The sequence below is a fragment of the Thalassotalea agariperforans genome (genome assembly GCF_053470345.1).
In genome coordinates this window covers 403,698-503,046 of the sequence record NZ_JBQMWH010000002.1, presented here as the reverse complement: position 1 = coordinate 503,046, position 99,349 = coordinate 403,698, and the positions used below count along the sequence as shown (strand labels likewise).

General features: G+C 37.3%; 86 protein-coding genes, 1 tRNA gene and 2 rRNA genes. 40 read left to right on the top strand and 49 right to left on the bottom strand.

Annotation, left to right across the window (positions count from 1 at the left end):
- A 23S ribosomal RNA gene (locus tag ACSLUO_RS05400) occupies positions 1 to 95 on the top strand; the annotation flags it as partial.
- A 202-nt stretch (positions 96 to 297) separates the two neighbouring features.
- Positions 298 to 412, top strand: a 5S ribosomal RNA gene (rrf, locus tag ACSLUO_RS05395).
- Between the two features lie 326 nt (positions 413 to 738).
- Here the strand turns inward: rrf and ACSLUO_RS05390 are convergent.
- Entirely contained in the window at positions 739 to 1,134 is a 396-nt protein-coding gene (locus ACSLUO_RS05390) for an ExbD/TolR family protein (RefSeq protein WP_448246849.1), read from the bottom strand.
- 149 nt (positions 1,135 to 1,283) lie between these two features.
- On the opposite strand from ACSLUO_RS05390, the gene ACSLUO_RS05385 reads away from it, so the two are divergent.
- The 3 genes from ACSLUO_RS05385 to ACSLUO_RS05375 all read left to right on the top strand — a co-directional run bounded on the left by ACSLUO_RS05385 (position 1,284) and on the right by ACSLUO_RS05375 (position 3,495).
- Positions 1,284 to 1,727: a DUF3859 domain-containing protein gene (locus ACSLUO_RS05385; RefSeq protein ID WP_448246847.1), complete on the top strand. Its 444-nt coding sequence runs from the start codon at positions 1,284 to 1,286 to the stop codon at positions 1,725 to 1,727.
- Between the two features lie 403 nt (positions 1,728 to 2,130).
- On the top strand, positions 2,131 to 3,075 hold the full coding sequence (ylqF, locus tag ACSLUO_RS05380) for a ribosome biogenesis GTPase YlqF (protein ID WP_448246845.1): 945 nt from the start codon (positions 2,131 to 2,133) through the stop codon (positions 3,073 to 3,075).
- Positions 3,076 to 3,495, top strand: a complete 420-nt coding sequence (locus ACSLUO_RS05375; protein WP_448246843.1) for an HIT domain-containing protein — start codon at positions 3,076 to 3,078, stop codon at positions 3,493 to 3,495.
- 29 nt (positions 3,496 to 3,524) lie between these two features.
- Here ACSLUO_RS05375 and ACSLUO_RS05370 read toward each other — a convergent pair whose 3' ends face one another.
- The 3 genes from ACSLUO_RS05370 to ACSLUO_RS05360 all read right to left on the bottom strand — a co-directional run bounded on the left by ACSLUO_RS05370 (position 3,525) and on the right by ACSLUO_RS05360 (position 5,642).
- Positions 3,525 to 3,857, bottom strand: coding sequence for a translation initiation factor (locus ACSLUO_RS05370; RefSeq protein WP_448246841.1), 333 nt, complete (start codon positions 3,855 to 3,857; stop codon positions 3,525 to 3,527).
- Positions 3,858 to 3,966: 109 nt separating this feature from the next.
- The gene (locus ACSLUO_RS05365; RefSeq protein WP_448246839.1) at positions 3,967 to 4,893 is read right to left on the bottom strand and encodes an electron transfer flavoprotein subunit alpha/FixB family protein; all 927 of its coding nucleotides are present in this window, start codon (positions 4,891 to 4,893) and stop codon (positions 3,967 to 3,969) included.
- Entirely contained in the window at positions 4,890 to 5,642 is a 753-nt protein-coding gene (locus ACSLUO_RS05360) for an electron transfer flavoprotein subunit beta/FixA family protein (RefSeq protein WP_448246837.1), read from the bottom strand. Before ACSLUO_RS05360 ends, ACSLUO_RS05365 begins: the two co-directional genes overlap by 4 nt.
- A gap of 336 nt (positions 5,643 to 5,978) precedes the next feature.
- On the opposite strand from ACSLUO_RS05360, the gene ACSLUO_RS05355 reads away from it, so the two are divergent.
- A complete protein-coding gene (locus ACSLUO_RS05355) occupies positions 5,979 to 7,610 on the top strand; it encodes an electron transfer flavoprotein-ubiquinone oxidoreductase (protein ID WP_448246878.1) in 1,632 nt (543 codons plus the stop codon).
- 48 nt (positions 7,611 to 7,658) lie between these two features.
- Here the strand turns inward: ACSLUO_RS05355 and ACSLUO_RS05350 are convergent, their stop codons facing one another.
- The 3 genes from ACSLUO_RS05350 to ACSLUO_RS05340 form a co-directional block, all read right to left on the bottom strand.
- Complete coding sequence (locus ACSLUO_RS05350; RefSeq protein WP_448246836.1) at positions 7,659 to 9,350, bottom strand: flagellar assembly protein A; 1,692 nt, start codon at positions 9,348 to 9,350, stop codon at positions 7,659 to 7,661.
- 39 nt (positions 9,351 to 9,389) lie between these two features.
- The gene (locus ACSLUO_RS05345) at positions 9,390 to 9,716 is read right to left on the bottom strand and encodes a hypothetical protein (protein WP_448246834.1); all 327 of its coding nucleotides are present in this window, start codon (positions 9,714 to 9,716) and stop codon (positions 9,390 to 9,392) included.
- Between the two features lie 191 nt (positions 9,717 to 9,907).
- The gene (locus tag ACSLUO_RS05340; RefSeq protein WP_448246832.1) at positions 9,908 to 11,203 is read right to left on the bottom strand and encodes a CinA family nicotinamide mononucleotide deamidase-related protein; all 1,296 of its coding nucleotides are present in this window, start codon (positions 11,201 to 11,203) and stop codon (positions 9,908 to 9,910) included.
- Positions 11,204 to 11,502: 299 nt separating this feature from the next.
- Between ACSLUO_RS05340 and ACSLUO_RS05335 the strand changes: the two genes are divergently transcribed.
- Positions 11,503 to 11,883 carry a hypothetical protein gene (locus ACSLUO_RS05335; RefSeq protein WP_448246830.1) on the top strand — a complete coding sequence of 127 codons (381 nt, stop codon included), beginning with the start codon at positions 11,503 to 11,505 and terminating at the stop codon, positions 11,881 to 11,883.
- Positions 11,884 to 11,925: 42 nt separating this feature from the next.
- Positions 11,926 to 12,837 carry a 4-hydroxy-tetrahydrodipicolinate synthase gene (gene dapA / locus ACSLUO_RS05330; RefSeq protein ID WP_448246828.1) on the top strand — a complete coding sequence of 304 codons (912 nt, stop codon included), beginning with the start codon at positions 11,926 to 11,928 and terminating at the stop codon, positions 12,835 to 12,837.
- Positions 12,838 to 13,001: 164 nt separating this feature from the next.
- Here the strand turns inward: dapA and ACSLUO_RS05325 are convergent, their stop codons facing one another.
- Positions 13,002 to 13,895: an RluA family pseudouridine synthase gene (locus ACSLUO_RS05325; RefSeq protein ID WP_448246827.1), complete on the bottom strand. Its 894-nt coding sequence runs from the start codon at positions 13,893 to 13,895 to the stop codon at positions 13,002 to 13,004.
- 109 nt (positions 13,896 to 14,004) lie between these two features.
- Between ACSLUO_RS05325 and ACSLUO_RS05320 the strand changes: the two genes are divergently transcribed.
- Together ACSLUO_RS05320 and ACSLUO_RS05315 are read left to right on the top strand one after the other, a co-directional pair.
- Positions 14,005 to 14,379 (top strand): ribonuclease E inhibitor RraB, encoded by a 375-nt coding sequence (locus ACSLUO_RS05320; protein WP_448246825.1) that lies wholly within the window; start codon positions 14,005 to 14,007, stop codon positions 14,377 to 14,379.
- A 6-nt stretch (positions 14,380 to 14,385) separates the two neighbouring features.
- The gene (locus ACSLUO_RS05315) at positions 14,386 to 14,613 is read left to right on the top strand and encodes a hypothetical protein (RefSeq protein ID WP_448246824.1); all 228 of its coding nucleotides are present in this window, start codon (positions 14,386 to 14,388) and stop codon (positions 14,611 to 14,613) included.
- Positions 14,614 to 14,704: 91 nt separating this feature from the next.
- Here the strand turns inward: ACSLUO_RS05315 and ACSLUO_RS05310 are convergent, their stop codons facing one another.
- Positions 14,705 to 15,601: a DMT family transporter gene (locus tag ACSLUO_RS05310; RefSeq protein ID WP_448246822.1), complete on the bottom strand. Its 897-nt coding sequence runs from the start codon at positions 15,599 to 15,601 to the stop codon at positions 14,705 to 14,707.
- 324 nt (positions 15,602 to 15,925) lie between these two features.
- Positions 15,926 to 16,834 (bottom strand): transcriptional activator NhaR, encoded by a 909-nt coding sequence (nhaR, locus tag ACSLUO_RS05305; RefSeq protein WP_448246821.1) that lies wholly within the window; start codon positions 16,832 to 16,834, stop codon positions 15,926 to 15,928.
- 153 nt (positions 16,835 to 16,987) lie between these two features.
- Between nhaR and nhaA the strand changes: the two genes are divergently transcribed.
- The 3 genes from nhaA (at position 16,988) to ACSLUO_RS05290 (ending at position 21,136) form a co-directional block, all read left to right on the top strand.
- Positions 16,988 to 18,190 (top strand): Na+/H+ antiporter NhaA, encoded by a 1,203-nt coding sequence (nhaA, locus tag ACSLUO_RS05300; RefSeq protein WP_448246820.1) that lies wholly within the window; start codon positions 16,988 to 16,990, stop codon positions 18,188 to 18,190.
- The gene (locus ACSLUO_RS05295) at positions 18,190 to 18,636 is read left to right on the top strand and encodes a Rap1a/Tai family immunity protein (protein ID WP_448246819.1); all 447 of its coding nucleotides are present in this window, start codon (positions 18,190 to 18,192) and stop codon (positions 18,634 to 18,636) included. The genes nhaA and ACSLUO_RS05295 overlap by 1 nt, the downstream gene beginning before the upstream one ends.
- Before the next feature lie 517 nt (positions 18,637 to 19,153).
- Positions 19,154 to 21,136 (top strand): RecQ family ATP-dependent DNA helicase, encoded by a 1,983-nt coding sequence (locus ACSLUO_RS05290; RefSeq protein WP_448246817.1) that lies wholly within the window; start codon positions 19,154 to 19,156, stop codon positions 21,134 to 21,136.
- Positions 21,137 to 21,237: 101 nt separating this feature from the next.
- Here the strand turns inward: ACSLUO_RS05290 and ACSLUO_RS05285 are convergent, their stop codons facing one another.
- The 4 genes from ACSLUO_RS05285 to purL form a co-directional block, all read right to left on the bottom strand.
- A complete protein-coding gene (locus tag ACSLUO_RS05285; RefSeq protein WP_448246815.1) occupies positions 21,238 to 21,408 on the bottom strand; it encodes a CopG family transcriptional regulator in 171 nt (56 codons plus the stop codon).
- A gap of 105 nt (positions 21,409 to 21,513) precedes the next feature.
- Entirely contained in the window at positions 21,514 to 21,840 is a 327-nt protein-coding gene (locus ACSLUO_RS05280; protein WP_448246814.1) for a hypothetical protein, read from the bottom strand.
- Between the two features lie 77 nt (positions 21,841 to 21,917).
- Positions 21,918 to 22,814, bottom strand: a complete 897-nt coding sequence (locus ACSLUO_RS05275) for a DUF2971 domain-containing protein (protein ID WP_448246813.1) — start codon at positions 22,812 to 22,814, stop codon at positions 21,918 to 21,920.
- Between the two features lie 219 nt (positions 22,815 to 23,033).
- Entirely contained in the window at positions 23,034 to 26,954 is a 3,921-nt protein-coding gene (gene purL, locus ACSLUO_RS05270; RefSeq protein WP_448246876.1) for a phosphoribosylformylglycinamidine synthase, read from the bottom strand.
- Positions 26,955 to 27,295: 341 nt separating this feature from the next.
- Between purL and mltF the strand changes: the two genes are divergently transcribed.
- The 3 genes from mltF to ACSLUO_RS05255 all read left to right on the top strand — a co-directional run bounded on the left by mltF (position 27,296) and on the right by ACSLUO_RS05255 (position 31,398).
- Positions 27,296 to 28,741, top strand: a complete 1,446-nt coding sequence (gene mltF / locus ACSLUO_RS05265) for a membrane-bound lytic murein transglycosylase MltF (RefSeq protein WP_448246811.1) — start codon at positions 27,296 to 27,298, stop codon at positions 28,739 to 28,741.
- 441 nt (positions 28,742 to 29,182) lie between these two features.
- Entirely contained in the window at positions 29,183 to 31,165 is a 1,983-nt protein-coding gene (locus ACSLUO_RS05260) for a putative bifunctional diguanylate cyclase/phosphodiesterase (protein WP_448246809.1), read from the top strand.
- 35 nt (positions 31,166 to 31,200) lie between these two features.
- On the top strand, positions 31,201 to 31,398 hold the full coding sequence (locus ACSLUO_RS05255) for a DUF1289 domain-containing protein (RefSeq protein ID WP_448246808.1): 198 nt from the start codon (positions 31,201 to 31,203) through the stop codon (positions 31,396 to 31,398).
- A gap of 156 nt (positions 31,399 to 31,554) precedes the next feature.
- Here ACSLUO_RS05255 and ACSLUO_RS05250 read toward each other — a convergent pair whose 3' ends face one another.
- The 6 genes from ACSLUO_RS05250 to rimK all read right to left on the bottom strand — a co-directional run bounded on the left by ACSLUO_RS05250 (position 31,555) and on the right by rimK (position 37,833).
- Positions 31,555 to 32,871 carry a methyl-accepting chemotaxis protein gene (locus ACSLUO_RS05250; protein ID WP_448246807.1) on the bottom strand — a complete coding sequence of 439 codons (1,317 nt, stop codon included), beginning with the start codon at positions 32,869 to 32,871 and terminating at the stop codon, positions 31,555 to 31,557.
- A gap of 209 nt (positions 32,872 to 33,080) precedes the next feature.
- Complete coding sequence (locus ACSLUO_RS05245; protein ID WP_448246806.1) at positions 33,081 to 33,929, bottom strand: mechanosensitive ion channel family protein; 849 nt, start codon at positions 33,927 to 33,929, stop codon at positions 33,081 to 33,083.
- A complete protein-coding gene (locus ACSLUO_RS05240; RefSeq protein ID WP_448246804.1) occupies positions 33,926 to 35,278 on the bottom strand; it encodes a magnesium transporter in 1,353 nt (450 codons plus the stop codon). Before ACSLUO_RS05240 ends, ACSLUO_RS05245 begins: the two co-directional genes overlap by 4 nt.
- A 168-nt stretch (positions 35,279 to 35,446) precedes the next feature.
- A complete protein-coding gene (locus tag ACSLUO_RS05235) occupies positions 35,447 to 35,875 on the bottom strand; it encodes an ATP-dependent zinc protease family protein (protein WP_448246803.1) in 429 nt (142 codons plus the stop codon).
- A gap of 12 nt (positions 35,876 to 35,887) precedes the next feature.
- A complete protein-coding gene (locus ACSLUO_RS05230) occupies positions 35,888 to 36,922 on the bottom strand; it encodes a succinylglutamate desuccinylase/aspartoacylase family protein (protein ID WP_448246802.1) in 1,035 nt (344 codons plus the stop codon).
- A 2-nt stretch (positions 36,923 to 36,924) separates the two neighbouring features.
- Positions 36,925 to 37,833, bottom strand: a complete 909-nt coding sequence (gene rimK, locus ACSLUO_RS05225; protein WP_448246801.1) for a 30S ribosomal protein S6--L-glutamate ligase — start codon at positions 37,831 to 37,833, stop codon at positions 36,925 to 36,927.
- Between the two features lie 258 nt (positions 37,834 to 38,091).
- On the opposite strand from rimK, the gene ACSLUO_RS05220 reads away from it, so the two are divergent.
- Positions 38,092 to 38,943: a LysR family transcriptional regulator gene (locus ACSLUO_RS05220; protein WP_448246800.1), complete on the top strand. Its 852-nt coding sequence runs from the start codon at positions 38,092 to 38,094 to the stop codon at positions 38,941 to 38,943.
- A 66-nt stretch (positions 38,944 to 39,009) separates the two neighbouring features.
- Here ACSLUO_RS05220 and ACSLUO_RS05215 read toward each other — a convergent pair whose 3' ends face one another.
- Together ACSLUO_RS05215 and ACSLUO_RS05210 are read right to left on the bottom strand one after the other, a co-directional pair.
- Positions 39,010 to 39,414, bottom strand: a complete 405-nt coding sequence (locus ACSLUO_RS05215) for a hypothetical protein (protein WP_448246799.1) — start codon at positions 39,412 to 39,414, stop codon at positions 39,010 to 39,012.
- A 43-nt stretch (positions 39,415 to 39,457) separates the two neighbouring features.
- Positions 39,458 to 39,688: a hypothetical protein gene (locus ACSLUO_RS05210; protein WP_448246797.1), complete on the bottom strand. Its 231-nt coding sequence runs from the start codon at positions 39,686 to 39,688 to the stop codon at positions 39,458 to 39,460.
- A 593-nt stretch (positions 39,689 to 40,281) separates the two neighbouring features.
- On the opposite strand from ACSLUO_RS05210, the gene ACSLUO_RS05205 reads away from it, so the two are divergent.
- Positions 40,282 to 40,875 (top strand): MlaC/ttg2D family ABC transporter substrate-binding protein, encoded by a 594-nt coding sequence (locus ACSLUO_RS05205; protein WP_448246795.1) that lies wholly within the window; start codon positions 40,282 to 40,284, stop codon positions 40,873 to 40,875.
- Positions 40,876 to 40,917: 42 nt separating this feature from the next.
- Entirely contained in the window at positions 40,918 to 41,775 is an 858-nt protein-coding gene (locus ACSLUO_RS05200; protein ID WP_448246875.1) for a mechanosensitive ion channel family protein, read from the top strand.
- Positions 41,776 to 41,858: 83 nt separating this feature from the next.
- Here the strand turns inward: ACSLUO_RS05200 and ACSLUO_RS05195 are convergent, their stop codons facing one another.
- From ACSLUO_RS05195 to ACSLUO_RS05180, 4 genes are all read right to left on the bottom strand, one after another.
- A complete protein-coding gene (locus ACSLUO_RS05195; protein ID WP_448246794.1) occupies positions 41,859 to 42,773 on the bottom strand; it encodes a diguanylate cyclase domain-containing protein in 915 nt (304 codons plus the stop codon).
- Between the two features lie 30 nt (positions 42,774 to 42,803).
- Positions 42,804 to 43,325: a DUF1353 domain-containing protein gene (locus tag ACSLUO_RS05190; RefSeq protein ID WP_448246792.1), complete on the bottom strand. Its 522-nt coding sequence runs from the start codon at positions 43,323 to 43,325 to the stop codon at positions 42,804 to 42,806.
- Between the two features lie 323 nt (positions 43,326 to 43,648).
- Positions 43,649 to 45,076, bottom strand: coding sequence for a sulfatase family protein (locus ACSLUO_RS05185; RefSeq protein WP_448246790.1), 1,428 nt, complete (start codon positions 45,074 to 45,076; stop codon positions 43,649 to 43,651).
- A gap of 109 nt (positions 45,077 to 45,185) precedes the next feature.
- A complete protein-coding gene (locus ACSLUO_RS05180; RefSeq protein ID WP_448246788.1) occupies positions 45,186 to 46,655 on the bottom strand; it encodes a sulfatase family protein in 1,470 nt (489 codons plus the stop codon).
- Between the two features lie 325 nt (positions 46,656 to 46,980).
- Between ACSLUO_RS05180 and ACSLUO_RS05175 the strand changes: the two genes are divergently transcribed.
- Positions 46,981 to 48,444 (top strand): helix-turn-helix domain-containing protein, encoded by a 1,464-nt coding sequence (locus ACSLUO_RS05175; RefSeq protein WP_448246786.1) that lies wholly within the window; start codon positions 46,981 to 46,983, stop codon positions 48,442 to 48,444.
- Positions 48,445 to 48,521: 77 nt separating this feature from the next.
- On the opposite strand, the gene ACSLUO_RS05170 is transcribed toward ACSLUO_RS05175, so the two are convergent.
- From ACSLUO_RS05170 to rpsU, 5 genes are all read right to left on the bottom strand, one after another.
- Positions 48,522 to 48,598, bottom strand: a tRNA-Ile gene (locus ACSLUO_RS05170).
- 349 nt (positions 48,599 to 48,947) lie between these two features.
- Positions 48,948 to 50,786 (bottom strand): RNA polymerase sigma factor RpoD, encoded by a 1,839-nt coding sequence (gene rpoD, locus ACSLUO_RS05165; protein ID WP_448246785.1) that lies wholly within the window; start codon positions 50,784 to 50,786, stop codon positions 48,948 to 48,950.
- A gap of 261 nt (positions 50,787 to 51,047) precedes the next feature.
- Positions 51,048 to 52,805, bottom strand: a complete 1,758-nt coding sequence (gene dnaG / locus ACSLUO_RS05160; protein WP_448246783.1) for a DNA primase — start codon at positions 52,803 to 52,805, stop codon at positions 51,048 to 51,050.
- A 130-nt stretch (positions 52,806 to 52,935) separates the two neighbouring features.
- Positions 52,936 to 53,382, bottom strand: a complete 447-nt coding sequence (locus tag ACSLUO_RS05155) for a GatB/YqeY domain-containing protein (RefSeq protein ID WP_448246782.1) — start codon at positions 53,380 to 53,382, stop codon at positions 52,936 to 52,938.
- 34 nt (positions 53,383 to 53,416) lie between these two features.
- Positions 53,417 to 53,632 carry a 30S ribosomal protein S21 gene (rpsU, locus tag ACSLUO_RS05150; RefSeq protein ID WP_448246780.1) on the bottom strand — a complete coding sequence of 72 codons (216 nt, stop codon included), beginning with the start codon at positions 53,630 to 53,632 and terminating at the stop codon, positions 53,417 to 53,419.
- A 280-nt stretch (positions 53,633 to 53,912) separates the two neighbouring features.
- On the opposite strand from rpsU, the gene tsaD reads away from it, so the two are divergent.
- Positions 53,913 to 54,953 (top strand): tRNA (adenosine(37)-N6)-threonylcarbamoyltransferase complex transferase subunit TsaD, encoded by a 1,041-nt coding sequence (gene tsaD / locus ACSLUO_RS05145; RefSeq protein ID WP_448246779.1) that lies wholly within the window; start codon positions 53,913 to 53,915, stop codon positions 54,951 to 54,953.
- 9 nt (positions 54,954 to 54,962) lie between these two features.
- On the opposite strand, the gene plsY is transcribed toward tsaD, so the two are convergent.
- On the bottom strand, positions 54,963 to 55,556 hold the full coding sequence (gene plsY, locus ACSLUO_RS05140) for a glycerol-3-phosphate 1-O-acyltransferase PlsY (RefSeq protein WP_448246873.1): 594 nt from the start codon (positions 55,554 to 55,556) through the stop codon (positions 54,963 to 54,965).
- Between the two features lie 260 nt (positions 55,557 to 55,816).
- On the opposite strand from plsY, the gene folB reads away from it, so the two are divergent.
- The 4 genes from folB to ACSLUO_RS05120 all read left to right on the top strand — a co-directional run bounded on the left by folB (position 55,817) and on the right by ACSLUO_RS05120 (position 58,415).
- Complete coding sequence (folB, locus tag ACSLUO_RS05135) at positions 55,817 to 56,173, top strand: dihydroneopterin aldolase (RefSeq protein WP_448246777.1); 357 nt, start codon at positions 55,817 to 55,819, stop codon at positions 56,171 to 56,173.
- Positions 56,173 to 56,667, top strand: a complete 495-nt coding sequence (folK, locus tag ACSLUO_RS05130) for a 2-amino-4-hydroxy-6-hydroxymethyldihydropteridine diphosphokinase (RefSeq protein ID WP_448246775.1) — start codon at positions 56,173 to 56,175, stop codon at positions 56,665 to 56,667. The genes folB and folK overlap by 1 nt, the downstream gene beginning before the upstream one ends.
- Positions 56,664 to 57,473, top strand: coding sequence for an undecaprenyl-diphosphate phosphatase (locus ACSLUO_RS05125; protein WP_448246774.1), 810 nt, complete (start codon positions 56,664 to 56,666; stop codon positions 57,471 to 57,473). The genes folK and ACSLUO_RS05125 overlap by 4 nt, the downstream gene beginning before the upstream one ends.
- 96 nt (positions 57,474 to 57,569) lie before the next feature.
- Positions 57,570 to 58,415 carry a tetratricopeptide repeat protein gene (locus tag ACSLUO_RS05120; RefSeq protein ID WP_448246772.1) on the top strand — a complete coding sequence of 282 codons (846 nt, stop codon included), beginning with the start codon at positions 57,570 to 57,572 and terminating at the stop codon, positions 58,413 to 58,415.
- 185 nt (positions 58,416 to 58,600) lie between these two features.
- Here the strand turns inward: ACSLUO_RS05120 and msrA are convergent, their stop codons facing one another.
- Together msrA and ACSLUO_RS05110 are read right to left on the bottom strand one after the other, a co-directional pair.
- Entirely contained in the window at positions 58,601 to 59,146 is a 546-nt protein-coding gene (gene msrA, locus ACSLUO_RS05115; protein WP_448246770.1) for a peptide-methionine (S)-S-oxide reductase MsrA, read from the bottom strand.
- Positions 59,147 to 59,265: 119 nt separating this feature from the next.
- Positions 59,266 to 60,378 carry a DUF3083 family protein gene (locus ACSLUO_RS05110; protein ID WP_448246768.1) on the bottom strand — a complete coding sequence of 371 codons (1,113 nt, stop codon included), beginning with the start codon at positions 60,376 to 60,378 and terminating at the stop codon, positions 59,266 to 59,268.
- A 169-nt stretch (positions 60,379 to 60,547) separates the two neighbouring features.
- On the opposite strand from ACSLUO_RS05110, the gene ACSLUO_RS05105 reads away from it, so the two are divergent.
- The 3 genes from ACSLUO_RS05105 to ACSLUO_RS05095 all read left to right on the top strand — a co-directional run bounded on the left by ACSLUO_RS05105 (position 60,548) and on the right by ACSLUO_RS05095 (position 63,880).
- Positions 60,548 to 60,760 carry a DUF3820 family protein gene (locus ACSLUO_RS05105; RefSeq protein WP_448246871.1) on the top strand — a complete coding sequence of 71 codons (213 nt, stop codon included), beginning with the start codon at positions 60,548 to 60,550 and terminating at the stop codon, positions 60,758 to 60,760.
- Positions 60,761 to 61,019: 259 nt separating this feature from the next.
- Entirely contained in the window at positions 61,020 to 62,735 is a 1,716-nt protein-coding gene (locus ACSLUO_RS05100; RefSeq protein ID WP_448246766.1) for a diguanylate cyclase domain-containing protein, read from the top strand.
- A gap of 179 nt (positions 62,736 to 62,914) precedes the next feature.
- Positions 62,915 to 63,880, top strand: coding sequence for a PstS family phosphate ABC transporter substrate-binding protein (locus tag ACSLUO_RS05095; RefSeq protein ID WP_448246764.1), 966 nt, complete (start codon positions 62,915 to 62,917; stop codon positions 63,878 to 63,880).
- A gap of 613 nt (positions 63,881 to 64,493) precedes the next feature.
- On the opposite strand, the gene ACSLUO_RS05090 is transcribed toward ACSLUO_RS05095, so the two are convergent.
- The 7 genes from ACSLUO_RS05090 to ACSLUO_RS05060 form a co-directional block, all read right to left on the bottom strand.
- Positions 64,494 to 64,634, bottom strand: coding sequence for a hypothetical protein (locus tag ACSLUO_RS05090; RefSeq protein ID WP_448246763.1), 141 nt, complete (start codon positions 64,632 to 64,634; stop codon positions 64,494 to 64,496).
- Between the two features lie 66 nt (positions 64,635 to 64,700).
- Positions 64,701 to 66,218 carry a Ppx/GppA phosphatase family protein gene (locus ACSLUO_RS05085; protein ID WP_448246761.1) on the bottom strand — a complete coding sequence of 506 codons (1,518 nt, stop codon included), beginning with the start codon at positions 66,216 to 66,218 and terminating at the stop codon, positions 64,701 to 64,703.
- A gap of 81 nt (positions 66,219 to 66,299) precedes the next feature.
- The gene (gene ppk1 / locus ACSLUO_RS05080; protein ID WP_448246759.1) at positions 66,300 to 68,411 is read right to left on the bottom strand and encodes a polyphosphate kinase 1; all 2,112 of its coding nucleotides are present in this window, start codon (positions 68,409 to 68,411) and stop codon (positions 66,300 to 66,302) included.
- 96 nt (positions 68,412 to 68,507) lie between these two features.
- Positions 68,508 to 69,005 (bottom strand): glycine cleavage system transcriptional repressor, encoded by a 498-nt coding sequence (locus ACSLUO_RS05075; protein ID WP_448246757.1) that lies wholly within the window; start codon positions 69,003 to 69,005, stop codon positions 68,508 to 68,510.
- Between the two features lie 50 nt (positions 69,006 to 69,055).
- Positions 69,056 to 69,412: a PilZ domain-containing protein gene (locus ACSLUO_RS05070; protein ID WP_448246756.1), complete on the bottom strand. Its 357-nt coding sequence runs from the start codon at positions 69,410 to 69,412 to the stop codon at positions 69,056 to 69,058.
- An 84-nt stretch (positions 69,413 to 69,496) separates the two neighbouring features.
- On the bottom strand, positions 69,497 to 71,170 hold the full coding sequence (gene ettA, locus ACSLUO_RS05065; RefSeq protein ID WP_448246754.1) for an energy-dependent translational throttle protein EttA: 1,674 nt from the start codon (positions 71,168 to 71,170) through the stop codon (positions 69,497 to 69,499).
- 228 nt (positions 71,171 to 71,398) lie between these two features.
- Positions 71,399 to 72,313, bottom strand: coding sequence for a hypothetical protein (locus ACSLUO_RS05060; RefSeq protein WP_448246752.1), 915 nt, complete (start codon positions 72,311 to 72,313; stop codon positions 71,399 to 71,401).
- A gap of 524 nt (positions 72,314 to 72,837) precedes the next feature.
- Between ACSLUO_RS05060 and ACSLUO_RS05055 the strand changes: the two genes are divergently transcribed.
- Genes ACSLUO_RS05055 through lolE form a run of 3 tightly spaced genes read left to right on the top strand, consistent with a single transcriptional unit; the run spans position 72,838 to position 76,143 of the window.
- Positions 72,838 to 74,070: a lipoprotein-releasing ABC transporter permease subunit gene (locus ACSLUO_RS05055; protein WP_448246750.1), complete on the top strand. Its 1,233-nt coding sequence runs from the start codon at positions 72,838 to 72,840 to the stop codon at positions 74,068 to 74,070.
- A complete protein-coding gene (lolD, locus tag ACSLUO_RS05050; protein WP_448246748.1) occupies positions 74,063 to 74,863 on the top strand; it encodes a lipoprotein-releasing ABC transporter ATP-binding protein LolD in 801 nt (266 codons plus the stop codon). Before ACSLUO_RS05055 ends, lolD begins: the two co-directional genes overlap by 8 nt.
- A gap of 8 nt (positions 74,864 to 74,871) precedes the next feature.
- Positions 74,872 to 76,143 carry a lipoprotein-releasing ABC transporter permease subunit LolE gene (gene lolE / locus ACSLUO_RS05045; protein WP_448246746.1) on the top strand — a complete coding sequence of 424 codons (1,272 nt, stop codon included), beginning with the start codon at positions 74,872 to 74,874 and terminating at the stop codon, positions 76,141 to 76,143.
- 351 nt (positions 76,144 to 76,494) lie between these two features.
- Here lolE and ACSLUO_RS05040 read toward each other — a convergent pair whose 3' ends face one another.
- From ACSLUO_RS05040 to ACSLUO_RS05025, 4 genes are all read right to left on the bottom strand, one after another.
- Positions 76,495 to 78,414: a VCBS domain-containing protein gene (locus tag ACSLUO_RS05040; RefSeq protein WP_448246744.1), complete on the bottom strand. Its 1,920-nt coding sequence runs from the start codon at positions 78,412 to 78,414 to the stop codon at positions 76,495 to 76,497.
- 89 nt (positions 78,415 to 78,503) lie between these two features.
- The gene (locus ACSLUO_RS05035; protein ID WP_448246742.1) at positions 78,504 to 80,024 is read right to left on the bottom strand and encodes a VCBS domain-containing protein; all 1,521 of its coding nucleotides are present in this window, start codon (positions 80,022 to 80,024) and stop codon (positions 78,504 to 78,506) included.
- A gap of 117 nt (positions 80,025 to 80,141) precedes the next feature.
- A complete protein-coding gene (locus ACSLUO_RS05030; protein ID WP_448246741.1) occupies positions 80,142 to 83,459 on the bottom strand; it encodes a TonB-dependent receptor in 3,318 nt (1,105 codons plus the stop codon).
- A 468-nt stretch (positions 83,460 to 83,927) separates the two neighbouring features.
- Positions 83,928 to 84,446, bottom strand: a complete 519-nt coding sequence (locus ACSLUO_RS05025) for a DUF2062 domain-containing protein (RefSeq protein WP_448246739.1) — start codon at positions 84,444 to 84,446, stop codon at positions 83,928 to 83,930.
- Here ACSLUO_RS05025 and ACSLUO_RS05020 point away from each other — a divergent pair.
- The 7 genes from ACSLUO_RS05020 to ACSLUO_RS04990 all read left to right on the top strand — a co-directional run bounded on the left by ACSLUO_RS05020 (position 84,445) and on the right by ACSLUO_RS04990 (position 92,923).
- Entirely contained in the window at positions 84,445 to 86,811 is a 2,367-nt protein-coding gene (locus ACSLUO_RS05020) for a DNA internalization-related competence protein ComEC/Rec2 (RefSeq protein WP_448246737.1), read from the top strand. The genes ACSLUO_RS05025 and ACSLUO_RS05020 overlap by 2 nt on opposite strands.
- Positions 86,812 to 86,967: 156 nt before the next feature.
- A complete protein-coding gene (gene msbA / locus ACSLUO_RS05015; RefSeq protein ID WP_448246735.1) occupies positions 86,968 to 88,710 on the top strand; it encodes a lipid A export permease/ATP-binding protein MsbA in 1,743 nt (580 codons plus the stop codon).
- A gap of 27 nt (positions 88,711 to 88,737) precedes the next feature.
- Positions 88,738 to 89,745: a tetraacyldisaccharide 4'-kinase gene (lpxK, locus tag ACSLUO_RS05010; RefSeq protein WP_448246734.1), complete on the top strand. Its 1,008-nt coding sequence runs from the start codon at positions 88,738 to 88,740 to the stop codon at positions 89,743 to 89,745.
- Positions 89,746 to 89,796: 51 nt separating this feature from the next.
- The gene (locus tag ACSLUO_RS05005) at positions 89,797 to 89,976 is read left to right on the top strand and encodes a Trm112 family protein (protein ID WP_448246732.1); all 180 of its coding nucleotides are present in this window, start codon (positions 89,797 to 89,799) and stop codon (positions 89,974 to 89,976) included.
- Positions 89,977 to 89,980: 4 nt separating this feature from the next.
- Entirely contained in the window at positions 89,981 to 90,751 is a 771-nt protein-coding gene (gene kdsB, locus ACSLUO_RS05000; RefSeq protein WP_448246731.1) for a 3-deoxy-manno-octulosonate cytidylyltransferase, read from the top strand.
- 64 nt (positions 90,752 to 90,815) lie between these two features.
- On the top strand, positions 90,816 to 92,417 hold the full coding sequence (locus tag ACSLUO_RS04995) for an aldehyde dehydrogenase (NADP(+)) (protein ID WP_448246729.1): 1,602 nt from the start codon (positions 90,816 to 90,818) through the stop codon (positions 92,415 to 92,417).
- An 8-nt stretch (positions 92,418 to 92,425) separates the two neighbouring features.
- Positions 92,426 to 92,923, top strand: a complete 498-nt coding sequence (locus ACSLUO_RS04990; RefSeq protein ID WP_448246728.1) for an MGMT family protein — start codon at positions 92,426 to 92,428, stop codon at positions 92,921 to 92,923.
- Positions 92,924 to 93,004: 81 nt separating this feature from the next.
- Here the strand turns inward: ACSLUO_RS04990 and ACSLUO_RS04985 are convergent, their stop codons facing one another.
- Both ACSLUO_RS04985 and tpx read right to left on the bottom strand, forming a co-directional pair.
- On the bottom strand, positions 93,005 to 93,451 hold the full coding sequence (locus tag ACSLUO_RS04985; protein ID WP_448246726.1) for an Hsp20 family protein: 447 nt from the start codon (positions 93,449 to 93,451) through the stop codon (positions 93,005 to 93,007).
- Between the two features lie 314 nt (positions 93,452 to 93,765).
- Positions 93,766 to 94,422, bottom strand: coding sequence for a thiol peroxidase (gene tpx, locus ACSLUO_RS04980; RefSeq protein WP_448246724.1), 657 nt, complete (start codon positions 94,420 to 94,422; stop codon positions 93,766 to 93,768).
- A 149-nt stretch (positions 94,423 to 94,571) separates the two neighbouring features.
- Here tpx and ACSLUO_RS04975 point away from each other — a divergent pair, with 149 nt between their 5' ends.
- A complete protein-coding gene (locus ACSLUO_RS04975) occupies positions 94,572 to 95,636 on the top strand; it encodes a response regulator (protein WP_448246723.1) in 1,065 nt (354 codons plus the stop codon).
- 38 nt (positions 95,637 to 95,674) lie between these two features.
- Positions 95,675 to 96,649, top strand: coding sequence for a sensor domain-containing diguanylate cyclase (locus tag ACSLUO_RS04970; RefSeq protein WP_448246722.1), 975 nt, complete (start codon positions 95,675 to 95,677; stop codon positions 96,647 to 96,649).
- Between the two features lie 100 nt (positions 96,650 to 96,749).
- On the opposite strand, the gene metK is transcribed toward ACSLUO_RS04970, so the two are convergent.
- Both metK and murI read right to left on the bottom strand, forming a co-directional pair.
- Entirely contained in the window at positions 96,750 to 97,937 is a 1,188-nt protein-coding gene (metK, locus tag ACSLUO_RS04965; protein ID WP_448246720.1) for a methionine adenosyltransferase, read from the bottom strand.
- Between the two features lie 341 nt (positions 97,938 to 98,278).
- Positions 98,279 to 99,136 (bottom strand): glutamate racemase, encoded by an 858-nt coding sequence (gene murI, locus ACSLUO_RS04960; RefSeq protein WP_448246718.1) that lies wholly within the window; start codon positions 99,134 to 99,136, stop codon positions 98,279 to 98,281.
- Positions 99,137 to 99,349 lie beyond the last annotated feature (213 nt).

The window sequence follows — 99,349 nt, the reverse complement described above, 5'->3', positions numbered from 1 at the left end:
AGGGTCGTTGGAGACTACAACGTTGATAGGTCAGGTGTGGAAGTGCTGTGAGGCATTGAGCTAACTGATACTAATTGCCCGTGAGGCTTAACCATACAACACCCAAGTGGTTTTACGAGAGTAAACATTGAGTTGTATGAGACTGACATAAGTTTAAAAACAGAATATCACGTACTTACGAGTACTGAATAAGAGCTAAGGTATTTATGCGACGGTGTGATTGATAAACAACAACACACAATAAGCTTTCCAAGATTATTAATGTTGAGTGATACATCACTTAACAACATGTTTTTGTCTAGCGACAATAGCATTGTGGTACCACCTGATCCCATGCCGAACTCAGAAGTGAAACGCAATTGCGCCGATGGTAGTGTGGGAGTTCCCATGTGAGAGTAGGACATCGCTAGACTTCTATTAAAAGAAGCCCGCAACAATGTTGCGGGCTTTTTTCTTCCTGTCTTCATAATATTTATCAAAATTAGCTATATGAGATCATGAAGCTAGACTTCTAATTTAGTTTAGATAATGAAACGCAATTGCGCCTGTCGTTTCTAGGCATCCATGCCTCCACGACATTAGTGCTTCCTTCACGTCATGGTAGTGTTACTTATGTTACAGTAAAGCCCATGTGAGAGTAGGACATCGCTAGACTTCTATTAAAAGAAGCCCGCAACACTGTTGCGGGCTTTTTGCTTTTCTGCGGTTAATTCTTTTCTATAGGTATGTTATTAAGTGCTACTTTCCTATAGCAATGGCGAGTTGAGAGTAGCTTTTTATTTTATCCATAACTGCTACGGCAAGATCATAGCTTACATCAGCTTCAGGAATTAATAACACTGTTGTAGTGTCATTTTTAGCAAGGAATTGAGATATACGTGAAGGTACTCTTTCGATATCAACTAATTTATTATTAAAACGGATCAACCCATCTTCTGAAATATTAATCACCATATTTGGTTTATTGATTGTTTCTGTCGTTTTAGACTCAGGTTTAAGCACCTCAATACCTAGCTCTTTTACAAAGGAGGTGGTGACTATAAAAAATATTAATAAAATAAATACAATATCTAGCATTGGCGTCATATCCACTTCAGCATCATCATTAGCAACAAACAGTTTCTTTTTTGTCATAATTTTATCCTTATGATTTTTATATCTTTGTCTATTTACGATTTTATTCGTAATTAAGTTTGGTTGATAAAAATGAATTAATCAAATTAATAAAGATGATAAAATATTGTCACCTTTATTTTTTAATTGAACAGTAATCAAAGTAGTGTATGGCTAAAAATAAACCTGAGTTTTCAATCCAGAGTTATGGCATTTATAGTGAGTGGGATGCTAAATCAAAAGAACTTCCTAAAATAAAGGAGTTTACTACGGATATTCCGGCTGAAATTGATGTTGAGTTTGGCTATATTTTGAATGTTAAAAAAGGCAAAGGTTGTCGACTAAATTTTATTATTTATCATCCTGATGTTTTAGATAAAAAAGGCCATGTTATGGCACCTTTTGAGGATGAAATATATGTTAAAACAAATGATTGGGACTTTTTTTTAGGAGATACTATTTGGGCACCCATTGATGATAAAATTGGTCCGTGGCGTATAGTTATTGAATATCAGGGCAATATTATTACGGATAAAACCTTTGATATTTCTCTGGATTATTGTCAGCAAATGGATGATTTTGCGTTGTTAAATAGAAGAATAAAAAAGCGATAATAGTTAGGGTCTGTTTATCTTTGTTTAATAATTCAGCCGAGAGATAAAATCGTTTTAATCAAGGCTGAAATTATGTCGTTGAGTCATCTAAACCAATAATTTTTAACGCCGAGTAAATCGATTTTAGCCTCAGCCCTCAGCCCTCAGTGCACAGTGCAATGGCTATTTTTTACGCTAGCGGTATTAGAATTTCACTCATTTGGAATTCACTCATTTGAAATAAGCAAACAACCTTCATTCTGCTTTGCTATCACTTAAAATAGCCTGTTGCTGATAATATAAACTAAAATCAACAGACCCTAATTAAGTGAATTAATTCATTTATCCAAGTCAGAGGATGCCATAACGTCGTGTTACTTGGTAGAATGACTTCATTAAGATAAAACTATGTTGAATTAATCCTATGGCAATAAATTGGTTCCCTGGGCATATGCATAAAGCCCAAAAAGAGATCAAAGAAATTCTACCGCAAATCGATGTTGTGATAGAAGTTTGTGATGCTCGCCTACCGTTTAGCAGCGAAAACCCAATGATCACCGAGATCAGAGGTGATAAGCCGTTAATTAAAATTTTAAATAAAAGTGATTTAGCTGATCCTGAACTTACTCAAGTGTGGCTGAACTACCTTGAATCACAGCATAATGTTAAAGCCATTGCATTAACAACTGATAATCCAAGTGTTGCTAAAACATTACCTAGTTTAATTAAAAAGCTTGTACCTCATAAAGATGAAACAGGTAAACAAATTAATGCTGTGATCATGGGGATCCCCAATGTGGGTAAATCTACCTTATTAAATACTTTAGTAGGAAAAGCAAAAGCAAAAGTAGGTAATGAACCCGCAGTAACAAAAGGGCAACAACGTATTCGTTTAGAAGACGGTTTGTATTTATATGATACACCGGGCATGTTGTGGCCGAAAATTGTTAATGAAAGCAGCGGTTATCGTTTAGCAATTACCAGTGCTGTTAAAGATACCGCCTTTGATCATGAAGAGATCGCCTGTGTTGCTGCGGAATATTTATTATCCGCGTATCCTGAACGTTTAAAAGCTCGTTATCAAATTACTGACTTACCAGAGCAAGAAGTAGAATTAATAGAAGCGATTGGGCGTAATAGAGGTTGCGTTAAAAGCGGAGGTATTGTCGACTTCCACAAAGCATCCGCTATTCTTATTAACGAAATTAGAGATAAAACTTTAGGGCCGTTAACCTTTGAAACACCGGAGATGATTGAAGCAGAAAACATTCATTTTGCTGAATTAGAAGCAGCTAAAATTGCCGCAAGAGAAGCGAAAAAATTAGCACGTGGTCGCGGTCGTAAAAATAAACCGAAAAAAGGAAGATAAATGACTGACTTTATTTTACATCCAATGTTGGCCAACGACACGGTCACCCTTGCTGAATTGCCTTTATCTCGATTGTTATTAAGCAATGATAAACAATACCCATGGTTCATCTTGGTACCAAGAGTTAATGATATTCAAGACATTTACCAACTTGAATGGCAAGATCAACTGCAATTTCTAAATGAATCTAGCTTATTGTCTGAATTATTAATGCAGGTATTCAAAGGGGATAAGATGAATGTTGCCGCTTTAGGTAATATCTGTCCGCAGTTACATGTACACCATATTGTTCGCTTTAAAACTGATGCAGCATGGCCGGCACCAGTTTGGGGAAAATTGCCGGCAATAAAGTATTCAGTTGCTGAAATTGAAGAAATTAAAGCGAAACTGGTTCCGTTGTTAGAAAGTATTACAGCATAAAGTGTGAAACTGGGGTTAGGCTGTTAAGTTTAGCCGCCAATAAATTTCACTTTAAAGCCGTTTTTTTCTAATACCTGTTTTATTAATTCGCGTTTATCACCTTGTATTTCAATGGTTTCACCGACAACGCTGCCACCACAACCACAGGTTTTTTTGAGTTTACTGGCGAGATCTTTTAATGCTTTTGCATCTAGTCCTAAGCCGGAAATAGCCATAACGCCTTTACCTTTTCGGCCTTTGGTTTCACGTCTTACTTTAGCAAAACCGTCTGATGGGGTAATTTCAGGTTTAGCTTTTTCTTCTTTTATTCTGCCTCCATCTGTAGAAAATACTAATTGAGAAAGCTGATCATGCATCGACATAAGAAAAAAACACTTATTAAAAATTAATGATACGGTATTATAGAGAAAAGGCAGCGATAAAAAAACCAGCATCTTAGCTGGTTTATAGGGGGCCATTATTTGTTACTGCTTATAGCTTGTCAGCTAGTTCAGGTAAAACATCGAATAAATCAGCCACTAAGCCGTAGTCAGCTACTTGGAATATTGGCGCGTCAGGATCTTTATTAATAGCCACAATAACTTTAGATTCTTTCATTCCGGCTAAATGTTGAATAGCACCAGAAATGCCAACGGCAATGTATAAATCAGGCGCGACAATTTTACCTGTTTGCCCAACCTGTAAATCATTGGCAACAAAACCGGCATCAACTGCTGCTCGGGAAGCACCGATCGCACCACCGACTTTATCAGCAATATTTTCCAGTAGTTTAAAGTTTTCACCATTTTGCATACCGCGACCACCTGAAATAACAACAGGTGCACTACTGAGCTCAGGACGCTCAGATACGGTTAATTGCTCATTCACTTGCTTAACTTTATCTGAGTTAAAAATTGTTGTTATCGGCACAACGTCAGCATTACCGGTTAATGTTGCCGCATCAAATACCGTCGCCCTTACTGTTAATACTTTTTTTGCATCTAAACTTTTTACTTTTGCGATCGCGTTACCGGCATAAATAGGGCGATAAAAAGTATCTTCACTTTCAATACCGGTAATTTCAGATATTTGAGTAACATCTAACTTTGCAGCGACACGAGGCATAATATTTTTGCCTGTGGTTGATGCTGTCGCAATAAAATATTGATATTTATCCGCTAAAGAAATAATCAATGGGGCAATATTTTCAGCTAGTTGATGTTGATAAGCCTCATTATCAGCCAACAAAACCTGCTTAACACCGGTTATTTTACTTGCTTGCTCTGCTACTGTTTCGCATTTTAAACCGGCGATTAATAAATCTACGTTAGTATTTATTTGGCTGGCCGCATTAATGGTTTTTAAAGTTGAAGATGATAGTGTGTTATTGTCATGTTCGGCTAATACTAAAATACTCATGCGATCACCTTAGCTTCATTTTTTAATTTATCGATTAACATATCGACATCGTCAACAATAATACCAGCAGTGCGTTGGGCTGGTGTTTGAACTGCGAGTAGCTCTACTCTTGGGCTTAAATCAATGTCATAGTCGCCAGCATGTTTAACTGCCAATGGTTTGCGTTTAGCTTTCATAATATCAGGGAGTTTGGCATATCTTGGTTCATTTAACCTAAGATCTGTTGTTACCACTGCTGGTAAAGTTAGGGCTAAGGTTTGTAAGCCACCGTCAATTTCACGGGTGACAATGGCCTGATTATTTTCAATAACAAGTTTGGAAGCAAAAGTGGCTTGAGGTAAATCAGCCAATGCCGCTAACATTTGGCCGGTTTGGTTGTTATCTGAGTCAATAGCCTGTTTACCCAGAATAATTAAACTAGGTTGCTCTTCTTTCACCACTTCGTTTAATAGTTTAGCGATATTAAGAGAGTCTAGTTGCTGCTCTGTTTCTATTTGAATAGCGCGATCAGCACCTAAAGCTAGGGCTGAACGAAGTTGTTCTTGGCAAGCTTTATCACCAATAGATACCACAATAATTTCACTGGCATGGCCAGCTTCTTTTAATCGGATAGCTTCTTCCACTGCTATTTCACAAAAGGGATTGATCGCCATTTTTACATTATTTAAATCAACATCAGAGTTGTCTGTTTTGACTTTTATTTTTACGTTGTAGTCGATCACACGCTTGATGGGAACCAATATTTTCATGTTTTCCTCAACTTTCATCTATTGTTAACTTAAAACGATAAGATAATTATTAAATTCTTATTTAATTCTGTGTTTATTCTGAGAATTTATCCATTTGGTCTACGCTTTATCTATGGCTAAGTTTGTTATTAATTTGCTGTTTTATCATTTGTTTAATAAATAGTTTAGTTAGCTTTTGGTTTTGTGCAGGACAAATTTCTATTCAAAAGCGATTATTTAGTTAAATCTTATACTGGATATTATCAAACACTTGTTTTAAATTCAAACGAGTGTTTTAATTTTATTATTGATGATTGTGAGATGAATATTATGCAACGAGAAATTCAACGTGAGTCTATGGAGTTTGATGTTGTTATTGTTGGTGCTGGCCCCGCAGGTTTAAGTGCGGCCTGCCGAATTATGCAGTTAGCGAATGATATAGAGCAAACATTAACCGTTTGTGTGGTAGAGAAAGGCTCAGAAGTTGGAGCGCATATTCTTTCGGGCGCTATCCTCGATACTAAATCACTCGATGAATTATTTCCCGATTGGCAAGAACGACAAGCGCCAATAACAACACCCGTTAACCAAGACAATTTTTATTACCTGAATAGCAAAGATAAAAGTATTCAATTACCGTCATGCGTTGTACCACATACCATGCATAATAAAGGAAATTATGTTGTTAGCATGGGCAATGTTTGCCGTTGGTTAGCTGAACAGGCTGAACAATTAGGTGTTGAAATTTTTCCAGGTTTTAGTGCGCAAGCGGTTTTATATCAAGGTGATCATGTTGCCGGTATTATTACTGGAGATATGGGACTTGATGCTAATGGTGAAGAAAAAGACAGTTTTGTTGCCGGCATGGAATTACGAGCTAAATACACTATTTTTGCGGAAGGCTGCCGTGGTCATCTAGGTAAACAATTAATCGATAAATTTGAGCTCTCGCAAGGTAAAACACCACAACATTATGGTATTGGCTTTAAAGAGATATGGGACATTCCGGCAGAACATCATACCCCAGGCTTAGTGGTGCATTCAGCGGGCTGGCCGCTAGATAATGACACCGGTGGTGGAGGATTTTTATACCATGGTGATAATAATCAAGTTTATGTAGGGATGATTATTGACTTAAATTACCAGAATCCGTATTTAAGTCCATTTGATGAGTTTCAGTGTTATAAACACCATCCAGTCATCAGTCAACATTTGCAAGGTGGCAAGCGTGTATCATATGGTGCGAGAGCTATTAGTAAAGGAGGTTTTCAATCATTACCTAAACAATCCATGCCTGGAGCATTACTAATTGGTTGTGATGCGGGCACGATCAACTTTGCTAAAATAAAAGGGAATCATACCGCGATGAAATCAGGCTTGCTTGCTGCAGAAAGTATTGTTGAAGCACTAGCCGCGGGTAATGAGGGAGGGGATGAGCTCGTTAGCTATCAAGAAAAGTTCAAACAATCTTGGTTATATCAAGAACTGTATAATGCTCGGAACTTCGCGCCAGCTTTACATAAGTTTGGTACGTTTTGGGGCGGTGCTTTTAATACCCTTAATCACAATATTTTTGCTGGAAAATTACCCTTTAATATAAAAGATACATCTCATGATTATCAAAAAATGTTACTGGCTCGTACTGTTAATAAAATAACTTATCCTAAACCTGACAATATTTTAAGCTTTGATAAGTTATCTTCTGTGTATTTATCAAATACCAATCATGAAGAAAGCCAGCCTTGTCATTTAAAATTACAAGAGCCAACTATCCCGATTGCCGTGAATTTAGCTAAATATGCTGAGCCAGCCGTTCGTTATTGTCCTGCGGGCGTTTACGAAATAGAAGAGCATGAGCAAGGGGCCCGCTTTGTTATTAACGCCCAAAATTGTATTCATTGTAAAACCTGTGATATTAAAGATCCTAGCCAAAATATTACTTGGCTACCACCAGAGGGAGGCGGTGGGCCAAATTACCCTAATATGTAAAAAAGAGCCGAAAGGCTCTTTTTAATAGCTAAAACAGCATATTAAAGGTTATGTATTTACGAGCGGTTCAATGTGAACTTTTCTTTCTGAGTAAATCAGTTTACTTGGCCCGTACTCACGTTTTGTACGCTCATGAAAATCTCCAACTCGCATTTCTACACCGTGATATAAACGCTCGGTTCCTACAATATAAACACTGCTCATGTACTCTTGTAGCTCTTGCTCAGCCAACTCCTTTTCTCTAATGATTCCAGCCATATTTTGAGCGTGATGTTTATAGGTAGAAATAACTTTGGCAAGCATTTCGGGGTTAGCGACTTTTTTCGGTAAATCTTTCATTTTTTTAGCAAGCGCTTGTAACTCTTGTGCTTTTGTCGACTCTTCCTGTAATCGACCCTCAATTTCCGCTATATTCTCTTTAAAATGATCTACTTTTTTGTCAAATGAAATTATCGTTTTACTACCTGCGGTTGCTCCGATAATGCCTGAGCTAACATATTGGCCGGCATGAATATAACCACCAATTAACTTACCATTGGCTTTATCTTCTTTACCAACCCATAAGTGACCGGTGACTTTAACAATATTATGCATTAATTGATTTTCAATTCGAACATTGCCTTCGCAACTTATCTCGGCATATTGGCTATACATCGCAAAAATATTACCTTTAGCGACGAGTAGTGCGCTCATTTGAATATCTTGAATATCGCCAGCTTCTTCTACTTCTTGCTTGCGACCAATGATGCCTTTTTGAATGGTAATGTCACCACCGGCTTCAAGGTAAGCTGATTCAACAAAACCTGCTATTGTGATATCGCCAGAGGCGACAACCTTCATGCTGTCTTTAACGTCACCTGTAATGATAACGCTGCCTTCAAATTTGATATGGCCGGTACTAACATCAACATTATTGATTTGATAAACTTTATCGACTTGCATGCCATTGTCGATAATTTTAGGTAAACCAACCAGCTTTGAAATAAGTAAATCTTTATCACGCGGGCTCAGTTCAGTGCCTTCACCGGCAATTAACGTTTTATCATCGCCGGGAGTTGGTTCTAGTGGGGTGCCGGTAACAGTATAACCTTGAACGCCAAGCGTAAAAGGGATGCGTTTGGCTAAAGGATCACCAATTTTTACGCAAATAATATCGCCTAAATCTCGCATGTCGACAGAGCCATCATCACGCTCTTTCGGTTTTAAAATTCGTGCTTGAGCACTTTCTACCAGAGGCTTTATTTTTGTATCTTTGCCATTAACGGCTTGTTTACCTTGGGCGATAACAGCGTCAACTGTGGTGCCGGGTTCGGCTTTAGCTGCTGCTTGAGCTAAATTAATAAGAGCTTCTTTAATAAACCCTTTTTTGATGCCAAATTCTTGTGCTTGTGATAATAGCACTTTAGCGCTGATATGCTTACCACCAAGTGCTGTGGTAATCTCGGCACTGGCCGACATATCATCATTTTCTATTTTAAACTCAACGGTGGCATCACGACGTTCTAAAATTTCATAGGTTATTTCTCTACCATTAAGCCCTGCAGCGAGGGCTTTAAGTTCGCTATTTAATTCTGCAATAGCGTTTTTAATGTTGGCTGAAATAACAAACAGGCTAGTGTATTCAGAATTGTCAATTAATTCATAAATAGAAGCTTCAGTAAGTGGCTGGTCTGTTTTACGAGGTACCAATACTAAGTTAACGTTATTTTTTTTATTTTGCGTTAAACTTGCTGTAGTCATTAGATAATTCTCGACTCTAATTACAAAAGTGACAAGGCATTATATATACGAGTCTTGATGCACTTTAATAAAGTTAACAGTTCCTTGCTTAGTGTAATCAATTTTATATTCTTTGTTGTCAAGAGCTTGAATAAAAAGAAGCTTTTTCTCTTCACCAAATATTTCAACTGAGCCTAAATCGATGACTTCTTGGTAGTTCTTTTTAGCTTCAGATTTTTTATGGGGAATAGGGCCTTTGTAAGGGGCAATTCCTCTATTACTTACAATCACAGGCGAAGCCGAGCCGTTAATAATAATTAAATCTATTTTTCTAATTTTATGAATAATGGTATTTCTACCACTAGTGATAAAGTTTTTCTCGATCAAAACCAAGCTCCTTTTATGCTCGACAAGCGCAATAAATGACGAATATTAATTATTGCGTTTTATAGTTTTTTTGGGAAAAGCCGAGTCTGCTGTTATGACTTTTAATTTTTGTATACAAACCAATATATAAACTTTTCTAAAATAGCGCAATTAAATATGACAATATATGCCTTAATTTTCTTGAGTTTAGGTTAGTTTTCTGCTTTTTGATGTTTTCGCTCAATAAAATAACGTGGTGTTTCGGTTGAACCATGTATTTTTCTGCGGATCAAATCTAGCCCAATGGCCGCTACGGACTGCTGGAAATGCCAGCGATTTGATTTAACTTGTAAATAAACGCTTTGCAAGTGGCTATTATCTCCCCAAGCTAACCAAAAGCTACCAACCGGTTTTTCAGCAGTACCACCATCGGGGCCAGCTATACCTGAAACAGCAATCACCAGATCAGAGCCAGATTTTGCTAATGCGCCTTTTGCCATAGCCAACACCGTTTCTTCACTGACAGCGCCGTGCTGTTCAATAATTGAATTAGATACACCTAATATTGAATGTTTGATCTCATTAGAGTAGGTAACAAAACCCGCATGAAAAACAGCCGAAGCGCCAGCTTCTTTTGTTAATAGACTTGAAATTAAGCCACCAGTACATGACTCAGCGGTAGTTAATGTTTTGTTTTCTTTTTTCAGCAAATCAATCAAGGTAGCGGCTAGGCTTTGCGGCTGATCTTTTATTTCGCTGACAATATGATCACCTAAAAGCGCTTTGATTTTTGTTAGCCATTGTTCTTTTAGCTGCAAATCTTGATGACTACGAGAGGTTATCTTTAACTCTAATAAAGGCATGCTTGCGCGGTAACCAATCTCTAAGCTTGTTGGCCAGTTGGGGAATTGCTCAACTAATAACTTTTGTAAGCCTGACTCGCCATAACCAAATACTTGCAAGCGGGTAGTATGGCTGGTGATATCTGCAGGTAATTGTTTTTTTAACGCGGGAATTATTTCATCCGCTAGCATGACTTTTAATTCACTTGGCACGCCAGGAGTACAATAAATATCACAGTGATTGATTGTTAATTTAAAACCTACGGCACTGCCAACACTATTGGCAATAATGTCACAACCGGCCGGTAATATTGTTTGTTTAAGGTTTGGCTCATTAAGCTTAGCACCGCGGGCTTCGCACCATGTTTTTATATGAGCTAATGCGTCGGTGTGTTGTGATAAATCAACATTAGCGGCATTAGCTAATGCTTCAGCGGTTAAATCATCTGTTGTTGGGCCTAATCCACCATTAATAATAAGCACATCTGCTTGTTGACTGATTTGTTTTATTTCATTTATTAATAAAGACATATCATCAGAGACAGTAACTTTTCGTTTAACTTCTATACCTATCGCTTTTAATTGTTGAGCGATCATAGCCGAATTACTGTCAACAATATCGCCAGACATCAATTCATTACCCGTCAATAATAATTGTACTTTCACACAGATTTCCCTTAAAAAATTTTCATTAGAGTAGAATAGTTTGTTACTGATAGCAATGGCCGTATTAGGGAGCAGAGGTGATAAAATTCAGCAGTTAACATAGGGTTTATTACAAAATAAAATACAAATATCTGCACCAGAATAATGAGTTTTTAATTCAACGGTGATACTATTGCCGGCTTATAGCGTATCTTTCGTTTTTATTGGTGTTGGGCTGTGTAAATAGCGGCTATTTCAGCAGTAATAATAGCGATTTTAATGCTCATGTATTCAATAGTCTGTGGTAGTTTTATTTTTTTATGGTTTATTCTCGCGAGCTATTAATTGGCAAATGGTACCGAACGGATACGGATGAACAAGGTAATCAAGTATCTGAGTACGCTGAAATGTCAGCTGACGGTAGTTTTGAATTTACTTTTATTTACCAAGATATGGCTGGCGAAATCACTCAACAATCAATAGAATTGGGGGATTGGGGCTTAGTTGGCGATATTCATTTTACCATGACAAAAAGCGAATTTATTGATGATGAGCATTACGCAGTAGATTTGAACGAGCCAGATAACTATAATGCGTACCGCGTATTGGCTTTGACCAACCAAACATTTAAATATCAGCATGTCGTTTCTCAAGAAATATATATTTCTCGCCGCTTAACTAGTGATGTAGGAAATTGTTAATGACAACGTATTTATATAATTTTTCAAGTAAATGAGAAAACAATGAAGCAATTAAAAGCAGCAAGTTTAATTACTGCCATTAAAACCCCTTACTTAGCCGATGGTGAAATTGATTTAACCACTTACGATTGGCTGGTAGAACAGCAGATTTCAGCCGGTGTCGACGGTTTAATTGTTGGTGGTACCACAGGTGAAGGACACTTATTAAGCTGGGAAGAGCATATTATGTTGATTGCTCATACCGTGCATAAGTATGGCGAAAAATTAATTGTTGTTGGCAATACTGGTAGTAATAATACTCGTGAAGCATTAAAAGCGACAGAGCATGGTTTTGCTATGGGAATGGACGCAGCATTACAAATTAACCCGTATTATGGCAGAACATCAGATGCTGGTGTTGTTGAACATTTTAAACGTGTTTTAGAATTAGGGCCTGCATATATTTACAATGTGCCAAGCAGAACAGGGCAAGATTTAACACCTGAAATTATTGAACAAATTTCTGAGCATGAAAACTTTATTGGTGTGAAAGAATGTGCTGGTAATGATCGCATTGCCTATTATGAAGCGAAAGGTATTGCTTGTTGGTCAGGTAACGACGACGAAAGCTTTGCCGCGCGCCATCAGCATAAATCACATGGTGTAATTTCAGTAACTTCGAATATTGTTCCTGAAATTATGCGTACCTTGATGGATGATGAAAGCGCCGTTGAACTTAATCAAAAAGTACAAGGCATGATGGGCTGGTTATTTTGTGAACCAAATCCAATTGCAATTAATACGGCATTAATGATGACAAATGCGGTGAAACCTAATTTCCGTTTACCTTATCAAGCATTAACGTTAGCACAGCGTCAGCAAGGCTTTGATTTATTAACCGCCGTTGGTCAAGAAAACCTAGTAGGTGATGAATTAAACTTATTAGCGGATGATGATTTTACTTATTGTGTTTAACTAAATTAAAAGTTAGTTATCATAATCGGCTAATATAATTAGCAAACAAATAACAAAGCCCAACCAAATGTTCAATTTGGCTGGGCTTTTTAGTTTCTTAACTATCAAAAAAGTAAATTTAAAACGACTTATACGCAATGGTATTAATGTTCTGTTAAACAACTTTACATATTCGACAAGTTTGGCCGTAACTGATCCGGTAAAATTAGCTCTCTAGTTTGTTGGCTGATCGGGCAAATAAAGGCAAGTTTCACCGCGCATAACTGTAAATCAAGCCCGTTAAATTGCTGTTCATTTATGGTTTTGTCACCATGTAAGCGATCACCAATGATCGGAAAACCAATACTCGCGGCATGTTTTCGTATTTGGTGTTTTCTACCCGTGGCAATTTTTACATCAATTAACGAACTATTGCGGGCGCTATTAAACTGATTAAAATTGAAGATACTCAGAGATTCTTTATCATCAATGGGCGTATTAATAACAAGTGGGGAGCTTTGTGTGGAAAAATCTCCGGCAACAATTATTTGGTAATGTTTTTCAAAGTCATGCGCTTCAAACATTGCCGTTAACTTTTGTGTTGCTGTTTTACTATGAGCAACCATGATCAATCCTGTTGCCGCTTTATCTAAACGGTGAACAATAAAACAAGCTCTATCATGATTAAAATATTGCTGGGCAAAGCGTGTAATAGTGCAATGCTCACTCCATTTGCTGCCTTGTGACAACATGCCATAGGGTTTAAACCAAACACTGTAATCATGAAAGTCAGCAATCAATTTGGCTTCAGGTGTTGGCTGCGCTAATACCTCAGCGTTGTAATAAAAATGTACTTGGTCGTGCAATTGTAAGCTGGTTTTTAAGCGGCGTAAGCGATTAGTGCGTTTACGCCTAGTTAACCATAAAGCGCCTTTGTCTATCGCACTTTTAAGTTCAGCTTTAGATAAGGTTGGCGCGTTGGGTGTTTGTTGTATTTGTTGCTCTAATAAATGAATTAAGCTTAATTCAGCAGCGAGAACTGCGCCGGTTATATCGATATGTAATTCAAATTTATGCACTTACTCACTTCTTATCAATAATAATGGCTATTAGACGGTAGTTTATCAGAAGCAAAGCCTGTTATTATAGAGTAATAGCAATAAATGCATGAAATAGGAAAACGAACAAATGATAACACGCGATAAAGATTTATTTCCTGAAGATGAAACCGGTGATAACTTGTGGCATTTGTTAAATCAGGGCTGTGATCTTAATCAAATTTTTGAAATTGAATTTTCAATGATTTTTCCAACGCAGCAACAAGCATTGGCTTTTGCGCAAATTTTGTTAGAAAACAACCAAAAAATTTCTTTTACACCTTATGATTCGCACCCTAGCCACAATTGGGAAATTACTGCTTATCCATCAATGCCATTAAATTATCAAACCTTAACGGGTTATCAAGACTTGTTAGTTACTCATGCAGAGCCAGAGTCGGGTTTATTTGATGGTTGGTATTGCCCAGAGGTTGCTGATTATTTACCTGATGAAAACGTTAATTAAGGCCGAATGATGATAGATAGCAGCCTATTTAAAGCATTAGGAAAACAAAGTGCGAAATCATTTAATGATCAAAAAGCATTGATCAAAAAAGTATTAGCGGGGCGCACTATGGTGTGCGAACACTGTAAACAAGTGATTGAGTTCTACGATAAAAAAGTAAAAAAAGAGCAAATTGAACCAGCCGTGATCCGCTGTAAAAAAGGTTGTACGGATATTGAACTCGATATTGTTTAAGCAGAGTTAGCCATTAATATGAACAAAAAAGGGTTGATTATCATGAGCTATTCACGCACTTTAACCAACCATTTTTTAGCTGTTAATATTGCTATTTTAAGGTGTTAACTCTAAAAGCATATACGCCTAAATGACCAAAGCAGTATAAAAACAAGCCCAGTAATACTAAAGCAGAGCCAAAAATTAAACTTTGGCTGATCATTTCCCCATTAAATTGATGACCTAACATAATAGCGATAATTGGTGTCATTAACGTGACTAACGAAACCGTACTTGCCGATAAACGCTGTAGCACATAAAAATAGGCAATAAAGCCAAGTAATGAGCCAAATACCCCTAAATAGATAATGCTCCATAGTGCTTTTGGCTGCCAATCAGGCATCACAAAGTTACCATCAAGCACTAACCAAGTAATAACAAAAAAGGGCAGAGTTATCGTTAGCGTACCAACCGTGCTGGCGATTGGATGTATTTTAATAACAACACTTTTAACTAATACGCCGCTTACTGAAAATAAGTTAACCGCAATAAACACATATAACAGCCCAATTAAGTTGTTTGGCATGTGTAATAAATTATCAAAGCAAACGATTAATAAGCCCAAAAACGCGATCACTAAAGCGAATTTTTTTTCTAAAGTAAAAGGTTTTTCTTTAATTAATTTTTGCGAATACAAGCCTGATAACAAAGGGGCTAAGCCAAAAATTAACGAGATCAAACCAGACGGCACACTTTGCGCTGACAGATAAGTAAAAAACATACCACCGGCAATACCAATAGCGGAAAAGCTATATAAGCGCACAGCCTGTTTATGCCAAGGAAAAGTAATTTTCGCCAGCTTAATTACCGCTAAACCTAATACCAAGGCGATCACCATTCGCATCAATAAAGCCAATGTTGGGCTTACTGAGGCTGAACTCCAAACAATACCGAGTGGGGTTGTTGACCAAATTAATATAACGGCGATATAGGCAGCGGCTAATTGCATTACTTTTACTCCTTAGTGTTAAACGCCAAGAGAGCAAAACGGTGAATAGAGAAAGAGAAGTTTTCTAGCCACAGAATTTGATCTCTGTGGCGATTAGGTTATTGCTTAATTGTTACGACTAACTAAAACCCATCCACAGAAACACGAACGACGTGCGTTGACGAAGCGAATTCGCCATAGTGCATTGTTGCGTTTATTGAGTAGTTTGGGCATTAAGTTAAACATAGTTAATAAGCAATTCCTGATTGATGAAACCTGATAATGGCGGCTGATTAATATTAAGTCAATTGTTTTTAAGATAAATTTTTACAGCGCTTAAATTACTTAAATCATCGGCGAATCAAAAAGCTTTTTACCTTCTTTAATAATGTGTTGGATCGCGGGATGTTTAATTTTTCGATCAGGCGAAATTAAATAAAACACATCTTCAATATCATTGGTTTTCCCGATGAGTTTAACATCGAACTGCTCTAAAACATGCTGTTCGGTGATGGTAGGCGCACAAAAAATACCATAAGCAGCTTGTGAAAAATACATGGCTAAAGTAGCGTCATCAAACTCGCCAATCACTATAGGCGTTAGATTTAATTCTTCGAACCAAGATTGTAAATGATGTTTTTGATTTGAACCTTCGCCGGTCATAAAAAACATTTGCCCGTTTAGCGATTGCGGAAATTCACCGGTTAGTTTATCGACGATATTTTGATGGGCAAAAAAACTGAAACCACTTTTGCCTAATAAATGACTATGCGCTTTTATTGCCGAACCATTTGGTAGCGGGCTATCGGTTAAAATGGCATCGAGTTTATTTATCGCGAGTTCACTTAATAACACCTCTAAATTGGTTTCTTTACACACCAACTTTATTTCGTCGTCCATGGTGTAAATTGTTTTTAAAAAGTTAAAGGCAAACACCTTGGCAATGACATCGCTAACACCAATTGAAAACCGAGTTGATACGTTTTTACTCCGGTTTTTAATGGTACTGGTTAATTCATCGCCTAAATTAAATATTTCAGCAGCATAACTATAAGTTACATGGCCTATTTCATTTAAAATTAGCCGTTTTCCTCTGCGTTCAAACAACGGATAGCCTAATTGATTTTCTAATGTCGTTAACTGATGGCTTAATGTTTGCGGCGTAATATGCAGTACTTCCGAAGCCTTAATGATGCTGCCCATTTTGGCAATGGTGTAAAAATAATGTAAATGGTGGTAATTCAATTTTGCCATATTTATCCATGTTTAGTTTCTGCTTCAATGCTTTATATTGTTGTGCAGGAAAATTCGTTAATCAACTTTTTTCGATGATATTGTTAGCTATAATCGACTATAACTTGTTTTTATTCTGGTTTATAACAAAGGGTCTCATGTGAAGGAGTTATTATGTCTGAGAATAAGATAATTTTACGTTGGAAAGCTTTTATAAAAAATGACGCTAGTTCTGGCATGGTTTTAGTGATGTTTGCATTACTCGCGTTGATTCTTGCTAATAGCCCATTAAAAGGCGCTTATAATGATTTTTTAGAATTCCCTGTCAGTATTACCCTTGGTGATTTTCAAATTGCGAAAGCGTTAATTTTATGGATTAACGATGGTTTGATGGCGGTATTCTTTTTTGTTGTTGGTTTAGAAATTAAACGGGAATTATTCTATGGCCAACTCTCTCGCCCTGATCAAATTGTACTTCCTTTTTTAGCTGCGGTGGCCGGAATTGCCTTTCCAGCGATTATTTATACCTTATTTAATTACCAAGATGCGGTTGCTATGGGGGGCTGGGCCATTCCGTCAGCTACCGATATTGCTTTTGCATTAGGTATTTTTATTATTTTTGGTAAATATTTACCTACCAGTTTAAAACTGTTTTTATTATCGGTAGCGATCATTGATGATATTGGTGCTGTTATTATTATTGCGCTGTTTTATTCAGAAGATTTATCGCCGACATCATTACTTATTGCGTTGATAGGATTAGCGGTTTTATTTTTATTTAATCGACTAAGACTTGAAAACAAAACGCCGTTTATTTTGGTTGCCATAGTCGTTTGGGCTGCGGTATTAAAGTCAGGCGTACATGCCACGTTAGCGGGTTTTGTTATTGCTTGGTTTATTCCAATTGCGCGAGATAAAACTAAATCGATGTCGCATAAAATAGAGCATGACTTACACGCATGGATTGCTTTTTTTGTGTTACCTATTTTTGCTTTCGCCAATGCTGGCGTATCATTAACAGACGCTTCAGTTGATGAGTTATTTACCTCAATTTCTATCGGTATAATCGGGGGGTTATTCCTTGGTAAGCAGTTAGGTATTTTTATTGCCTGTTGGTTAGCGATTAAACTTAGGTTATGTAAATTACCGGAAGGCGCAACATGGACACAACTTTATGGGGTGTGTTTGTTGTGTGGTGTTGGTTTTACCATGAGTTTATTTATTGGCTCGTTAGCTTTTGAGTCACAAGGTTTGGGCTATTTAACACAAGTTAAAGTGGGGGTATTAATCGGTTCAATTGTTTCTGCTATTGCCGGTGCTATAGTGATCAGTAAATCTTCTAAAAAAGTATTAAAAGCAAAAGAAGGGGTTAACTAATGAAAATGAACAAAATATTGTCTCTAATTCTATTTACTTTTTTTATTGCTAGCTTTCAAGTTAAAGCTAGCTTTAAAACTGAGCTTATTGAAGCATGTAAACGCTACCAGCAAAATGTAAAAGCTGAACCACTCAATGGCTGTAAACTTTATATTGATGGTTTTATTGATAGTGCGGTGTTATCTGAAAATGCGGTAATTTTATCAACGCAACAGTTGGCTAATAATCAGAAAAAAAGTGATTTTATTAAACGTGTTTATCAAACGCGCTTAAACAACGGCTTAGAGAGTAAAAATGTTTCATATCAGTTTTGTATTCCCCAAGAGCTGACACGTCAAACCATTACCTCGGAAGTTGCTAAGCTATTAAATATTGATGACTTAAATAAAAAGGAATTTAAACAGGTAGTATTTGAAGCTTTAGTGGCTAAATTTCCTTGTCGGTAATTTAATGAGCCAGAAGCCAGAAGCCAGAAGCCAGAAGCTAATAGCCATACTAATTAAGTGATCAGGCTTAATTATCAATAGGGAGCAAATTGCTCCCTATTTCATTTTTATCAAAACAAATTTATTCGCTTCATGCACTTTGACGGGGATTAATACCATTCCGTATAAAGAGGTGTTCATTCAGAGCGCTATGGGCGGCATTAGAACAAACAAAATTTGTGAAGATATAGTTATTCTACATCAAATAAATTTTGTGCAGTTATCATGCTGCCCATACGTTCCCAAAGGGCGACGTACCTTTAATAAAAAGTAAAGGCTTATAGCCAGCGTTATTGATTTTGACAAGGTTCCCCATGGATGTAGAACATTAGGGGAACGCAGGAGTAGTTACCGAGAATAACCATTATCTTCAATCAATGCCTCTAAGCCTTTAAATTCTCGCTAAGCGAGCACTTTCTTATACGGATTGGTATAAGTATAATGTTCGGTTAAATTACCTTTTACTTTGTCTCTTGATATGCAACCTCAGCTAAACCATACCTTAAAAACCCTTTTTGGCTTTGATCATTTCCGCCAAGGTCAAGAGCAAACCATTCAACAACTATTAGCCGGCCAATCATCTTTAGCTATTTTCCCAACTGGCTCAGGTAAATCCTTGTGTTATCAATTTACTGCTACCCAATTACCTCATTTAACCTTAGTGGTGTCACCTTTGTTGGCGTTAATGAAAGATCAATTAGCGTTTTTAAAAAGCAAAGGTATTGCCGCAGCTAGTATTGACTCAACCCTTACACCTGAAGAAAACAAACAAGTGGTGGCCGATGTACGGGCAGGTCATATTAAAATATTAATGGTGTCGGTTGAGCGTTTTAAAAATGAGCGCTTTCGTCAGTTAATCGGCTCAGTACCTGTATCTATGTTGGTGGTTGATGAAGCCCATTGTATTTCAGAATGGGGGCATAATTTTCGCCCTGATTATTTAAAGCTGCCGCATTATTTAGCACAAATGGCGAGTTCGCAAACCGAGCCACCGCGAGTTTTGTTATTAACTGCAACAGCAACAAAAAAAGTTAAACATGATATGGCCACTAAGTTTGCCATTAAGCCTGAGCATATAGTGCAAACGGGTTTTTATCGGGGAAATTTAGATTTATCGGTACTTGCCGTTACCAGCAATGAAAAAAATCAGCAGCTAGTTCATAGCATTTCACAGCAGACAGGGGCGGGTATTGTTTATGTGACCTTACAGCAAAGCGCAGAGCAGGTGGCGGAATATCTACGTAGCCAGCACATTAATGCGCAAGCTTATCATGCCGGTTTTGCTGATGAGCAAAGGCAACAAATTCAAGACGATTTTATGAATGACCGCTGTCAGGTGATTGTTGCCACCATTGCCTTTGGTATGGGCATTGATAAATCTGACATTCGTTTTGTTATTCATTACGACTTACCTAAATCTATTGAAAACTACAGTCAAGAAATTGGCCGAGCAGGGCGCGATGGTAATGCTGCAAACTGTATTACCTTGGCAAATTTAGATGGTTTAAATACCGTTGAAAACTTTGTTTTTGGTGATACCCCTGAACTTGCCGGTATTGAGGAAGTGCTAAATGACATTAAACAACAAAGTGCTAATGGCCGTTGGGAATTACAAGGCTTAACTTTATCGAACGACAGCAATATTAAACAATTGCCGTTAAAAACCTTACTGGTGCAGCTAGAATTATTAGGGGTTATTCAGCCGCAGTTTTCATACTTTGCAGATTTTAAATATAAGTTTTTGGTTGAGCAGCAAACAATTTTGGCTAAATTTCCAGGTGAACGTGGTGATTTTCTGGCTGCGGTATTCAAATATAACCAAATGAAAAAAGTATGGGCCGAGCCAGATTTTGAAGCATTATTTAGTCATTATCAATGTGAACGCAGTCGGGTGGTGGCAGCGCTGGAATATTTGCAAGAGCAGCAATTAATTAGCTTAGAAACGAAAAAAATTACCGAAGTGTTTACTGTTGATGTGAACAAGCTTAACCAGCCTAATTTAGCCGCTTGGTTAACAGACTATTTTCTTGATAAAGAAGAAAAAGAAATTAAGCGTATTGCTGCGTTAGTACGATTTTTTGAACTTGATCGCTGTTTAAGTGCCAACCTTGCCCGTTATTTTGACGATAACCAAGTACCTGAGCAGTGTGGGCATTGTAGCGTATGCCGAGGGCAAGTGACAAAACTTAGCTATTCTCCTGAATACGCACAAAGTATGTTAGCTAAAGTTGATGACACCGCTTTATTGGCGGTATTAAAAGAATTTACCGAGCACATGGCCAAACATAAGGTTAAACGTGAAATGTTATCTATTGATACCTGTTGCCGATTTTTAGCGGGCTTAAGTGTGCCAATTTTTAGTCGAAATAAAGTAAAACAGCTTAGTGGCTTTGCTTTATGTGAACAGCAACGTTATCAAGATATTCGTGACAAGGTGACGCAGTTATATTCAACGCTATAAGGTTTTTTAGTGTTAATAGTAAAAAATATATTTTAAATCTTTGTATGTCGTTTTGGGTTATAACTTGTAAACCTTTCGCGACAAGCTATTTAAACTTAATTTTATATTTTTTCGTGTGATTTCAAATCGTTTAGCAGATCTTCATAAGATATTTCAGGCTCGTTGGCTCTTTCTGATAACGTAGCTAAATCTTCTTGGTCTTCACGCATTTTTAAGGCTTGATATCTGTCTGACTCAAAATAAGCCGTAGAACGTTTTGATAGTTTACTCATGGTAAAAGCTCCAATTATTAAGTAACGATATTATGCTGTTGTGATGTTATTGTATGCTGTAGAGCAATTAAGGGATTAACTGTTGTTGCAGAATTAGCCCTTTCTTTACTTGAAAACTTCCAGCAATAAAAAAACAACACTAGATACAAAATAACCTGCAATAATCCAAAATCCAGATTTTAATATTGGTTCACATAGCATTTTTGATTTAGGAGAAAATTTCTCCATTGCATGTTGAGGAAAGAATAAAAGATAACAACTAAAACCTGCAAGTAAATATACAACACCAATCCCTCTATGAGCTATATGTATAACCTCATGATTCAGAGCTATTTGAGCTTTATTAAAGCCAGAATAATGCTCAAAGTAGCCGTTAAATATTAACAAATAAATAATAAAAAGAGCTAAGGCTATAAAGCGATGAAATAACATGTACACTCCATTGTATGTTAATCCTAAATTAATGGGGTACAAAAACAGCTCGCTGTTTTTTGTACCGTTTGAATGGGTTATATGTACACTTCTTCAAAATCAAGAGAAAAGTGTGTTTTACTGAGTTTAGCTTTAAAAATAGGAATGTTTTTATTTCCTATTAACTTACTTAATGAATTCTGCTCTTCTTCAGAAACCCTACAACCTAAAAAGATTGAGGAAATACATTCTGAAGGTAATTCAAATAAAAAGATTGAAGATGGTAATACAGCTAGAGACGAATATATTTCATTTAAAACAGATTCACTATGACTGCTGTTCATTTCCTCCTCATCATCTGTAGCACTGCCATAAAGTTCTTTATTATCTAGTTCTATACATTCGTCAGAATTAACTTTGAACGATGTTCTTTCATCATTCGTATTTATAACATCAAATAGATCGATGTAAAGATCATCATAAAACTCATGAAGTTTTCTAAATAATTTTGTGTCAACACTTACCATATCAGCTTTCATTAAGCTTGATAAAATACGGTGCTCTTTTTCGTAAATCCAGTCATCACTTTTGGTTAATAAAAGCTCTTTAACACTAACATTGCTTTGAAGAGGAGAATAGCGTTCACGATTGTACAAAACACGTTCAATAGTGTTTTTAGAAGAAAATTTATAATTAAAATAGTAAGAGAGTTTTTCATAATCAAATTCGACAACAATTCCTTTATGCTCAGAAGCATAATGTGACCACATTAAAAGGTTGTTGTAATTTTCGGTAAAGGAAATTACACCTATTTCATTGAAGTTTCCGTTTAGAGAGTACTGTTCTGCTTTTTCAAAAAAATCATCACTTAAGCCTTCTTTAATTACTTTATCTATAAATTCTTGTGCAGGGCTTAATTCAAAAGGGTCATTAAGAACACCGCGCTGGCTAGCTCGGAGGCAAAAGTTATTAAAGAAGTCCTTTCGAAAAGGCATGTACTTGTAGATTTTCTTCATAGTTTCATGTACGTATAACAGTAGAGTTAACGTGAAGGTTTCTGCAAAACACGTTATTAATTTCTACTAGGCTAATCCATAACGCTATAACAATCAATCTGTTATAGCGTTTCTGAAATTAAAAGTTGCTGATAAAAGAAAAGGAGCCGAAGCTCCTTTTGTATCATGTTAATGTTTGTTTTGCGCTTAGCTTATGGCTTAGCCAATAAACTTACGAGCATTGCGGAACATGCGAACCCAAGGTGAGTCTTCTAACCACTCATCAGGGTGCCAAGAGTTAGCTACCGTACGGAAAACACGCTCAGGATGTGGCATCATAATAGTGACACGACCATCGGTGGTGGTTAACGAGGTAATACCGTCTGGTGAACCGTTCGGGTTAGCAGGGTATGTTTCTGTTACATCACCGTAGTTATTAACAAAACGTACGGCAACTGTGCCTGAATTGTTCGCGGCATCAATAGCTTCATCTGAGGTAAATTCAGTACGACCTTCACCGTGAGAAACTGCAATTGGCATACGAGAACCTTCCATACCTTTAAAGAAGATTGACGGGCTTTCTTGAATTTCTACTAATGAGAAACGTGCTTCAAAACGCTCTGATTCATTTTGTACAAAACGAGGCCAGTGCTCAGAGCCAGGGATAATTTCTTTTAAGTTAGAAAGCATCTGACAACCGTTACAAACACCTAATGAGAAAGTGTCTTCACGTTCAAAGAAGGCTTTAAACATAGCGCGAGCGTTAGCGTTGAATAAAATTGATTTTGCCCAACCTTCACCAGCACCTAAAACATCACCGTATGAGAAACCACCACAAGCAACTAAGCCGTTGAAGTCAGCAAGATCAACACGACCTGTTAAAATGTCAGACATGTGAACGTCAATGGCAATAAAGCCAGCGCGGTCAAATGATGCCGCCATTTCTACATGCGAGTTAACACCTTGCTCACGTAAAATAGCAACTTTTGGATTAGTTTCAGCAACCGCATCTTTAGCAATTAAGTCAGCAACAATGTCTTCGTTAATATCAAAGGTTAAGTTGGCGTTTAAACCTGGGTCTTCAGTGTCAAATTTAACGTCGAATTCTTCTTGTGCACATTCTGGGTTGTCACGTAACGATTGCATTTTTAATGTCGTTTCAGCCCAAACAGTACGGAAGTAAGTACGTGAGTTTGACAATACTTCTTCACCGTTACGGCTAAAGTTGATCATGTCTTCGTTATTTAAAGTACCAATAACTTTAACTAACTCGCCAATGCCATGCTCAGCAAATACCGCTTTTACTGCGTCTAGTTCTGAGTTTAATACTTGAATAACACCACCAAGCTCTTCACTAAATAATACTTCTAAATCACTACCTTGGTGAGCTGATAAGTCAATATCAACACCAGTGTGACCAGCAAAGGCCATTTCAGCAACGGTTGTGAATAAACCACCGTCAGAAATATCGTGGTAGGCTAATAATTTTTCATCAGCTACTAAGCTTTGCATCGCATTAAAGAAACCTTTTAAGTGCTCAGCGTTATCAACGTCTGGGGTTTCTTTACCTAATTGTTTGTAAACTTGGGCTAAACATGAACCACCTAAACGGTTTTTACCATTTGATAAGTCAATAGCAAGTAAGCTGCTTTCGCCTTTGTCACTACGTAATTCAGGTGTTACGGTTTTACGAATATCTTCAACACGGCCAAACGCTGTGATGATAAGTGATAGTGGCGACGTTACTGATTTATCTTGACCATCTTCAGTCCATTGGGTTTTCATTGACATTGAGTCTTTACCCACAGGTACTGTTAATCCTAATGCAGGACAAAGTTCTTCACCAACGGCTTTTACCGCTTCGTACAGACCCGCGTCTTCACCTGGGTGACCTGCTGGCGACATCCAGTTAGCTGATAATTTAATGCGGTTTAAATTACCAATGTCGGTACCGGCAATATTTGTTAATGACTCAGCAATAGCTAAACGTGCTGATGCACCGTAGTTAAGTAGGGCAACAGGTGTGCGCTCACCTAATGACATAGCTTCACCGTGGTATGAGTCAAGCGCTGCGGCAGTAACACCACAGTCAGCCACTGGTACTTGCCAAGGGCCAACCATTTGGTCGCGATTAACCATACCGGTAACACTGCGGTCACCAATGGTAATAAGGAAGGTTTTTTCAGCAATTGTTGGTAAACGTAATAAACGATCAGCGGCTTCAGCAACAGAAATACCTGATAAGTTTAAGTCATCACCTTGAGTTGGAATTGATTGTACGTCTTTAATAATTTTAGGGGTTTTACCTAAAAGGACATCAAGTGGTAAATCAATTGGTGTGTTGTTTACTGGGTCATCAGCAAAGTGTGAGTCAGTAACTGTTAAATGTTCTTCTTCCGTGGCTCGGCCAACAACTGCAAATGGTGCGCGTTCACGTTCACAAATTGCTTGGAAAACAGGTAATTGTTCGTCAGAAACGGCTAATACATAACGTTCTTGAGATTCGTTACACCAAATTTCATGTGGTGCCATGCTGCGCTCGTCGTTTGGTACGTTACGTAATTCAAAAACACCACCACGGCCACCGTCAGACACTAATTCAGGGAAGGCGTTAGATAAACCACCAGCGCCAACATCATGAATAAATAAAATAGGGTTGTCTTCACCTAACTGCCAACAACGGTCGATAACTTCCTGACAACGACGTTCCATTTCAGGGTTTTCACGTTGTACTGAAGCAAAGTCTAAGTTTTCAGCTGATTGGCCTGATGCCATACTTGATGCAGCACCACCACCTAAACCAATGTTCATGGCTGGACCACCTAAAGCAATTAGGTTAGCGCCAACACAAATTTCACCTTTTTGTACGTGCTCGTCACGAATATTACCTAAACCACCTGCAAGCATAATTGGCTTGTGGTAACCACGTACTTCTTCACCGTTAAACGAGTTAACTTTTTCTTCGTAAGTACGGAAATAACCTAAAATAGCAGGGCGACCAAATTCGTTGTTAAATGCTGCGCCACCTAATGGGCCTTCTAACATAATATCTAAGGCGTTAACGATACGGTCTGGTTTGCCAAAATCACTTTCCCAAGGTTGTTCAAAACTTGGAATACGTAAGTTAGAAACAGAAAAACCAACTAAACCGGCTTTTGGTTTAGAACCAACACCTGTGGCACCTTCATCACGAATTTCACCACCAGAACCTGTTGCTGCACCTGGATATGGTGAAATAGCGGTAGGGTGGTTATGGGTTTCAACTTTCATTAAAATTTGAATGTCTTCGTGGTGATAACCGTATTCATTGGTTTGAGAGTCAGCAAAAAAACGACCCGCTTCACTACCAACCATAACCGCAGCGTTATCTTTATAAGCAGATAAAACAAAATCAGGATTAAGTTCGTAGGTGTTTTTGATCATTTTAAATAATGATTTTTCTTGCTTAACACCGTCAATTGTCCAATCAGCATTGAAAATTTTATGACGACAATGTTCAGAGTTTGCTTGTGCGAACATGTAAAGTTCGATGTCGTGAGGGTTACGACCTAATTTAGCAAAGTTTTCTGCCAGATAAGTAATTTCGTCATCAGCAAGTGCTAAACCTAAATCAATGTTGGCTTTTTCTAACGCGTCACGACCACCGCCAATCACGTCAACCGACGATAATTTACCTGGTTCAGCAGTAGCAAATAAATTGTTAGCAGCAGAAAAGTCGCTAAAAACCACTTCCATCATGCGATCATGAATTAAGCTTTTTAACGTTTGTTCTTGCTCAGCACTTAACTCAGCTTCAACATAATAAGCAATACCACGTTCTAAACGTTCAACTTTACTTAAGCCACAGTTATGGGCAATATCGGTTGATTTAGAAGACCAAGGAGAGATAGTACCTGGACGCGGAGAAACTAAATATAAAGTACCCGCTGGTTCATGTTCTTCAATTGTTGGGCCGTAAGTTAGCAATTTTGCTAATACGTTCGCTTCATCAGCGGTTAATTCTGCTGATAAATGCGCAAAGTGAGTAAACTCTGCATAAATTTCGTTGATAGGAAGGTTAGCTTCTGCACATTGATTTAATAGTTTTTGAATACGAAAATCAGATAGTGCCGGAGCGCCACGAAGGGTTTGGATCAACATCGCCATTATAGTTTACTCACCAGTAAATTTATTATATTCATCACAGTAAACAATATTGCTTATCTGCTTGTAGAATAAGGGGGAAAAATCGCGCGTATTATAGTGGAAATTATGGTTAATACCAAGCCCATTAAGTTATTTCCTACGCGGCAATAATTAAAAGGCTTAGCGGCAAGGCATTGATTGCAGATTATGATAATTCTTTTATCAAAATTGATAACGCAGCAGATAAGCCTTTAAGCTCGGTAATTGTAGTGCAGAGTTAAGGAAAAATTTAATATCGAATAAAAATAACTAAAAGTGCTTTCAGAATATTTAAAATAGCGACACAATAGTAACCTATGACAGTAAGATTTATTAAAACCTTCGTTGAACACACCAAAGCCGTTAATTATTTTATAGCGGTTGTTGCTTGTTGTTTATTTTTAAGCGCTTGTAATAGTGATAAGCAGCCTTCTAACTTAAAAGATATTCTCGCACGAGGCGAATTAAATGTCGGTACGTTATTTGGTCCGAACAGTTATTTTATTGATGCTGAAGGGCCGGCGGGTTTTGAATATGAACTGGCTAAAAAATATGCGGAACATTTGGGTGTTAAGTTAAATATTGTTTCTAGTTACAATTTAGAAGAGCTATTACCTAAATTAGAAACCGGTGAGGTCGACTTTTTAGCGGCAAGTTTATTAGTAACGCCTAATCGCTTGAGTTCATATAAGTTTTCACCAAGCTATAACGAAGTTAGCCAAAAGTTAGTTTTTAAACAAGGGCAGGTGCGTCCTCGTAAAATTGAAGACTTAACTGGCCGTTTAATTGTCACCTCGCATTCTAGTCATGCAGAAAAATTACGAGAGCTAAAAGCACAATACCCGCAATTAACTTGGCATGAAACTTCTGAACTTGATAACGAAGAACTACTCAAAAAACTGCTTGATGAAGAGTACGATTATGCTGTGGTAGACAGTAATACGCTGGCGATTAATCGACGTTATTATCCTGAAATTAGTATTGGTTTTACTATTCAAGAACCACAGCCTTTGGCGTGGGCAATGAGCCAAGCGTCTGATGACTCTATTCTTGCTAGCCTTATCGAATTTTTTGGCGAAGTTCATCATAATGGCACCTTACTGGCGTTAAATGATAAATATTATGGTCATATAGAAGAATTTAATTATGTTGATACCCGAGCATTTATTGCCGCGGTTGAAAACACTTTACCTAAATATCAACCTTGGTTTGAAAAATACGGTGCTGATATTGATTGGCGATTATTAGCTGCAATTAGTTATCAAGAATCACATTGGAATCCGCGCGCTCGTTCATACACCGGTGTTCGAGGTATGATGATGTTAACCTTGCCAACCGCTAAACAAATGGGGGTTAAAAGCCGATTAGATCCAGAGCAAAGTATTCAAGGTGGCGCTAAATATATTAAACGCTTGATTGATAAAATGCCTGAGCGTATTCCTAACCCTGATCGTATTTGGTTTGCCTTAGCCTCGTATAATGTTGGTTTTGGTCATTTAAATGACGCGCGTATTATTACCCAAAAACAAGGCGGTGATCCTGATCGCTGGGTTGAAGTTAAAAAACGCTTACCCTTATTAAAGCAGCGCAAATATTATAAAAAAACTAAATATGGTTATGCGCGTGGCGATGAAACGGTAAATTATGTGGAAAATATTCGTCGTTATTACGACACCTTAACTTGGGTTGATGACCAAAAGCCGAATAAAAGTAACAATGATAAGAGTGAGCTTGCCGTTGTTAATGAAGTTGACAGCGAATAATGGATTACATGGTATAAGGTGATTAATTAAAATAGCGTATTTCACAAAACTGTCATATTGATCTAGGATACTGATTAAGCATTAAGCATTAAGCATTAAGCATTAATAAAAGGAAAAATAAATGGTATCAAATCAAAGACGTCAATTATGCGCAACCAGACGTAAACGTTTAGTTCATGATCGACGAAAAAAGATCGTTGAAAGACGACATGTGTTTTATAACTTAACACTAGAAGCGCAATCATTTCTTAAATAAAAAACGACCAGCCTAGGTCGTTTTTTATTTATCGTCTTATTTTATTTATCGCCTTATTAGTGTTCTTACATTATCCTCATTCCCAGCTAAGTACAAATAAACCCTTATCTTTTTCTTTTTATTTCCGTTAGAATCCTGACTCTTATTTATTAAGGTAATTTCGTTTAAGCAAAGGATTTATTTAGATGAAAAATGAATTTCAGTTTCTTGCAACATGCCAAAAAGATGCCGCTAAAATGCTATATGATAATGGCATTGCAGGGCTTGCAATTACTTTTTTTGCCGCATGTTTATTAGTACTTTCCTTTGATAACCCTCAGGTTAATAGTTTTAAATATGGCTGGTTAGCCGCCATGGGAGCAATGATTTTTATTCGTCTTTTAGATGTTTTATGGTGGAAAAAAAATCATTTAAATACTGACTTTAATGGTCAAAAATCAATTCAGCGCTTTGCTATCGGTGCTATTGCTACCGCGTTTATGTGGTGCGTTTATTCCTTATATATTTTCCGACACCAAGAAGTTATTGAGCTTGCTTGTACTATTATGATTGTTTCGGCTTTAGCTGGCGGTGCGAGTACTGTGTTGGCTGCCAATAAAACTGCCGCTACCTTATATCCTGTTATTTTACTTTTACCTTTTTCATTGGCTTTATTATTTGCTGGCGAAGAATATCAGCAAATTTTAGGGGTATTAGGAATAGGTTTTACATTGGTGATGTATAGCATTGCGGCAAAATCGGCTGAATTTACTAGCCAAGCTATTAAGCTAAAAAATGAAAACATGTTGTTAGTGCATAATATGGAAGAGCAAGTTGCACAAAGAACGATGGAAATTCATCATTTATCGAATATTGATCCTTTAACAGGATTATCAAATAGAACGGCTTTTTTATTCAAATTACAGCAACAGATGGACTTTTGTGACTATCATCAGCAAAACTTAGCGGTATTATTTATTGACCTTGATGGTTTTAAAAAAATAAATGACAGTTTAGGGCATGAAGTTGGCGATCAAATTCTTAAAGAAACCGCCGAGCGCTTAAACCAATTACAAGAAAAACATTTATTGTGCCGTTGGGGCGGTGATGAGTTTTTAATTGCGATCAGTAATCAAACGGAACATGAAATTGTTCAATTTGGTAAACAGGTTATTGCCAGCATTAATCAAAGTTACATGCTTGAAAATAATCGCTTGTCATTAGGTGCCACTATTGGTGTTGCTTATTTTCCTGAACATAGTAAAGATAAATTAAAGCTAATTGAATTAGCCGATACTGCAATGTATTTTCAGAAAAAACTCGCATCATGTAATGTGAAAGTATTTTCACAAGAGTTAGGTAATCAATTGCAACGCGAGCAGAAATTAAAAGATAGGTTAGCGCAAGCGATTGAAAATAATGAATTACGCTTAACATATCAGCCGATTCAACAATCAAGTGATCATAAAATTACCTCCTTTGAAGCGTTGATCCGCTGGCAGCTTGATGGTGAAACTATTCCTCCTGAAGAACTTATCATGATTGCTGAGCAATATGGCATGATCCGTAAGGTAGGTCATTGGGTTTTAAGTAATGCTTGCCAAGCTGCTAAATTGTGGAACACAAATGGTCGTAATATTTCTGTAAGTGTTAATGTTTCGGTTATTCAATTTCAAGATGCTGACTTTATCGACTTAGTGAAAAAGTCACTAGCGCAAAGTCAGTTATCAGCCAATTTGTTACATTTAGAGATCACCGAAACCGTATTTATTGTTAACCCTACAATGTTATTTGAACGGATCAAAGTTTTACAAAGCTTAGGCATTCAAGTGTCGATAGATGATTTTGGCACAGGTTTTTCTTCCTTGTCGGTTATGCAAGATTTAGGCGTTAATATTATTAAAATAGACAAGGTATTTGTTGATAAAATTACAACCAGTGGCTTAGCTATTATTGAAGCGGTTATGCAAATAGCCACTACCTTAGGCTATAAGGTAGTGGCTGAAGGTGTTGAAACTAAAGAACAAGCGATGTTATTGAAAAAAATGGGCGTGCATTTTTTACAAGGCTTTTATTTTGATAAGCCGATTGAACTAGCAGAATTGTCTGACTATTTAGCTAATGCAGATAATAACAGCTTTAATAACCTTGATGATTTTTCGCTGACATCAACCGATGATAATAAATGAGTTTGTGTTAATAATTGAATATAAGGCGAGGGCTGATGACAGAAAATGAAACAATCGCTTCGCCTTGTATACGTAATTGTTGCTTGAATGAAGAAGATGTTTGCCTTGGCTGTTTTCGCCATATTGATGAAATACTTGCTTGGGGCAAAGCAACCAATGAGCAAAAGTTAACGATATTATCTACAGTTGAACAACGGAAACAGGCAAAAAACGTTGCCGATTCATTTAAATAAAATGCATTTTTAACGATGCTCGCTTTATATGCCTAAACTCGGAATAATTCTTTAGCCGGAGATAGGTTATACAGCTGAGTTGCACATGAGTTAATGTGTATACAAATAGGTACTCAAAAACTTCAAATTCAGCTGTATTCCAAGCGCTTAAATAGCTTAAATGTTTTTATTCAGTTGACCAATTGCGTCAACAACCTGTTTTGCTCCAACTTGTATATCACTAATGACATCACCGGCTTCATTTGAAAGCTGTAGGGCCTTTTCTAGCTCATTCATGCTATCTTCAATTAATGCAACTGCGTTTTCAGTGAGTTTTTTGTTTTCAGAAACTACCGTAATAATTTCTTCCGTGGCGGTACTGGTTCTTAAGGCTAATTGTCTTACTTCATCAGCAACAACTGCAAAACCTCTACCTTGATCACCCGCTCTGGCGGCTTCGATTGCGGCATTAAGCGCCAATAGGTTGGTTTGATCGGCAATCCCTCTAATACTTTCAACTAATTGCGCTACCTTTTGTGATTGCTCATCGAGTTCAAAAATCCCTTTGCTTGCACCACTCATTTGGGTGGATAGTTGCGTCATTGTTTCAATAGTTGAGTTAATAACATTAATTGCATTTAAAGTATTCGTATCTGTTGTTTTAGAAATATCGTAGGCGATCTCAGAAGTGTCAGATATGGCAAGTTCTCGATTCATTTGTTCAGTAATAACCGTAGCGAACTTAACAACTTTATATAACTTGCCGCTGTCATCGTGTATAGGGTTGTAAGAAGCTTCAAGCCATACTTCATTGTTATAGCTATCTATTCGTTTAAATCGATTGGAAACAAACTCTCCGGCTTTTAATTTGCGCCAAAAATTTTGATATTCCTGAGAGTTGGCGTCTTCTGGAGTACAAAAAATACGATGGTGCTTTCCAATAATTTGCTCTAGCGTGTAATTCATGCCGTTAAGAAAATTTTCATTGGCATTTAAAATAATACCATCTAGGTTAAACTCAATCACCGCTGATGAACGGGTTAATGCAGCGAGCATGTCTTTATGCTCTCTTGATTGTGAAATAGTATTGGTTAATTCGGCAGAATAAACGATAAGTTCTTTCGCGTCGTTTTCGTTGGTAGTTCTTGGTTGGATAATACTGCGAAACCAAAGTTCTTTGTTTGTTTTAGCTGTAAATTGTACAGCGCCATGCCAATGTTTTCTAGTTTGTAATGCTTCAAGCATTCTTTGGCCGTTTGCATGTTCAATATAGCTTTTAGGAAGAAAATTATTGATATTTTGGTTTAAAACGTCACTTTCCTCATAACCACTTGATTGTAGAAACAATGAATTAACTTCAATAATATTATTGTTAATATCTAAAGCATAATATGCCATTTCATCTTTGAGATCTTTTTGAATATCATGAAAAATAGCTAATTCTTTTTCGAGAGTTTCAATTTTATTTAGCAGCTTATTTTTACCAAAGAGCATGTTTTTATCCTTAATACTTTTAGCGTTTAGGGGTAGTTAACTTAATTGTTTTAGCTAATTATTGAATATGGTAATTAAGTTATCTGACAAACTTAAAAAAGTATAGCTTAGTTATTGTAATCAATCAGTATTTTAACTGATTGATTACAAATGCTTTACTTAGCTTATTAGAAACAGCGTGTTAAAGGTGGTTAAAATAGCAGATTGTTTTATTCGGGCATATCTTCGTTATTTTTGGCGTTTATACCACTTTGCTCAGCGTACAGGCTATAAAAATCAAAAAAGTCTTTGGTTAACTTTGTTTCAATTTCTGAAGCCATATCGGTTGGGCAAAACACCACAAAGGTGGTTTTAATACGGCCTAAATCGGTTGTGCTAATACCAATAGTTGGCTCTGGCCCCGGTAAGGTTACATCCAAACTACGTTCGATCATGGCATTATAACGTTCGGCAACGCTATGAAAGTCAGCACAATATTCTTTCGCTTTTGCCAATAATAAATCTTTACTTTTGTACGGGTTATAGCTGCTATTCATCGTGATTGAAAATTGATGAGAGACATAACGCTTTAAAAAGTTTAGGTTTTTAATTGGCTGCGTGATCAACTGATTATTAGGAATAAATAAGGTTTTACCCGTATAAGAATAATTGCTTTGGTCAATTTCTAACATGGTCAGTTTAGCCCAATCGGTTGAGGTAACTTCACCACAAAAGGGGCCGGTTTGTACCCAGTCACCAACACGAAATGGACTAGTACTAGTGACATACAAAAAGCCAATAAAACATTGAATATATTCACGTGTTGCTAACACAATGGCAACAACAAAAGCGGCAATAGAAAATGCAAATTTTTGTAGTTCATCACCCCATAAATAAAGTAAAAAAGCTAACAAAAACAAGTTCAATAAGTTTTTGAAAGAGTTGATGTGGTAGCGATGATCTTTGTTTTTTCTACGTGATCTGTGTTTTACCCAACGTGCGATGTAATGCTTAATTGGGTAAGATAAAAGAATAATAACAATTGATGTTATTACTTTGTGTTCTAAAAATATACTCATAATAAAAAGAGACTACCGAGTCCGAGAAAAATTAAAAAGCCGACTACATCGGTTACGGTGGTTAACAGTACCGCACCCGACAAAGCAGGGTCAAGCTTAAGCTTGTTAAGTAACGAGGGGATAAGTACACCCGCAGCGGCAGCAGCGATCAAATTCCCTAAAATAGCGACCGCTAAAACTAAACTTATGCCTAAATCGCTGAACCATAAATAAGTAACACTGCCGATAATGGCAGCCCAAATAATGCCATTGGTTAAGCCAACTTTGAGTTCTTTAATTAATAACGCTTTTAAGTTGCTTTCAGTAATTTGGCCTAAGGCTAATCCTCGCACAATTAAGGTTAAGGTTTGGCTGCCGGAGATACCGCCCATGGAAGCGACTACCGGCATTAATACGGCTAAAAGCACAACTTGTTGTAAGGTTACTTCAAATAAACCGATCACACCGGATGCTAAAAAAGCGGTTAATAAATTAATGCCTAACCAAATGCCACGGTTTTGTGTACTTTGTTTTACGGTGGCAAAAAGATCTTCGTCGTTATTTAAACCACCGGCTTTGGTTAATTTATTATCGGCTTCTTCTTCTTTTATTTGATACGCTAAAGCGATAGTAAAACGACCAATAAATAAGCCATTATCGTCACAAACGGGTAACGACATTTTTTCAGATAGCACTAATTCTTCAGAAGCGGCCATTAAATCTTTATTGGCATTTAATTTTAAAAAGTCGGTTTCAATTAGATCAGCTAAAACACCGCTATCATCAGCATTTAATAGTTTGTTAATGGCGACAACACCGGTAAGTACGCCTTGTTTATCAACGGTATAAAATTCATCGGTATAAGGGTGAATACCTTTATTTAATAAACGTTTAGCACTCGTGATTTTAAGTTTGTCAGAAATGCGAACATAATCATAATCAAGCCAGTGACCGAGTTGATCGTCATCATACTGTTGCGCTTGGTGATAAAGTTTTGTTTGTGAGTCGTCAAGTTGCTTGATGGCATAATTTAAAAAACGATCGGGTAATGCCTCTGCAATTTCAAGCAACTCTTCAAAATCAATTTGCGCTAATAATTCAAAACAGCTTTGATCCGGTAAGGTATCAATTAACCAACGTCGAGTTTCTTTTTTTATCTCAATAAAAGCAATACGTTGAACATCGGGGTCAAAGTGAGACCATACCGCTAAACGTTTTTCTAATGGTACCGCTTCTAACAATAAGGCGTATTGTTCATCAAATAACAAAGAAGATAAGTTTGATAAAACGCTATTGAGTTCGGTGTCGCTGCTTGTGTTAAGAATGTCATTAATTAAAATGGATAACTTATCGATGTTGGTTTCACTCATAATTGCCATTCTTACTGTTTGAGTTAGAAGAGGTTATACCCCTAGTATTTCTTACTAGGGGTACTTAAAAGATGATATCACCGCTGCTGGCTATGATAAATTTTCGGTAATAAATTCATTCATATAAGGCTTATTATCGCCGAGTTTATGAATGAAAAAACGAGTTAGTTAAGCTAAAAATACCGCGGAAGGATCAACAAGAAATAAATCAGATAATCCTTCTCTTCCCAATAGCATTAAATAGCTCATATCAGCTCTATTGGTTAAGGTAATTTCAATTTCCCAACAATGTTTACCTAATTTAATCGGTGTTTTAATTACATAACGTTGCTCAGAGCCGCCATTAGACGATTTAATGCGTCTAATGTCGGCAACTTTTGCATGACAAGTCACAATATTACTGACGTTATGAATATCAGGATGAATGTCAAATTGTACTTGAGTTGCGCCATTTTTTACATATTTTTTAATATTATCAACATGTAAAGAAGACGTTTTTGCTCCGGTATCAATTCTAATGTTCATATCAACAATACCAAGTTCCGGTAATGTACAAGATTCTAAACAGCCAATGATGGTTTTATTTGATGTTGTCATTATTCTACGCTCTTACTCGTTTATCATGGTTGAATGTTCAGGATCAAGCACTAGCTGTTCTTGAACTGTTTCAATATGCTCAGCAATTTCACTGTCGCTTTCACTAAAGTAAGCAATATGAAACATTGCTTCGCCTTCTTGTACTAAGGGTATATTTTGCATACCAATTAAAATACCGGATCTGGCCGCCTTTACGGTATTAATAATGTCACCGTATGGGCTACCAATTTCAGCTAAAACATCATTTTGTTTAACCTTATCACCCAATTTTATTTTTTGATTTACAAAACCGCTAGCGTTGGCTCGTAACCAGCCACTGCTATTCGCAATATATGGCTGAATTTGCTTTTTACGACCCGTTTTACGCATCATACCTAAGTTTTTCAGTACGTTGATCACGCCATTAATACCAGCTCTAATTGAAAATTCATCAAAACGTAATGCTTCACCGGCTTCATATAATAACACTCGAGTGTCATTGCTAACGGCAGATTCACGTAATGAACCGTCAATAATATTAGAGTTTAATACAACAGGTACGCCAAAAGCTAAGGCCAGTTCTTTGGTTTTTTCATCTGACAAATCAGCACGAATTTGTGGTAAATTTGAACGATGAATAGCACCTGTATGTAAATCAATACCATAATCACAATGCTTAACTATTTCATTAAGAAATATATGAGCAACTCGGGCTGCTAACGAACCTTTTGCTGAGCCGGGGAAACTTCTGTTTAAGTCTCGTCGATCAGGCATATAGCGGCTTTGGTTAACAACCCCATAAACATTTACCATAGGTACAGCAATAACCGTACCTCGGATAATTTTGAAGTTTTTCTGACCAATTAAACGACGAATAATTTCAATACCGTTTAATTCATCACCATGCACGGCTGCACTGATAAAAATAGTTGGGCCGTCTTTTTTACCTCTAAATACTTTTATTGGTAAAGAAACTTCAGCGTCTGTGTACAGTTTAGCCACAGGTAACTCTATTTTCGTTTCAGTGCCTGGCTGAATTGAAAAACCACCAATGCATAATTCTTTCATTGTTATCCTCGCCCACGCGTTTTGTTTGCTGTGTTGTTATCAGCATTTTTTTCGATAAATTCAAAAATCATCCCAGCAACATCTTTACCTGTGGCTGTTTCAATACCTTCAAGGCCAGGAGATGAGTTAACTTCCATCACCATAGGACCATTTTGTGATTGTAATAAATCAACACCACAAACGTTTAAGCCCATTACTTTCGCGGCATTAACCGCAGTAGCACGTTCTTCTTTGGTTAAGCGAACAATTTGCGCACTACCACCACGGTGTAAGTTTGATCTAAATTCCCCTTCAGCACCTTGGCGTTTCATGGCGGCAACCACTTTACCACCAACTACTAAACAGCGAATATCAGCACCACCGGCTTCTTTAACAAATTCTTGTACTAAAATGTTAGCTTTTAATCCCATAAAAGCTTCAATAATACTTTCAGCGGCTTTCGCTGTATCGGCCAAAACGACACCAATACCTTGTGTGCCTTCTAATAATTTAATAACGACCGGAGCACCACCAACGTTTTTAATTAAATCTTTTGCGTTATCAGCTTTGTTAGCAAAGCCAGTACGTGGCAAGCCAATGCCTTTACGAGATAACAGCTGCAACGAACGTAATTTATCGCGTGAACGACTAATCGCTACCGATTCATTCACGTTAAACGTTCCCATCATTTCAAATTGACGAGCAACCGCTGTACCGTAAAAAGTAATTGATGCCCCAATACGCGGGATAATGGCATCATACTTAGGTAACTCAACGCCATGATAACGAACTGTTGGGCGGCTACGGGTAATGTCCATGTAACAGTGTAAAGTATCAATAATATCAACTTCATGACCACGTGCTTCACCTGCTTCTTTTAAGCGACGAGTTGAATACAGGTTTTTGTTTCTTGATAAAATAGCAATTTTCATAATATGTCTCTTTAAATAAATTCTTTGTATAAATAATAAATAGATATGATCAATTATTTTGAGCTTTAAATTTTTAGTACGAACTTTCAGTGTAGCAATCAGCAGTCAATTAGAAAGTTAAGCGTACATTAAATTTTAAATAGCTAACCTGAACTCAAGTTAGCTAACTTGGGGCGAAGTTTAGTTAAAAATCTCTGGACAATAAAACGCAATATTTTATAGTGTTTGATAAAAATTTTTGATTAGTGGGTGGGTTTTGTGAAAATAGAGTTGTTAAAGACGTTTTTGGAAGTTGCGCGCACTTTGCATTTTAGAATTGCCTCTGAAACTTTATTTATTACCCAATCGGCTGTTAGCGCGAGAATTAAATTGTTGGAAGATGAGCTTGGCGTTTTATTGTTTGACCGCAGCCAAAAACAATTAAAGATTACGCCAGAAGGGCACCGTTTGATCAAACACGCCAATGAACTGATTTTTATGTGGAAAAAAGCCAAGCAAGATGTTGCCTTGGTTGATAACGACATTGAGTTGTTATCAATTGGAAGCATGATGTCAATTTGGGATATTGCCTTGCAGGCTTGGCTGAATAAAATCAGTAAAAATATTGAAGATATCGGCTTTATGACCAAAACGCATAGCCCCTTAGAGCTGCGGAAAAACTTAATCAACGGTGTTATTGATATTGCTTTTACCTTTGATTCGCCAGTGATTGACGAATTTATTACCGAAAAAGTTACGGCGGTGCCATTGCATTTGGTAACAACAAACCCTGAAGCCACTATAGATTTTAAGCAGTTAACTGATTTTATTATGGTCGATTATGGCGAGTCGATTAACTTACAATATTTACGAGAATACCCCGATGCGCCACCAGCAAAACATTTTATGAGTCAGCCAAAAGTTGCGTTGGATTTTATTTTATCAAATGGTGGTAGTGCTTATTTACCAAGGCAGTTAGCGATCAAGTATGTGAATGATAAGTCGTTATATTTGGTTGATACAGCGCCGGTGTTTTCGCGGGAAATTTATGCTTTATATTTAGCGAAAAGTCATAAAGAAGCGTTAATTAAAAAAACCTTGCACTATTTTCCTGAAATTATTTATAAGTAATCTTTAAATAACCCGAGAGTGAATAAAATGGGATTATTCATTGATTAATAATCCCATTTTTTAAACCTAATACGCGTTTACTGGTAATGCTTCAAGTGTCGGTAATGACAAGCTTGTCAGTTCATTGTTAACACAAGCGAGTAACATGTCTTCAATTTCTTCTATAGCAATGTGGTTAGTAATAGCATCGGCCTGACAACTTTTTAACGCAAGCTCAATACTAACTTGCGCATTCGTTAAATAAGCCAGTGAATTAACCTTGCTGTAGTTCATTTTCTTTAACTGACTATTAACACAAGCGAGTAACAGCTTAGCTCGTTTTTGCTCGGTTATTTCTTCTGTTAACGAAGTTTCCTCACACGTCGCTAATAAATCTAAAGTATAGTTAATGGGCGCTTCATCTTTACGGCTTTCAACAGCAGTAACCAGTAGCGTCATTAATAAAATACAGGCCATAAATAAGTGTTTCATTTTTCTCTCGAGCAAAGTTATTTAAAAGTATTAATAATTAAGGTTAATCCCAATCACCGTATAAAGTGTCGGTTAATTCACGCATTTTGCGTTTTTCCAATCGTCGCTCAATTTTAGCGCGGGCAATGGCTTTTTTATAAGCATGTAAACTGGCTGATTTTCTATCCATTACTGGCTCCCCAAACGAAGCAAGGTTATTGTGATTAAAATCATCGGCGTCAAAGTTTTGGTTTTTACATTCATCAACAATCATAGCTTCCTCTTGGTTAATCATTTATGAATTTCACGGCGATAATGCGCTTGATAATAGAATTTACAAAATGAAATATTTTTAACCTGAAGATAAAAATTATTGATTGTTATTGTGCGAGAGCTCGCTTTACATTGCGTGCCTTAAATTTCTGTGAAAAGCGGTTATTTTAAGCTGGCGAGTAAATTAGAGCGTGTTGACTTTTGCTGTATGTTTTTGCAACAGCCTGTATGGGTTTTATACAAGGCAGAGCGATTGCGGTGTAGTTGTTCTACATAAATGAGCGATAACGTAGTAGAAAGGCCTACAGATGTTGCCCTTCGGGTTCGTTCTGAGCGTTTAAAGCACTGCGTTACTCACTTTTTATATATTCCTGCATGGATGCAGGTTATTAGAACAGCGCAGGAGCAGTTGTCGAGAATAACGATATTACATCGCTCGCGCCTTGTTCTGAAAGCACTCAGTTAGAACAAAAATAATTTCCGACAGGTCAACACGCTCTATGTAAGTTTCTGATTTGTTGTTAAATAAACATCATTTAAAGCGAAAAAACTAAACGCTTGTTATACTGAATTATCGGAGCGATGTTTCCATGTTATTTTATAAGAAGACAAGTTATGTATTTAATTAAAAAATTATCGGTTGTTTGTCTATTCACTTTTATTATGTCGACAGCTTGGGCCTCAACAGAGCCGGCAGTTAAAGTACAAGTAGTTTTTGAAAAAATTACCGCAGAATTAAAACGCTTTGACAGCCAAGGCCAACTGCAAAGAGATAATACGCTTATTGTGCTAGAGCAGTTTTTAAAGCCAGAAATTGAAGAAAAATACTTTGCTTACAAGGTATTAGCATTACAATTAAAAAAATTATCTGCGGAGCAAAAAACACAGATGATTGAGTTATTGTTAAAAATGTTAATGAATAATTATGCTGGCTTATTAGAAAAGTATGACAATGAACGTATTGTGATTGGTGAGACCGAGTTTGGTAATAAGCTTAAAACAGCAGAAGTGGCTTTTGTTATTAAGCGCGTACAACAAGATATTAAAGCGAAAGTAAAATTGATCAAAGATCCAAATGAGCAATGGAAATTTTACGATATTGAAGTTGAAGGTATTAGTTTAGTTACGTCGAAACAGGCGGAAATTAATGCCAGTTTTAGTAGCCTTGGTATTGAAGGCACTATTGCTAAATTGAAAAGCAAAGTTTAAAGCCCTGATATTTATTTAAAAAAACAGCAGTAAAACAAGATGATAACATTTCAACAAATAAAAGAATTTTTTAATATTACTCTGATCACAATAGATAATAGCCAAATAACCATTGGTGATGTGTTAATCATTCCGATTGTACTGTTTATTATTTTTTTTATTACTAAATTGTTTGTAAGGCAGCTAGCTAGACGTTTATCAGCAAAAAAAATTGACCCTAATTTAACCCACCTTATTCAACGCTTAATTTATGTTATTGCGATCATCATCATGGTGATCACCACGTTAGATTTATTGAATATTCCTATTACCGCTTTTGCTTTTTTATCTGGTGCTATTGCGATTGGTTTTGGTTTTGGCGCACAAAATATCATTAATAACTTTATTAGTGGCTGGATCCTTATGTGGGAGCGGCCAATAAAAATAGGTGACTTTTTAGAAATAGATGAAGCGAAAGGGATTGTTGAAACAATTAACACACGTTCAACATTGATCCGACGTGTAGACGGTGTTCATATGTTAATTCCTAACAGTAAATTACTTGAAAATACCGTGGTTAATTGGACCTTAGTGGATCGTTTAGTGCGTTCAAGTGTCAAAGTTGGTGTTGCTTATGGTTCGCCGGTAAAAAAAGTGTCGGAGTTGATCATGCAAGCGGCCATTGAGCAAGAGGGGATTTTAAAAGACCCGTTACCTGTGGTCTATTTTGAGGACTTTGGTGATAACGCGTTAGTATTTGAAGTCAATTTTTGGATCCATTCGCAAGTAGAAGGCGGATTAAGGTTAATGCGCAGTGATATTCGTTACCGCATTGACGAGCTTTTTGCCGAAAACAACTTGGTGATTGCCTACCCACAACGGGATGTTCATATTGACGGTTCGATAAAGCTTATTAAGTAATTTATTCTACTATCTGACAGCTAGCGCTTTTCTAGCTGTCACCACTTTTTGATTATTCACTGTTTTAGCCATGTGGTTGCCTGTTATGTTTGTTTGATAACCGCGGCAGTTTCTTTTTGTGCTTTGGCTTCATAAACGGCTAAATCTGCTAATTTTAATGCTTGAGTAATGGTTAATTGCTCAATGGTTTGATGATTAATAACAACAGCGCCGATTGAGGTTTTTATTTTAATTTGCTGACCTGCTAAATTAAACTTAGGATTGAACAGCGCTTTTATTTTATCAAGCACAATGCCGAGGTTATCGACTGTCATATTTGGCATGATCATAAAGAATTCGTCACCACCTAATCGTGCTAAGGTATCTGCTTCTCTGGTGACTTTATTAAGTTGTTCGACAAATTTTTTCAGTAATAAGTCACCGACTTCATGACCGAAGCTGTCATTTACTTTTTTAAATTCATTTAAATCAAACGACAATAAAACAAAGCTTTCGTGATAACGTTTTGCTCGGTTAAATATTTGCGCTAAACGGTCTTGAAATAAATAGCGATTTGCGGCACCAGTTAACGCGTCGTAATGTGCTAATTTTTTTAACTCTTGGGTGAGTTTAAAGTCTTTTACTAGCGAATTAACCGTATGCTCAAGTGAGTTAATTGACAAGGTTGGCCTAGCAATAGTATCAATTACATTAAACATTTTATTAAGTGACGGTAGGTTTTTGCTGGCTAAAGAGTCAGTTAATAATAAGATAGGGACATCTACATAGAGCTGATTTAGGTTTTGATGAATTTTAGCTGACTGATTAGTGTAAATTTTTTCATCTAACAGAATGATCGCTTGTTGCTTATGGTTAAATTGCAGGGTGGTAAGCTGATCTATTGTGACGGCTTCAATTGCCGAGATAACAATATCAGTAACACTTAATGTAGCTGACAGCCAGTTTAACGTGGCAGCTTCTGAGGTAATAATAAAAAAATGCAGCGGTTTGTTTTTCATAAGTTATTGTTGTTAAGTGCTATGTATTAATTACTGGCTGTTATTTGTTATTTTAGCTTGTTCTTGTTGAATAAGGCTTTCAGGCTTGATATCAACTAACACAAGGCGACGGCATTGACGCCAGCGCCACCAGCCAAACAAGAATGAAATAGACCAAACTAAATAGTCAATAAAAGCTAATTCATTACGGACAATACCAATATCTCTTATTAACGCATTCCATGCCATAAAACCGTTATTTTTTTTATATTTGTAGGTTTTATGATCTTGTTCTACCCATAAATAATTATATTTAAAACAAAAATCATGAATGATCACCGGTATTAATAATAAGCCGGTTGGAGAAAAAACTAACCAAGTGATCATCGGAAATGAATTACCATCAAAGATAAAACCTTTAGGAATGACCAATTGTTTATTATTAGGTAAACGATAATGCCAATCTTCAATTAATTGCCATTGTCTTTTACGTGTAAAAAGCAGCCACAACTTACTAAAAAAGTTACTTTTTTGGGTTTTTATTGGCATAGCTTGTAACTTTGGCATTTTCATTATTTTTCTCACAAACTACAAATATCTAGTATTAACTAGAATATATGAACTTAATCATAAGGTAACTAAAATTAATTAATAAATAAAACAATTAATTATGCGTTCGCGAAAAAGGGCTTGTTAGTGCTTTGAAATAGCTGATGTGGTTAGAATAGTAGACGATAAAAAGCTGTTGTTGTTTGCTTTAATTTTTATCACTTAGTTTCATAGTGTTTGCTAAATGTTAGCTAGCAAACACTATGATTAACGCTTTAACGCTTTAACGCTTTAACGCTTTAACGCTATTGTTCTATATGACGCTATAGCGCATTAATATGAGGCATTTATTTAATATTATAGCTTGGAGTATTGTTTGCTTCTTTGATGTTCTTTTCAAATAAGGCTTGATAAAAGTCATCTCGGGTTTTTTTATACTCCCAAGATTGCTCAAGAATGTTATTGATGTTTTTTTCATTCCATTGATTCCATAACTGGGCTAATTCGGCTTGTTTTTTCGGGAATTTATCAACAATATTGTCTTGTTCATACGGGTCTTTAACCATATCAAAAAAGCTTCTTCCAACATTGGGTAATGGCTGACGCATATATTTAGCTTCTGGTGTTCTGACCGCGTAAATATAGTCAGCTTCTTCAAGTCGCCAGAAAAGGGCTTGATGAGGCGAACCTTGTTTTTCTCCTGTCATGTAAGGTGTTAAATCAACACCATCGAGTTTAGCATCGCTGGCATCAGCATTAGCTAATGCCACTGACGTTGCTGCAATATCAAGAGATGAAACTAACCCATCAAACGTAAATCCTTTAGGAATTTTATTTGGCCAATGGGCAATAAAGGGAACGTGGATACCACCTTCTAATAACGCAACTTTTCCGCGTCGGTAAGGCAGGTTGTTTGCCCAGTTACTGGTTGGTTGCCAGCTTTCTGGGTAGACGCCACCATTATCTGATAAGAAAAAAACTAGGGTGTTATCTAATTTACCTTCTTCTTTTAAGGCATTAACTATCATACCTATGCCTTCATCCATAGCATCAACCATAGCGGCATAGATGCGTTTATTTGGATCTGAGATATGTTGGTATTTATCAATATAAGATTGAGGAGCTTGCAGTGGGCTGTGTGGTGCGTTGTACGACATGTACATCATAAATGGCTTATCGTCTTGTCTTTTGATGTAATTAACTGCATCGCGACTTAACGCGGTGGTAAGGTATTCATCAAATTCTGCAATGTCGGTATTACGCATTATCGGTAACCAATAGCCATCGCCATTAACAGTTACTTCGCCAGGCATATATTGGTGGCCGCCATCGAGAAAACCGTAAAAATAGTCAAATCCGCGTTTATTCGGTTGAAAGTGCGGTGCGCCGCCTAAGTGCCATTTACCAAATATTGAAGTACTGTAGCCTACTTTTTGTAAGCGTTTAGCAAAGGTGGTTTCGGTTAACGGTAAGCCCATATGTTTATCATACGGATTATATGTCACATTGTTTTCCATACCAAAACGGGCTTGATAACGTCCGGTTAATAAGCCTGCGCGTGATGGGCCGCAATAAGGGTGGGTAACATAACCATTTTTGAAAGTGATACCATTAGCAGCGAGCTTATCAATATTTGGCGTTTTAATATCTTTAGCACCAGTGAAACCTAAGTCGCCATAACCAAGATCATCGGCAAGTATAACCACAATGTTTGGCCGAGCGTCTTGCGCGTTAGCAAAATAAGAACATAAACTTAATAAGGATATGGCGAGCATTTTTATGCATATTAGATAGTTTTTCATTGATGATTCTCTTATCTATGTGATTTTAATTGTTGCTAATTAAGGTGTTAAGTTTGGTAAAAATTAAGTGTTAATTTCTGTACTATTTAATAACTAATGGTGGCCGTTTTTGAGCCTTTTCTTTTTGTTGTTGGTACATGTTTTTATAAAAGTCTAGTCTTGCTTGTTGGTATTGCCCAGCAGGTAAATAAAGGTTGTTGATGTTGTTTTCGTTCCATTTATTCCACAACGCGGCTATAGCTTTTCTTTCCGTATCGGATGAAGCAACAATATTTTTTGTTTCATAAGGGTCGAGCAACATATTATATAACTCGGTACCGTCTTGATTTTGTTTTAAATATTTTGTTTTAGTATCTCTGACTGCCCAAGTGTCGTGATTTGTGCGCCAATACAAGGCTTGATGAACAGAGCCTTTTTGTTCGCCAGTTAAAAATGGCATCATATTTTTACCGTCCATTGTAAAACCAGAAGTGTCACCTTGGCCTATGGCTACTGAAGTTGCGGCGATATCTAAAGCGGAAACTAAACCGTGATATTTACCGGCTTTTAGCTTTTTAGGCCAGTGAACAATAAAGGGGACATGAGAACCTCCTTCACGCATGCTCCCTTTACCATCTCTAAATGGACCACTATTTGAAAATGCCGTTTTTGCGTGTTTGTTGTGATTTTCGTATGAAGCGGCTCCACCATTGTCAGACAAGAAAAAGATCAGGGTGTTGTCATATTTACCTGATGCTTTTAAGGCGTTAACTACCATGCCTATCCCTTGATCCATTTCGTCAATCATAGCGGCATATATTCGACGTTCTGGGTTATTGATATGAGCATATTTTGCAATGGTTGCTTTAGGGGCTTGTAGCGGTTGGTGAGGAGCGTTATAGGCAAGATATAACATAAAAGGCTTGTCGGTTTGGCTAACAAAACTTGCCGCATCTTTACTTAAGGCGGTTGTTAAGTATTCATTAAATTGTGCGTGTTTATTATTTCGCTCTAGCGGTAACTCAGTACGTTCGTTAGCACTATAATTTGGCTTTCCTGACTTTGTGGTTAGTGGCATCCTTGTATTTATATCTTGAGGAAAATAAGAATGTCCGCCAGCTAAAAAACCAAAAAAGTAATCAAACCCGCGGTTATTTGGATGATATGCAGTGGAGCCACCTAGATGCCATTTTCCGATGATGCCAGTTTGATAACCTGATTTTTGTAGACGAGTAGCAAAGGTTGTTTCTGTTAATGGTAGGCCATTGTATTGGTCAAAGGGGGAGTTAGTAATATTAACCTCCATACCAAAACGGGCTTGATAACGTCCGGTCATTAATCCAGAACGGCTTGGCCCACAAAAAGGGTGAGTAACATAGCCATTGGTAATTTCAACACCATGTTGAGCAAGCTGATCAATATTTGGGGTAAATATATCTTTAGCACCCGTGTAACCAAGATCGCCATAACCTAAATCGTCAGCCAAAATAACTAAAATATTAGGTCGTTCATCAGCATGTACAACATTCGAGAGAAGTAAGCTGATTAAAAATAAACGGGAAAAAAAACGCATATTGTTACCTTGTTAATGGTTAATTATTAGATTGCCTATTAACAATGTTTGGGTGGTTAACTAGGCAATTTATTTTTAACCATAAACTTATACTGTCTATGTAAACGTTACTTTTAATATTGTCCTTTTTTAGTTTTAAAATAGTAAAGTTCATAAATAACAATTGGTTATATTGTGTTTTGGCAGTTGTTTTTTTAGCGTTTAACGATTGTATTTTAATATCTTATATTCAAATATTTAGAATAAGTGAAATATATCCATGTAAAATTGTTTACAATCGGTATACTGAGCAGCACGATAATAATCACGCTGCCCCCTGAATTATATGAACGAAGTAGTATTTAATTGGGATGTTTTTTTCCGAGGAGTTGTTCCTTTTGGCGCTGCGCATATTTATGCCATGGTATTTATTTATTTCTTTTTAGTGCGCGATAAAATTGGCCGTTCTTATCCTTTTTATTGTATTTTTATACTGAGCTTTATTGCTTTTCTATGCGGCCCGCTGATTAATCTCCTACCGTTTGAATCACCGAAATATGGTTATGATATTTTTAGAAATGTGGTGTTATTTAGTGTTGGTATTCCTTCATTATTGTTGGCATTATTTATTCAAGCAGAGCATAAATTAAATAAAAAACTGAGTTTACTGCCTTTTCTTTTGGGGGGATTGTGGTCAGTATTTTTTATTTTATCTCCTCCTATTTTTTTTAAACAATCTCAAGAAGTGGTTTGGCTAGCGCATTTATTTGATATTCAACGATCCCATTTATTTTTTGCTCAGTTAGCGTTTATTAGCATGTTATTAATAGCGCCATGCTTTTATTTGTTATTGCATAAGCCGAATAAAAATGTGGTTATTCATACCTGGGGTGTGCTCTGTTTTAGCTTTTTTATGGCTATTGGTATTATTTTCCGAGAATGGGAAATATATTATGCAGGCTCGAGTTTATCTGCGCTCATTTGGGCATGGGCTGTGTATCGTGACCTTCATTTTACCAATCAAAAAATTATTCAGCATGCTAAACATCAGGAATTATTAGCCAAAGCACAATATAGTGCGTCGAATAATATTGAATTTACCGATTATTATCCTGAGACATTAAATGATAGTTATCCTTTTCGTGAAAGAGCAACGCTTTTAGAAGCGGTTTGTACCGCTAGTGTAGGGCTCGTTCATGCTTGTACTGATGAACTACTTAAGGCGTTAAAAAACTTTACTCAAGAGCAGCAGGAGCCTTATCGTACTCGTGCGAAAGAGGTGCTGTTTATGCTGTTTGACTCTGTTATTTTTCAATGCGGGCAGGCTAAAACACTTATTACTCGATTAAGTCAAAAAGGTGCTGAGCTGGACAGGGCACAATCGATAGTTGAAATTGATAACATTATCATCGAAGAAAGTCAGTTTTTAGCTGATACGGTGTTAAGTGAACCAGAGCCGCGTTCAGAAACTGATCATCAACTCATTGATAGCGTAAAAACTTATGTGTTAGCCCATTACCATCAAGACATTAGTATTAACGACCTCGTTAAAGCGCTAGGCGTAAGTCGCACTCATATAATGAAGGTATTTAAAGAGGGCTGTGATCAAACAATTAATCAATATCTTACTGAGGTGAGAATTAATAAAGCGAAAAGTTTACTTCTTAGCCAATTAGTAACCACCACAGCTTTCGAAGTCGGTTTTAATAACTCGGCTTATTTTGCGACAGTATTTAAAAAGCATACTGGAATAACACCTAAAGAATATCAATTACAAGCTAAGCAAAAAGTAATAGCCAACAGCATGTAAAAGTGAAATCTCGAGAGCAGAGCCGAAAGTTTTAGACATAAAAAAAGACGCTTAATGTGCGTCTTTAATCGTGAAAATGGTGGGCCTTCCCAGACTTGAACTGGGGACCTACCGATTATGAGTCGGGTGCTCTAACCAACTGAGCTAAAGGCCCATTTTCACTTTGTATTGGTGATACTTTCAATTTGACTTTGTAGGTTTAAGTCTTTTATTTCATAAAATAAATTGTCTATGAAATAACAAATAATCGTTATTTAAATAACTACTATCGGAAAGCGCAGGCAGTATAAGCATTTTTTATTTTATTGTCACCAGTTCAATTTGAAAAAAGTAACAAATTGAATCTGAACGCTTAAATCTTAAGCACCTTGTAGTTGAATATGTCCTATATTGTCTCTTTTGTTGTTGAGTTGAGATAAGCTCGACTTGTGTTATTGAAAATTTGAAATAAAAAAACCAGCAATAATTGCTGGTTTTTTAAGTTTTGTAGCATGCGTTAGTGTTTATTCGCCGTCTAAGAAACTCTTTAGTTGCTCTGAACGAGAAGGGTGACGCAATTTACGTAATGCTTTCGCTTCAATTTGACGAATACGTTCACGTGTTACATCAAACTGTTTACCTACTTCTTCTAAGGTATGATCGGTATTCATGTCGATACCAAAGCGCATACGAAGTACTTTCGCTTCACGAGCCGTTAAGCCAGCTAATACTTCGTGAGTAGCATTTTTTAGGTTTTCAGAGGTTGCTGAATCTACAGGTAATTCACCGCTACCATCCTCAATAAAGTCACCTAAGTGCGAATCTTCATCGTCACCAATTGGGGTTTCCATTGAGATTGGCTCTTTTGCTATTTTTAATACCTTACGAATTTTATCTTCAGGCATGATCATGCGTTCAGCTAATTCTTCTGGTGTTGGCTCACGTCCCATTTCTTGTAACATTTGACGAGAAATACGATTAAGTTTGTTAATCGTTTCTATCATGTGTACTGGAATACGAATGGTTCTAGCTTGGTCGGCAATTGAACGGGTAATTGCTTGACGGATCCACCATGTTGCATAAGTTGAAAACTTATAACCACGACGGTACTCAAATTTATCAACCGCTTTCATTAAACCAATGTTACCTTCTTGGATTAAATCTAAGAATTGTAAACCACGGTTGGTGTATTTTTTCGCAATTGAAATTACTAGACGTAAGTTCGCTTCAACCATTTCTTTTTTCGCACGACGAGCTTTTGCTTCACCGATTGACATACGACGGTTGATGTCTTTGATGCCATGAACATTTAAGAAGGTTTCTTCTTCTAAATGTGTTAATTTTTGCACACAACGTTCAACTTCAAGATCAATATCATTCAAACGTGCTGAGTAGCTGTGGCCAGCGGCTTTTTGCTCTTCAAACCAGTCTAATGACGTTTCATTACCTGGGAATATTTTAATGAAGGTGGCTTTTGGCATACCAGCACCAACAACACAGTGCTTCATGATCAAACGTTCTTGAACACGTAAACGGTCCATTACGGCGCGCATGTTTTTCACTAAGCGGTCGAATACTTTTGGTACTAAGCGGAATTCTTTAAATACTTCTGCTAGCGCGTCAATAGCCGCTTGTGCTTCTGCGTGACCACGGCCTTTTTCTTCAATAACTTTGTTTGCTAGCTCGTAAGCATTGCGAAGAGCAGTGAATTTTTCACGGGCTTCTTCAGGATCTGGACCTGTGTCCATTTCCTCTTCGTCTTCATCATCAGAATCATCATCTTCGTCATCAAGTTCTTCATCTGATAACTCTGAACCAATATGAGTTGCGGCTGCTGGAATTTCCTCTTCTTCTGCATCAGGGTCTAAGAAACCAACAATAATGTCGCTTAAGCGACCTTCTTCTGCTTCGAAGTTATCCCATTGCTCTAAAAGAAAGTTAATCGCAGGCGGGTATTCAGCAACACTGCGCTGAACTTCTTTGATGCCTTCTTCAATGCGTTTGGCGATAACAATTTCGCCTTTACGGGTAAGTAGTTCAACAGTCCCCATTTCACGCATATACATACGAACTGGATCGGTTGTTCGACCTATTTCGCTCTCTACGGTAGCTAATGCTTGAGCGGCGGCTTCAGCGGCATCTTCATCCGTATTAGCTTCTGACATCATTAATTCATCAGTGTCAGGGGCGTTTTCAAATACTTGAATACCCATGTCGTTGATCATTCTAATAATGTCTTCAACTTGATCCGAGTCGATTATATCCTGTGGGAGATGATCGTTAACTTCCGCAAAAGTCAAATAACCTTGTTCTTTACCTTTGGTTATAAGCTCTTTAAGTCTAGATTGTGGGGCTTGATCCATTGACGAGTGTCCACCTTTATGGCTATCAAATTGAAAATATTAAAGCACGAAATTTTAGCAAGCTGGTGATTAAATTGCCAGCATTAACTAATATCAATCAGACTTTTATCGTTGCTTTAATCTTGTATCGGTCATTTAAGCTTGCTTAGCGTTAAAGCCGATGTTTTTATAACAAGAGAATATTATCTAGTTGCTAAAGTATAGCAGGCTAATTTTACTCTCGAGATTTATTTCTTTGTTAAATAACGTTTAATTTTTATCTTATGGGTTATTTAATAATATTTGTAATTCTTGTTTTTCTTGTGGGCTTATTTGCCCCATCCGCGCTTTTTGCAATAACTCTTCGGTTTTTAGCTCTAAAAAACGGCTAAATAATTTTTCGATACTGTCTTCAAAAACCGCTTCTGCAGCTTCAGGTTCCACATTGTGTTGCCAGCACATTAATTTTGAGAGCTGTTTACCTTCTTCGGTACCGCGGTAATGTTCTAATATTTGTGCACTTTTAATATTGGGCGATTGTTTACATAACATTAATAATTGGTTCAGTAATGGTACGCCGGGTGCATTTAAATGCTGTAAAACTGAAATATCCGCAAGTGCGTTAACTATATGGGGATGCTCAAGTAATAATGCAATAGCTAACCTGACCGGTGTGACTTTATTGTCGACTTTTTTTTGCGGTTTTGCTTTATTGCTTTGTTTGTTAGACAGTTTTGCTAGCTGTTGTTCGGTTCCTGTACCAAAATTATTTGCCAGTTCATTAATTATTGAGTCTTTTAACACGCTTTCTGGTAATTTTGTTAGGTAGGGCTGAAACATGTCAATTAATGACGATCGACCTTCTAACGAATTCATATCGACTTGGGACATCAAATGTTCAAACAAAAACTTAGATAAAGGCATGGCATCGTCGAGGATTTTCTCAAATGCTTGCTGACCTTGTTTGCGAATTAATGAGTCAGGATCTTCTCCGTCAGGTACAAAAACAAACTTTAATGAATAACCATCGTTAATCAGCGGTAGCGCGTTATCCATGGCGCGCCAAGCGGCATCTCGACCAGCTCGGTCGCCGTCGTAGCAACAAATCACTTCTTTAACTGTACGGAATAAACTTTGCAATTGCTCTGAGGTAGTTGCTGTGCCTAATGAAGCAACGGCATAATCAACCCCGTGCTGGGCTAGGGCAACCACATCCATATAACCTTCAACAACCACTAAACGGGTTAAGTTTTTGCAGGCTTGTTTGGCTTCAAATAAACCATAGAGTTCTTGGCCTTTTGAATAAATGCGGGTTTCTGGTGAATTTAAATATTTAGGCGTACCGTTTTCAATAACTCGGCCACCAAAGCCTATTACCCGACCACGTTTATCACGAATAGGAAACATGATACGGCCACGAAAACGATCATAAGGACGCTTTTTGTCACCTTGAATAGCCATTCCAAGATCGATAAGTTGTTGGCTAATTTGCTGGTTATTAGCAAATTGTTTCATCATGCCATCCCAGTTATCACTGATATAACCAATACCAAAACGTTTGGCTATTTCACCGGTTAACCCTCGGCTTTTTAAATAATCAATGGCAAGTTGTTTGTCAGCTGACGTTTTAAGCTGCTGTTGATAAAAACGACTGATTTTTGCCATCAGCTCGTAATCATCTTTGCGTTGTGCGCTGGCGAGTTGTTGCTGTTTTAGTTGAGCAGGAGTTTGGTTATCGTCTTCTCTTGGTACTTCTAAACCATGCAGTGAAGCTAACTCTTCTATACAGTCAACAAATTCTAAACGTTCGTATTCCATTAAAAATGAAATTGCGTTGCCATGAGCACCGCAACCAAAACAATGATAAAACTGTTTGTCACGGCTAACGGTAAAAGAGGGCGATTTTTCAGTATGGAACGGACAACAAGCTTGGTAGTTTTTACCGGCTTTTTTTAAGGATATACGACTTTCTACGATCTCCACGATATCGGTGCGAGTGAGCAAGTCATCTATAAATTGTCTTGGGATCATACCAGCCATTAATGTTATGAAGTTTATTATTTTTATATTCGATAGAACAGATAAGGTAACTGATTTCTATGCTATTGAATATAAAAATTAGGTATAAAAAAACGCGCCTAAAAAGACGCGTTTAATAATTTTTCCACAATTAAGCGTTTAAAGTAGCACGTACCTTACCACTAACTGCGCCTAAATCGGCTTTACCTTGCATAAGAGGTTTTAACACCCCCATAACCTTGCCCATGTCGGCCATTGAGGCGGCACCGGTTTGGCTAATAGCATCTGAAATTAATTGACTAATTTCATCTTCAGTTAATGCTTGTGGTAAAAATTCTTCTAATGCGGCAACTTCTGCTGTTTCTTTAGCAGCCAATTCTTCACGGCCACCTTCTTGAAACATTCTGATAGAGTCTTTACGTTGTTTAACCATTTTGGTTAAAACAGCGATAATACCATCATCATCAAGTTCAACTTTAGTGTCAATTTCTACTTGCTTAATTGCTGATATCGCCATGCGAACTACACTAAGACGGTCTTTGTCTTTAGCGCGCATAGCGACTTTCATTTCGTCTTTGAGTTTATCTAGCAGAGTCATACTGCGATACTCAACGTGATACTACTAAGGTTAATTAGTATAAACGAACGCGGCGAGCGTTCTCACGAGAAACTTTCTTAGCAGCGCGTTTTACAGCAGCAGCTTTCTTACGCTTACGTTCCCAAGTTGGTTTTTCATAACATTCGCGACGACGAACTTCTGAAAGGATACCTGCTTTTTCACATGAACGTTTAAAACGACGTAATGCTACGTCAAATGGTTCGTTTTCTCTAACTTTAATTACTGGCATGTTGCCTCTTACCTTAGTATGTATCTATATAAATCGGTGTCGAATCTTAGTAATAATGGTTACTTACGTAAGTTATTACCTCGGCCTTCACCCGCTCTATTCAAAAATGGGTGCCGTATTCTAATGCGAACCGCTAATTAAAGTAAAGGTTAAATGTGAATAATCATTTAAAAGGTGGTGAAATTGTTGTGAGAATTGTAAAATTGCCGAAAATTTTGCTTTGATCTGAACTTTTTCTTCAGATAAAGCGGTGAACTCATCAATTACGGGTAATGAATAAATGCGAATTTTGGGTATAGAAACCTCTTGTGACGAAACAGGTATTGCTATTTACGATGAAAATGACGGTATTTTAGCGCACCGTTTATATAGCCAAATTGCGGTTCATGCCGATTATGGTGGCGTAGTGCCAGAACTGGCTTCTCGAGATCATGTTCGAAAAACTATTCCGTTGATCAAAGAAGTGTTCAAAGATGCCGGTTTAACCCCTGAAGACATTGATGGCGTTGCTTATACCGCTGGGCCTGGTTTAGTAGGTGCCTTATTGGTTGGCTGTTCAATCGGTCGTAGTTTAGCTTATGGCTGGAATTTACCCGCGGTGCCAGTGCACCATATGGAAGGGCATTTATTAGCGCCTATGCTAGAAGATGATGTACCCGAGTTTCCTTTTATTGCGTTATTGGTTTCAGGTGGCCATACCATGCTAGTAAGAGTTGATGGTATCGGACAGTATGAAATGTTGGGAGAGTCGGTTGATGATGCAGCCGGTGAAGCCTTTGATAAAACAGCTAAGTTATTAGGTTTAGATTATCCAGGTGGGCCAGTGCTTGCTAAAATGGCGCAGTCAGGAACTCAAGGACGCTTTAAATTTCCACGACCTATGACCGATCGTCCAGGGTTAGATTTTAGTTTTAGTGGTTTAAAAACGTTTGCTGCGAATACCGTTAGAAAAGAATTAACTGAACAGCTAAATTTAAGTGAACAAGAAATTAGTCAAACTAAAGCCGATATTGCCTGTGCGTTTCAAGAAGCGGTTGTTGATACTTTAGCGATAAAATGTCGCCGAGCGCTAGAACAATGTGGTTTAAAGCGCTTAGTGATTGCCGGTGGAGTAAGTGCCAATACCTCATTACGAGAAAAATTAGCTGTCACCACCAAAAAGCTAGGCGGGCAAGTATTTTATCCAAGACCTGAATTTTGTACCGATAATGGTGCGATGATCGCTTTTGCGGGGATGCAACGATTAAAAGCCGGTGTTAGTGCCGACTTAACGTTTAAAGCGACACCTCGCTGGCCATTAGATTCATTACCGCCAGTATAAAGCGTAAGTTTAACGTTTAGTTTGTGATATTTTATTCTCAGTGCCTTTTAACAGCCTGAGAATATTCGCTTTATGACGAAAAATAATTAATGTTGATAACATTAATACAGGGTAAACATAAGCGGGCTTAACTAATAAAGTGTAAAGCGGTGCGAGTGATACGGTAACTATTGCCGCTAAACTTGAATAACGGGTTAATTTTACCACCGCTAACCAAGTGCCGATTAACATGGCAAATAAACCTAAGCCAAGGGGTAATAATACCCCAAGTGCGGTTGCAACGGCTTTACCACCCCGAAAATTAAAAAATATAGGATACATGTGGCCTAAACAGGCGGCTATGGCAACAAAAGCTAAATGGTTTGGCGAAATTCCTAGAAAATAGGCGCTCCATACTGGAATGGTGCCTTTTAAAACATCAAAAATTAATACGCAAGCTGCTAAATATTTGTTGCCCATCCGTAAGACATTTGTTGCGCCGGGGTTTTCAGAGCCGGTAGTGCGAGGATCGGGTAAATTAAATAACCGACATAACAAAATAGCACTTGAAATCGAACCGATTAAGTAAGCTACAATCGTCATTGCTATTGTCGTTAATAACATCATTTAAATTGATGATCCTAAAATAAATTTCTGGCTAAAGATGATTTTTTAATTAAAAGACAAAATTATAACCGAGAAAAATAATGGCTGTATTGTTTGACATTAAACTGAATTAATCAGTTTTTCATAAAGTTTATTTATTGTATCGTTTACTAAGCTAGTTTTTCTATACCTTGGCAGGTAAACTTCACATTATTTTAGTGTTTTTGGCTAAATCAGGCCTTCTAATAGCTAACAATTAATTATTTCTTGAGAAATTGATGGATAAAGTATTTATAAATGGTTTGACGATTCAAACTACGATAGGTTTTTTTGAATGGGAAAAGCAAATTAAGCAAACCTTAGTGTTTGATGTTGAATTTGCTTGGGATATAAAGCCCGCGGCGTTAGCCGACGATTTAGCAAAAACGTTAGATTACGCTGAAATATCACAAGAAATAGAACAATTTGCTAATAACAATCCGGTTGATTTATTAGAAACGTTAGCTGAGCGCTTGGCCACGCATTTAATGGCAAAATATAGTATTCCTTGGTTAGCCATAAAATTACACAAACCTAATGCGGTTCATAACGCGCAAAGTGTTGGTGTTTATATTGAACGAGGCCAGCTAAGTTAATGGCTGATATTTACATCTCATTAGGTACTAATATCGATCGAGATAATTATTTACAGTTAGGGTTAAATGCATTATTTGCCACTTTTGGCCCATTAACCTTGTCGTCATTATTCGAAAGTGAAGCGGTGGGTTTTGAAGGCCCAGCTTTTTATAATATGGTGATTGGCGCAACTACCACACAAAGTATTGAACAAGTTGCCGCCAATCTTCGACAAATTGAATATGACAATGGCAGGGCGTTAGATGCTGAAAAGTATAGCCCGAGAACGCTAGATCTTGATTTATTATTATACGACGACTTAATTTTACAGCAGCCGGCACAAATTCCTCGTGATGAAATTACCAAAAATGCCTTTGTTTTGTGGCCATTAGCGGAAATTGCCGGTGACAGAATTCATCCAGTTTATAAGCAAAGTTACACTGAACTTTGGCAACAATACGATAAACCACAACAGTTAAGGAAAATGCCGTTTACTTGGCAAGGAACATTATGAGCACTATAGAAGTATTTTTTCTCGCATTAATTCAAGGCTTAACCGAGTTTTTACCAATATCCAGTTCGGCCCATTTAATTTTACCTTCACAGCTGTTAGGTTGGCAGGATCAAGGCTTAGCTTTTGATGTAGCTGTACATGTAGGCTCATTGTTAGCGGTATGTTTATATTTTCGTAAAGAAGTAGGAGAAATGTGCTGTGCTTGGTTTGGTACATTTAACCGAAGTAACCAAGATGCGCAAGATGACTTTAACGGTAAGTTAGCTTGGTGGATTATTTTTGCTACCATACCGGCGGGTTTGTTTGGTTTATTTGGTAAAGATTTAATTGAAGAATATTTACGTTCAGCGCTTGTTATTGCGATAACCACAATCGGTTTTGGTTTGTTATTAGGTTTTGCCGATATTAAAGCAAAACAAAATGTCAGCATTAAAAAATTGGGTTTTAAAGGCGCAATGATGATAGGTTTTGCTCAAGCGTTAGCATTAATTCCAGGAACATCACGCTCAGGTATTACCATGACTATTGGCTTGATGTTAGGCCTTAGCCGCGAAAATGCTGCGCGTTTTTCTTTTTTACTTTCTATTCCTGTCATTGCCATGGCGGGAAGTTATTTAACCTTAAAACTTATCACTGAAGCACAAGCCGTAGATTGGGGAGTGTTAGCCTTAGGTAGCACTTTAGCTTTTGTAAGTGCTTATGCGTGTATTCATTATTTTCTTATTTTAGTGGATAAACTCGGCATGATGCCATTTGTTATCTACCGCTTGATTTTAGGTGTTATCTTACTGTGTATGGTGCTATAGCCAACAGTAAAATTTTTTATTAATGATTGGGGGAGGCTTGTTTCAAGCAAACTTGCCCCAATTATTCTTTCATGTTCACGTTTTTCAGAGAATGTTATGTCGGCTAGTTTACCCATTACCCTAGAAAATTTTCAGCAAGTTGTATTAGAAACCTCTAAAACTAAACTGGTATTAATTGCTTTTTTTGCCGAGCAAGTCCCCGAAAGTGTTGACTTAAAAAGCAAATTAGAAGTTGCCACCGCGAATTTTTCAGAACAAATTTTAATGGCCAGTGTTGATTGCCAAGCTCAACAACAAATTGCTCAACAGTTTGGTTTACAAAGTTTACCCACTGCTATTATTTTAAAAGATGGCCAACCGCTTGATGGTCTTGCTGGCCCGCAAACGGATGAACAAATTAGCGAATTTCTAGGTAAATATTTACCTAAAGAACAAGACAATTTATTAGCGCAAGCGCAGCAAGCGTTAGCTGATGATGATATTAACAGCGCTTATAATTTTTCATCACAAGCTTATCAATTAGACAATGAACGTGCGGATATAAAATTAGTGTTTGCTCAAGCTTGCATTGCTTTTGGTAAATTAGACGATGCTAGTCAATTGTTAGACAGTATTTTAATGGTAGATCAAGACAGTGATTATAAGTCGGTTAAAGCAAAACTTGAATTAGCACAAGAAGCCGCCAATTCACCAGAGTTACAAGCATTAGAAGCGGCCGTTGCCAATGAACCAGATAATGCCGAGTTAATTCACAAATTAGCAGCGCAATATACGCTAGCAAGCCGATTTGAAGATGCATTAACCTTATTATTTCGCCGAGTGCAAACGGTACGTGATGATCAAAAAAGTAAAGAGTTTCTACTTGATGTGTTAAAAGCGTTACCTGAAGGTGATGCGTTAGCCACTAAGTTTCGCCGTAAACTGTATACTTTGATGTATTAAAGCGGCCAGATATAAGCTGCAAGTTACAAGATATAAGCTGCAAGTTACAAGATATAAGCTACAAGATATAAGCTACAAGATATAAGCTGCAAGTTACAAGTTTCCAGCTTGCCGCTTCCAGCTTACCGCTTGTCGCTTACCGCTTGTCGCTTACCGCTTGTCGCTTACCGCTTATCGCTTGCCGCTTATAGCTGCTTCAACTTATCGCTAAATTGTGATTTAAACTTGGCGAGTTTAGGCAACACTAACATTTGGCAATACGGATTTTGCGGATTATTACTAACATAATCTTGATGATAATCTTCTGCACAATAAAAAATATCCGCAGCTTTCACTTCGGTCACAATCTGTTGTGACCAAACGCCTTGCTTTGTTAGCTGTTCTATCTTGGCTTGAGCTAATACTTGCTGCTGCACATTATGGAAAAAAATGGCACTGCGGTATTGGCTACCAACATCATTACCTTGGCGGTTTAATTGTGTTGGATCATGTAAGCTAAAAAACACCTCTAATAGTGTTTCATAGCTAATCACATTAGGATCAAAGCTTACTTGAACCACTTCAGCATGACCTGATTGGCCTGTGCAAATATCTTGATAACTTGGGTTTTCAAGATGGCCGTCCATGTAACCTGAAAGCGCACTGTTCACGCCATTAATCGCATTATAAGCCGACTCAATACACCAAAAGCAGCCACCGGCAAACGTTGCTAATTCTGTTTGTTTACTCATAAGGTTTATCTGTAACTTGATTTAAATAAACGATAACCTGCCAGATACTAGTTTAGCAACCTATTGTTGCCGGCTTTAACGTAGTTTAGTTCGAGTTAGTGTAATTTAGTTCGAGTTAATTAAGTTAAATTATAAGCAACATGCTGATGAAAACGCATAGTAATTTCATCTTTTGCGGGTGATAGCTCAAGTTCGGTGGCAATTAATTTTAGTGCTTGTTCTACTTGATTGAGAAACTTACCATAACCATATGCTGTTTTATTTTCGCGAGTGGCAACAAAAATCAATTGTACATCGTCAACTAATTCAGCGGCATTCCACTTACTAACCAAGCCACAAGGGTTTTGCTCTGGATTGTAACCTAATAATTGAAGCTCACCATTAACCGAAGATTCGTCAAACTCACTATAACGAATGATCGGCACTAGGCCATTGGCAATTAAAGCACCATTATTGAGGTTATAACGTTTTGCTGCTTGAGTGAAAGCGTCAGCAATAAAAATATACAAAGGGTTATAAAGATCACTTGAGCTGGCATCAAGCTCAACAATATTGAGCAAGTGGTTAGTGATAGGAATTTTAACAACAGCATAATTCATCTCTGACGTGTTATGTAATATCGGCAAATTTTGCGCTTGATAACGGACAGGGATCGGTCGAAGCTGGTGGTTTTTAGTATTCTCATTACCTTTTGCTTTGGCAAAAATATCATAGGTGATGTGCTGATGATCACGAATACGCATCAGTTTCGTATCTATGGCTAATTGTTTAGCAAACTCTTCTAATACTTTAACAACTTTAGTGTGCGCTAAAGCAGCATTTGAGCGAATATCTAATCCTGATGCTAAAAATAATAAGGTAATTTGTTTTGCCTTTATACTACCGTCAAAAAAAGTTTTATTTAATTCGTGGCTACTTGGGTTGTAGTAGAATAAAATTTGCTGGTTTGTTTGCCATTGGTGCATTTCTTGGCTGTAACGAATGCGTGCTAATTTATCATTTGCAATAAATTGGCAGTTTTTTAAGTCAAACTGTTGGCATACTTCAAAAAAGGTTGCAGCAATTGCTTGATAAAAACCATTATAAGGTTGAGCTTGATTCGGCTCTGCTGGTGTAAAACGCTGTAATAGCTCATCCGTTAACGGAAATTTTACCTGTATATATTGGTTTTCTCGGGCATTATTAGGAATGAGCGTTGTGTGTGGAGCACTGCGTTTACGAATTATCGACATCAAAGGTCCCTTTGAACACCTGTAAATAGGCGAAATTATAGGAGTGCAATATGACACTTTGCTAACGAATAGATGACACATATATGACATCAAATCTGGTTAACAAAGATTGATTGCATAAAATTTTCTAATTAAAAAAGAATAAAAAAAGATTGAGAAGACAATGGAAATGGATCAACAAGCGGTAATTGAAGCAATTAATACTACTATGCCATTTGGTAAATATGCCGGCAGAAAACTTTTACAATTACCTGAACCTTATTTAGTTTGGTTTCATGGTAAAGGTTTTCCTGAAGGGAAGTTAGGTAAACAATTAGCGTTAATGTATGAAATTAAACTTAATGGTTTAGAAACAATGTTAAAACCATTATTAACTGACTAGCACCAGAGTAGATAAGTTAATTAACTGCACTTTATTCATGTGGTGAATATTCTTAATTGCTTGTCTTAAGGCTTTTGTTTTAAGGCATTTAGTCGGTAAGCTATCTAATAAATCAAGAACCTAGCATTATAGTTGCACAATGTGATAACTGTCATAAACTTAATAAGATAAGAATAAAATTTATTAATAAGCGTTTTAAGTGATTAATAAAAACAAACGGCTTGTTTAATACGAATAAGTTTATCTGATAGGCAGCTGTATGACTAAACCACAAAAGTTAAAAGTAGAAGGTTTTAGTATTGGCCATAAAATAACGATTGTGTTGCTAGTAACAACACTTATCGCGATTATTATTACGGGCAGTATTTATTATTATAGTAGTCAAAAGGAAGTTGTCTCACTTATCAGTAACCATTTAAAATCGGTTGCTAATCAACAACGTAATCAAATAGCACTGACCCTTGAGCAGCACAGAGATCGCTTAGCGTTAATCGCAAGTCGCACCCAGTTGCGGTTATCATTAAAAGAAATTATCGCTATTGAATCAACAAAGCAAAAATTGCTTAATCCTAACACCATCAAAATTCATAAAATTATTGCAGATACTAAACAAGCCATTCCTGAATTTATTGATGTAATGATCACTGATTTACAAGGTGAAATTTTGGTTTCAACACAACCTCAAACAACTCTTAGCCATATAGATGATCATTATATTCGTGCGCTTGATCAGCAGCAGCAAGAGATATTTGTTGCACCTTTAAATGAGTTGGAAAATAAACTTATTTTAATCCAATACTTATATTTACAAGGTGAAAAAATAGGGTTGTTAGTGGTTGAATCATCACTTGCAAGCGTTCAAACGTTATTAAGTAATCATGTTGGTGTTGGTCGTTCAGAAGAAACTTATATTGTTATTAATGGCACTGATGGTCAATTGAAACCGTTAATACCTTTTAAACAAAAATTAACTAGCGCACAAATTAGCCATATTAACCCTTTTAAAGCCAGTATGGTTAATAATGAACTAAATACTTATGTTGATCATCAAGGCACTGAGGTTTTTGCTATTACTTATATTATCCCTGAGGTTAATTGGGGCTTAGTATATAAAATTGACGTTGACGATGCCCTAGAATTAGTTGAAAAACAGAGTGAATTTCTTGTTTTTTCGTTACTTATTGTGGCGTTAATTGTAGCCATTGTGGCTTTTTTTCTGGGCCGATCAATTTCACAACCGGTAATTGATATTGCTTATGTGGCAACATTAATTGCTAATGGCGATTTAACTAAAAGAATAGAATTGTTTACTAAAGATGAATTAGGCTTGTTAGGGCTGGCTTTTAACCAAATGGCTGATAAGTTGATTGAAGCGAATGTAATTTTAGAAAAAACGGTGAATGATAAAACATCCGCTTTGGTTGATGCCAATCAAGATTTAAGAGATCTGAATATCAAATTAGAGCAGTTGACTGTAGAAGACTCGTTAACAAAAATAGCCAATAGAAGAGCATTTGATCTACGTTTTAATAGTGAATGGAAACGTTGTAGTCGAGAAAATATTCCGTTGGCGATTGTTTTGTTAGATGTTGATTTTTTTAAAATATATAACGACAGCTTTGGTCATTTAGCTGGTGATGATTGTTTGAAAAAAGTGGCAAGTATTATCAAAAGTTCAGCTCAACGAGATGGTGATCTCGCGGCCCGCTATGGTGGTGAAGAATTTGTGTTGATCTTGCCCAATACCAATAAAGAAGAGTGTCGAATGCTCGCTGAAAATATTCGCAAAAAATTAGCTGAACTGGCATTACCGCACCCCAATTCAGTAATCGGTGAATATGTTACCTTAAGTATGGGAGCCGGAGTTGTTATACCTGATTTTCAAGGCTCGTCAGCTGATTTTTTTGAAAAAGTTGATAAAGCGTTATACCAAGCTAAATCATCTGGCCGTGATTGTTTAGTTTTTGTTGCTTAATTGAATACGGTTTATTATTGTACAACGGTTAATAATAAATATTTTCAGTAAAAACAGATACCTAAAAATAAATTCAAAGAATCTCTCCTGTGTCACATAAGTGTCACAAAGTTTAAATATAATTGTCACATATCCTTTATATAGTGTTCACAATTCTTAAACGCTCATCGGAGATTATTATGAGTTTAAAACGTGCCTTAGGCATTATTGGTTTAGCAAGCTTAGTAAATTTTTCAGCATTAGCTGTTGATAGTGATTTACCTACTTACAAAAAAACAAGTGGTATTTCAGGTAACTTATCTTCAGTAGGTTCTGATACTTTAGCAAATATGATGACATTTTGGGCTGAGGAATTTAAACGTACTTACCCTAATGTGAATGTTCAAATTCAAGCGGCCGGTTCTTCTACTGCGCCACCAGCTTTAACTGAAGCCACTTCAAACTTAGGACCTATGAGCCGTAAGATGAAGTCACGTGAAATTGAATCTTTTGAAGAACGTTATGGCTATAAGCCAACAGCCGTGCGTGTTGCTATTGATGCATTAGCGGTTTTTGTTCATAAAGATAATCCAATTAAAGGTTTACGAATTGACCAAGTTGATGCGATTTTCTCAAGCAACCGTAAATGTGGTGCTTTGAAAGATGCTGACCGTTGGGCTGATTTAGGTTTAACCGGTGATTGGGCTGGTAAAGACATTCAATTATACGGTCGTAACTCGGTATCAGGTACTTACGGTTACTTTAAACAAAAAGGTTTATGTAAAGGTGATTTCAAAAATACTGTAAACGAACAACCAGGTTCAGCGTCAGTTGTTCAATCTGTATCTGCATCACTAAATGGTATCGGTTATTCAGGTATTGGCTACCAAACGTCTGGTGTCCGTGCATTACCTTTAGCGAAAAAAGGCGATGACTTCATTGAAGCCAATATGGAAAATGCCATTGCGGGTAAATATCCATTATCACGTTACTTATATGTTTATGTGAATAAGCACCCGAACAAGCCGTTAGACCCAATGACAGCCGAGTTCTTAAAAATGGTACTTTCAAAAAGCGGTCAAAAAATTGTTGAAAAAGACGGTTATATTCCATTACCAAACTCTGTTGTTGAAAAAGAGTTTGCGAAATTAGGTCTTACGCTTTAATTACTAAGTAGCGCCTAATGAGTACTTAATTACATAGTCCCAACTATGATTAAAACGCCAGCATTTTAGCTGGCGTTTTTTTATGCGTTAATTAACTGTTTAAGGATAGTTATAGCAATTTCATTAAGTTTGTGATCTTGTTGTGCGTAAGAAAAATAAATCATGGCAAGGCGCTTGATTGAGCAATAGTTGTCTATCGGGATTGAAAGCAACGCAGCCATGGAATATTTTAACCCACATAAGTGGGCAATAATTTAATGAAATTGGTATTGGCCAGAGCGTGTTGAACTTTCTGTATGTTTTTGCATTAGATTGTTTAGCTTTTATTCAAGAGCGCTGAGGTGTATTTGTTCTACATAAATAAGCGGTAACGTAACTAGAAAGACCATACAGGTGTTGCTTTTCGGGTTCGTTCTGGGCGCTTCCAGCATTGCTTTCGCCTTGTTCTGAAAGTATTACTGTCAGAGTAAAAAATCATATACGAAAGGTCAATGCGATCTAGCCTCGATCAAGAAAACAATATCCGAGACTTGCTAGGGCCTGTTTATCTTTGTTTAATAATTCAGCTGAGAGATAAAATCGTTTTAATCAAGGCTGAAATTATGTCGTTTAGTCATCTAAACCAATAATTTTTAACGCCGAGTAAAGCGATTTTAGCCTCAGCCCACAGGGCAATGGCTATTTTTTGCGCTAGCTGCATTAGAATTTCACTCATTTGGAATTCACTCATTTGAAATAAGCAAACAACGTTCATTCTGCTTTGCTATCACTTAAAATAGCCTATTGCTGAAAATATAAAAAAAGATCAACAGACCCTAGCTTAACGAATAACTAATTCAATATTAATGGCTTTTAGTTGCTGTTGTTCCTGGTGTAAGTCTGCCACAATCAGTGGATTTTCAGCTAACCAGGTTTTAGGGAAGTGACAAGATAATTGGCCATGCTTAGTGCTGAATTTTATGTCAGGAAGATTAGTCAGTTGGCGTTTCTTATTTAATAAACAAGCAATCCTAAAGATCATTAAAATGCTGGCTAATTTGAGCGGTTTAATTAAAAACCATGACATGTTATCTAATGTTTGAATTTTACGGCGCTGGCTACCAACTAACCAAGCAAGCGCTTGGACTTGTTCTTGGTTAAAACCGGCTAAGTCGGCATTTTCAATAATGTAGCGGCCGTGCCGGTGAAAACCGGCAGGGTTAATATCTAAACCAATTTCATGGAGCGATATTGCCCAATAAAGCAGGTTTTCATAATGTTTACCACTTAATTGTAAAGGTTCTTTAAGTTGTTTAAATAGTTGTTTAGCGACGGTTTTTACTCGTTCAACTTGTTCTACGTCAACATTAAAACGGGTAATTAAACTAGTAATCGTGCGGTTATGAATGTTACTTGATAACTTTTGATCTAATAAACCAAAAAGCACACCTTCGCGTAAAGCATAATCACAATAATCGAGCTCTTTAATGTGTAATACTTCCATTAACGCAATGAGTATGGCCAGTCCAGGGCAAATAACATCAATTCGTGCCGCTTTTAAGCCGTTAATGTTTATGTTGCTAACATGCTCGGCGGCAACTAGTTGACTACGCAATTGATATAATTGTGACAACTGTATCGGTTGTGGTAATTCTTGGCCGTAGTTTATTATTTGATAAATGCTTTTAATCGTACCTGAGGTGCCATAAGCTGTTTGCCAACCTGGTTTAGTAAAACGTGAGGCAACGGCTTCAATTTCTAAACTGGCATGTAACACTGCATGTTTAAAAGCGGTATCGTTAATGTCGCCTTCTGGAAAGTAGCTACGAGAAAAGCTAACGCAGCCCATATCAATACTGTCTAAAAATGTAATTTTATCGTTTTTACCAACAATACATTCGGTACTACCACCGCCAATGTCTAACACGAGATGTTTGGTATCTGAGGCGACATAATGGCTAACCCCTTGATAAATTAGACGAGCTTCTTCGTGGCCTGAAATAACTTCAATATCAAACGGTAATATTTTTTGTGCTTGGCTTAAAAACTGATGCGCATTTTTAGCTTTACGTAGCGTGTATGTTGCCACAATGCGAAAGTTATCAGTGGTTAGCTGTTCAGCCATATCTGCTAATTGACTTAGTACTGCTAACCCACGATTAATAGCAGCTTTTGATAACATGTTTTCTTGATCTAAACCATCAGCCAATTTAACTGAATATTTTTCACTATGTAAAATTTGCAAGTTTTGATCAACAATACGCGCTAAAACAAAATGGAAGCTATTAGAGCCAATATCTAAAGCCGCAATACAATTTTCTGGAGTGTTGAGTGTATCGTTCATCATTGGATTTATCACAAGTTTCCTTATTACCAGTATAAATACTATTTGTTAATTGCGCTGTTAATTGGCTAACTATTTCATTAATAAAGCTGTTTGTTATGTTTTAGGTGAATCTGCTGGCGTTTCTAACGCTTTTAAATAGTCGTAAATAGCAATTTGTGAACGAACCGCGACTTTACCTTTTTTCACATAAGTATTGCTTTGTGATGGGTTAATGCGTCGTGCTTTACAGTTATCACTTAATTGTAATTCAAGAATATCGATAATACGTTGTTTTAGCTTAGGACAATAAATAGGGGTGGCGACTTCTACCCGGTGATCAATATTTCGTTCCATCCAATCGGCAGAGCTAATAAATACTGATTGCTCACCGCCATTATGGAAGACCATTACTCGTGGATGCTCTAAAAAACGGTCGATAATCGAAATGGCCTGAATATTATCACTCATGCCTTTAACGCCAGGAATTAATGCACACATACCACGAACAATAAGGTTAATTTTTACACCGGCATTACTGGCTTTATATAACCGACTGATTAAATCATCATCAACTAAGTTATTAACTTTTAGGGTAATTTGTGCTTTTTGTTTTTGCTCAGCAGCTTTAATTTCATTATCAATAAATTGATTCAGACGTCGTCGGCATGTCAGTGGCGAGACAATTAAATGATTAAATCGAAAGCGTTTATAACTGTGCGAAATAAATGAAAAAACGTTATCGACTTCTTGGCAAAGGTCTTTATGTTTTGTAAATAATGAAAAGTCGGTGTAAATACGGGCATTTTTTTCGTGAAAATTTCCCGTACCAATATGGGCATAACTAACCAATTTTTCTTGCTCTAAACGTTTAATTAAACATATTTTTGCATGAATTTTTAATGACGGAATACCAAACTCTACATGAATACCGGCATCTTTCATGAGTTTTGCCCATTCAATATTGGCTTGTTCATCAAATCTCGCCTGCAATTCAACGACAACAGTTACTTCTTTACCGTTTTTAACGGCTTCAATTAATGAATGAATTATTTCTGATTTTTTAGCAACACGGTAAATATTAATTTTTATTTCTTTTACTAACGGATCATAAGAGGCTTGGCGAACAAATTCAGTGAAATGGCTAAATTTGTAATAAGGGTAATAAACCAGAATATCTTCTTGGCTAATAGCATCAAACATTAAATGATGATGTTTAAATGTAAGTGACTCTAATGCTGGTAGTTGTGGGTTTTCTAGGGTTTTATTGCCAAGATTAGGAAATTTCACAAAGTCTTCAAAGTGGCGAAATCTTACCCCAGGTACTAAGTTATCAACCCCTTTAATTTTTAACTGTTTGCGTAAAAATTTCACCATGTAATCAGGCATAAATTTATCATAACCTAAGCGGGCCGGCTCTGCTTTTAGGCGTTGTTTTAAGCCTTTTGACATTTTATCGAGCAAACTACCATCAAGTTCATCGTTTAAGTTAAATTCAGCATCACGGCTGAGTTTTATTGAATAAGCATCGATAGAAGTGAAATTGATGGTATCGCGGAAAATATTTTCTAAAAAATAATGCACGATATCATCTAACATGAGTATTTTTTTAAAACCATTTTGCAAATGCTCAGGCATGATAATAAAACGATTAACCTCATTCCGTGGAATTTCAACTAAGGCAAACTGTTCATGATTTTCACTTTTTAGGGCGACTAAAAAATAGATTCCATCATCATCTAAACAGGCTGAAACATTGGTTGTAGGGCCAATAATAATCGGTGTTATATGTTTAATAATTTTATGTTCAAAAAAACGTTTTAACCAAGCATGTTGCTCATCGCTAATTTGTTCATTAAAAATTTTTGATTTTTTATCATTAAAAATAAGCTTGATGCCGTGTTGCTCCAATTCGGCAAAATTGGCTAGGGCGACTTCGCGAAATTTTTCGGTGAGAACATCAATTTTTTTTAATATTTGATGGAGTAGATTAGTCCAAATAGGATCATTATTTTTAACTTCTTCCGGATGAGCAGCTTCTACTAAGGCTTTGCGGCGAATATTAGCAACACGAACTCGGAAAAATTCATCAAGGTTGGCAGAGTAAATACCTAAAAAATGTATACGCTCTATTAATGGTACATCGTGGTCTGATGCTTCTTGCAAAACGCGCTCGTTAAAGGCTAACCAGCTAAGTTCTTTGTTAAAAAAAAGGTTACTATCTTTCATATACAAATATTTATGATGTAAAAAGATAATGATAAAAGGTTTTTGTTACCAAATTATTTCATGGTAACAAAAACGTCATATGTAGAAGTTGCTATTTTAGCGTGTAATATCAACCATTAAGTCATCAGCAATATTCTCTAATGCAGTGACCATATTATCAACCGCTGATTCATCAATGGTCACATGGGCTTTGGCATTAAACATTAATTGGCCAGAGTGAGCTGCACTTTGTTGATTACTGACCAACTTGATCAAATTACCATTATGGTGATGGATCACCGATGATATATCACTAACAATGCCGGCGCGATCATTTGCGGTTAGCTCTAAGATGATTTTTTCTGCTGCGGTAGCTAAGGTGTCTGGTGCAACTTCAACTTGTAAATTTAGCTCGGTTAAGTTGCTTAGGGCTGTGCATAAATCGTCAAGATGACTTTCGTCAACGGTGATTTCGACAATGCCGGCAAATAAACCCGATAAATGATGTAGGCTACTGGTTTGCCAATTACCTTGTTGTTTTTTAACAACGCTAGCAATTTGATCAACAATTCCTGGGCGATCTGGGCTGATAAAAGAAATGATAATGTGTTTCATAACAGGGTCACTTTTGTCTATTTTTATTTGGGCAGGTTAGTATAAATTTATTAATCGCGTGTTAATTGAGATAACTCTTTATTGAGCTGTTCTTCATCACCTAAATTGAGTTCAACCATGCGTCTTAATGTTGAAATGCTATCAATGTCGATGGCATTTACACGTAAGCCCAATTCATTATTGTTAGTATGAACAACGGCAATATGCATGGTGATAGGATCATTTTCATCGAGTTGGAATGATAATATACCAAGCTTATGTTTTAGTGATTCTGTATCGGCTGACGAAGTGACTAAAGCACCATTTAATGAGATATCTTGAATCGATACCGGGTAAGTATTTTCTTCAACTTCTAACTCAGCCTTGATAGAAAACAATATTCGGGTGAATTGACGTCTATTTTCCATGCGATTTTATTAAATTAATTACGTATTTATTTAGCATAGCTTTGTTTTATAAAAAAGGCACCTTTTGGTGCCTTAAATTGTTGATTAATTGATTTTTTTATATTTAATGCGATGCGGCTCTAAAGCTGCAGGCCCTAAAGTTTTCTTAAGCCATTCATTATAATCAGTAAAGTTACCTTCAAAAAAGTTAACTTGTCCTTCATCACGATAATCAAGTATGTGAGTAGCAATACGGTCTAAGAACCAGCGGTCATGGGAAATAACCATGGCACAACCTGGGAATTCTAATAAGGCTTCTTCGAGCGCACGTAACGTTTCAACATCAAGATCGTTGGTAGGTTCATCAAGCAGCAATAAGTTACCGCCGGTTTTCACCAACTTCGCTAAATGGACTCGGTTACGTTCACCACCTGAAAGGTCGCCAATGAACTTTTGTTGGTCATTGCCTTTAAAGTTAAAGCGGCTACAGTAGGCACGAGCTGGAATTTCGTAGTTACCAATTTGAATAATGTCGTGGCCTTCAGAAATTTCTTGAAAGACAGTGTTTTTGTCATTCATGTCGTCACGGAACTGATCAACACTGGCTAACTTAACGGTTTCACCTAAGCTAACTGAGCCGCTATCTGGCATTTCAGCGTTTGATAGCATTTTAAATAAGGTTGATTTACCCGCACCATTGGCACCAATAATACCAACAATAGCGCCTTTAGGAATACTAAAGCTTAAGTTGTCAATTAATACACGATCACCGTAAGATTTTGTTAACGCTTCCACATCTAAAACTTTGTCACCTAAACGCGGTCCAGGTGGAATATAAAGTTCATTGGTTTCATTACGCTTTTGATGATCTTGATTATTAAGCTCTTCAAAACGTGCCATACGGGCTTTGTTTTTAGATTGACGTGCTTTCGGGTTTTGACGAACCCATTCAAGTTCTTGCTTGATGGTTTTTTGTAAGGCACTTTCACTTTTGGATTCTTGTTGTAAACGCGCATCTTTTTGTTCAAGCCATGATGAGTAGTTACCTTCCCATGGAATACCATAGCCGCGGTCAAGTTCTAGGATCCAACCAGCGACATTGTCTAAGAAATATCTATCATGGGTAATAGCGACCACAGTACCGGTAAAGTCATGTAAAAAGCGCTCTAACCAAGCAACCGATTCAGCATCTAAATGGTTAGTTGGTTCGTCAAGCAATAACATATCAGGCTTTTGTAATAACAAACGACATAAAGCAACACGACGACGTTCACCACCGCTTAATACCGCTACTTTTTGATCCCAAGGTGGTAAGCGCAATGCATCAGCGGCTTTTTCTAACACATTGTCAATATTGTGGCCGTCTTGGCTGTTAATTATATCTTCTAATTCGCCTTGTTCTTTAGCTAAGGCATCAAAATCAGCACCTTCTTCAGCATATTCCATATAGACTTGGTCTAAACGCGCCATTGCATTTTTAACAACAGATACTGCTTCTTCAACAATTTCACGAACGGTTTTTTCTTCATCAAGTACCGGCTCTTGCGGTAAATAACCAATGTTTGTACCTGCTAAGGCTTTAGCTTCACCTTCAAATTCAGTGTCAACACCCGCCATAATGCGAAGTAAGGTAGATTTACCTGAACCGTTTAAACCTAATACGCCAATTTTTGCGCCGGGGAAAAAAGAAAGCGAGATGTCTTTGAGAATAGTGCGCTTAGGTGGCACAACTTTGCTCACCCGATTCATTGAATAAATAAATTTATCTGGCAATGCCATGGTTAAACCTTATTTGATTGTGTGGAAAAAAATATTGTCGATATTTTAGGTTAGGTTGGCTTTGATAAGCAAATAGCTTTTATCAATTCGCCTGAAAAATAATGTTAGCAGAAAAGGGGAGGAGTTATCGCTTTAAAATAAATGTAATTTAGGGGATTTATTTTAAAGCGATAGATACAAAGCGGTATTGAACTTATAAATCAGAGGCTAAGCTTTTTATAGTCCAGTTTATAGTACAGTAGCTGTGTTGTTACTTTTTTTAGAGCGGAATAATAACCACGCTAAAGGCAATAAAAACAAGCTGGTGTGCGGCTCAGGTACAGGTATAGTGTCAGTTAAGCCAATAACTGTTTGCACGTTACCTAGAATACTATCTGTGGTTAAAAAGCGAGTACCGTTGAGGGTTGCACCATCACCTAATTGATAGCTTCTTGAGCCAGACAAAAAGGTGCCTTGTAATTCAGCAGCGCCAATAATAAAGTTAGTGGCAGTATCATTGTCTAAAAAGTTAAAAATAACATTGTTGGCTAATATACCACCGGTTAAGCGGATGCCTGCACCAGAGCCAATACTAGCTAAGCCACGAACATTGACCAGCATGCCATCGTTTTGTGAACCGGATATTGTTAAAAACTCGCCGGTTTCAAGAAATAACTCATCGGTAAAAAATACCTGACTTTGTGATGCACTTAAGGTTACTGATTGTGCGATGTTATCAATGGCTAAGCCAGTAAGCGCTTGTGCTTGAGCGCTGGCATTTTTTATATCTGTACCTAGAGTTGTTAGTGCATTTGCACAGTCACCATTAAGCCCTACATCACCGCTGATCACCGTGCCAGGTGACTTAGCAACGTAATTTGAACAGGCATTACCATTAATGTTTACATTCGAACCTATAATTAAGCTATTGTTGGCAGCGACATTACCAAATATTTTTGCTTCTACACCAACACTAAAACTGCCTAACTCACCGTATTCACTTGCAATAGCAGCAAAGGTGTAATCAGAGGCAGAGGCTAAATTGACTGAGCCTTGAGTGCCTAAATTAACAATGCCAGCATGAGCAGGCAAGAGGCTGAGAAAGCATAAACTACTAACCATTAATTTAAGCTTTATTTTTAATAAATTTTTGTTCAAAAACACACAACACTCCTACAACTCCGATGAAATGACAGCGTTATCATACAGATCGGATGAGAGCTTGTCGAGTGCTGTTTTATTGTACTGCGCACAATTAATGCGTAATTAATGCACAATTAACGCATAAATTTAAAAAAGCATATTTAAGTCAGCAGTTTATAATAAACAGGGATTTTTCAGCAAAAGTAAAATACGACAGTTTTTAATCATGAAGCAAGTTGTTACATAAATTTTTGATTTAGTTAGAGCGTGTTAATCTTTGCAGTATGTTTTGGCAACAGGCTATATGTTTTTATGCAAGGCAGAGAGATTGAAGTGCTGTTGTTTTACCATAGTTTCTCTATATAAGTTAGCAATAACGATATTACATTGCTTGGCTTTGTTCTTATTGCGCTCTATTAGAACAAAAATTATACACAAAAGGTTAACACGCTCTAATCGAATATTTGTTAATACAAGACGTTAACGAAAGACAATGATATGCTTAGCGCAAAATAATATTACCGATCAGAGTTTGTCAGCCATCCATGTTCCAGCCCGTTAGTTTATTTATTGGCCTGCGTTATAGTCGAAGTCGTAATCGTTCAGGTTTTGTTTCTTTTATTACCTTTTTTTCTGTTGTTGGTATTTTACTTGGGGTTGCCGCCTTGATCACTGTCGTGTCAGTAATGAATGGCTTTGAAGGGGAGCTTAAAAGCCGAATTTTAGGAATTGTGCCGCATGTTACTTTATCGGCACCTGAGCAAAAACCGCTGAGCCAATGGCAAAAATTGCGCGAGCAAACTTTAACGCTTGAACACGTCAATAATACAACGCCGATCATTAGTACTGAAGCTTTAGTACAATCAGCCTCAGGACTACGTGGTGTGCTATTACAAGGTATTGAAAGCTCGCTTGAACAAGAGGGTATGGTTGCTCAAAATATGCTTGCAGGAGAGTTTGCAGACTTATCAAACATTCCATATTCGCTTGTCATTGGTCAAGCACTTGCCCGAAAATTAAATGTCTCGTTAGCCGATAATCTGCGTATTGTTTTACCCAATAAAACCCGCTTTACGCCAATGGGACGTATTCCCGTACAGCGAACTTTTACAGTAGTAGGCATTTTTAATTTGGGCTCGCAAGTTGATGACAGTGTTATTTATACCTCAAGCCATGATGCAGCTAAGTTATTACGTTTACCTGAAAATAGTTACACTGAATTACGGCTGTATTTAGATGATGCGTTTAATGCCAATAAAGTGGTTAAAAACATTCAGTCACACATACAAGATGTTGAAATTACTAGCTGGCAACAATCGCAAGGAGCCTTGTTTTCAGCGGTCAGCATGGAAAAAAACATGATGTGGTTAATGTTGAGCCTAATTATTGCCGTAGCGGCTTTTAATATTGTTTCGGCCCTTGTCATGGTAGTTATCGATAAACAGGGCGAAATTGGCATTTTACAAACATTAGGTTTAAGCCGCGCTGACATTGTGAAAGTATTTTTAACTCAAGGAATGTTTAATGGCATTTTTGGCACAACCTTTGGTGTTATTCTCGGGTTATTAGCGACCTTTTATTTAAATGATGTGTTGTCATTATTAGGACTTAATTTGTTCGGTGGCGGTTATGCTGCGCAGCAATTACCAGTTGCATTTGAGATCAGCGATTTAATGACCATTATCATAGGCGCACTAAGTATGACCCTATTAGCCAGTTTATATCCCGCTTATCGCGCATCAAAAACTCAACCAGCAGAGGTATTACGAAATGAGTAAGGTATTGCAGTGTTTGCAATTATCAAAAAGTTATCAGCAGGGTAATGAAACCACCCAAGTGCTTGACGGTTTAGAACTTACGGTGGAACAGGGGGAATTACTTGCCGTTGTTGGTCGTTCGGGCTGCGGTAAAAGTACCTTTTTGCATTTAGCGGGGGCACTAGATACGCCAACCAGTGGTACGGTTAAAATTAATGATGTTGATATTCATCAGTTAAGCGATAAAAAAAAGGCGCAGTTTCGTAATCAACATATTGGTTTTATTTATCAATTTCATCATTTAATGATGGAGTTTAGCGCGGAAGAAAACGTGGCTATGCCGCTGTTAATTCGTGGTGACAAACCTAAAGTTGCCTTAGAAAAAGCGCGTTTGATGTTAGATAAAGTAGGTTTGAGCCATAGATTAACACATTTACCGTCAGAGCTTTCAGGTGGTGAACGCCAACGTGTTGCTATTGCTAGGGCTTTAGTGCCAGAGCCGGCTTTAGTATTAGCGGATGAACCCACCGGTAACTTAGATTTTGATACCGCAGAGCAAGTCTATCAATTGTTGATAAGTTTAAATCGTCAGCTTAATACCAGCTTTGTGATTGTTACTCATGATTTATTATTAGCGGCTAAGATGGATCGCCAAGTCACGTTTGATCATGGCAAACTCGTACCATTAACGCTGGAGTCAGCCCCGGTAGATGACGTAACTAATAAAGCTGTGTCTGTAGAGCCAAAGACATCGGGGCAAAACTTAACTGAAAAACTGCCTGAGCAGGTTAATCAAACGCCGGTTGTTGAGTAATTGTTACTATGATAAAGCCTATCAGTTTATTTTTAGCCTTAAGGTATGTTTCTCGCCGGCACAGTAGTGGTTTTTCTTCTTTTATTTCAGCATCTTCTACTTTAGGTATTGCCTTAGGTGTGATGGTTTTGATCATTGTTTTATCGGCGATGAATGGGTTCGAAAAAGCCTTAGCGGATAAATTATTATCGATCATCCCTCATGCCGAACTCGAGTCAGTGAATGAGCCAATTGATAATTGGCCAGCAACCGCAAAAAAAATGCTAGCTAATCCTGAAGTGTTAGCGGTTGCACCAGCGATTAAAATGACTGGCATGGTACAAAAAGCAGGGCAGTTAAAAGGTGTTGAACTACGCGGTGTTGATGTGAATAGCGAACAGCTAGTATCAGACATTAGCCAATATATTACCGCGGGCAAGTGGCAAAATTTATCAAGTGAAAGTTCAGATAAACAAGGCTTGATTATTGGTTCTGGTATTGCCAAAAAATTAGCGCTTAAACTTGGTGATAAAGTGCAACTATTGTTACCAATAAACCAACCAGTAGCAAATGGTATGCAGCAACAATTTCCCGCGCCTACGGTTAGGCATGTTGAGGTAGTCGCTATTTTTACTTTTGGTGGTGTCATTGACGACACCTTAGCTTATATTTCATTAGCGCAAGCTCAAGACATTTTAGGTTACACCGCCAGTCAGGTGAATACATTGCGCATTAAAGTGCCAGATGTTTTTCAAGCCAGAGCGATTATTTCTAACATTGCTTATCAGCTTGATAATTATGTTTATATTCATGATTGGACTCGAACCCAAGGTCACTTATTTCAAGATATTCAATTAGTGCGCATGGTGATGTTTATTGTTTTAGCCTTAGTGATTGCAGTGGCGAGCTTTAATATTGTTTCTACCTTGATCATGGTAGTTAATGAAAAAAAAGGCGATATTGCTATTTTGAAAACCATGGGTGCGAGCCCGTTATTGATCATGTTAAGTTTTATTATTCAAGGCTTAGTGAATGGCATTGTTGGTTGTTGTTTAGGTACTGGTTTAGGTATTTATTTAGCGCTGAATTTAACCCATGTGATCACCAAAATAGAAAGTGTTTTTTCAACTAAAATTCTGTCTGGCGATGTTTATTTTATTGACTTTATACCGAGCCAATTACAATGGCCTGATGTTTATATTACCGTGACCATTGCGCTAGTGTTAAGTTTATTCGCTACTATTTATCCTGCGTGGCGTGCAACTAAAGTAGATCCTGCTCAAGTATTAGGGCAGATGTAACAACCTGAAAAATTGACTCGTCGGTAAGTTTGTTATTGAATTGAGGTTGAATAAAACTTAGTGAATTATAAAACAAAGCTGTACTCAAATAGCGTTGTACTACGCAAACAGTGCAGTTAAAGCGAATAAAAGCAATGCAGCAAGCCAACGAAGTAAAGCCGGTACAGTTAAGCCAGTACTGAAGTCAGTGTTGTTATCGGTGTGAGTTAGAACTTTAATTTAGGCTAGGGTTTTAGCTGTATTAGTTATAGCTGAATTCTGTTTGAACCTACATTTTTTAGGCAAAAAAATAGCGCTATTAATAGCGCTATTTTTATTTATGGATATAGATTTACAAGTTTATTGCAGACCTTATTCAGTTGCTGGTTTTGCTAATGCGCCAACAATAACGGTTTTAGATTTTGCTGAGTCAACAATAGCAGCGTTAAGCTCAGTACCTTCAGCTAAGCCATCAAAATCTTCAGCGGCTACTTGGGTTGTACCTGCCACATCAGAGTATATAACGATATCATCAATATATAGAGGGGCGTTGGCGTCATTTGGTAGTTTAAATTGAATAACATAAACACCAAGTCTGGCAATATGGTAAGAAAGACTCTTTATATCAAAAAAGTCACTGGTAATTTCACCGTCAACATCTCTTACTGGTACACCATCAATTGAAAGAGAAACAACCCCAGGGACAGACGAGTTACCTGATGAGTTCCAAGTGAATTCAACGTCAAACCATACTGTTGGAGTATGGCTTTGTTCTAAAACAAGGTCTTTTTTCGTTGAACCTACTTGATCTATTGTACGTGAATACTTTAATTCACCGTTGCCAGCAACAACAACGTTTGCTGTTGATCTATGCTTATCTCCACCTGGGTGAATTTTATCACCCCAAAAAGTAAAATCAGAATTTTTATTTGTGGCAGACAGGTTAGCTTTAAATGTTATTTTACCTGCAGCTCTTGCCGCATCAGGTACATCAAGCGTTAATACACCTTCTGCACCTCCGCCTATTTGAGCTGTTAAATTACCGCCAATTAAACCATTAATCGTCACAGGAAGATCAACAGCTGTGCCATCTACTGACATTACTTTTATTGTCTCAATTAGAGGTGTTGGCGCAGTACCGTCACCTTTTAGGGCAACCACATCAGCATTCGTTGCATCGAGCATGTATGTCCAAGCACCGTTTTCATCAATACTGAAAGTACCATAACCAAGTTCAACAGCATCTTGTACAATGAACTTATCTTCATTTAAGTTTGGATCTGTGATCATTAAGGTGCCGGCGGCATCAACGCTATTGATATTAACGGTAACGTCTGGGTTCACCACAGCTTCTTCACCTTCGGCAGGTTCAACATCTATCCCACCAGGAACACCGGTAATATCTGCAGGTATTTGCTGAGCACCTTTTAAAGTGATCATAATTTCTTGCGTTGTACCATCAGCAGATTCAACGGTGAAACTATCATCTAATGTTGGTGGTGTATCTGTTTCTTCTAGGTAATATAAGGCTTTAACTGCTTCATTTGAGGCGTCAATTTCGTACGTCCATTCAACTTTACCTTTTACGGCCGCTACACCTTCAACAGCTTCAACAGCTGGTATTTCAGGGGTAGTTTCTGTTGCTGGAATAGCAGGAGAGGCTTCAACTGCTTCTACGCCTTCAACCGGATCGGTTATGGTAAAAGTGACAACACCATAATTAGTCGTAATTGTTGCCGTGCCATCTACTTCGGTTGCTTGCGCACCTGGTTGTTCTAAGGCCGCTTTGAAGTAAGCTTCGGCAGGGTTAGCATCACTTACCGCTGTTCTACCGTTAATAGTGCCGGTATCAACATTGACAACCGTTGTTAATGTTTCACTAAATACGGCTGGTACATCAATACCTTCAATGGTGACATTAATTGTTTGCTCTGTCATATCGGCAGATTTGATCACAAACGGAATTTCCGTCAGGCTTGGCATGTCAGAGCTAACTAACGCGGTGATCGCTGGGTGTTCTTCATCACCTGTGTAAAGCTGATAATCCCAATCGCCAGCGGCGTTAATGGTAAAGGTACCGTAAGTACCTTCGATGGTCGCTGGGAAAATAAGTGATTCCCCTGGGTTTACATCATCAACAATAACACGTAGTGCAGGGTTTTCGGCTTTTGAAAGTACCGCAGTTAAATTCCCCTCAAATGTGGCTGCCGTTTGTGTTGTATTTTTGTCATCAGAGCTATCACATGCTGTTAAAGCGGCAATAACTGATAAAGCTAGGAATTGTTTTTTCATTATTTTTCCTTGTTACTTATTCTTTTTTTGATACTAGGTTACCGGCAGTAACCTAGTATTTTGAGTAAACAGTATTGAATTTCTATGTATTAAAGATCGCGTATAATAAAGATGTTATCGGTAGTAACAGCTTTGTAACGTGGGTTTTCTGCTTTTTGAATTGAGTCACCGTCACTACTGTTTGAAAAGCTATCTTCAAAGTCTGGGGTGTCAAATTTTACATCGGCATCAATATTGGTATAAAACTTAATGTCATCAACTAATAACGCGCCAACACCGCCTTTATCTTGATTTTTTTGAATGAAAAAACGCATTTCTTGTAGACATTTATACTTTCCGTTGCCAGCTACAGTTTGAGCGACAAACTTTTCGGTTGGATCGGCAGGGATAGCACCATGATCGGAACTTGCGACTTCATCGTTAATAGAAAGTGTTAAATACGTTTTATCGCTAGCTGCTCGATATTCCCAAGTCATTGCAAATTCAGTCCATTCACCTGGAATATGCATTTGATCAAATACTACATGTTCAGTAATAAATTGGTTGTTTTCATTTTTTGCATAATCTTGAGAGCCATTACTATAAGAACCTCCAGGTACTATTGGAGCAGACCACATGGTAATTTCACTATCAGGTGTTAGGAAAAGCTGAGCAACTCGGCGGTTATCGCCGCCGCCATCATTGTTACCATTCCAGCTACCACAAGTCATACCTATTTTACCGGTTGTTGCTAAGTCTTCGGTTGTTTTAGCGCTAAAAAGTAATTTACCATCGCTTACATCGCCAATAGCTACATTTTCACCTAAAAAGTTAATTGCAAAAACGCTAGTTAAGTCTGTTTCACTAGGAACTTGAACGGCAAAGTTAAGTGGAGCACCGGTAATGTTTACTTTGAATGTATTTTCTGTGCCATCGGCAGAGTAAACCGTAAACTCTTCAAATGTTGCATCTTCAGGTGTTACTAATGATTGTAAGTCAGGGTGTCTTTTGTCTAACTCATACTCCCAACGGCCATCAGGGTTCATGGTGAAAACACCGTATTTTGCATCACCTTCTACACGGAAAAATGATTCATTAAAGTTTTCGTCATAAACTTCTGCTCTACCAAAACCTAGGGTTTCTTTTAATGATACGTTAGCAACAAAAGCCCCCCTAAATTCTGCAGGAATGTCAGCGGCAACACCTTTGATAATAAAGTTAAGATCACCTTGAGTACCATCTAATGAGGTTAATGTAATAGTGTCTGTTAAAGTTGCATTTGTATTACCCATAAGCGCAGCAACTTCAGGATGAGTTTCATCTAGATCGTATGTCCAGGCTCCATCACCTTCTTCCGTCATTACAAAAGTACCGTAATTACCTTCAGGAATTTGAGCATAATCTGGATCGGCTTCACCGTAGTTAACATCGGTAACAACAATTGTACCTTCAGCTGAACCATGGCCTACGGTTAGTTCAACTTCCATACCTTTACCAGTAGTGCCATCAAAACCCACTTCAGTGGTAAATTCGTTGTTAAAATTAGCGGCTACTTTTTTAGCTCCGCTGTTGTCTATTTCACATGCAGACAATGATGCAAGCAGTGATAGAGCTATAATTTGTTTTTTCATTGGGTTGTTCCTGTAAATTCTATTCTTTTTTATTCTGTTGATATTGCGTAAAGCTGAAGTGTTATCAAACAAGTTAATACGCAATAACAACCTATTGTTTAAAATTAAAATGCTCAGTTAAAAGTTATAACTTAAGCTTACAGAGTATGTACGACCCGCATAACGGATACGGCTAATCGCTTGGTCATTACCACCAATATATTCGTACTCCTGACGATCATTCAGGTTATATGCACGAAGGTTTACTTTTAAACCTTTACCAAAGTTATACGACGCAGATAAATCTAAACGGCCACCAGATGTTTGGGTACGAGCTTCACTACCTAGGAATGAGGTGTTACCGCCAACACTTAATAATTTTTCGTCTTGCCAGTTATAGGCTAAACGAATACTTGCACCGTCATTTTCGTAATAACCAATCAAGTTATATGAATATGGAGCGATATTAGTCATTGGTAAACCATCACCTTCATCAAGTTCTATTTTAGTGAAGTTGAATACACCACCAAAGCCATTATATGGGTATGGTAAAAAGTCTAATTTTTGTTGAACGGCTAATTCATAACCGGTAACGGTAATTGGAATATCACTGTTATAAGTAGATCTAACCACTACTCGGCGGTTTTCAACAACATCACCATTTTCATCAACATAATCTTCGATTTCTTGACAACGAGGTAAGGCTTCACCTATTTCAACTTCTTCTAGTTGACCAACGCCCCAATATTCTTCATCGCCAATTGGACAAATGGTTCTAGTATCAATTTTACCTTCAATTTCTTTTCTAAATACGCCAACAGATAAGGCTGAACCTTCACGGTTATACCATTCTAATGAAAGGTCATAGTTAGTTGAGGTATATGGTAAAACTTCTGCTTTTGAGTTTTCTAATCTCAATGAGCTACCAGATGAGGTATATACTGGACTTGGGGTTTGCGCTAATAAGTTTGGACGAACAAGACCTTTAGAATAAGCCGTACGTAAAACTACATCTTCAGTTAAATCAACCGCAAGGTTAACTGATGGTAAGGTGTGGTCGTAATCATTTTCAGTTAATACCGCAATACCATTACCCTCATCATCAAAACCTTGACCAATAACATCATTGGTAGTTTCGATATAACGTACACCGGCATTACCGCTATATGTCATGTCGCCAATTTCACCTTCAAAGTTACTCATTAGGTAAACAGCATTGATGACTTGATCCGCTTCAAAATTTAGACGGAAGTTGGTATTTAAACCGAATGTTGGTTCATCAGTTCGGTGGTCTAATTTTACTGCAAAACCGGTAGGGTCTGCCATAGCAAAGTCTTCAACGATATTACCTTCATCGTCGTAAACAACCATATCTGTTTGTAGTAATTCTCTTAAATTTTCTGAGTCAATGCGCTTCCAGCCATTGTCAGAATTGTAATGATTTGGATAATCACCATTAAAGTATTCTGCTTGGTTAGCTGAAGATAAAGCATTAGCAAAAATAGTTTCTTGGTTTAATACTGATGTATTAGCACCACCACCGCCAACTGACACGTCAAAGGTAGATAAAAGCTCTCTTGAATGTCGGGCACCAAATTTTACACTGGTAATGTTAAATGATTCATTACCTATAGCGGTATAACGTTCAAAGTTAATTTCACCTGATTCAAAATCTCGCTCTGGACGCTGAACTCGACCTAAAGTGAAAAATTCAACACTGCGTCCACCTAAACCGTCAATTTTGTCTTGTAATTCATCTGGATCTTCCGGTAGTGATCCTGGAGGATAATCATTTGGTACACGAGGATTTAGGTTTGGATCTAGCGCGCTACTATTTGAACTAAGTCTCACGGTTTTCCAACCATTTTGATGGCGCTGCCATGCATCTTCTTCAGCAAGAGGGGTAAGAATGCCATTAACATCAGAATACTGAAAACTATCCCAGCCTTCTACTCTCGCATAAGCTTTGCTTAAGTCACCTTTACCTGTGTTAATAATACCGGTTAAACCTGTTGGTGCGTATTTATAACTTTCACCTGATTCTAAATCTTTATAAGTCGCCCAAGTTTTGTTTTGATGACGAATATCTAAACCGGTTTGTTGGAATTCGTTAATAGAATCAGATTTACTTAACGTACCGTCAATTAACCAATCATCAGCAACATAATTCGCGTAAAGGAAAACACCTTTAGCTTCTTCAGTGTACGACATTAAGCGGGTTGCTGGTGTCCAAGAAACGTTTGAAATTTCAGCAACGGTGGCAGCATATACAGGGATGGTAGCAAGATCCGGATGATGTATTGCTGGGTCGTAATTAGGGTTAGCATTATCACTTAATTTAATTGGCGTATCATTAGGATCATCAGAAAGCGTGACACGTTGGCTGATAATTTGACCTGAACGATCATTGGTTTGCATGCTAAATTGCACATCTTCCATGGTACTTTCACCAAGATCACGCTTGGTATACAAGAAGTTAGCACCAATTTTTAAATTTTCGGTGGCTTGGTATTCAATGTTACCGGTACCTGAAAAACGATCACCATGGTTGTTTTCACTTACTTGTGCTGCGTGACCAACTACTTTCACAATAGCTAATGGATCATTAATGCCATGTAGTGCTTTATAGTCATTTAAAGCTTCAGCTGTGATGAAATTAGTATCAACATTTGTATTGTTTGAAATAAGATTAAGCGAGTTATAATCTTTAAAGTTAGCAGTATCACGACGGAAGTTTTGCTCTGAACCAGCAATTTTCCAGGCAACCGCTAACTTATTTTTAATAATATGTTTAGAGCCTGAAAATCTTATTTGGTTATCCCAATTATCAGAAAGTTCTTCATAACGGCTACCAATGTTAATTGAATATTTTCCGTCTTTTTTACCAAGGGCACGTTGTAACTTTTTATCAACTATACCGGCAACACCACCTTCTTGCATGTCAGATGTTGGTGATTTAACAACGGTTACACCATCAAATACAGTAGCTTCAAATGAACCAAATGGGTTTGAACCACCAACAGCACCAGCGCTTCGGCTTGGTGTAGCAAAAGATTGACCTTCTGCAGTAGTTTTAACAAAACCACCTTTTAAACCACGTAAGTTAATTTCAGAGTTACGTTGACCATCTTCAGTATTAAGTTGAATGCCAGGAAGGGCTTGTAATGCTTCACCTAAATCAAGTGCAGGTAAACTATCCATATCGGTTGCAGAAATAGCATCAACAATTGAAGAAGCACCACGTTTTACATTAAGTGCATTTTCTAATGAACTACGAACCCCCGTAACTTCGATAGTTTCAATGGCTTCTTTGGATTTTTGACTATCGATAGCTGATTTTACTTCTTCTGCTAATACTGATGGAGAAAAAAGTGACATTAGTATGCTTGCAGAGCCGCCAATTAATAGCGCCCTTTGTAAACTTTCTCTCTTAGTATGTTCTTTGGTATTTCTCATGACCATGTCGCCTATATTTGGAATTAATTCTTATAGATTATAGTGTTATCTTCGTATTAGTGCGGTTAGCGCTAACATTCCCTCATATATAACACCAGATATTTCATCATTAGTCAATACTGAACATGATTAATCATTGTACGCATGATTTCGTACATGGATTATGCGTTATTTTATTTTTTTATATGGTAATTGGTGTTTTTTTATCTGAAAAATAGGATGATTAATCACAATCAATCAAATTGAGTCTTTTGTGTGGTGAGCGTGTGTTCAGTGCTTTGAGTTGACTTTATAGCGTTTATCTTTCAGCAGAATTATTAAACAAAGATAAACAGACCCCAGTTGTAAATTTAAGTTTGTTTGGCGTAAGTTGCGGTATGGGCAGGGCGCTTTGGTAAGCTATTTATTATAAAAAAGGTTATTGATATAAACATCAATAACCTTTTTATTTTTACGTGGTATTTTGTTTTAAACTTTTCGACTAGTAGTGCGTTTTTTCCAGTCTTTTGATACGTTATAACGCCATAATAAATGAATGAAAAAGTAACCCAAAATTGCAAAAAATACTGCAAGTACACCACAGCCAAGTAAAAATGCTGGGCCTATAGTTGATAAACTATCTACTACCCATTGCCAACTTGCCTCAAATACAAAGGCTTGTTCTTCACCACCAAGAATCCATGTTCCCACTAGATAACAAAAATAAAAAATAGCCGGCATTGTCAGTGGGTTAGTGATCCAGACAAGGGCGATAGATAAGGGTAAATTTGAATGTACTATAATAGCCATACCTGCTGCTAATACCATTTGAAATGGCACAGGAATAAACGCAAAAAATAAACCAACCGCAAATGCTTTTGCAATGGAATGGCGGTTTAAATGCCACAGGTTAGGATTGTGGAGTAAATCACCAAATATTTGTAAGTGTTTATTGGTTTTGATGGTTTGATGATCGGGCATCAAACGTTTGATAAATTTTTTAGGCATGGTCCCTCAAACGGCAATCACTATGGATAGGTGGCTTTTAACATTTTTTCTCGGTGCTCTATTGTCACTATTTTTGCCAATAGTGCCAGAGATTTCTTATGTAATTTTTTTGACAGTACTAGCGCTTGCTTGCTCGTTGCTAAAATTGAGTCGGCAATTGGTGGCTTTTATCTTAGGTTGTATTTGGATGTTGTTTAACGGTGCTAATTATAACCAAGCGCTGAATAACAACTCAATAACAAGCGAACAACTTTATCAAAAAAGCGTGATACTCACGGGGGAAATCGATAATTTAATTATCCCTAATTTATCGACTACACGCATAAACGTGAATGTTGAAGCGGTGAATCACATACCTTTAATTAAAAAAATTAAAGTGCGTTTAAGTTGGCAATCAGCACCTAAAAATCTCCAACAAGGGCAGCGCTGGCAGTTAGCGGTAAAGTTAAAACCAGCGCATGGGTTAGCAAACCAAGGTGGCTTTAGTTATCAAACTTGGTTAAGGCAACATCAACTGGTTGCTTCAGGTTACGTAAAAAAACAACAAGCTCAGTTAATATCTGAACATACCAGCTTACGTCAGCGTGGCTTTGATCATATATTTCATCGGGTAAAAGAGAAAAATGGCTACCCACTTTATCTGGCTTTAACTTTTGGTGTTAGAGATTCACTTACCAAAGATGATTGGCAAATATTAGCCTTAACCGGAACTCAGCATTTATTGGCTATTTCGGGCTTACATATTGGGCTGATCGCTGGTGCGAGTTATTATTTATTACTTTTTCTGTTACGCGTGCTACCTGTTCAGTATTTACCTAGCCGCGGGCAACGCTTGTTAAATCAACATAACTTACATTATTTAGTGATCATTTTTAGTGTTTTATGTGCCTTTTTTTATAGCTATTTAGCGGGTTTTTCAGCACCAACGAGCAGAGCCTTAATTATGCTGAGTTTATTTTGGCTTAGTAAATGCCTGCGTATTAAATTGAGTAAAACGCGACTGGTACTATTAACGTTATTTTTTATTTTATTGTTGCAGCCAATGAGTATTTTAGGGGCGGGCTTTTGGTTGTCGTTTTATGCGGTCATGATCATCTTTTTTATCCATTGGGCATGGCAGCATATTTTTGAACGTTTTGCTCGCTGGCAAAAATATTTAGCGTCTTTATTGTTAATTCAATTTGGGTTAACGCTGTTTATTTTACCTGTTGCGGCATTGTTACAAAATCAACTACCTAGTGCCGCTATATTAGCCAATATTCTTGCGGTACCATTTATGTCGTTGGTGGTGCTGCCATTAGTATTTTGTTCGGCAGTACTGGCCTTATTCACAGATATTGATTTTGTTGTTGAGTTGGCAATGCAAACGCTGAGTATTTTATGGCAATGGTTAAGTTTGTTTAAAAGCGTTGAAGAATCGTTAATTGTGGTGAGTGATCAGGCGATCATGCTACTTATGGTGACTTTATTTTGTGTTGTGTTTGTTTATTTAGCGACAAATAGAAAAAAAGCCAGTTGGGTTGTTGCACTGCTAGTCCCAATATTTTTGATAGCGTTTTCTGAACATTTTCGCTCGCACTTTAATAACGAACAAAATGACTACGTTAAACAATGGCAAGTTAAGATATTTGATGTTGGTCAGGGTTTAGCGGTGATCATTCAGAAAAACCAGCGGGTGATTTTATATGATACTGGCGCAAGTTATCCGAGTGGCTTTGTAATGGCGGAATCGGTGATCGCACCTTATTTAAAAAGTCAGGGAATTAACACCATTGATAAAGTGATCATAAGCCACAGTGACAATGATCACGCAGGTGGGTTAACTTGGTTGCGTCAGCATTTTATCATTAAACAGGTGATCGCTAATGATGTTAATTTAGCTGGCGATAAACCATGTTTGCAGGGAGAAACATTTGCATGGCAAGGTTTGCAAATTAATCAGCTTTGGCCATTAGAGCCAAAACTAGGTTCAGAAAATGATGATTCTTGTGTCTTTACTATTTCAGATGGCGTTAATCAGGTGCTATTCACCGGTGATATTTCACAAAAGGTTGAACAGCAATTATTGGCGTCGGTAGGAAACCAGCTAAGTGCTGCTATATTAATAGCGCCTCATCATGGCTCTAATACATCATCGTCAAGCGAGTTTATTAAAACGGTTAAGCCAACTTATGCGGTGTTTAGTGCTGGTTTTATGAACCAATGGCAAATGCCAACAGAAAAAGTTGTTACTCGTTATCAAGAATTAGCGATTAAAACCTTGAAAACCGCCGATAGTGGCATGATATCCTTTTACTTAACAGCCAATTCCATTGATGTTTTGGAATATAAAAAACATCAATATGCATTTTGGTTTGCTAATTAGTTGGTAACTAAACCATTTAACGCTAAAATGGCGGCAATTCGATATTTATTTAATTTCAGCTTTGGTTAGTGCTTAACTCAAGCGGAGGTTATTTATCTAGCTTTGACACGCATTTAACTCGCGTTTGTTAAAACTTTATAGAGACAGAGATCATTCATGAATAATCCTGCTTCTGCTACTACATGGCAGAATTTTAAACGTTTAATGCGTTACACCAAACCATATAAATATGGTTTAATCATTTCAGTAATTGGTATGTTTGGCTATGCCGCCATCGATAGCTTTTTTCTTGCGCAGTTACAGCCGCTTATTGATGAGGGGCTAACCGGTAAAAACCCTGATTTTATGCGCTATGCGCCGATTGCTTTAGTGTTATTAATGGCTGCGCGAGGTGTTTTTCACTTTATCGGCAACTTTACTTTAGCTTGGGTTGGTAATCATGTGGTTACGGATCTTCGTCAAATATTGTTTGATCACATCGTAAAAATGCCGGTCAGTTATCACGATAAAGAATCCACTGGAACGCTGATATCAAAATTAACTTATGACGCAGAGCAGGTCTTGCAAGCGACCAGTAAAGCGTTATTAACACTTGCTCAGCAAGGGGCTTTTGTTATTGGCTTATTGGCGGTGATGTTTTATAACAGCTGGCAATTATCGACTATCTTTTTATTATTAACTCCTTTTATTGCCATTGTTGTTTCTTATGTTTCTAAACGTTTTAGAAAGGTCAGCGCCGGTATTCAAAATACCATGGGTGAAGTAACAAGTGCGGCAGAGCAAACTTTTAACGGCCATAAAGTGGTATTAACTTTTGGTGGTGAGCAAAGAGAAAGTGAGCGTTTTGCCGGTATTAATAAACGTAATCGTCAACAACGAATGAAAATGGTGGCGGCAAAAGCGGTTAGTGTGCCTTCAATCCAAATAATTGCCTCATTAGGTATGGCCTTTGTTTTATATTTTGCCAACTTAGATTATATGAAGGATGTGATCACCCCCGGTGCTTTTACGACCGTATTAACCTGTATGGTGACATTACTTAAACCGATTAAACAATTAACTACCGTGAATGCTGAATTTCAGCGGGGTATGGCCGCTTGTATTAGTATCTTTGCCGTATTAGACAAAGATATTGAAAAAGATAAAGGTGGTAAAAGGCTGAGCCGCTCGAAAGGTGATTTTGAATTAAAAGATGTTTCATTTACTTATCAAGGTGAAGAAACCCCGTCATTAAAACATATTTCATTTAAAGCTAACGCTGGTGAAACGGTTGCATTAGTGGGCCGCTCTGGTAGTGGTAAATCAACGGCAAGTTCTATTTTATTGCGCTTTTATGATGTTGATGAGGGCGAGGTGTTAATTGATGGTGAAAATATTGAAAATTATAATTTAGCCGATTTACGCAAGCAATTTGCTTATGTGTCACAGCAAGTCGTGTTATTTAACGATACTTTAGCGAATAATATTGCTTATGGTCAGCCGGATGCGAGTGAAGCTGATATTATTGCTGCTGCAAAAAGTGCTCATGTGTGGGAGTTTGCTGAGCAAATGCCACAAGGGATAAATACCTATATCGGTGATAATGGTTCGTTGTTGTCAGGTGGCCAACGCCAACGTGTTGCAATTGCCCGTGCGATTTTATGTGATGCACCATTTTTAATTTTAGATGAAGCAACCAGTGCGTTAGATACTGAATCTGAACGTCATATTCAAGATGCTTTACAAAATTTACAAAAGGATAGAACCTCTATTGTCATTGCTCATCGATTATCAACGATAGAAAATGCCGATAAAATTATTGTTATGGAACAGGGACAAATTGTTGAGCAGGGAGATCATCAAAGCTTATTAGCAAAAGGTGGTGTATATGCACAGCTCCATAAGCTGCAATTTGGTTAATTAAAAAATTATAAAAAGAAAAAATCTATGCGCTTGATTGAAAAAGTCTGGTTTCATCATCACCGAGCAAAATATGTTTTAGTACCGTTATTATTGCCCTTAACTTTGTTGTTTTGGTTACTATCAAGCGCTCGCCGCATAGCGTATCGCTGGAAAATATTACCTTCAGTTAAGGTTGAAAAACCTGTGATTGTTGTTGGTAATATTGGCGTTGGTGGTAATGGTAAAACACCGGTTGTTTTGTGGCTGGTGGCTTTATGCCGAGAAATGGGTTTAACCCCAGGGGTGATCAGTCGAGGTTATGGTGGTTTAGCACCACATTATCCATATTTAATTAACCCTGCTTCAACGGTTATTGAAACGGGGGATGAAGCATTAATGATTTACCGTCGTAGCCAAGTCAATATTAGCATTGGTAGCGATCGGGTTAAGTGTGCGCAACAATTAATAGCCAAGGGCTGTGATATTTTAATTACTGATGATGGTTTACAACACTATCGTTTACAACGGGATATTGAGTTTATCGTTATTGATGGTAAACGCCGTTTTGGCAATCAGTTATTATTACCGGCAGGGCCACTTCGTGAAGGTTTATGGCGCTTGAATACGGTTGATTACATCATTAATAATGGTGAAAAACCTTTGGTAAATGAGATGCCAATGACATTAATACCAGGGCCTTTAATTAATTGCCTAACCGGTGAAAGTTGTTCCGCTGAAACCTTACGCGCTGAATTTAACCATGTTAATGCTATTGCAGGCATAGGTTCTCCAGAGCGTTTTTTTGCCACCACACGAACACTGGGCTTTATATTAAATCAGCAGCAAGGCTTTGTTGACCATCACCATTTTCAAGCGAGTGACTTCGATGAATTTTCAGATGATATTCCGTTATTAATGACAGAAAAAGACGCGATAAAGTGTTATGGTTTTGCTAAAGCAAACTGGTGGTATGTGCCAGTTGATGCTCGTATTCCTAAAATAGAAGAAAATTTATTGGTTAAGCGCATTGAAGCGTTAACCAATCAAACTTAATAAACGTAAATTGCAGTTATTCACTGCAGAGCAAAATTTAAAGAGAAGATTATGGCATTTGATATCAAGTTAATGGAAATTTTAGCCTGTCCTGTATGTAAAGGAAAATTAGCTTACGACCGTGAAAACCAAGAGCTTATTTGTAAGTTTGACAAAGTTGCCTATGCGATTGAAAACGACATTCCAGTGTTATTAGAAAACGAAGCACGTAAATTAGAGCAAGAGGCTTAAGCGAATGTCATTTGTTATTGTCATCCCAGCACGTTTTGAATCATCACGTTTACCAGGGAAAGTATTAGCAGACATATGTGGCAAACCAATGATCCAGTGGGTGGTTGAAAAAGCGCAAGCCAGTGGTGCCAGTAAGGTGATTGTGGCAACCGACAACCAACAAGTTGCGGATGTGGTTACAAGTTTTGGTGGTGAAGTTTGCCATACTCGTAGCGATCATCAATCGGGTACTGAACGTTTAGCTGAAGTGATGACTCAATATCAATTTCCTGATGATCAAGTGATTGTTAATGTTCAAGGTGACGAACCGTTTATTCCGCCAGCTAATATTGCGCAAGTGGCTGAAAATTTAGCGGGTCAACATAAAGCCCGTATGGCAACATTGGCTTATAAAATTTCTGACGTTGAAGAAGCGTTTAATCCTAATGCGGTTAAAGTCTTATGCGACAAAGATGGCTACGCCTTGTATTTTAGCCGCTCATGTATTCCCTATGATCGAGATAACTTCTTAAAAAATGATGATATTACAAGCCTAGGCGATCACTATTTAAGACACATCGGCATTTATGCTTACCGCGCCGGTTTTATTAAAGATTATGTTAGCTGGCCGGCAAGTCAGTTAGAGCAGGTAGAATCGTTAGAGCAATTACGGGTGTTATGGCAAGGTGAAAAAATTCATGTAGCAACGGCCAAAGAGCGTTTGCCAGTTGAAGGCGTAGATACGCCAGAAGATCTTGAAAAAGCACGAATGTTTGCCTCTAACTTATTAAAATAATTCACATTAAGTAAGTATATCTTGCAGCTGGTTTGAGGCAGCTAGCAAACGATTAAGCAGGTAAATGATGACGATCTTAACAGGAAAACAACTGATTGCGGGTACATGGCAAGTTGGCCTTAACGGACATTTTCAGGCTTATGATCCTGTATTAGGGCAAAACGTTGAGCCGGTAATGAGCTTTGCCAATCAAGATCAAATTCAGCAGGCATTAACTTCTGCCGCCCAAGCCGCCCCTGTTGTTTCAAAAATGAGTTTAGCTAAACGAGCAAAATTTTTGACCACCTGTGCCGACGAAATTTTAGCTCTTGGTGATGATTTACTTGCGCGCGGGGCGTTAGAAACGGGTTATCCTAAAGAACGTATCGCTACCGAACGAGAGCGTACCGTTAATCAATTACATTTGTTTGCCGAGCTAGTGCTTGCTGGTGACTTTCTAAATATTCGAATTAATACCGCACAACCTGAGCGCACACCTATACCACGACCTGATCTGCGTTATATTAATCAAGCCTTAGGGCCGGTGGTGGTGTTTGGCGCGAGTAATTTTCCGCTAGCGTATTCGGTTGCTGGTGGTGATACCGTATCAGCATTAGCGGCCGGTTGTCCTGTGATTGTTAAAGGACATAACTCGCACCCTAGTACATGTGAATTAGTTGCAATAGCGATTAATAATGCAGTGGAAAAGTGTCAGCTGCCAGCGGGGACTTTTTCAATGTTATTAGGTGACGGCAATGATATTGGCGAGCAGCTGGTATGCGCTCCTGAAATAAAAGCGGTTGGTTTTACCGGCTCAACCCAAGGTGGTATCGCTTTGATGAAGCTAGCGCAAAACCGTGCTGAGCCTATTCCCGTTTTTGCCGAAATGGGCAGTACGAATCCGGTTGTTTTATTGCCCAAAACCTTAAAAAAATCGTTTAAAACCATTGCCGAAAATTTTGTCACTTCTTTTAAAGCAGGAACGGGGCAATTTTGTGTTAGCCCAGGTTTGTTAATTGCGATTGAAGATGACAGCTTAACGGCCTTTATTTCAAAGTTGCAGTGTTTGATTAAGGACGTGCCTGCTGGGGTTATGTTAAACCAAGGTATTCATCAAAGTTATCAGAAAAATCTAGCAAACAGAATAGCGCATGATAATGTTGAAGTTATTGCTCAAGGTCAAACAGAAGTTAGCTCGAACGGCTGCTTTAGCCAAATGGCTTTATTAAAAACCGACGCCTCAACGTTTATTGGCTCTGCTGAGTTAAAAGAAGAAATTTTTGGCCATGCGGCATTATTAATTACCTGCAAAAACATTGATGAGATCATAACTGTAATTGAAAGCTTAGCTGGACAGCTTACCGGCACTATTCAAGGTAGTAATGAGGAATTAGCTGAGCATGCGAGTTTAATACAGTTACTGCAACAAAAAGTGGGTCGGTTAGTTATTAATAATTTTCCAACTGGTGTTGAAGTGTGTGAAGCTATGATGCATGGCGGGCCATTTCCAGCCTCTAGTGATAGCCGTTTTACCTCCGTTGGTACCGCTGCAATTACTCGATTTTTAAAACCTATCTGTTTACAAAACTACCCTGAAGTTCTATTACCTGAAGCATTACAAAATAGTAATCCGCTGACTATTAATCGCTTGGTTGATGGCGTTTATACGCGAGCGGCAATTGGTTAGTTAATGACGTGAAAAAAGCAGCGACTCAAATCAATAAGCTAAAAACCGATCCGCCAAGTGTTCGAAATAGTGTTCAAAATAATGCTCAAAATAGTACTCGAAATAGCACTCAACAAAGCCCTCAACCAAGTCCTCAACCAAGCCTTCAACAATGTTCACAGCAGAATTATCAAAAAATTTGGCAAACGGTACAACTTATACCCACAGGTAAGGTAGCAACTTATGGCCAAATTGCCGATCTAGCTGGCTTACCTGGGCGAGCAAGATTAGTTGGCCGCGCATTAGGTTTAATGCCTAAGCTTGGCTGGCATGGTAAACCTATCCCTTGGTATCGAGTGATCAATGCTCAAGGAAAAATATCATTACCAGTTAACAGTGACGGCTTTATTACGCAGAGGCAGTTATTACAACAGGAGCAAGTTGTAGTGTTAGGCAATAAAATAAAACTTGCTGAATTTCAATGGCAGCCAGATATAACTGAGCTGCTATTTCGTTTATCGTTTTAATGTATTTTTACACATGATAAAAAAAGCCCAGCGTATAGCTGGGCAAAAAATATAAGGGGAGAGATTTTTTAAAGAAGGGGATTAACCTTCGAGTAATTTTTTACCATTAATGGCAATTTTTCTTGGTTTTAACGCTTCAGGTATTTCTCTTTCTAGATCAATATGAAGCAGTCCATTTTCTAAATGTGCACCGATGACTTTGACATGGTCACCGAGTTGAAATTTCCGTTCAAAGTTTCGCTCAGCGATGCCTTGATGTAAAAACTTACGTTCTTTGTTGTCATCAACGGGAGTTTTGGTTCCGGTGACAATCAAAGCACTTTCTTTTGACTCTATATCGAGTTCATCTTCAACAAACCCGGCAATAGCCATAGTAATTCGATACTTATCTTCAGCAAGTAATTCGATATTATATGGAGGGTAAGTTGACTGTTTATCGGCACGTGATGCTTTATCAATTAGGCCAGCTAAATGATCAAAACCAATAAAAGAACGGTATAAAGGGCTAAAGTCTGTAGATGTACGCATAATATTCATATCCTATTTGTTTTTAAGCAATATGTTGTTATTTCAAATGATTAATTAATGAGTTGACCAGCAAAGGCTGCATCTTCAATTAACTAACTTTTTTGAAAAATACCTTTCCACAATGGAACAGGCGGTTTATGTAATCCCTATCGGCGACTACACTTTAATAGATGGGATTGATGAAATATTTTTCAAGATAAAAAACTAAAATATTTTTAAAATTAGTGTTGTTTTTAATGTAAGTTACTAAAAAATAAGTATAAAAAAAGATGATAAAAATATCATCTTTTTGTTTTTTAGCATTGGTCAGATAATTATTTTATGGTTTTTACATCACCGCTGACGGCTGAATTTTCATTGTCATCAATCACTGATGGTGCAATTGCCTGTAACGTTGATAATGCCATTTCATAATTAGGATGGCTTGCAATACTTTCAACTAATTCTTTATAAGCAATATTACCTTGTTGGTCGATAATAAAAATTGCCCGTGTTAATAACCCCATATCTTTGATCAACAAGCCATAATGCTGACCAAAGTCTCGCCACACCGCATCAGAAAGCACTTTTACTTTATCGATATTTTCAGCTTTACAAAAACGCTTTTGAGCAAAAGGTAAGTCATTGCTGATAGTTAAAATAACAATGTTATCGGATAACTGGCTAATTTCTTCATTAAAGCGTTTAGTTTGAAGTGAACAAACCCCTGTATCTAAACTAGGTACAACGGAAATTAAGACCACTTTGTTGGCAAAGTCAGCTAATTTTACCGGCGAAAAATTGGCATCGACCACTTTAAAATTTGGTGCTTGCTCACCAACATTCACTTGATGACCAATTAAGGTGACATATTTGTCACCCGCTTTAACAAGGTTGTTAGTTTCTGGGAAGTTATTTTCCGCTAAAACCTGGCCTTGATAAAAACAACTGCTTAATAGGGTTAATAGTGTGATTTTTTTCAATATTTTCATTTGTTGTGAACTATAATCAGTAGATAATAGGCAAGCTTAACTAGGTATGAAAAAAATGGCTATAGTTTTTCAAATAAACTATTGTTCAGTGATACTTTTGCTATAGTAGAGTAAAGCTAAAATAATTTAAGTAATTGGAATTAATATATATGTCGACACGTCTGCTGATTTGTGATGATTCTAATATGGCGCGCAAGCAAGTTGCCCGCTCTCTACCGGATGGTTGGGATGTAGATATTAGTTTTGCGGCCAATGGAGCCGAAGGAATAGAAGCGATAAAAGCAGGGAAAGGGGATGTTTTATTACTGGATTTAAACATGCCAGTGATGGATGGTTATGAAGTATTACAAACCATAGTTAAAGAAGATTTACCAACGCTCACCATTGTTATCTCTGGTGATATACAGCCGGAAGCTCATCAACGAGTAACTAGTCTTGGCGCTTTAGATTTTATTCAAAAACCCGTCAATAAAGAAAAATTAACTGAAATATTATTAAGTTATGGCGTTTTCACAAAAGAAGAAACTCTAGCAAGTGAGCAAAAGCCAGAGCAAAAACGTGTTGAAGATGTTAAAGAAAATCATATTGAAGTGGTTCATGAAGCCGTCGAATTTGAACAGCTTGATAACAATTTACGCGATTGCTACCAAGAAATCGCCAATGTTGCGATGGGACGTGCCGGTGATTTATTAGCGCGTTTATTAAATGTGTTTGTCATGCTGCCCATTCCTAATGTTAATTTGATTGAAGTGAGTGAAATTAACATGGCGCTGTCTGCCGTGAATAAAGAAACCACGTCAGGTGTCTGTCAGGGGTTTATCAGTTCAGGTATTTCGGGTGAAGCGTTATTAATTATTAATGATTCTGGCTTTAAAGATATTGCTACTTTGATGAATATTGAGCCACCACAAAATGAAAATGCAGAATTAGAATTATTGATGGATATGGGCAACGTACTGATTGGCGCATGTTTAAAAGGGGTGTCAGAGCAATTAGACGTATCTTTTAGCCAAGGCCATCCTGTGGTGCTTGGTCAGCATATAAATGTGAATGAACTTATTTCATCATCATCTAAACGTTGGCAACGTACCTTAGCAATTGAAATTAGTTATGGCATTGAAAATCACCCAATTAAATGTGATTTGTTATTACTCTTTACTGAGCAATCAATGAAAACGCTGAATAATAAATTAGCTTATCTGATGGATGAGTAATTTATGTGTTACTTAATAATGGTTAGTTTGGAAAATATATGTCTATAGATTCAGATCAATTACATGAATTACATTGGATGATGGAAATGCTCCACACCATTGACGTTGGCTTAGTGGTATTAGATCGTGACTATCAAGTGCAAATTTGGAATGGTTTTATGGAAAACCATAGCGGCTTAAAACCTGCAGAAGTAAAAGATAAATTATTATTTAGTTTGTTTGAAGAAATTGATCAAGAATGGTTTACCCGTAAAGCAGATTCTGTTTTTTTGTTAAAAAATAAAGCGTTTACTATTTGGGAGCAGCGCCCGTATTTATTTAAGTTTCAAAACTATCGCCCGATCACCGGCTCTGCCGAGCACATGTTTCAAAATACCACCTTTATTCCGTTAATGGCGGCAGATGGCCAAGTTTCCCACTTATGTTTATTAGTGTATGACGTAACAGATAATGCCGTGCATAAACAAACGTTAGAAACTGCTAATGCACATTTAGCGATGTTGAGCCAAACAGATGGCTTAACTCAGCTATTTAATCGTAGTCATTGGGAAAAATGTTTATCATCTGAATATAAACGCTGGACACGTAGTAATAACGTTAGTTGTTTAGTGATGTTAGATATTGATCATTTTAAAAAGGTGAATGACAAGTACGGTCATATTGTTGGCGATGAAGTTATTCGTCACTTAGCTAATTTGGCCAGTTTACACGTACGAGAAACCGATATTTGTGGTCGCTATGGTGGTGAAGAATTTGCGGTTATTTTGGCGGATACTACTTTAGAAAATGGTCAGATATTTGCTGAGCGACTTCGGGAAGAAGTGGAAAAATCAATCGTTAAATATAATGATATTGAACTTAGCTATACAATTAGTGTTGGGGTGGCAGAAATAACACCTACCTTTAAAAATCATGAGGCATGGATAGAAGCTGCTGATGTGGCACTTTACCAATCAAAAGCAAATGGCCGAAATAAAGTAACCTTGTACCCAAAAGAGCAGCCGTTAAAGTAGCAAAAATACGATAAAAAAACGCATCCAGTATTCCTACTTGATGCGTTTTTTTATGCTAGGTTTTAAGCTATAAGCTTTAAGCATTTTGCTTGGTATTAGTTTATAAACCTGCCGCTTGTTTTAAAGCTTCTGCTTTATCAGTTTTTTCCCAGCTGAAAGCAGTAAAGGTGTCATCACCTACAGTCATTTCAAACGGCTCACGACCAAAGTGACCGTATGCCGCTGTTTGACGATACATTGGGTGAAGTAGGTCTAACATTTTAGTAATGCCATAAGGGCGTAAATCAAAATGTTCACGTACTAATTCAACTAATTTCTCTTCAGAAATTTTACCAGTACCAAAGGTATCAACTGAAATCGAGGTCGGCTCTGCCACACCAATGGCATAAGAAACTTGAATTTCACAACGATCCGCAATACCCGCAGCAACAATGTTTTTAGCTACATAACGACCAGCATAAGCCGCACTACGGTCAACTTTTGATGGATCTTTACCAGAGAAAGCACCACCACCATGACGCGCCATACCACCGTAGGTATCAACAATAATTTTACGACCTGTTAAACCACAGTCACCTACAGGGCCACCAATAACAAAACTACCGGTTGGGTTGATATGATACTTAGTATTTTCGGTTAATAACTCAGCTGGTAATACATGCTTAATAATGTTTTCCATTACCGCATCATGTAAATCTTGTTGTTTAATATCAGGGTTATGTTGCGTAGAAAGTACCACAGTATCAATAGATACAGGCTTACCATCTTCATAAATAAAAGTAACTTGGCTTTTTGCATCAGGACGCAACCAAGGTAAAACACCTGATTTACGCGCTTCAGCTTGGCGCTCAACTAAACGATGAGAATAGTATAATGGCGCCGGCATGAGCGTTTCAGTTTCATTGGTAGCATAACCAAACATTAAACCTTGGTCACCAGCACCTTGTTCTTCAGGGCTTTTACGATCAACACCTTGTGCAATCTCTTGTGATTGTTGACCAATTAAGTTCATAATGCCGCAAGTTTCGCCATCAAAGCCAACTTCTGAAGAAGTATAACCAATATCACAAATAACTTGGCGAGTGATCTTTTCTAGATCTACCCAAGCAGACGTTGAAATTTCACCAGAAATAATAGCTACCCCTGTTTTTACCATAGTTTCACAGGCTACACGGGCGTTTTTATCTTGTGCAATAATCGCATCTAAAACCGCATCAGAAATTTGATCGGCAATTTTATCCGGATGACCTTCTGATACTGATTCAGAAGTGAAATAGTAGCTAGACATAAAACCTCATAATATTTTTACAAAGTATTTGATGAAATTTACACTCGCTCTAATGGAGCGGGATCGGCATCAAACAGGTTAAATTTTTCGCAATTCTACCTCTAAAAAAAATGGATTGATAGTTTTTTTACGCCTAGACGTCTAAATGGCTTAAATAATTTGTGGTCATGCAATAAAAACGAGGGACTAGATACAAGTTATAAGCAACAAGTTACAAGTTACGAGGTACAAGATACGAGGTACAAGATACAAGATACAAGCAACAAGTTACAAGTTATAAGATACAAGATACGAGATACGAAGAGGAGTTACTGGTACAAGAATGATCTTTGGGCGGTGTTTTATTTAGCAGTTAGGCCACTTGTCGGGGAAGTGCTTAATGTTGTTAATTGCCAAGGGTAATTAAAAACTCGTTGAATGGTGTCACTAAATGTTTGGCTTGCTAACCAAATAGCAGGTTTGCTTGCTTGAGTTGTTAATAAGTTTTTCTGAGTTAATATATTTTTAAGCTGTTTGGCTACCGGTAAGCCAGTGTCAATTAATTCTATTTCATTACCAATGAGCTGGGCTATTTGCTTTGTTAGCATAGGGTAGTGGGTACAACCTAACACTAGCTTGTCGATACCTTTAGTTTTTAGCGGTAATAAATATTGGCTTAATAATGCTAATGTTTGCTCATCATCAAATAAGCCTTGTTCTATTTGTTGCACTAAGCCAGGACAGGGCTGAATATATATTTCGGCATTACCGCTGTGGGCTTTTACTAAAGCTAAAAAGCGCGTGTTATTGGCCGTTGCTTGCGTCGTTAAAATTGCTACTTTTTGCTTTTTAGTGGTTAAGGCGGCAGGTTTTATTGCCGGCTCCACACCAATGACAGGAATGTTAATGCGTTTACGTAATTGGTCAATGGCAATAACGGTTGCGGTATTGCAAGCAATAACAATAGCTTTAACGTTTTGAGCAATAAAAAAATCTGCAATTTCATTGACCCGTTGAATAATAAACTCGGGAGATTTTTCGCCGTAAGGGGCATATTTATTATCAGCTAAATAAATAAAGTGTTCATCAGGTAATAACGCTTTAATATCATCAACAATAGTTAATCCGCCAATACCGGAGTCAAAAATACCAATACTAGCGTTAGCGGCATTAACGGCTAAAAGATCTGTCGCTGAATTATCTGTTTCTGTATTTAACATTGTTGCCTGAGGCATACTGGGTAACATTGGATATTGAAATATAAAGAATTATTGTTGCTTTGATGGTAGCGCGAGCGAGGTATCAATGTAAACTAGCGGTGTTGTAAATTATCAACTAATTGTTTTATCGCTTGACGGCTTAAACAATATTATTCACCAGTACTTAAATTAGTATTTAAAACTTAAATTAGCACTTTTATTACTTTTCTCATG

What these genes read in the sequence shown, in the direction of transcription:
- ACSLUO_RS05075 (WP_448246757.1), bottom strand. Translation starts at nt 69,005, where the DNA reads ATGAAACACATTATCATTTCTTTTATCAGCCCAGATCGCCCAGGAATT.
- ACSLUO_RS05355 (WP_448246878.1), top strand. Translation starts at nt 5,979, where the DNA reads ATGGAGTTTGATGTTGTTATTGTTGGTGCTGGCCCCGCAGGTTTAAGT.
- nhaR (WP_448246821.1), bottom strand. Translation starts at nt 16,834, where the DNA reads ATGGCAAAATTGAATTACCACCATTTACATTATTTTTACACCATTGCC.
- ACSLUO_RS05210 (WP_448246797.1), bottom strand. Translation starts at nt 39,688, where the DNA reads ATGATTAACCAAGAGGAAGCTATGATTGTTGATGAATGTAAAAACCAA.
- ACSLUO_RS05185 (WP_448246790.1), bottom strand. Translation starts at nt 45,076, where the DNA reads ATGCTCGCCATATCCTTATTAAGTTTATGTTCTTATTTTGCTAACGCG.
- ACSLUO_RS04985 (WP_448246726.1), bottom strand. Translation starts at nt 93,451, where the DNA reads ATGCGTACATCTACAGACTTTAGCCCTTTATACCGTTCTTTTATTGGT.
- ACSLUO_RS05110 (WP_448246768.1), bottom strand. Translation starts at nt 60,378, where the DNA reads ATGTCGATAATTCGTAAACGCAGTGCTCCACACACAACGCTCATTCCT.
- ACSLUO_RS05040 (WP_448246744.1), bottom strand. Translation starts at nt 78,414, where the DNA reads ATGAAAAAACAATTCCTAGCTTTATCAGTTATTGCCGCTTTAACAGCA.
- ACSLUO_RS05100 (WP_448246766.1), top strand. Translation starts at nt 61,020, where the DNA reads ATGACTAAACCACAAAAGTTAAAAGTAGAAGGTTTTAGTATTGGCCAT.
- ACSLUO_RS05105 (WP_448246871.1), top strand. Translation starts at nt 60,548, where the DNA reads ATGGATCAACAAGCGGTAATTGAAGCAATTAATACTACTATGCCATTT.
- ACSLUO_RS05260 (WP_448246809.1), top strand. Translation starts at nt 29,183, where the DNA reads ATGAAAAATGAATTTCAGTTTCTTGCAACATGCCAAAAAGATGCCGCT.
- ACSLUO_RS05245 (WP_448246806.1), bottom strand. Translation starts at nt 33,929, where the DNA reads ATGAGTATATTTTTAGAACACAAAGTAATAACATCAATTGTTATTATT.
- dapA (WP_448246828.1), top strand. Translation starts at nt 11,926, where the DNA reads ATGAAGCAATTAAAAGCAGCAAGTTTAATTACTGCCATTAAAACCCCT.
- ACSLUO_RS05090 (WP_448246763.1), bottom strand. Translation starts at nt 64,634, where the DNA reads ATGAACGTTGTTTGCTTATTTCAAATGAGTGAATTCCAAATGAGTGAA.
- mltF (WP_448246811.1), top strand. Translation starts at nt 27,296, where the DNA reads ATGACAGTAAGATTTATTAAAACCTTCGTTGAACACACCAAAGCCGTT.
- ACSLUO_RS05315 (WP_448246824.1), top strand. Translation starts at nt 14,386, where the DNA reads ATGATGATAGATAGCAGCCTATTTAAAGCATTAGGAAAACAAAGTGCG.
- ACSLUO_RS05125 (WP_448246774.1), top strand. Translation starts at nt 56,664, where the DNA reads ATGAGCACTATAGAAGTATTTTTTCTCGCATTAATTCAAGGCTTAACC.
- plsY (WP_448246873.1), bottom strand. Translation starts at nt 55,556, where the DNA reads ATGTTATTAACGACAATAGCAATGACGATTGTAGCTTACTTAATCGGT.
- ACSLUO_RS05365 (WP_448246839.1), bottom strand. Translation starts at nt 4,893, where the DNA reads ATGAGTATTTTAGTATTAGCCGAACATGACAATAACACACTATCATCT.
- ACSLUO_RS05215 (WP_448246799.1), bottom strand. Translation starts at nt 39,414, where the DNA reads ATGAAACACTTATTTATGGCCTGTATTTTATTAATGACGCTACTGGTT.
- ACSLUO_RS05025 (WP_448246739.1), bottom strand. Translation starts at nt 84,446, where the DNA reads ATGCCTAAAAAATTTATCAAACGTTTGATGCCCGATCATCAAACCATC.
- ACSLUO_RS05310 (WP_448246822.1), bottom strand. Translation starts at nt 15,601, where the DNA reads ATGCAATTAGCCGCTGCCTATATCGCCGTTATATTAATTTGGTCAACA.
- rpsU (WP_448246780.1), bottom strand. Translation starts at nt 53,632, where the DNA reads ATGCCAGTAATTAAAGTTAGAGAAAACGAACCATTTGACGTAGCATTA.
- ACSLUO_RS05120 (WP_448246772.1), top strand. Translation starts at nt 57,570, where the DNA reads ATGTCGGCTAGTTTACCCATTACCCTAGAAAATTTTCAGCAAGTTGTA.
- ACSLUO_RS04970 (WP_448246722.1), top strand. Translation starts at nt 95,675, where the DNA reads ATGTCTATAGATTCAGATCAATTACATGAATTACATTGGATGATGGAA.
- ACSLUO_RS05175 (WP_448246786.1), top strand. Translation starts at nt 46,981, where the DNA reads ATGAACGAAGTAGTATTTAATTGGGATGTTTTTTTCCGAGGAGTTGTT.
- ACSLUO_RS05250 (WP_448246807.1), bottom strand. Translation starts at nt 32,871, where the DNA reads ATGCTCTTTGGTAAAAATAAGCTGCTAAATAAAATTGAAACTCTCGAA.
- folK (WP_448246775.1), top strand. Translation starts at nt 56,173, where the DNA reads ATGGCTGATATTTACATCTCATTAGGTACTAATATCGATCGAGATAAT.
- ACSLUO_RS05180 (WP_448246788.1), bottom strand. Translation starts at nt 46,655, where the DNA reads ATGCGTTTTTTTTCCCGTTTATTTTTAATCAGCTTACTTCTCTCGAAT.
- ACSLUO_RS05055 (WP_448246750.1), top strand. Translation starts at nt 72,838, where the DNA reads ATGTTCCAGCCCGTTAGTTTATTTATTGGCCTGCGTTATAGTCGAAGT.
- ACSLUO_RS05320 (WP_448246825.1), top strand. Translation starts at nt 14,005, where the DNA reads ATGATAACACGCGATAAAGATTTATTTCCTGAAGATGAAACCGGTGAT.
- ACSLUO_RS05255 (WP_448246808.1), top strand. Translation starts at nt 31,201, where the DNA reads ATGACAGAAAATGAAACAATCGCTTCGCCTTGTATACGTAATTGTTGC.
- ACSLUO_RS05035 (WP_448246742.1), bottom strand. Translation starts at nt 80,024, where the DNA reads ATGAAAAAACAAATTATAGCTCTATCACTGCTTGCATCATTGTCTGCA.
- tsaD (WP_448246779.1), top strand. Translation starts at nt 53,913, where the DNA reads ATGCGAATTTTGGGTATAGAAACCTCTTGTGACGAAACAGGTATTGCT.
- lolE (WP_448246746.1), top strand. Translation starts at nt 74,872, where the DNA reads ATGATAAAGCCTATCAGTTTATTTTTAGCCTTAAGGTATGTTTCTCGC.
- ACSLUO_RS05190 (WP_448246792.1), bottom strand. Translation starts at nt 43,325, where the DNA reads ATGAAAATGCCAAAGTTACAAGCTATGCCAATAAAAACCCAAAAAAGT.
- ACSLUO_RS05385 (WP_448246847.1), top strand. Translation starts at nt 1,284, where the DNA reads ATGGCTAAAAATAAACCTGAGTTTTCAATCCAGAGTTATGGCATTTAT.
- ACSLUO_RS05360 (WP_448246837.1), bottom strand. Translation starts at nt 5,642, where the DNA reads ATGAAAATATTGGTTCCCATCAAGCGTGTGATCGACTACAACGTAAAA.
- ACSLUO_RS05335 (WP_448246830.1), top strand. Translation starts at nt 11,503, where the DNA reads ATGGTTTATTCTCGCGAGCTATTAATTGGCAAATGGTACCGAACGGAT.
- ACSLUO_RS05350 (WP_448246836.1), bottom strand. Translation starts at nt 9,350, where the DNA reads ATGACTACAGCAAGTTTAACGCAAAATAAAAAAAATAACGTTAACTTA.
- ACSLUO_RS05390 (WP_448246849.1), bottom strand. Translation starts at nt 1,134, where the DNA reads ATGACAAAAAAGAAACTGTTTGTTGCTAATGATGATGCTGAAGTGGAT.
- ACSLUO_RS05280 (WP_448246814.1), bottom strand. Translation starts at nt 21,840, where the DNA reads ATGTTATTTCATCGCTTTATAGCCTTAGCTCTTTTTATTATTTATTTG.
- ACSLUO_RS05370 (WP_448246841.1), bottom strand. Translation starts at nt 3,857, where the DNA reads ATGTCGATGCATGATCAGCTTTCTCAATTAGTATTTTCTACAGATGGA.
- ylqF (WP_448246845.1), top strand. Translation starts at nt 2,131, where the DNA reads ATGGCAATAAATTGGTTCCCTGGGCATATGCATAAAGCCCAAAAAGAG.
- ACSLUO_RS04975 (WP_448246723.1), top strand. Translation starts at nt 94,572, where the DNA reads ATGTCGACACGTCTGCTGATTTGTGATGATTCTAATATGGCGCGCAAG.
- msrA (WP_448246770.1), bottom strand. Translation starts at nt 59,146, where the DNA reads ATGAGTAAACAAACAGAATTAGCAACGTTTGCCGGTGGCTGCTTTTGG.
- ppk1 (WP_448246759.1), bottom strand. Translation starts at nt 68,411, where the DNA reads ATGAAAGATAGTAACCTTTTTTTTAACAAAGAACTTAGCTGGTTAGCC.
- kdsB (WP_448246731.1), top strand. Translation starts at nt 89,981, where the DNA reads ATGTCATTTGTTATTGTCATCCCAGCACGTTTTGAATCATCACGTTTA.
- ettA (WP_448246754.1), bottom strand. Translation starts at nt 71,170, where the DNA reads ATGGCATTGCCAGATAAATTTATTTATTCAATGAATCGGGTGAGCAAA.
- ACSLUO_RS05095 (WP_448246764.1), top strand. Translation starts at nt 62,915, where the DNA reads ATGAGTTTAAAACGTGCCTTAGGCATTATTGGTTTAGCAAGCTTAGTA.
- nhaA (WP_448246820.1), top strand. Translation starts at nt 16,988, where the DNA reads ATGTCTGAGAATAAGATAATTTTACGTTGGAAAGCTTTTATAAAAAAT.
- folB (WP_448246777.1), top strand. Translation starts at nt 55,817, where the DNA reads ATGGATAAAGTATTTATAAATGGTTTGACGATTCAAACTACGATAGGT.
- ACSLUO_RS05235 (WP_448246803.1), bottom strand. Translation starts at nt 35,875, where the DNA reads ATGACAACATCAAATAAAACCATCATTGGCTGTTTAGAATCTTGTACA.
- lpxK (WP_448246734.1), top strand. Translation starts at nt 88,738, where the DNA reads ATGCGCTTGATTGAAAAAGTCTGGTTTCATCATCACCGAGCAAAATAT.
- ACSLUO_RS05230 (WP_448246802.1), bottom strand. Translation starts at nt 36,922, where the DNA reads ATGAAAGAATTATGCATTGGTGGTTTTTCAATTCAGCCAGGCACTGAA.
- ACSLUO_RS05285 (WP_448246815.1), bottom strand. Translation starts at nt 21,408, where the DNA reads ATGAGTAAACTATCAAAACGTTCTACGGCTTATTTTGAGTCAGACAGA.
- ACSLUO_RS05155 (WP_448246782.1), bottom strand. Translation starts at nt 53,382, where the DNA reads ATGACTCTGCTAGATAAACTCAAAGACGAAATGAAAGTCGCTATGCGC.
- lolD (WP_448246748.1), top strand. Translation starts at nt 74,063, where the DNA reads ATGAGTAAGGTATTGCAGTGTTTGCAATTATCAAAAAGTTATCAGCAG.
- ACSLUO_RS05030 (WP_448246741.1), bottom strand. Translation starts at nt 83,459, where the DNA reads ATGAGAAATACCAAAGAACATACTAAGAGAGAAAGTTTACAAAGGGCG.
- ACSLUO_RS05295 (WP_448246819.1), top strand. Translation starts at nt 18,190, where the DNA reads ATGAAAATGAACAAAATATTGTCTCTAATTCTATTTACTTTTTTTATT.
- ACSLUO_RS04995 (WP_448246729.1), top strand. Translation starts at nt 90,816, where the DNA reads ATGATGACGATCTTAACAGGAAAACAACTGATTGCGGGTACATGGCAA.
- ACSLUO_RS05240 (WP_448246804.1), bottom strand. Translation starts at nt 35,278, where the DNA reads ATGAGTGAAACCAACATCGATAAGTTATCCATTTTAATTAATGACATT.
- rpoD (WP_448246785.1), bottom strand. Translation starts at nt 50,786, where the DNA reads ATGGATCAAGCCCCACAATCTAGACTTAAAGAGCTTATAACCAAAGGT.
- ACSLUO_RS05375 (WP_448246843.1), top strand. Translation starts at nt 3,076, where the DNA reads ATGACTGACTTTATTTTACATCCAATGTTGGCCAACGACACGGTCACC.
- metK (WP_448246720.1), bottom strand. Translation starts at nt 97,937, where the DNA reads ATGTCTAGCTACTATTTCACTTCTGAATCAGTATCAGAAGGTCATCCG.
- dnaG (WP_448246783.1), bottom strand. Translation starts at nt 52,805, where the DNA reads ATGGCTGGTATGATCCCAAGACAATTTATAGATGACTTGCTCACTCGC.
- msbA (WP_448246735.1), top strand. Translation starts at nt 86,968, where the DNA reads ATGAATAATCCTGCTTCTGCTACTACATGGCAGAATTTTAAACGTTTA.
- ACSLUO_RS05275 (WP_448246813.1), bottom strand. Translation starts at nt 22,814, where the DNA reads ATGCCTTTTCGAAAGGACTTCTTTAATAACTTTTGCCTCCGAGCTAGC.
- ACSLUO_RS05020 (WP_448246737.1), top strand. Translation starts at nt 84,445, where the DNA reads ATGGTCCCTCAAACGGCAATCACTATGGATAGGTGGCTTTTAACATTT.
- tpx (WP_448246724.1), bottom strand. Translation starts at nt 94,422, where the DNA reads ATGAAAATATTGAAAAAAATCACACTATTAACCCTATTAAGCAGTTGT.
- ACSLUO_RS05205 (WP_448246795.1), top strand. Translation starts at nt 40,282, where the DNA reads ATGTATTTAATTAAAAAATTATCGGTTGTTTGTCTATTCACTTTTATT.
- ACSLUO_RS05290 (WP_448246817.1), top strand. Translation starts at nt 19,154, where the DNA reads ATGCAACCTCAGCTAAACCATACCTTAAAAACCCTTTTTGGCTTTGAT.
- rimK (WP_448246801.1), bottom strand. Translation starts at nt 37,833, where the DNA reads ATGAAAATTGCTATTTTATCAAGAAACAAAAACCTGTATTCAACTCGT.
- murI (WP_448246718.1), bottom strand. Translation starts at nt 99,136, where the DNA reads ATGTTAAATACAGAAACAGATAATTCAGCGACAGATCTTTTAGCCGTT.
- purL (WP_448246876.1), bottom strand. Translation starts at nt 26,954, where the DNA reads ATGTTGATCCAAACCCTTCGTGGCGCTCCGGCACTATCTGATTTTCGT.
- ACSLUO_RS05195 (WP_448246794.1), bottom strand. Translation starts at nt 42,773, where the DNA reads ATGAAAAACAAACCGCTGCATTTTTTTATTATTACCTCAGAAGCTGCC.
- ACSLUO_RS05005 (WP_448246732.1), top strand. Translation starts at nt 89,797, where the DNA reads ATGGCATTTGATATCAAGTTAATGGAAATTTTAGCCTGTCCTGTATGT.
- ACSLUO_RS05070 (WP_448246756.1), bottom strand. Translation starts at nt 69,412, where the DNA reads ATGGAAAATAGACGTCAATTCACCCGAATATTGTTTTCTATCAAGGCT.